Here is a 112,603-nt window from a genome sequence, read left to right on the forward strand (position 1 = left end):
CGCTCGCCGGGCTCGAGATCGATGCGGACCTGAGCTGGCAGCTGCTCGTCGGGCTCGCCACGATCGGGGCCACGGATGCGACGACCATCGACGCGGCTCTGGCTGCGGACAACACGGCCAAGGGCGGGGAGTTCGCCGCACAGGCACGGGCCGCGCTGCCCGACTCCGCCTCGAAGAAGGCCGCGTGGGCGTCGCTGATCGAGCGCGATGACGCTCCCAACACGATCGTCCGTTCTGCAGCGCTCGGTTTCGTGCACCCCGCGGGCGTCGACGCGCTCGCCGAGTTCGTTCCGGCATACTTCGACATGCTGCTCCCGATCTGGGAATCGCGGAGCTACCAGATCGCGCAGTACCTCGTGGTCGGCCTCTTCCCGACCGCCCTGGCGAACGTCGAGCTGCGTGACGCGACTCGGGCCTGGCTCTCGACGAACCAGGACGCCGCTCCCGCGCTGCGCCGTCTGGTCCTCGAGAACCTCGCCGATGTCGAGCGCTCCCTCGCGGCCCAGTCCCGCGACGCCGACGACTGACACGACGCGCCTCGTCGATCGGGCCTCTCCGCGGTGCATCCAGCCCGCGCAGAGGCCCGATCGCTAGGATCTGGTACTGATGATGATCCCCTTTGATGTGAACGATCCGACCGTGCCATCTGCCGTACCGGAGTGGTTGCAGCCGATCCTCGACGTGCTGGTGAAGGTGGGCTGGAAGGCCTTCGCGGTCGCCATGATCATCGCCAGCTGCGTGGTCATCGGCCTCGTCCTCCGAGTCGTGATCCGTCGGGTCGTGCACCGCATCGTCGACAGCGCCAAGAGCAAGGCGTCCGTCGATGACACGCAGGCGCTGGAGCGCTCCCCGCTCGCCGACATGCGCCTGGTGCAACGCACGCGTACGCTCGGCACGATCCTGCAGAACATCGTGAACGTGATGCTCGTGGTCATCGCGATCGTGCTGATCGTCAACACCCTCGACAACGCCCTTCTCGGCTCTCTCACACTCCTCACCGCCGCTGTCGGTGCCGGTCTCGGTTTCGGCGCTCAGAACATCGTCAAGGACGTGCTCAACGGCATGTTCCTCGTCGCCGAGGACCAGATCGGAATCGGCGACGTGGTCGACCTGGGCCTCGCCAGCGGAGTCGTGGAGTACGTGAGCGTTCGGATCACACAGGTCCGCGATGTGAACGGCACGCTCTGGTACGTGCGCAACGGCGAGGTCACCCGTATCGGCAACATGTCGCAGGGCTGGGCTCGGGCCATCATCGACATCGGTGTCCCTGCCGAGTCCGACCTCGAGGTGGTCGAGCAGACGATGCTCGAGACCGCTCAGGCACTGGCGAAGGACCCGAAATGGCGTACGCGCATCGTGGAGAAGCCCGAGTTGTGGGGTCTGGAGGCGATCACCGGGGAGGCACTCGTCGTGCGCATCGTGATCAAGGCCCGCGCCAACGCCAAGGACGACGTCGCCCAGGAACTGCGCAAGCGCCTGCGCACGGCGCTCACCGAGAAGGAGATCAGCATTCCGAGCATGGAAGCAGTGACTCCGACCGGTCTCGAAGGTGCGCGCCGCGTGCGCGGTGCCAACCCGCCCAAGACGCGCCCCAACGCCGTCACCGGCGTGCCGGTCATCCCCGATCGCGGGATCTGGCGCCGCAAGAAGCCCACCGATGACGGGAGCGCCCCGAAGTGACCTTCTACGACGAAGTCGGCGGTCGTGAGATGTTCGCGAAGATCGTCTCGGTCTTCTATCGCGAAGTCGCCCTCGACCCGGTGTTGAAGCCGATGTATCCGGAAGAAGACCTGGGTCCTGCCGAGGAGCGGCTCCTGCTTTTCCTGGAGCAGTACTGGGGCGGTCCCACGACCTACGGCGAGACGCGCGGGCACCCGCGTCTGCGCATGCGGCACATGCCCTTCCACGTCGATCCCGACGCTCGTGATCGTTGGCTCCAGCACATGCGCACTGCTCTCGACGAGGCGAAGTTGTCACCTTTGCACGAATCCACGCTGTGGGACTACCTGGAGCGCGCGGCCTATGCCATGGTGAACACATTCGAGCCCTCGGGCATCGGCGCCGCAGCCGACGGTCGTCCGACGCTCGAGACCCGGTCACGTCAGGAATCAACGGAGAGCTGATGACGAACACACCCCTGTCCACAGACGTCCTGGTGATCGGATGGGGGTTGGCCGGGCTCGTCGCCGCCGCCGAGGCGCTCGAGGCCGGGCGTCGAGTCATCCTCATCGATCAGGAACCCCGCACGAATCTAGGCGGTCAGGCCTGGTGGTCGTTCGGCGGGCTCTTCTTCATCGACTCTCCCGAACAACGACGCATGGGCATCCGCGATTCGGTCGAACTCGCGACCCAGGACTGGTTCGGGAACGCCGCGTTCGACCGCCCGGAGGACGAGTGGCCGCGTCGCTGGGCTGAGGCCTACCTGCAGTTCGCCGCCGGCGAGAAACGCGCCTGGCTGCGTGAACGCGGCGTGGGCTTCTTCCCGGTCGTCGGATGGGCCGAGCGTGGCGGATACGGCGCCATCGGTCCCGGCAACTCCGTGCCGCGTTTCCACATCACCTGGGGCACCGGTCCCGGTGTCGTCGCCCCGTTCGCCGCCGCCGTGGAGCAGGGCGAGCGAGATGGGCGCATCACGATCCTTCCCCGACACCGCGTCGCCGAGCTCACGAGCACCGACGGGGCCGTCACCGGCGCGCGCGGAGTGGTGCTCGCCTCCAGCAGAGCCGAACGGGGAGTCCCGACATCGCGCGATGAGATCGGCGAGTTCGAGATCACTGCCGGAGCCACGATCGTCGCCTCGGGCGGTATCGGCGGAAACCATGACCTCGTGAGGGCGGCGTGGCCCGCACGCCTGGGGACTCCCCCGGCTCAGATGCTGACCGGGGTGCCCGCCTATGTCGACGGCTCCATGCACGCGGTCAGCGCTGCCGCGGGTGCGAGGCTGATCAACGGCGATCGCATGTGGCACTACGTGGAGGGCATCACGAACTGGAACCCGGTGTGGCCCTCGCACGGCATCCGCATCCTGCCGGGACCGTCGTCACTCTGGCTCGATGCCACCGGCACGCGTCTTCCTGTGCCGCTCTTCCCCGGGTTCGACACCCTCGGCACACTCGCCCATCTGCGCACCACCGGGCACGATCACTCCTGGTTCGTCACGTCGCGGCAGATCGTCGAGAAGGAGTTCGCGCTCTCCGGCAGCGAGCAGAATCCCGATCTGACCGGCAAGGACGTGGGCCTGCTCCTCAAGTCACGTCTCGCCAAGGGCCCGACAGGCCCTGTCCAGGCCTTCCTCGACGAGGGACCGGACTTCATCGTGGAGAACGACCTCGAGTCGCTGCTGGAACAGATGCGTCAGCACCCGGGCGGAGAGGCGCTGGACATCGACAATGTGCGCCGTGAGGTGATCGCACGCGACCGGGAGATCGACAACGACTTCACGAAGGACGCGCAGATCGGGATGCTGCGCTCGATGCGCGGATACCGTGGCGACAAGCTCATCCGCACCGCCGCACCGCACCGTCTGCAGGATCCGTCCGCGGGCCCGCTGGTCGCGGTGAAGCTGCACGTGCTCACGCGCAAGTCCCTCGGCGGAATCAACACCGATCTCGACGGGCGAGCGCTGGGTGCCGACGGCCAGGCGATTCCCGGTCTCTTCGCCGCCGGGGAGGCCAGTGGATTCGGCGGAGGCGGTGTGCACGGATACCGCGCACTGGAGGGCACGTTCCTGGGCGGCTGCCTGTTCTCCGGGCGTCAGGCGGGTCGCGCAGCGGCTCTGTGACCGCGCCGGCGGCTACTCGGACGCACCGGTGCCGCGGACGGCGGTGAGACCGGACGCGACCGGTCCCCGCGCGAGGACGTGGCCGCGCCGGAACGCGAGCCGCGTCCATCGACCGGAGCGCGTGACCGGCACCTGCTCCTCACCCGAGATGAACCCGAGCGCATCGGCCGCGAAGGCGATACCGCGGGGCAGATCGGCGAGGTCCTCATCGGGCTCGCCCCAGATCGCGGCCCGCAGCGCGCGCACGGCCTCCTCGCCGGCGCCGGGTGTCGCACCGCGCGCAACGGCCGAGATGCCCCATTGCGCACGTCGTGCGATCACGGAGGCGTCCAGCGTGGTCAGCGGCTGCCAGTCGGAGCGCGGAGGCGCGACACCGGCCCAGGCAGGCGAGAGCCCGGTCTCGGGCAGCGTGAGGCTGCGCTCGTCGTCACCGGCCGTGAGCTCGCTCACCACGAGATCGCATTCCAGTTCGGGATCGGCATGCACGATCCTCATCGCCAGCACAGTGGGAGTCTGGTCGAACAGTCCGTGGGGCGCGAGCGCGGCGGTCGTCAGGGCGAGCACCCCGCGCGCTGCTTGGAGCCGCACACCCTGATCAGTGATCCTCGCCGCCCTGCCGACGAATGTCAGAACGTCTCTGGAAGTATCGGCGTCGGCGAGGAGAAGCTGGTGCGGCACGCGTTCTAAACTACCAACGGTGCCGCGCGTGCGGTCGCGGAGAGGATGTTCATGAGCCCGGAGAACCCTGCGGTCCGGAGTGTCGAGCGTCTGCTCGAGGTGCTCGACCTCGATTTCACGCAAGCCCGTACCACCGAGGACATCTTCACCGGCGACTCGCATCCGATGCCGACCGGGCGGATCTACGGCGGTCAGGTTCTCGCGCAGAGTCTCATCGCGGCCGAACGCACTCTTCCCGAGGATCGGGCCGTGCACTCGATGCACGGGTACTTCCTCCGGCCCGGAGACGCCAGCCAGGGCATCACGATCGCCGTGGACCGCATCCACGACGGCCGCTCCTTCTCGACGCGGCGGTCGCAGGCATATCAGAACGGCGTGCCGATCTTCTCGATGATCGCCTCGTTCCAGGACGAGGGGCCGGGAGTCGAACATGCGGAGCCCATGCCGACCGACGTGCCGGCGCCGGAGAGCCTGCTGCCGGACGAGGATCGTGTGGCCGGTCTCGCCGGAGGCGCACGCCGCATGCTGAGCGAACGCGCCGCCGACATCCGTCACATCGGTCACCCTCTGTTCGTCGCGGACGATCCGGAACGCGTTCCGCGCCAGGGCGTGTGGATGCGCATGCGCGCTCCCCTGCCGGATGATCCGCGGCTGCACCGCGCCGCGCTCGCCTACCTGAGCGACATGTCGATCCAGGAGTCGATCCTGCGCGCCCACGGCCTGTACTGGTCGTTCCCGGGTCTCAAGGTCGCGAGTCTCGACCACGCCATGTGGTGGCACCGTCCGGCGCGCGTCGATGAGTGGCTGTTGTACGTGCAGGAGTCGCCGAATGCGCGCGGTGGTCGCGGTCTGGCGACGGGACGGATCTACACGCAGGACGGCACGCTCATCGCGAACGTCGCTCAGGAGATCATGATCCGCGTTCCCGAGGGCACCGAGTAGCCTCGACCGATCCGCCATCCGGGCACCGTGATCTGGGCACCGTCTCCGTCGATCAGCCGGACGATAACGGCGGGAGTGTCGGCAACATTCCCACCCGGAATCGGCTCAGCGGTGGGCGTAGACGATCGAGGGGCCGACGAACGGCTCCCAGACATCACGCATCTCCTGGGTGAGGCGGGTGGGCCTGCCGGTCTTGGCGTCCACGAGCACGATGATGGCGGTCGAACGTGCGTACAATTCCCGCGGGTTCGCGCTCGGGTCGTTGTGAACTTCATAGCAGACCTCGACGCTCGATCCCCCGAGCTTGCCGAACCACATCTGCACCTCGAGCGGGCGGCGCTGATAGGGCACCGGCGCGAGGTACTCGATCTCCTGCCGCGCGATCAGCGTGAGGATGCCCTCTTCGATACCCGAATCGAGCACCGCGGTCGAGGGAGCCTCCTCGCCGGGACCCGCGCGCCAGAACGCCCTGACTCGAGCCTCTTCGAGAAGCTTGAGCATCGAGGTGTTGTTGACGTGATTGAACGCATCCAGATCGCCCCAGCGGAGCTGGATCGGGATGTGCAGGCGCGGTCCCGGCGTCGAGGTCGGCTCGCTCATCGATACCTCAGTCGCGCGTCAGCTTGCGGTGGGTCGAGCGGTGAGGCTTGGCCGCATCCGCGCCGAGGCGCTCGATCTTGTTCTCCTCGTAGGATTCGAAGTTCCCCTCGAACCAGTACCACTTGGCGGGAGCGTCGTCCGTGCCCTCATAGGCGAGGATGTGGGTGGCGATGCGGTCCAGGAACCACCGGTCGTGGGTGATGACCACGGCGCAGCCGGGGAACTCGAGGAGGGCGTTCTCGAGCGAGCTGAGCGTCTCGACGTCCAAGTCGTTCGTAGGCTCGTCGAGCAGCAGCAGGTTGCCGCCCTCCTTCAGCGTGAGAGCCAGGTTCAGGCGGTTCCGCTCACCACCGGAGAGCACACCGGCCTTCTTCTGCTGGTCAGGTCCCTTGAAACCGAACTTCGACACGTAGGCGCGCGAGGGGATCTCCGTCTTGCCGACCGTGATGTAGTCGAGTCCGTCGGACACGACTTCCCACAACGTCTTGTTCGGGTCGATGTTGGAGCGCGACTGGTCGACGTAGCTGATCTTGACCGTCTCACCGATCTTCAGATCGCCGGCGTCCAGGGGCTCCAGTCCGACGATCGTCTTGAACAGAGTCGTCTTTCCGACACCGTTCGGGCCGATGACGCCCACGATGCCGTTCGGCGGAAGGCTGAAGCTCAGGCCGTCGATCAGCACACGATCGTCGAAGCCCTTCTGGAGCTTCTTCGCCTCGATCACGACGCTTCCGAGACGAGGCCCGGCGGGGATCTGGATCTCTTCGAAGTCGAGCTTACGAGTCCGCTCCGCCTCCGACGCCATCTCCTCGTAGCGGGCGAGTCGGGCCTTCGACTTCGTCTGGCGCCCCTTCGCGCTGGAACGCACCCAGTCGAGCTCCTCCTTGAGGCGCTTCGCGAGCTTCGCGTCCTTCTTGCCCTGGATCTCGAGGCGCTCGCCCTTCTTCTCCAGGTAGGTCGAGTAGTTGCCCTCGTAACCGATGAGACGGCCACGGTCGACCTCGGCGATCCACTCGGCGACATGGTCCAGGAAGTACCGGTCGTGAGTGATCGCGATCACTGCGCCCTTGTAGGCCTGGAGGTGCTGCTCGAGCCAGAGGACACTCTCGGCGTCGAGGTGGTTGGTGGGCTCGTCCAAGAGCAGGAGATCCGGCTTCTGCAGCAGCAGCTTCGCGAGCGCGACGCGTCGCTTCTCTCCACCGGAAAGCGGGGCGATCGCCGCATCGCCGGGCGGAGTGCGGAGAGCATCCATCGCCTGGTCGAGCTGGGAGTCGAGGTCCCAACCGTCGGCAGCGTCGATCTCCTCCTGGAGACCGCCCATCTCAGCGAGGAGAGCATCGAAGTCCGCGTCGGGGTCGGCCATCAATGCGGAGATCTCGTTGAAGCGGTCGACCTTGGCCTTGATCGCGATACCGTCCTGGATGTTCTCCAGGACGGTCTTGGACTCATCGAGCTCCGGCTCCTGCATGAGGATGCCCACGCTGTATCCCGGCGACAGCTTGGCCTCACCGTTCGAGGGCGTGTCGAGCCCCGCCATGATCTTGAGGATCGTCGACTTACCGGCACCGTTCGGGCCGACCATGCCGATCTTCGCCCCGGGGAGGAACGCCATCGTGACGTCGTCGAGGATGAGCTTCTCGCCCACCGCCTTACGCGCACGAACCATCGAGTAGATGTACTCAGCCACCGAAAACCGCTCCTTCTATTGGCGTCGAAGATCGACACTCCAGCCTACCGGCCCTCGCTGGGGTCACCAGTCGATCGACCGTGTGGTTCCGACCAGACAACGTCCTTCTGCCAACTGCGGCATCACGGCCGTGACGACCTGGCCGGTGGACGGCCCGACCTGTCCGATCAGACACTCCTTGTCACCCCATCGCACGGAGAACTGCAGGCTCTCCGCGGGGTTGCCCACTGTGGACGTGTCCTGCGTCACCTGCATGGAATCCTTCTCGAACCCCGCAGCGATGAGCGCATCGACGTACGCGCGACCCGCTCCGCGTTGATCACTCGACCAGACCGCATTGGCCACGGCGGTGAACAGTGGGAGGTTGTCGTCGGCGGTGCCGTCGGGCACCAACGTCGGTCCGGACGCTGTCGGGCTGACCGACGGCACCGGCGACGCACTGGCCGGCGACTCGGTCGCGCTCGGAGTGCAGGCCACGAGGCTGAGCAGCAGCGCTACCGCCCCTGCCGCCCCGACAGCTCGTCGTGCAGGTAATCCCGATCGTCGAAACACGACCCGAGTCTACGTGCCCGCTGGGCGTCAGCTGCTGCGCACCGCTCTCTCTCGTACGGGGCGCAGCGCCGGTCCCGTTCAGTGCGACAGGCCTGCAGAATCCGTCACCCCTGGCAGCTCGTCCCATGCGCTCGACAGCGACAGGGGAACATCCGACTCGTCCAGCGGTTCGTGCTGTGCGGGCTCCTGTTCCGCGGTCGCGCGAACGGAGGTCTCCGCTGCCGAGGAGCGCGGCGTGCGCAAGTAGGCGGTCGTCCCCCACCGCAGGTCGTGACCGATCGCGTCGGCTTCGATGTCGACGCTGGTGCCGCTCTTCCCGTTGCTCTCCCAGTTGCGGATCTTGAGGCGACCGGTCACGATCACGCTGTCGCCACAGCGGAGCGACGCTTTCGCGTGCTCGCCGAGCTGGCGGAAGGCCGCGACGGAGAACCAGTTCGTCTCGCCGTCGACCCACACCTGGGTCACGGGATCGAGCCGGCGGTGGGTGCTCGCGAGGCGGAAGTTCGTCACGGCGGTCCCCCCGCGGGTCTGGCCGCGCACCGGGTCCGTCGCGACTCTGCCCACGACGGTGAGTAGTTCGGTCATCATGTCTCCTTCGATCCCCGGGGCGTTCGCCCGGCGTGCACCCAGCGTGCGCGTTCAACGGCGAGCCAGACCGCCCGGACTGCGCGCTGTGTGGAGAAGCAGCGGCTGCACGGAGAAGTGCAGGACGAGTCGCGACTGCCGCGCATACCGTCCGCGGTCCGCAATGTCGGAGGTCGGTCATATGTTCGAAAGCGGAAGGAGAATCCCATGTCCGACAGCCAGATCACGTCATTGCCCGAGGTGCCCTATGCGACACCGCAGTTGTCCTCGCCGCGCGAACATCTGGTTCGCGCAGCCGATCATCTGTGGCGCGTCCAGGACAAGACGGAGAGAGTGCTCGGGCACCTCCGCATCGTCGCCGACCCGCTCGGACTCCGCTACCGCGCTGAGCGATTGCATCTGGCGACGGGCGCGTTCCGCATCGTCGGGGAGTTCTGGCGAGTGGACGACGCCATCTCCGCCCTGCGGTACTCCTGAGCGAAGGAAGTGAAGGGTGCTCCTGGCTGGACAAGGTTCCAAACTCGCGTCACCCGCTGAGATCGTTGATATCTCGGGCGAAGGCGGGGATCACGTTGGTCCGTGAGTTGCGTGAGGTGACCCCGGCTACCGACACGCGGGGGCTGGTTTCCTGTGCAGTTGAGAAAGCTCCAACCCCGTACACGCCCGAACTGATCGCTGCGCTCCGGTCTGACTACGAGTCGGGGATGTCAGCTCGGGAGATCGGTGATGCTCGTGGTCTTGACAGGGTGACGGTGCTCAAGCGGCTCCGAGCAGCGGGTGTGAAGATCCGTCGACAGGGTCTCGTTCCCGAGCAAGTGGACGCAGCCGTGGCGATGTACCAGTCGAGACAGACACTCGCTCAGATCGGCGCGCGCTTTGGTGTCGCGCAAGGCACAGTGGGTCGCTACTTAGTGGCCGCTGGGGTAACCATGCGCCCACCGCTCATCCGTGCAATCTCTAGCCACACGTCGTGAAGGAGCGCCGTACCATCTCAGCTGCGGGACGCCCGACGTCTCAAAACGGATGCGATCGACTGCTGGCATCGTGAGGATGACGTGCTCTGACGCTTCGGCTTGCGGCGCACGTCGTCAACTGGCCCCAAACGCTTCGAGGCTGACCCTCGGTCCCCGGTAGGATGGGGTGGACAGTGAGGCGCCGGGTGTGAGCGCAGCGGAGGAACGAAGCAGCGCATAGACGGAGGAGTCTTCAACGATGGCGAAGCCCTATCAAGGAGAGATGGCGAAGCTCTCCGAAACGCTAGGTTGGGCCATGAGTCTGGACCTCTCCGATCTGGAAGCTGCCCTTCAAACCGCGCTCCTGGGTCCCCTCGTCGCCGTTGGTTCGGGAGGGTCCCTCTCCACCGCTCACGCTCTCGCTTTTTTCCACAGAGTCGCGAGCGGCCACGTAAGTGCCGTCTTGACTCCTCTCGAGTCCACGGCGGTACAACACGATCCTGACACCTCGATCTGGCTTCTGAGCGCGAGCGGGAACAACGTCGACATCGTGGGAGCTGCGAAAGCACTCGTAGGCGATGAGCCACGCCAGCTAGCCGCGCTCATTGGGCGGAACGACAGCAAGATCGGACAGATCGCTAAAGCTCATCCGTACATGGATCTCCTCGCCTATGCGCCGCCCACCGGGAAAGACGGGTTCCTCGCGACTAACACGCTCTTCGGTGCGGCGGCGATCCTCGGTCGTGCGTACAGTACGGTCACGCCGGGCTCAGTGAGTTGGGAGAGCCATGGCCTCCAGAGCGTTATTGACGCCGTCGACGAAGCTTCGCCGCTGGTCACCCGTTGGCGAGAACTCGCGAGCACGCTCTGGGACCGCGATACGACGATCATTCTCCACGGCTCGAGCGGTGCGGTCGGCGCGGTCGACTTGGAATCAAAGTTCACTGAAGCTGCGCTCGGGCATGCACAGATTGCCGATTTCCGAAACTTTGCACACGGCAGGCATCACTGGCTAGCCAAGAGGGCGGACCAAACTGGCGTTGTGGCGCTCATCGGCGATGACGATGAAGACATAGCTGAACGCACCCTGGCGCTTCTCCCGCCCGAGATTCCAATTGCAAGAATTCCGGTGACTGGTTCCCCAGTTCACTCCAGCCTCGTTTCTCTTATCGCCGCGTTCCGCCTATCGGACTGGGCTGGACAAGCCCGTGGTATCGACCCGGGCGACCCAGGCGTGCCTGACTTTGGTCGACGCATCTATCACCTTGCACCCTCGCGCCGACCCGCGCTCCCACGCCCCTCCGGACTGACTCGGCGAGCTGCCGTGGCGATCGAACGCAAGTCAGGGCGAACCGTCCGACAACTTGCTGAGGCGTCTGAGCTCGCAGATTGGCGACGAGCTTTGCGTAGCTTCCAGCGGAAGCTAACAACCGCGTCGATTGGTGGAGTCGTACTTGATTACGACGGTACGGTCGTCGATACAAGGCATCGCTTTAGTCCGCCTCAGCCAGATGTTTTGTCTGAGCTGGTACGGCTGCTCAACGCTGGTCTCCCGGTCGGTATCGCAACAGGTCGTGGCAAGTCTGTCCGCCATGCGTTCCAGGAAGCGATCTCACAGGCGCACTGGCCGCGAGTCGTCGTGGGCTACTACAACGGCGCCGAGATCAGTTCACTCGACGACGATTCAACGCCTCTCGTCGAACAGCTACCTGTTCCAGAGCTCCGTGGGATCGCCGAACGATTGCTCGCACAACCAGAACTAGCGGCACAAACACAGCAGGACCACCGTCGCAACCAGCTCACCGTCACTGCGCGAGGCACGTTGCGAGAGGAGCGACTGTGGGAGATCGTGCAGGCCGTCGTTCGCGAATCCGCGGCCAACGTGACGGCGCTGCGATCCAGCCATTCGATCGATATCCTCAGCCCGTCCGCTTCCAAGCTGAACGTTTCAACGAGAGTGAGCGAGATCGCGGGAACTGACTCTATCCTCGCGATCGGAGACCGCGGGCTCTGGCCCGGAAACGATCACGAACTCCTCTCCCTCCCCCTCGCCCTCAGCGTGGATCAGACATCCGTGTCTCGTGAAACCTGTTGGAACCTAGGGTCGCCGGGTCAGCGCGGTCCAGCGACTACCTTGGAATACTTGCGTGCTCTTCAGATCGATGGCGATGGCCGCACGCGTTTCGCGGAAGGGACACTGCGATGAACGACGACTTGAGCAAGCGGGTTCTCGGCCAGATCATGGGCTGGGATGACGACCGCGCCCGGGAAGAGTACCGTTGGCTAGCATTCATCTCGTCGATCAAGTACGACGCGTACCGAGACTTTCAGGCTGGAATGCGGTTTATCGAGAGCCTTGTGACGTGGTTGCAGCAGTTCGATCCAACTGAACGCGAGACTGCCTACGGGTTCATTAGGAGGCGGCTTGTTTTCATCGGCCTCAGTGAGACCCAGCATCTGGTTGAGCAGTTCTACCCGAAGATTGCCCACGATCAGTTCACTCGCACGATCGCGGCCCGTAGCCAGGTGTCTCCCTGGGTAGTCCTTAGCAGGCCAGATCTCAGAGATGAGATGGACGTGCTGCGCCGCAAAACACTCTTCCTTGGACTCAGCGACGGAGCCCGCATCGACACGCTCCGGCACAGCAATGTCGGCAGACTGAGCAACGAACAAGTAGCTCCCACAACCCAGTTGGATCCTGAAAAGTGGCGAGACCTTCTTTCTGATCTGCGCAAAGCGCTGGAAGATCCTGAAGCTCGCTTCGAGATGGTCTACCTGATCGATGACTTTACGGCGACAGGCACGTCATTCCTGCGTTTTGATGAGGTTTCGGATCGCTGGAAAGGCAAGATGACCCGGTTTCGTGATTCGATTGCTCAAATCCGGGATGAACTGTTCGCCCCCGATTGGAAGCTTTGCGTGCACCACTACATCGCTTCGCACTCTGCCGAAAAGAAGGTGCGCAAGAACATCGTGGACTCACAAAAATTCTTCAGCGACGCCGGGTGGGGATCTGTCGTGGTCTCGTTCGGAACAGTGCTTCCAGAGTCCCTCCCGATGCGTGACGAAGCCCCTGAGGATCAGGCCTTTATTGCTCTGGCACGCAAGTATTACGATCCTGCCATCCAAACGACCCACACGAGCGTTGGTGGAGTAGATCGAATTGACCTTGGATACGGTGGGTGCGCTCTCCCCGTCGTCCTTGAGCACAACACGCCGAACAACTCAGTGGCTCTGCTCTGGGCTGAGTCCGATGGCCAGGACTCTCCGCCGATACCGGCCATGAGGCCACTATTCCGGCGACGACAGCGGCACGTGTAGAGGAGATTGTGATGGCTAACCCCTTCGAGAAACGTGCGACTGAGTACCTTCGCGACGACGAAGCGTTCCTTTCTGTCGTTTCCCCCGAGCCGCTCACCACCTTCTTCCACCAGCCGGCGAGAGAAGACCGGCTGCTAGATCGTTTAGTGATGATCATCGGGACCCCGGGAAGCGGGAAGACCACGATGACTCGGTTGTTCCAGTACGCCACGATCCGTACCCTCCTACAGAACGAATCGCTCGACACTTACCGGCCGTTAATCGCCACGCTGGCGCAATGCGGGGCGGTTCGCGACGGCGTTCCGACAGTTCTTGGCGCGCGTATTCCTCTAGAATCTGAGTACCGCGAGTTCTGGGAGTTTCCTTACCCCGACGACCTAAAGCTGGGCCTCATGACGGCACTGATCCAGGCTAGGGCTGTGCTCGCCTGGATCAGTAACTTGCAGACCACGGGGGTACCACTCGAAGCGATTCGAATCATTCCTCGCGAGAATGCTGGCGCAGCGGCGGCGTCAATCGGCGGGACCGACACGGCTGATGTGCTCGCGAAGGCGACAGAAATCGAACTAGCGATCTACCGCATCTCGGCCGCTCTCGTTCCGCCGAGCGTGGACTCGATCTCTAAGACAGCATCGACAGCCTACCGACCATTCGACGTCATCGATACGGTGGAGGTAACCCACGACTCTGAGACGCTCGTTCTCCGGCCGCTCATTATTCTTGATGATGCGCACTCCCTGCAAGCAGACCAATTCGAGTTACTACGCAGGTGGCTCGCCCGCAGAGAGCTGAAAGTAGCGCGGTGGGTGATCACCAGGTTCGACGCGTTGACTCCTCGGCAAGTGCTGCTTTCGCCGGGGCTGTCATCAGAGCGCGAGATTACCTACATCAAAATGCAGAACGATAAGGGTCGAAAGCGAGAACGGGACGCCTTCCGCAAGATGGCGAAAGACATGAGTAATCGGTATTTGCGTCGCATGGACTCTTTCAACCGTCGCCGACTCACAGAGCTGAGCTCCCTCCTCGCTACCGTCCCCGAACCGTTAAGCGCCTCCAAAGTAGAACGCCTCCGAAAGCACGCAGATACTGTTCAGCGACGGACAAACGTAACGCCGGCCCGTCGGGCGGAACTTGAGTCAAAAGTCGATGGGTATCTCAGTTCGCGCGCGAGCGAGGAGCTTCGCCTCGCCTGCCTGGAAATCGTCATGGAACGCTACCTGAAGCGCACCAAAGCGCACGCCTCGCAACTGGACCTGTTTGGCGCTGACAGCGATGACTTCGACCCTGAACCCTCAAAGCCAATCGCGGTTGACGCTGGAGTTGTTGACGGGGCCGAGATACATCTGCTCCATGAATTCGATCGACCGTACTACTTCGGCATAGACACTCTGTGCGACGCGAGCTCGGAAAACGCCGAACAATTTCTGCAGCTTGCGGGCGTACTGGTTAACCATCTCGAGACCAAGTTGATTCGCGGGCGAGAACTCACGCTCACTAGCCGTGAACAGAACAAACTCCTCCGCGAGCGAGCAACCGAACTGGTTCGCGAATGGGACTTCCCCCACGCCCGCGCTGTAAGAGGCCTCGTCGAGGAAATTGCGACGCAGTGCGTCCTCAAGAGCATGGAACCCAACGCGTCCTTGAAGGGAGGAGCAATCGCGTTCGGGATTCTGCAAGAGGAGTTCGAGCAGATCCCCACGACGCACCCACAGCTGGCCAAAATTCTCCAGTTCGCAGTCGCCTATAACGCGATCACCCTTGTGCAGGACCACGGAACGAAAAAGCAGAAATGGTGCCTGATCGAGCTTGGCGGAACGCTACTGCTCAAACACGGCCTCACTCTCAACCGCGGGGGATTCCTCGAAAGAACTGTGGGCGACCTGGCCGCAATCGTGAGCGGCACCACACATGTCAAATAACTACCGGTGGGACCTGGCCATCACGCATCGTGGCGAAGAGCTCGAGTCGTTCGTGGAGCAATACTTCAACAACGCCGAGCGACGGATCCTGATGATCGCAGGTGCCGGTTTCGACCCCAGAACAGGCTTAGTCGCGACCGCACTAAGCACCGCGACCGCAGCGAGCATATCTGCGTTGTTCGTCCAAGAGACCCGCGCCGAATCAGACAAGACGCTTGCAGCGTACGCGACAGCGAACCTCGAACAGCTCATGGCGATCGTGCCTACACACACCATCCTCGACGTCGAGATCTTCGGTGCCGACAATTCCGTCGTCGGCGGACGACGCGCAGCCAGCAAGCTCAGCGCGCAGAAGTTGACGGAGTACACAGACCTAGTCGTCGATATCAGCGCGCTGTCCGTCGGCACCAGTTTTCCGATGATCCGCTACCTCATCGAGCTGATTCACTCGGGGCAGTCAGCGGCGAACCTGCACGTGATGGTCGCGCACCAACCTGAACTCGATGCGAAGATCCGAGCGATCCCCACCGACACCGCCGTGCCCGTCCACGGTTTCAACGGCGGGTTGACTCTTGTGTCGGGAGGCCAGCAAGCAGCAAAGCTCTGGCTCCCGCAGCTTGCCAGCGGGCGAGCAGCCACCCTGCGCCGCATCTACGAAAGCATCAACCCTGATGAGGTCTGCGCAATCCTGCCATTCCCCTCCACCCACCCGCGCCTCGGCGACTCTCTTCTCGAAGAACTCCTTGGCTCAGACGGATTCCCCTGGCAGATGGATGCACGCAGCATCGTCCATGCCGACGAAGACGACCCCCTCGATCTATACCGAACTGTTCTGCGTCTTCATGCGCTCCGAGAGCCCGTGTTCAGGGAGGTCGGAGGATCCCAACTGATACTGTCACCGGTCGGCAGTAAGGTCATGGCGTTAGGGGCACTCCTGGCGGCCCTCGAAAAAGACCTCCCCGTGGTCTACCTCGAGGACTTCAGCTATGAACTACAGGGCAGTCTCGATGACAAGCTCGCACCACCCGAGCTGATGCACGTATGGCTCGAGGGAACTCCATACCCGAAAAATCGCCCGCTATTACGGAGAATCGACAATGACTAGTCCAGCTCATCCGAAGGTCCTTGGAACGGGCCTAATCGCTCTCGACCTGGTGATCAGCGCGGATCCCGATCGGCCCATCCAGTCCTGGGCCGGCGGCACATGCGGCAACGTCCTCTCCATCCTCGCTTACCTCGGATGGTCCTCATACCCGATCGCCCGGCTGGACCATGACGCGGCGGCGACTCGTATCGCGGCAGATCTTGAGCGGTGGGGCGTTCACCTCGACTTCGTCCATTCTGGCCCCACGACGAGTACGCCCATCATCATTCAAGAAAACCACGTCACTCGCGCCGGCGTCGCAAAGCACAAGTTCACTTGGACTTGTCCACGGTGCGGAAGCTGGCTCCCCAGTTTCCGCCCAATCACTCGCGATGTTCTCGAGACTGTCGGGCCAGCCGTTGACGACGCTGCGGTCTTCTTCCTCGACCGGCTCTCACGAGCGGCCCTCACCCTTGCGCAGCGCGCGGCGGAACACGGCGCACTTGTGGTGTTTGAACCCTCCGGACGCTCAGACCCGAAACTCTTCTCCGAAGCGATCAAGATCGCCCACATCGTCAAATACGCAGATCAGCGACTCAGCGATGCCGGCGGAACCATGTCTGCCGACACGGCGACGCTTCTCGAGGTTCAGACGCTTGGGTCGCGGGGGCTCCGCTTCCGCCACAAGGCCGACGGCGTTGCCTCCGACTGGAGAGAGCTCGATGCAGTCCCCGCATCCGAGGTCGTCGACACCTGCGGCTCTGGTGACTGGTGCACTGCAGGAGTGCTCTCTCGACTCGCCGCCAATGGCCAAGCAGGATTCCGAGGTCACAGTTCCGACGACATCGCCGACGCCCTGCAATACGGGCAGAGCCTTGCTGCGTGGAACTGCGAGTACGAAGGAGCGCGTGGAGGTATGTACGTGGAAGCTGAGAAAGTCCTAACGACGGCGAGCGCGGTTGCTCATGAAAGCTCTCTCGCCACCGCTGGGCACCTCGTGTCCTGCCCTGCATGCCCGCCAGCCTAAGGCTCGAAACTCGACTCCAGGAGGGATGCCGCCGGTCCTAGAGCCGGCTGGCGTGACCCCGGTTACGGACACGTCTGGGGTTGGTTTCCTGTGCAGTTGAGAAAGCTCCAACCTTGTACACGCCCGAACTGATCGCTGCGCTCCGGTCTGACTAGGAGTCGGGGATGTCAGCTCGGGAAGCCAGTGATGCTCGGGGTCTTGACCGTTTGACGGTGCTGAAACGGCTTCGGGCGGCGAAGGTGAAGATCCGTCGACAAGGTCTTGAGTCTGGCTAGGTGGATGTGGCGGTGGGGATGTACTTGGCGGGGCAGACGCTCGCTCAGATGGGCGAGCGCTTCGATGTCGCTCAGGGCGCGGTCGGACGGTACTTAAAGCAACAGGGGGCGCGGATGCGTCCCGCGCTCGTGAAGGCACGACGCATCGACATGACAGCGTCGACCTCGTGTTGCCGGAGATACCAGCTTGCCCTGAGAAGAAGTGTCGTGGGGCTCACTAGGCAGCAGTGCTCGATGCAGGGGCGGGCTGCGGGGTGCGGTAACTGGCGTGACTGCGCCGTTCGGCTCTGGCCACAAGCCATTCCTGTATGCGGACGCGGGTGAGGAGGATCACGCTCCAGGGTCCGAAGAGCAGGAACATCAGGCCGTTCCAGAATGCCCAGAAGAAGACCAGGTAGAGCCATTCGCTCCAGCCCCGCTCGATGAGGCCGGTGCAGGTGGCGGCGATGAGAATGTAGACGACGCCGAGGAGCATCGCGGGGACGCCGAACTTGAGGCCTCGGCGGGTTCGGAGTTTGTCGAGAAGGATGTTCGTGGGCATCCATCGGCGCAGGAAGATGCGGGTTCGGATGCTGAGGTTCCAGAGGGTGGTGAGCACGATGGCCTCACTTTCATACGCACAGTGCAAGTCGACGTTGTCCGGCGGGTGCGTGTGTGATGTGAGGCTCTCGGTCGGCGAGAGGTGCTGCCTCCCAGGTTGAGATTCGCTGGGGTGGCCCTTGGTTGAGTCCTGCCGTACTCGACACTTTACGCCGCGCGCGTTCCGGGAGGAAGAGTTCGTCGTGGTTGCCGAAATCAGGAGAGGCTGCGCCCAGTCGACCGCGAAGGCCCCCGACCTTCAGAGGCCTCCCGGTCCTGCACGTCGGGGAAGACTGCGCGGGCGCGTTCGTAGTCGATACGCTGTGCGTCATCGTCGGGGACGGGTCCGAGGGGGCTGGTGGATGTGATGCCCCACCGGTCGCGATACGCGGCCACCGCTCGCACCGCGATCGCTCTAGTGCCGCGATCCATGCCGTCGAGGGTTCTCCTCCACGGCTCGGCTCGTTCGAGCGCCGTGGTGGTGAGGGCGTCGAGGCGTTGCTGCATCAGCTGCTCCCGCTCCTGGAGTGCCTGGCGCATGGCTGGGTCAGTGATGCCCGTCGCGCGCGGGATGAGGCCAGCGATCAGCGACACCCGACTCGCCGAGGGCTGGTAGGTGGCGGCGACCTTCTGGATTCGGTATCGCAGCAGCGATCCGAGATCTTCGACCCCGTCGAGGCCACCGGCACGGATAACGCGTGGCAGGAGGTCGTTGATGTCATGCCCGTCGGCCTCGAGACGGCGCAGTTCGGTGATGAGGATCCCGAACGACTCCGTCTCCACCAGCTCGTCGATCGCCTGTGGGGTGAGGCCGCCCTGTTCGAGGAGTGTGACCCACCGGTCCTGCTGGGCTTCTTGGGCGATGGTGTCGTACTCGGCAGCCAGCTGGGCCAGCGAGCCCCACATGTCCTGCTCAGTCGTGATGGTCTCGTGTGCGGACTGCTCAGCACCGACATGCTGGAGGATGCCGTAGAGGATGCTCCGCGCGGTCATCTGCAGGTCGTCCCGGTGCTGGTGATCTTCGAGGTGATGTTCATCGGTCGCGATGTAGGCGCGGTTGGATTCCCGGCCGCGGGTCATGGCGACGTAGAGAGATTCCCGGGTCACCTCGGGTGAGTGGACGATTGCGTGCGCGGTGTCGACTGTGGAGCCCTGCGCACGGTGTGCGGTGATCGCGTACCCCAGCTCGACATGCTCGCCCACGTACGCGGCAGGAAGCGTGATGGTCGTGCGCCATTTGGAGCGGGCGCGGCGGACAGTGAGGGAACCGTCATCATTGGCGCGGGCAACCGTCCACCGGTCGCCGTTCTTCACCCACCCCCGCCCGAGTGCGAGGCGCCGGTCGTTGTGGCGGGTGATGATGAGGTCACCGCGGGAGGCCTCGTTCCCGTCATGCAGCCGGACGCCGTCGAGGGCGACGTCGCCCGCCAAGATCCGATCGGTGCGAGCGCGGGCGTTGAGCTCCGAGACGGTGTCGAGGGTCTCCGCGATCAGCACCGACGCTTTCCCCGCAGCCTGGTCGCCACGCCACGCCTGGTACGCCTGCTCGATGATGTCCTCGTACCCTCCTGGGGTGACGCGGTCGTGGTTGAGGTAGGTGTCGATGACGTCGGTGTCGCCGATGCGGAGGCCGAGGGAGGCGTGTTTCTCCCACTCGTTCCGGAACCGCCTGACGTCGGTGAGCTCAGGGGCATCGTCCCGGTCGCGGACGAGCATCCCGAACGCGCCACCCGCATCCACCGCCGCGAGTTGTGCCCAGTCACCGACGAGGAGCACCTTCGCACCGACAGCGGCGGCGTGCGCGGTGATGGTGTCGAGGGCGAGGGTTCCGGCGAGGGAGGCTTCGTCGATGATGACGAGTTGTCCGGGTTTGAGGTTCCAGTTGCCGTTGCGGTGTTCGTGGAGCCACTTCGCCGTGTTCTCCGTCGAGATCCCCAAATCCCCAGCAAGAACATCCGCGGCTGCAGCAGACGGCGCGAGACCGATCACAGAGCCGGTGCCGTGGCGTTTCTCCCACGCCCGCCGCAGCGCGGACATCGTCGTGGTCTTCCCTGCCCCCGCAGGGCCGACCAGGACATCGAGGGTGCGGGCGGAGACGCCGATCTTCACGATCGCCCGCTCCTGATCCGGTGACAACGTATGCCCGTCTCGGTTCTTCGTCCGCGCCGCCTGCTCGACCCACGCGAGGGGCACCGTTGGTGCGTTCCTGTCGTTCGACGCGGCCAGGAGACGGTCCTCGGCGGCGAGGACCTGTTCGGAGGAGAACACGGTTGCGGCTTTCGGGCGGAACACGCTCGACTCGTCCGGGCGACGGAACGTCGGCGGGCTCGACGCCAACTTCGGCGGCGTCAACCGCAGCGAGACGCGTTCTGCGGCGTCGACGATCTGCTGGGTGATGGTGTCGCGGTCGGTCGGGGATGCGAACCTGAGTCCCATCGTCTGCCGGACAGCCTCCGCGTGGAGGTTCCATCGTTTCCACGTTGACCGCCGGTCACCCACCCGCGCCACCACAGCCTCGGCAACGTGATCGAGGTCGCTGAGAGGGATGTCGTCTGCGCGCAGCAACGGCTCCCCAGTGCTTCCGGCGAGGAGCGTTGTGGCCCACGTCGGTGCATCCTCCCGGAGAAGCTCGGTGGCGCGTTCCCGCCACTCGGTGGTGAGGCCGCTCAGCGAGTGGTGCTGTTTCGGTGGCCGCGTCTCCAACGTGGCTTGCTGCCGGAACTGCCACAACAGCTTCGGCGACGGCTGCCTGCCGTGCTTGGTTACGTAGTCGGTAACGAGTCGGTCCTTGACCTGCTCGATGTCACGGGTGCGGGACGAGAACGCATCCATCAGCTCCTGCGGCACTCCGACGATCTCCCACGCCGTCGACCGCCCAGCACCACGCTCCCGCGCCTCCCACCCCACACCAAGCACCAGGGTGAGGTGATCGGAGAGGACCGCGTTGTAGTGCTCCGACAGCCCGGCCACGGCGGCGTGGATCGCACGGGAATCGAGGGTCCGCCACTTCCCGTCGTGGGAGGCCTGGACACGGTTCGCGACCACCACATGGGTGTGCAGCTGCGGGTCCGAGGCTCTGGAGTCGTAGTGGTCGTACGCTGCCGCGATCACACCCCGCACCTCAACCTGCGCGACCGCGCCCCGCGGCCCTTTCGCACCGACACGGGTCATCGCGACATCACGCTCCAACAGGTCAATCACATCTTCGATCGCGGCGTGGTGGGCCTGGGCGATCAGCGCCTGCGTACCACCATCAGCGACCGCCCAGAGCGTCGAGACGGACTTCGGGACCGAGAACGTCAAATCGAACCCCGCCACCGGCGCACCCGTCGGCTTCGACGCTTCCTCGGCCTCGATCAACGCGGCCTCTGTCGCACGCTGTTCCTCGGTGAGCGCGTCAGAGAGCTTCCCGAGTCGACGCTCGACACGTTCCGCAGCGGTGGCGAACTTCCGGTACGGACGCCCCAATTGCTCTCCACTGTTCGGGTCCTGCCCGAACCCCATCAACCGCCGCAACTGCTCCTCGGTCACAGCTGCACCCTCCGCCACGCCGCCCGAAAGTCCAGGAAGTCCAGCCCCAATCCATGCGCCTGGTGGTGTTCCCGACTCGAGGTAGTACCTCGTCAACGCAGAAGCAGCATCACGGTCGCCGTCACCGGTGACGACGGAGTTCAGCAGATACCGGTATCCGTCACCGGCGGTCATCACCCTGATCGACACCGTCACACACAGAAGGTGCGCCAACCCCGCGCCAAGGCTCCGAAGCTACAACCGTTACTACGAGCCATCGTTGGCGTAGTGGCACTTCAGGGGCGTGCACAGCAAGTGATCGCCGTCGCCGGTGAAGGCTCAGTGGCAGGTGCTGTCAGCCGTGACCAGCAACATGACCGGCATCGAGACCGTCGTGTCGGCGAACCACTAGCCGCCTTGGGCATGTCCCGCCGCGATGCGTGCGATCTCGTCGCGGACGATCGCGAGTGCCCATTCGGTGTCGTCGGTTTCGTTGTGGAGCAGGTGGAGTGCGAGTCCGTCCACGACGGCGTGCAGGCGACGGGCGGTGAAGATGAGTTCCGGGTCGCGCGACTTGCCGGTGAGGAGTTCGACCAGTCTCACGCACGCTTCGAGGAGTTGCGTGTGTGCGTGGTCGCGGATGTCGCCGAGGCTGGGCTGTGCCGGCGCCTCGGCGATGAGCGCGAGATTGACTTCCAGCTCCGCACTGCTGTCGGGCTCCAACGGGAGGAGTCGTGTGATGACATCGAGCGCATACTGCTGCGGGTCGTCCGACCACGGCGTGGCGAGCACGCGTTCGGTGGCGCGCTGCACCATCAGCTCCGCGGAGAACGACAGCAGCTCCGCGCGGGTGGGGAACACGTGCCGTAGCGACCCCACGACGAGTCCGGCCTGGTCGGCGACGGTGCGGACCGAGACCGCCGAGATGCCGCGGTCGAGGATCACCTGCCAGACCGCTTCCGCGAGTTGGGCCTTTCGGGCCGCAAGGTCGATGCTCCGAGACACGACACTCACTCTAGCACGGGCGTGCTAGAGTGAGTGTCGTAGCACACTCGTGCTACTGGGGTTTGAGGAGGAGACGTGTCGACTGGTGCCGGGATGAAGCGAGTCCTTGCAGGTGTCCTGCTAGGCAGCTCGCTGGCGTTCCTCGTGGGTTGCGGTGTCGTCGACGACACTCTCGAAGGGCTCGGCGCATCGGGTCCGGCGCCCTCGTCCTCGCCGCCCTCGTCTGCGCCGCCCGAGCCGAGCGCGACCGCAGAGGGGTCGATCGTCGTGACGGTCGAGATTGACAGCGACGCTGCGACGGCGACGGACCTCGCTGTCGACATCGACTCGCCCAGCACTTCGCAGAGCCTCTATGAGGACGAGGTGCAGGTGCCCTTCCGTCACGATTTCACCGTGTCGACGGATGCGTTCTTCCCGCTGCGCGGCACGACTGTCGAGGTGCATGCGGCGCCAGACGCCACCTTCGTCTCCTGCAGCATCACCGTCGACGGCGAGGTCGTCGCCACGCACCGTTCGGAGGGCAGCGGTGCGACCGCGACCTGCGAACGCCGCCTCCAGCTCGGGCCGTCCTGATGGACGTCACCAGTCTCGGCACTCTCGTCGTGCTCGCCCTGATCGACTCCACCAGCTTTGGGACGCTGCTCATCCCGATCTGGCTGCTCACCGCTCCCGGCAGGCTGCGCCTCGGGAGGATGCTCGTCTACCTGACCGCCGTCACCCTCGCCTACTTCGCCCTCGGCATCCTCTTGCTCCTCGGTGCCGGTGCATTCCTCGACGCCTTCAGCGGCATCATCGGATCACCCGCGTTCCTGATCGGCCAGCTCATCGTCGGCATCGCGCTCCTGATCGTCAGCCAGCTGATGGATACCGAGAAGGCGCGTGCCCGATCCGCCGAGCGCGCCGCGAACGGTGGCGGCAGGCTGGTGCGCTGGCGTGGTCGCATCATGAGCGACAGCGGTAGCGGCGAGGGCAGTGGTGGCGGGTCGGCGATCGCGCTGACCGGTCTCGCGGTCACCGCGGTCGCCGTCGAGGCCGCCTCGATGGTCCCCTACCTCGCCGCCATCGGCATCATCACCACTCAAGGACCCGGCTGGTCGGCATCCGCGGTACTGCTGTTCGGCTACTGCCTCGTGATGATCGCCCCTGCGCTCGTCCTGACCATCGGGCGGCTCGTCGCACACGACAAGCTCGAACGACCCCTCGGCAGAATCGAGCGGTGGCTGACCAAGCACGCCACCAGCACGACCGCGTGGATCATCGGCATCATCGGATTCCTCCTCGCCGCCAACGCGATCTACGACCTCGGCTGGGTCGGCGGGTGACCTGTGACTCCACGCGCCGACTGGACACCCCCTCCTGGACGTGAGCGCCTGACAGCGCAGTTGCTCTCCCGGCCCGCATATCTCGTGATCGTCCACGATATGGAGAACGCGATCATCGACGGTGAGGTCAGCGAGGACGCTCTCGCCCCCTCCGCGAGCGTCCTCGCGCGCCGCTACGGCGTGAACATCGCGACCACGGCGCGAGCGCTCCGCGTACTCCAAGACCGCGGCATCGTGCGCCGCCTACCGGGCATCGGCATGTACATCCTGGCCGGATGCCGCGCGGCGCTGCTCGCGAAACGACGTGACGGCTTCGCCGATAGACACCTGGAACCGCTCGTCGATGAGGCACGCCGGCTGGGGATGTCAAACGGTGACGTGACGGCGATGTGCGCAGCGCGGCTTCATGCTCACGAGGGCGGAACGACCGACGCCGCAGCGTCTGTGGGCCAGGACGACGCGAACGAGCGTTGAGGGTTCACAGATTGTGAACCAACGGGGGCTGTCCCGCTACCAACATGGCGTGGACATCGACGCGCGCACGTTGCTCAGTCGCGTCGGCGACGGTGACGAAGCCGCGCTCGCGACCTTGTATGCGCGGTACGAGGGGGCGGTGTTCGGGTTCGTCCTACGCCGGGTGTCCGATCGGGAGCTCGCCGAGGAAATCAGCGCGGATGTGTGGCTGGGATGCTGGCGGTCGGCCAAGGGGTTTCGCGGGGACAGCCGTGTACTGACCTGGCTTCTGGGGATCGCTTCACGGCAGATACACGCCCACGTGCGAGGTAGACGAATCCATACCGTTCCGCTGGTCGAGGAGCTTGATATTCCTGGTGACGCATCCGACGATCCGGCGAGCATCGTCGGCGACGCCGCAGCCGCCCAAGACCTCGTCGACGCCATACGTGCGCTGCCTCCTTCGCTGTTCGAGGTGGTGTCCCTCGCATGGCTGCACGAGCTGCCCTACGACGAGATAGCGGCGGCGGCCGGAATCCCCGTCGGCACGGTGAAGAGCAGAGTCTCGCGGGCACGAACGCTACTGCGCGCCCGGATTGGAGAAAGTGATGAGTGATCTGAACGAGAACGGTCCTGTCAACCTCTCGATGCGAGAAGCACTGGCACGGCGCGAGCAGGAACTTGCCGGGGCAGCGCCCGGATTCGAGATGGTGCGATCCCGGATCGCATCGTCGCCTTCACCGATGGACGCACCGCGGTGGGACGTTACGCGCAGCGTTCGAGTGACGATGGCGCTGATCGGGGCACAGGTCCGTGTCGTGCCGTGGCTGGTGGTCCCGGTGGCCCTGGCGAGCGCGGGCATGGCCGTGCTGGCGGCGCGATTCTTCGGAGTCGGGCAGGATGCCGGTGCCGCGACGAGCGGATTCGCGTCGCTGATGTTGCTCGGCGTAGTGGTGACGGTGGCGATGGGACTGTCTCATCGTTCTCGCGATGCGGTGACGCTCACGACGCCGATAGGTCCCAGGATTGTGCTGTTCGCGCGAGTCGCGGTCGTCCTCGCCGTGGACGTGGGCTGCGGACTTGCCGCTTCCGCGCTGGCAGCGGCATGGGGTGTCACCGAGCCTTTCCCGGAACTCGTCGGGAGCTGGCTTATCCCACTGGCGGCAGTCGCCGGCCTGGTCACGTTCCTGTCGGTATGGACTCTGCCGTGGGTCGGCGTGCTGTTCGGGGTCACTGCAACCCCGCTTCTCGTCCCGTTGCCGGCGGACGCTGTGCGCATCGGGGTCGGCGCCGTCGCCGGCTGGGTACAGGATGCCGTCCCGCCTGTCGTGATCGTCGGGGCCGGAGTGCTGCTGTTCGCTGTGGCGATCGCGACGGCGAAGCGCCCGTTGATCGTCCCGAAGGCTGCGTCGTGAACCATCCCGGCACAACCCGCTACTAACCCGATGAACAGATAAGACCTGCATGCCCCAATGGAGACCCCACGTGACTCAATCCGCTGTACTCGCGCAGTTCCGGCGCGTCGGCCCTGCCTTGCTGTCCGCGCCGGTGCTGGTCGGAGCGCTGGTCGCGATCGCCGGCGCGGCGACGGCCAATACATGGACGGTCGCGCAGGCGGCCACGTTGCTGGGGTGGCTGACTCAGGTGTTCACGATCACCGTGGGCGTGACCGCCGCCGTCGCGCTGACCGGGGACCCGCTGGTCGAGCTCCACGAGTCCACCCCCATCTCCTTCCGCGCCGTCCAGCTCCTCCGGGCCGGGATCGTCGCCATCGTCGCGGTAGTCGGCGGCCTGGTCATGTTCGTGCCGCTGCATCTGCTGGGCGCATGGCCGAGAGACACGGGCTGGAGCAGCGGACTCGTCCCGGCCGGGGCCGCGTTATTCATCGTGGCGGTGGCATTGGCAGCGGCTGCGTTCTCGGGCACCGTGTCCACGGTCACGATCAGTGTGGTCGCGGGCTGGATCTTTCTCTCCCTGCTCTGGGACCCGTACATCCTCCACCTGCTCGTGCAGCGCGGCATCCCGCTCGCTGCCGCCGCGGTCATGACCTGGATGGCCTGGCGACGGCTGGGGAATACGGAAAAGAACATCGCGAAGGTGGCGGTCGCATGAGACTCATCCTGATCGCCGGAACTCACACCCAGATCGCCCGACGCCAGAAGGTGCTGTGGAGCGCTGCGATCCCGCTCATCGCCTTCGCGTTGCTCCTTGCAATCACTTCACCCGCCGCGCCGCGGACCGGCGGCACCGCCGACCTCGCATTCACCGGACAGATGATCGTCCTGTTCGCAGGGATCGCCTACGCGGCCGCGTTCAGCGACTTCTTCACCGCGCGTGGTCGCGCCGGCATCCACGAGGTCGAGGCCTCCACTCCGACCCCGTCCCTCGCCCTGCGCGCGGCGCGCGTGCTAGGCACCTTCGCCGTGATCATCGTCCCATCCCTGGTCTGCATGCTCGCCTGGGGCGGGTGGCAGAGCATCCACGGTCAGCCGTTCGCCGTGCCTGCGGCAATCGCGGTCACCGTCTCGATCATCGCCCCCGGAGGACTGATCGCGATGTCCCTCTCAGCCCTCCTCGGCGTGTTGCTGCCTCGCGGGTTCGCCCGCGTCGCGGCGGTCTTGGTTTGGCTGTGGCTGGTGTTCTCCACACCGCTCATCCCACTCCCGACCCTCAACGGCACGGTGCTGAACATCGTCGGCGATTATGTCGCCGCCGGCCTATTCCACGGACGCCCCATCTATGACCCATCCGGACTGCTCGGCCCCGCACCGACCCCCTGGCTCGCGATCGTGTCGCTGCTCTGGCAACTCGCCCTGATCCTCGCCCTTCTGATCGCGGGCTCACTTCTGGCCGACGCCCGCCGGCGCCGCTGAAAGGAATCCACCCATGTTCGTCTCCATCGACAGCGTGACCAAAGACTTCCGCAAGAAGCCCGCGGCACTCGATAACGTCACGATCGACCTGCCTGCAGGAATGATCGGGCTGCTCGGCTCGAACGGCGCCGGCAAAACAACCCTCATGCGCATCCTCTGCGGCATCATCCCGCCCACCCGAGGGCAGGTCTTGATCGACAGCCACAACCTCGCGGATGCCTCGGCCAGGCGCGCACTGAAACGAACCCTCGGCTACCTGCCCCAGGACATCGAGCCGTACCCGAACCTCAACCCCATCGAGTTCCTCGACTACATCGGAATCCTCAAAGGCATCGCCTCCGCTGCCGACCGCAAGGCGCAGGCGAACGAGCTCATCGAACGAGTCGGACTCTCCGACGCGCGCAAACGCCGCATCGGCGGGTTCTCCGGTGGCATGCGCCGTCGCGTCGGCATCGCGCAAGCACTCATGGGTGACCCGAGGCTGCTCGTCGTGGATGAGCCCACGGCCGGCCTCGATCCCGAGGAACGTATGCGCTTCCGCACACTTCTCGCCAGCCTCGGCGAGCACCGCACGGTGATCCTCTCCACCCACATCCTCGATGACGTTGCTCAGACATGCCCCTACGTGTTCGTCCTGCGCCACGGCCGAAAAACGTTCGACGGTCCGACCGCAGGGCTCGTGAACGAAGCCCGCGGACGCACCTGGGTCACGGCCCCGCGCACCACGTCGCCGTCCGAGGACATCGCGGTGGTCAACGCCATCAGCACGCCCGAGGGCACCCGCTACCGGATCGTCACCGACAACCCGCCCCCGGATGCCGAACCCGTCGAACCATCGCTCGAGGACGGATACATGGTCCTCGCCACCAAGGAGGCCCCGTGAACTCGAACCCCGACCGCGCACTCCGGCCCGTGGCTCTCGCGACCATCCCGCTTGTCTTGGTGCTGACCGGCTGCGGTGCCTTCCATCCCGATGACTACCCACTGGACGGACCGACTCTCACCGCGACCGAGAATCCACAGGAGGTTACCGCCGAGCAATTCGGACACTCCTGGCCGCTCACCGTCGACCACGGACAAGTCGGTTGCGACCTCAACGCCGCCGGCGATCCCGTCCTGACCTTCACCGACCCGGACGGCACGGTGTACGCCCTCAACGCGCTGGAGGAGAACGCCGGGAACGCAGACATCAGCGACATCTCAACCGGGAGTGTCGGGCCGCTGCGTACGTTCGCGTTCGCCGTCTGCGACGCGGAAGCCCAATGATGACGAAGCGAAAGCACTCGGACGCCGCGCCAAGCGCGCGCCGCGCTGAATCTCGAGGAGCCAGAGCAGGTCAAGTGCGATCTCGGACGGGCAAGCACCCATGCATCAGACCCTGGGAGCACTACCTGGCCGCGCGGCCCCCGTCGTGGGCGCGGAGAACACGGAGCCACGACGCCTCATTCAACCTCGAACACTTGACATCCCGCTGCAGGGCTGGCGAGATGCCCGGGACGCATGGACTGCAAGTCAGATAGGTAGCGGTGAGCGCAGTGACGCCATCGTTGAATGCGAGGTCCCGCGGTTCATGTACGCCGCCCTTCCTGGTTCGAGAGCAAACTGCCTACACTCCTTCTGGGCCTGTGGCGGTGGATGCGGTAAAGGTCGTGTTCACCGTCTCCGGGTGGGCACGCGTGCATGCGTCGGCTGGGGAGGTGCTCCTGACGCCGGGCAGCGTTCTCACGATTCCGAAAAACCTGGAGTGCCGAGGCCTTCCGATGGGGCACGTGCGGACGGTAACCCTCTACATCGATTCTGAGTACCTCTCCGACCAAGTGCGGTGGTTGTCGACGGCGCATCCGCTGGTGCATCATCTGCACAGCGCTTTGAACGGAGACCCCACGCTACGCACATTGCAACTCGCGACGTCTGCAATGCACCAGCTCACGCCGTCGCTGGTCAGTTTGGCGCAGTCAGCGAACGACGCTCGAATCGATTTCGCGATGCTCTCTTTCGTTGCGCGCGTGTTCGATGCAGTCGGGCGATTGAGTGGTGTCTCGGCAGGAAGCCTCGATTTTGCACGAGTGGTGCCGCGCCGGGAGGTGCTTTACGCGACCACCCTGCTACGCGCTGAGCTGAGTCGCCCTTGGAGGATCGAGGATCTCGCCCGTGAGGTCGCCGTCTCGCCTTCCCACCTGGCACGACTATTTCGCACCCAGCTCGGCATCTCACCCGCGGCGTTCCTTCGTCAAGTTCGTGCAGACCGCATGGCCGAGCTACTCACCACGACGAGCCTCTCTGTGAGCGAGGCCGGAGCAGTCGTCGGGTGGACCGATGCTGCGGTTGCTTCGCGCTCGTTCAAGCAGCGGTACGGGGTGCCTCCAAGCGTCTACGCCAGTTCCTGCCGTGAGAAGACGATCACGCCAGCGCCGGTTCCGCAGCCCGCTCTCTGAGCGCTCGGTCAGTGAATCTCGAAGCCGCCAAGTGCGGATACTGGTGCAGGGTGCGTATTCGGATGGAGTGAATAGCACGGCCGGTCGGCACGGAGAGGTCGCCGCGGTCAGGGTGTGGTGCGCTTGTGGATCTGGTGGAACAGTGCGGCGAAGTCGGCGGGTTTCTCGAAGTGGAACCCGTGTCCGGTGTCGACGCGTTCGATGACGCAGTCGGCCATGCGATCACATGCGCGTGCCGCGTCGTCGTCGGTCATCGCGCCTTCGAGGATGCCGGCGTCGGTGATCCGCCAGTTTGCGTGCACGAGGATCGAGGGCTGTAGGACCTTCTCGAGGGTCGCCGCCTGGTCGAAACCCTCCTGCCAGGCAAGGGTGTAGAACGCGTCGGCGAAAGCCGGATCGAACTCGTGCATGTACGCGAAGGACTCGTTCGTGTTCGGCGGTAGGAACCAAAGTGATAGCGGCTGATCGGGATGCTTCTGACGGTAGCTCTTGGCGTAGCTGACGATGCCGTCGCGGCCGCCGCCGAAGTATCCGATCCACCCGTTGTGCTCGATGTACCACGAGGCGAAGTCGTCAACGGCGTCCTGCTGCAGGTACTCGTGCGCCGGTTCAGCCAGGTCGACGTAGTTGAACTGCTGGGGCATGCGGTCGGGATCCGTGGAGAAGAACGGCGGATCCTCGAACACCAGACCCCGTACCTGCTCGGGTGCGGCGGCCGCGACCCATGCGGCGACGAGCCCGCCGGATGAATGGCCGGACAGGATGACCGGTTCGCCGATCACCTCGCGGATGAAGTCGACGACGTCTTGGCCCAGGTGGTGCACGTCGTACCGCCCGGGAGTGCGGGCCGAGTCGCCGTGCCCGGCGAAGTCGATCGCGTACACGTGGAAGCCCGTGGCCAGCTCGGGGAGCGTCCGTGCGTACGATGCCCAGGCGGCACCCTGGCCGTGCAGCAGCAGGACGGCCGGACCGTTGTCGGGTCCTTCGGTGAAGTTGAGCTCGGTGCCGCTGGGAAGCACGGCCTGCGCTTCGCGGAAACCGGCGTCTTGGACGCGCTGCAGGTCACGCGACGCATAGGTGGTGTTGTTCCAGGCGTAGCCGCCCAGCCCTGCAGAGCCAACGACGACGATCACTGCGACCGTGATCGCGACAGTCATCCACATCCTTCTGCCCTTCTGTGGAGCGCTCGGCGTGTCCCGACGGGCTTCCTTCACGCGAGCTATTTGACATGTATAACATGTATTTCATGTCCAACGAGTATGGTGATGTCCACTACGGTCCCGAGGGTCGCGTGTTTTACGGCTCGGTGACGGTCGGTGAGCGAGGTCAGGTCGTGATCCCTGCGCAGGCGCGTCGCGACCATGAGATCGAGCCGGGGCAGAAGCTCATCGTGCTCGGGAACGCGGACGGGATTGCCCTGATGAGCATCGATAAGCTGCTCGCCGTGCTCGGCGACTCGGCCGAGCTACTCACACACGTGAAGAAGACGTCCGACGGCAGCTAAGCGTTGCCGGCAGCACAGGATGCGCTCGGACACAGCGACTCTCCTCCGACGGTGAGCTTGCCCGAACGCGGGATCGTCGCGGAAGCACGCGCCCTTTGTGCAAGTACTGAGATGACGAGTCTGAGTGGACTCGGGACGGTTGGTCGTTGATTGCCGATCGTGTGTGGGAGAAAGCTGGCACGGGGAATCAGCGAGGCGCAGACACCTCGCGGAGCTCAGACTCGGCCCACTGGGACCGGCTCTTGCTTGGCGTCGACGGTGGCGCTGTGGGCTCGGTTTCGTCGGTGTGGCCCGTACCTGCTGGGTGAGGCTGTTCGTCGCACACGAGCGCGGACAGGCCCCGAACAGCAGGGAGCCACCGTCATGCCCGACCCCACCCCGCCGACCAGAGCGCCGCTGACCGAACTACCCAAGCCGACGTTCGCCGACGATCGGGCCACGCTCTATCTTGGGGACGCGGTCGAGACCCTCCCGCTCCTACCCGAGGCCAGCATCGACGCGCTGGTCACCGACCCGCCGTACGGGCTTAGCTTCAACGGGCAGACCTGGGACGACGCATCCGGGTTCCGGGAATCCCTCCCACACATCGACACCAGTGCGATGAGTGCACCGGAGGTGTTCGAGACGTGGTGCACGGCGTGGGCTGCGGGAGCATTGCGTGCGTTGAAGCCGGGTGCGTATGTTGCAGCGTTCGGTGGTGCACGCACCTGGCATCGCATGGTGCGTGGGATCGAGAATGCAGGGTTCGAAATCCGCGATCAGATTGCATGGCTGCACACCACCGGGATGCCCAAGAGCATGGACCTCTCGCACGCCATCGACAAGCACCACGGCATGCAACGCACCGACCGGATCGTGCAGACCACTGATCACGACGGGGTGCTCGGCGCGACCCGCACGGTCCTGTCCAAAGGCACCCCGGTCACCGAGGACGCGCAGCAGTGGGATGGATGGGGCACGGCACTGCGGCCGGCATTCGAGCCGATCATCATCGCCCGCAAGCCACCCGAAGGAAACCTCGTCCGCAACGTCCTCAAGCATGGCGTCGGCGGGATCAACATCGACGACGGCAGGTTCGCTGACGGCCGGTGGCCGACGAACGTCGCATTCGACCCCGGGCAGGCGGATGCGCTGGATGTGCTGACCGGGACGTGGCAGGGCGAGTCGCTGTCGCGGAAGTTCCCCATCTTTCGCTTCGAGCACAAACCCAACGCCGCGGAACGGCCCCGCGCGTTCGGGGTCTCGCACACGACGGTGAAGCCGCTGGCGCTGATGCGGTGGCTGATCACGCTCGTGACACCGCCTCGCGGGGTCGTGTTGGAGCCGTTCGCTGGGTCGGGAACGACGGTTGAAGCGGCGCTTGGTTGTGGGACTCGGGTTGTAGCGGTTGAGAAGAGCGCAGACTTCCTGCCACTGGTCACCTCCAGGATCGAGCGCATGTTGCCATAGGCCATGAGCCGTGCTCGGCCTCGCTGTCCGCGGGTGTTCAGTGCCTGTCGTCGGTGGCTGACTCCAGTTGCTCGGCGTAATTGTGTAGCTCGGCGGCTCCCTTGAGCGCCTGGCGTGAGCGGGCGCTGAGGGAGCGAGAGCGCTCGTCGAGCGCGCGTTCCAGTGCTGCTGGCGATCCTGCGCTGCTTATGGCTCCCACGACGGGGCTGATGCGTTCGAACAGATACCCTCCTTGTCGCAGCAGGCGGATGATCCGGGCGATGTGCATTTGAGGCTCCGTGTATGAGCGGCGCTGGGTGTGCGGATCGCGTTCTGCGCTGAGCAGCCCCGCGTCTTCCCAGACGCGAAGCGTGGATGTCTTCACGCCGAGCATCGTGGCCAGCTCGCCGATACTGACCCGATCTGCCGTCGGGGCGGGAAGTGGCGCGTCGTCGAGCACGGAGTGCAGCGCTACCGATAGATCGCGCAGTTCCTGGCGTTGACGATGCAGCACCGCGTGGCTGGCATCGAGCCGAGCTAACGCTTCGTCGAGGTCTCCCGCTGTGGCCAGGGTCATGACCTCGTTAGCGATTGCTGGGCCGTGGCCCGCTGACAAGGCTCGGTACGCGCGAGCGGCTCGCACATGTATCCCGGCGTATCGCCGATATCCACTCGTGGTGCGTTCCGCGCGAGGCAACGCACCGTCAGCTTCCCAATTGCGGATCGTCTGCGGGGTCACCCCCACCTCCCGAGCCACGTCCACCGGCCTCACGAAACCACCTCTCTCACAACTCTTCGCCCGCTCCTCGTCAGACGAGCTCCCCAAGTTTATAACAGCACTTGAGTGTCACACTTGAACTAACGATTCGACAGGGAAGGACGTGACATGAAGTTTCGACTCGAGGTGGATCTCGAACAGCTCGATGGCACAGCGCAGGAGGAGCTGGGGCGCATCCTGCGGTACTGGGCCGGGAACCTCAAGCACTACACGCTGGAGCCGGGAGCCGGAGAGACCATCAGCGACTCCCGGTATGAGGCGGTCGGCGAGTGGCGGATCCAGTAACAGAGCTGTCACTCACGCTCAGCGCCAGAAGTTGAGTTTTTCGATGAACCCGCCGGGTCCGGCCAAGATCGGATGGCCTCCGTACCTGACGGGCAGGAAGGCAACGGAGGTGCGTCATGAGTCGGGGTCATTTGGTGTTGGAGCATGCGACGGATCAGATCATCGATGGTCATTCCTACCGGCGTGACCTTGGGGAGTTGGAGGAGTTGACGGAGTCGATCCGACGGTTCGGGTTGCTGTCGCCGATCGTGATCACCACCGGCAACGTCCTCATCTCCGGCAACCGTCGCCTCGCTGTCATGCGCGCCCTCGGGCACCGCACGGTCCCGGTGTGGGTTGTGCAGGGCGTCTCGGACAAGCTCTCCACCGTGCTGGCGATCCAGGACGAGAACACCCTCCACAAGATGCTCACCCCCATCGAACAAGCAGAGCTCTACGAGGAGCTCAAGCAGCTTTACGCCGAAGAGAACGCCCGCAAGCAGGAGAGCACCCAGTTCGGCTCTCTCACCCGCACCCCCGACACCAACGTTCACGTTGAGGGTGGGGAGGAGTCGGGTGTTCGCGGGAGTGAACACGGTGGTGTTGATTCAACACCACCGCAACCGGCAGGTACCGGTGCCGGTGGGAAGACGCGCATCCAAGCCGCGAAAGCCGTCACCGGCCGGGACTCTCACTCGATGCTCGACCAGGTCGTGGAGCTCAAGCAGATCGCCGCATCCGATGCCGAGCATCCCGAGGTGCGGCAAGCCGCCGCCGAAGCGCTCCTCGAGCTCAACACGGACGGGAAGGTCAACGGCCGCTACCTGCGAGTGAAGCTCCTCCAAGCACTGAACACCCTCGACAGGTGGGCGCTCGACCCGGACGAGCCGGACGCGGTGCGTGAGGCGGCTGCGGCGGAGCTCGAGCTGGTGAAGGCGCAGGAGCATCCCAAGGATGCGATGAAGGAAGTAACGCGGGCGCTTTCCCGGGTGGGGCAGTTGCGGAAGGATGCCGCCGCGCTCGCTCCACGGGAGGGGTGGAAGGACGCGGACCCGTTGCTGCGGCAGAAACACGCCATCCGCAAGCTCGTCGATCTGCTGCGCCGGGAGCACGGCTGGTGGGACCGCTACAACCCGACCGACTTCGGCCAGTACGCCGATGCCGAGCAGTGGGAACTCGTCCAGACCTACATCACCGAAACCGCAACATTCCTCGACCAGGCCCGCACTGCACGAATGACGAGCGAGGAGAACGCTGATGCCGACGTTTGAGGACCCGTCCCGGGATGCGGATGAGCTGGCGGAGGCCGCGCGGGGGCTGGCGTATGCGACCCGGCAGATCGAGACCCCAGAGGACACGTATGAGGTTCTCGGGTCGTTGCATCTGACGTTGTCGCGGATCCAGCAGGGCCTGCAGCAGCTCGCGGCCTGGCACGACCGACACGCCTCGTTCGCCGCCACCGACGACGGGGACCGGGCCGCGGGACATGAGCACGCGGTCAAAGCATCGGGGTGGTTGACGGTCGCCGCTGCCTCCACGGAGCAGGTGGTCCAGCTCGTGATGAAAGCCCACAGCGAGAACGGGCGGATCGCCTGGCAACCCGAGACCGCACCAACACGATCTGCGGGGCTCGCTGAAGCACTCGCGGAACGGGAAGCGGCCCTCGATCCCGAACCCCCAGCAAGCGGACACACCAGCCAGAGCACGGGCCTCACCCGCTGAACAAGGGCCGGTGGCGGGCGGGCGGCGCACCTATCGGGTGACCCCGCCCGCTTCTTGTTGGAAGGCCCGCCCATGTCCTCTGCTCACACCGACGACCAGCAGCGTCGTAGCCGTCGTCTGATCATCACGCTCACCGCGACCGGGCTTGTCATCGTGGTGCTCGCCGGGATTGGCATTTACGGCCTCATCACCGGCCCTGGCGACGCTGATGATCCCGGGGATCACACCCCGAACTCGTCCACGGCCTCGGTCGACCCCACCGCCCCGGACGGGCAGCCGGAAGAGGCGGAGTTGCCAGCCCTGCCGCGCACGAACAACCCCGAGACCTACGTGCGTGCGGTCGCGGAGGCGTTGTTCGACTGGGACACGTTCACCCTGCTGACCCCTTCGGATCACCGGGCAGTGTTGATTGAAGACGCCGACCCATCCGGCACGGAGACTCCCGGGTTGATCGCGGACCTGGACGGATACTTCCCGTCGACGGCGACGTGGCGGGATCTCGCCGAATACCGCACCCGCCAGCACCTCGAGATCGACCAGGTGTTCGTCCCCGCGCAGTGGGAGGAAGCCGTAGCTGCCTCCGGTGGGCAGATCACCGAGGGGACGGTGGCGTACACGGTCGAGGGGACGAGGCACCGAGACGGGGTCTGGTACGACGACCCCGTCGAAAGCTCGCATGCGGTGGCATTCACGGTGTTCGTGTCCTGTGCGCCGGTGTTCGACCGGTGCCATCTGCTGCGCCTGTCCGAACTCGACAACCCCCTCCACTAGCCGAAGGGGTTGTGATGAAGAAGCTCCTCGCCGCCGCAGTCACGTTCATGCTGCTCGCCCCGATGCTCGGCCTGCTCAGCATCGGAGTGCTCGTGAACCCGGCCGTCCTCAACCAGGGGAACTGCATCGCCAGTGGTGTGATCCTCGGTCCGATCCCGGACGAGCTCGAGGTCACCATGAAGGACGGGTACACCTTCACGCTCAACAAGCAGCAGCTCACCCACGCGGGAACCATCATCACCGTCGGCAGCAGCATCCCCGGGGTGGGGCGGGACGGGATCTTGATTGCGTTGATGGCGGCGCTGACGGAGTCGACGCTGCGGCAGTTGGCGAACACCGGCACCTACCCCGAGAGCGGCGACTACCCGAACGACGGCAACGGCTCCGACCACGACAGCTTGGGCCTGTTCCAGATGCGCCCGCAGTCCGGGTGGGGCACGGTTGCCGAGCTCATGGACACGACCTATCAGGCGCGGGCGTTCTACGGCGGACCCGACGGTCCCAACTACCCCTCGCCGCGTGGGCTGCTCGATATTCCGGGGTGGCAGCAGATGGACAAGGGCGAAGCCGCCCAAGCCGTGGAAGTGTCTGCTTACCCGGATCGGTATCAGAACTACGAGCCCGTCGCCCGCACCATCCTCGACACCCTCACCCGCAACAGCAGCGGTGGGAATGGCGGCGGGGTGCCTGGGGACACGAATATCCCGGAGACGAGCCGGTTGGTGTTTCCGCTGCCGACGGGCAGCTATGTACACACCTCCTCGTTCGGACCGCGGATCGACCCCATCACCGGGGAGGCGCGCCTGCACGCCGGGACCGACTGGGCAGCCCCCGACGGCACACCGATCTTCTCGTTGGCCGACGGCCTGGTGACCTATGCGGGGATGGTCGATGGGTATTCGGGGCAGATCACCATCGAGCACACCATCGGTGGCGAGAAGGTCGCGACGAAGTACATCCACATGTGGGCACACGGCATCCACGTCACAGCCGGGGACCGCGTCACCGCAGGCCAACACATCGGCGACGTCGGATCCTCCGGCCACTCGACCGGCCCGCACCTGCATTTCCAAGTCCACCCCGGCGGAGCGAACGCCCCCGCCGTCGATGCAGAGCCGTGGCTCGCAGAGCACGGCGTGGAGGGCATCGACGCGCCGGTCGGTGGCGGACCGGGCTGCACCACCTGACCCAAGCTGACCCGAGCTGAGGGAGGCCTGGCGGGGTGGGCGGCGCACCTGACCGGTGCCCACCCACCCCCTTGTCTTGAGGAGAACCGCATGTCCGTCACCACCCTGACGCTGCTACCGGCCGAGAACGTCTACCCCGACCTCTCCGGTGTCGGAGGCCGCTCCACCCTCATCGAGATCGTCGGCGCACTACTCACCATCGTGCTGATCGTCTCCGTCCTCATGCTCATCGTCTCCGGGATCGTCTGGGCCGTGTCCTCGTCGGCGGGGAACCCCCAGACCGCGACGAAAGGGAAGGTCGGGGTGTTCGTCGCCCTCGGAGCTGCCGTCCTCGCAGGTGCTGGGGTGACGTGGATGAACTTCCTGTTGAACCTCGGCGACACCCTGTAGGGCACGCTGCGTCGTCGTCGACGTGGCGGTTCAGCTCAGTGGGTTCGGGACGATTCTCGCGAAGGCGAGGCGGGCAGAGACGATCCGCTGCATGAGACCACGAACGCCGTGCGGGTCAGCGGGCAGCATCGCCCGGGTGACCTCCGTGTTGGCGCTAATGTTCTGGGTCATTGCGTGCATCACGTCCAGCGCGAGGGACGGGTGGGTGTCCAGCGCGCTGTGGCCGTGATCGCGCACCGGAAGCAGGACCGCTCCCGGTATTTGGGCGACGACCTTCTCCGCGGTCGCTCTGGGGGTGCGGATGTCGCGGTCGCCGCTGATGACCACGGTCGGCCAGGCGAATGCACGAACCTGCGTGGGGAGGTCGAAGGGCTCTCCCTGGAACGCGGAGAACTGCGGCGCGATGTCGGTGAAGCTCTTCCCGGTCTCCAGCGGGCCGCCGTCGGATGAGGGGGCGTAGGCGAGTTCTCGGAACGCGATCTCGCCGACCAGGTCGAACTCCATGACAAACGGGGTGGGTTCCATCAGCTCACGGTCGCCGAGCCGCCTCGCCCATTCCCAGAATCTGCGTCCCTTTCCTCTTTCGAGAAGGTCGATGGTGCGGTCGATGAACGCGAGCCCGCCGAACTCGTACAGGAACTGCAGCAGGAATCCTGCGTCTTCCTGCCGGATCCGGCCCGTATCCACCAGGCCACGCACCGCGTCGGCCTGTCGCTGGGTAGCCGGGGTGCCCGTCCAGAACAGTTCGCGGAGGGAGTCGGTCGACGACGCGCCGAAGTCTGCGCCGAGCATCGCCGAGTCCAGCACCATCCCCGACACCCGGCTCGGATGCCTGACTCCGAACCCCTGAGCGAGGTAGCTGCCATAGGAGGTGCCGTAGACGACGACCTGGTCGATGCCTTCGGCGTCCAGGATCGCGGCTGCGTCGTCGAGGACGTCGGTGACCGTGATCGCCTCCCTCGGCAGATCCGCGCCGTCCGGTGTCGTGCGGGACAGGCCGATGCCGCGGTGCTCCATCATCACCAGGTGCAGGCCGAGCTTCGCCGCCTTCGCCCGGAGCCGCTGATACGGCAGCACCGACGCCAGCCCCGGCCCGCCGGGGAAGACCAGCACCGGTATCCCTGCCTCGGGGCCGGTGCGCGCATACGCGAGCTCGAACGATCCGCCATCCGAAAGGGGGCGGAGCACGGTCTTGACCCCGGGGAATTTCAGGACCTGTGCACGCCGCTTCTCCCGCGCTATCGAAGCCTTCGTCTCGGGGGTCATGCGTGCTCCTTCACGATCAGGTCCCGCGCGGACCGATCCAGCAGATTCCGCGCGGAGGCCACCGTCATCGCCGCACCCGGCGTGACGATCTCCAGACAGATCCCTGACACGAGCGCGCTCAGCAGCAACACGGATTCATCGACGCGATCCCCGTCAATGGATCCTTCGTCGGCAAGCTGCTCCAGCCAGGCGGTGATCCGGGCATGGGAGCGCCGCACAGCCACTTCGAGGAAACTGACCGCCGCACTGTTCGCACCCGGCTCGAGCGCGTGCCGGTACATCCCGAACCACACCTCCAGCAGTTGCCGTTCGGTGGCCTCATCCGGGAGGAACTGCAGCACGCACCGGGCAAGACGATCACCCGGGTCCAGAGTCGTGTCCTGGATGTCGAAGTTCTCGATCGTGTCCTCCAGCACCCGCTGCACCACCGCAGTGTGCAACGCGCCCTGCGCCGGGAAGTAGTGCCGCAGCGTCCCCATTCCCACACCGGCGGCCCCGGCGACCGCGCGCACCGTCACCGCGTCAAGACCGGCCTCCACCGCCAACGTCGCCGCAGCATCAAGGATCCGGTCCCGCTGCCGCTCATTCGTCATACCCCGAGACTAGCACGGCGTGCTAGCACATCGTGCTAGTCGGGTTTGGGTGTCGCACCTGTCCAGGTGACCCCTCCCATCCGCGGAGGGGAATCGCTTGTGAAGGAGCCCACCCATGCTTGCCGTTCTCGACACCCTCACCACCATCACCGCTGTTCTTCCGGCGGAGATCGACGTCACCCCCAATGACTCCGGCCTTCCCGGGATCAGCGCGCTGCGCACGGTCGTGGGTGCGGTGATGACGATCGGGCTGATCCTGTCCGTCCTCGCCCTCATCATCTCCGCCGTCGTCTGGGGCTTCGGCTCGAACAGCAGTAACCCTCATCTGGCGTCGCGGGGGAAGGTCGGGGTGCTGATCTCCTGCGGTGCGGCAATCATCACCGGCGCGAGTGTGACGCTGATCAACTTCTTCTGGAACGTCGGCCAGACCGTCTCCTAACCACCACCCCGAACCCACGGAAGGGAGGGGTGTTGTGGCTGGTATCTGTGACGTCCCCATCATCAGCAACGTCTGCGACACCGTCGGCGAAGGCGCAGCCACCCTGGTCGCTGCACCATTCGACTGGCTCGCCCAAGCAATCGGAGCAGCCGCGTCCTGGATCTTCCAAGGCGTCTGGGCAATATTCGACTCCACCACCCTGGTCGACATCACCGGGGCCGGATATGTTGGCGTATACAACGTGATCTTCGGCATCGCGATCTTCGTCATGCTCATCTTCTTCTGCCTCCAACTCATCACCGGCCTCATCCGCCGCGAACCCACCGCCCTCTCCCGCGCCGCCCTCGGCTTAGCGAAGTCGGTGCTCGGCTCGTTCCTGGTCATCACGTTGACGGCAACACTGCTCGAGATCGTCGATCAACTCTCGATCGGGATCATCCAGGCCACCGGGACCACGTTGGAAGAGATGGGCGGGAAGATCGGTGTCCTCGTCGCAGGTCTCACCGCGATCAACCTCACCGCACCCGGTGCCGGCGCGATCATCACCATCTTCCTGTCGTTCCTCGCGATCTGCGCGGCAGCGATCGTCTGGTTCTCGCTACTCATCCGCAAAGCGCTGATCCTCGTCGCCGTCGTGATGGCACCCATTGCCCTATCGGGAGCGAGCTGGGATGCGACGAAGGACTGGTTCGGGAAATGGGCCAGCTTCGTGCTCGCGCTGATCTTCTCCAAACTCGTCATCGTCGTAGTGTTCCTCGTCGCGATCAACCAGGTCAACGCACCGATCGACATGGACCTCAGCTCGATTGCGGATCCAATCGCGGGGATCGTGCTGATGTTCATCGCCGCGTTCGCCCCCTACATGGTCTACAAATTCATCTCCTTCGTCGGCTTCGACATGTACCACGTCATGTCCGCCGAACAAGAGTCGAAGCAGGCCATGAACCGGCCCATGCCGCTCCCCGGGAAACCCGACGGCGGCGGCCCACAGAAAGTCCTCGACGGTGGGGGCGGCGACGGCAAAAACGGCGGTGGTGGTGGGAATCCGCCGCCACCGAGTGGTTCACCGCAGCCCGCTGCCGGAGCAAATGCAGGTGCCGGTGGCGGCACGACCGCAGCCTCGGGTGGTGCGGCGACAGGCTCGAGTGGTGCGGCTGCCGGTGGCGGCGGTGCTGCCGCAGCAGGCGGTGCCGGGGCCGGGGCGGCGGCTGGTCCGGTCGGGATCGCCGCTGTCGCAGGGGCGAAGGTCGCCAAGGGTGCAGCGGAGGCCGGCCCGAAGCTCGGCGGCGCGATTGGACGCACCGCCGACAACCACGCGGGAGCCGCCAACGAGGGGCAGGCCGCGCCACCACCCCCTGACCGGTCGACACCGCCCGCACAGCCCACCACACCGGCCCCGAGCGCGCCTGCGGCGAAGCCGCAGACCCCGCCCGCGAACAACAGCAGCGGCGGGCAGGCTCCGCCGCCGAAGCCCACGCCGAAGACCTGACCGGAGAGATCCGCGACTGAGAGAGGAGGTGAAGCACTCCGTCATCTGGGCGGTTGCCCGTGAACAGAACACCCGAATGGCGGTCGGACAGCGACCCGACCCCAGGGGGTGGTTCGCGGGCCACCGCCCGCTGTGGTGTCCGTACCTGACCGACGACCCCGAACACCTACCGCGTCAGGAGCACCTTATGGCCAGCACTGCGTCCACCCGCACCGAGTTCGAGCTGTCGGCTGTGAAGTTCTCCCGCCTCACCAAACGCGGGATCATCCTCGGCCTCTCCCTCCCACAAGTCATCGCCCTCTCTGTCGCGGTCGCCGTGTTCATCGCCTCCCTCTACACCGGAGGTCCCGCCGCGTTGTACACGTCCCCGATCTGGGGCACCGCCACAGCCCTCGCCTGGGTACCCATCGGCGGTAGGAAGCTCGTCGAATGGGTGCCGATCACTCTGCACTGGGTGCTCCGGCAGGCCCTCCGCCAGACCCGGTATCGGCGTCGCGTGGCGAAGCCTCGTCCGGCGGGGACTCTCGCGTTGCCTGGGGATGCAGCACCGCTGCGCCAGTACGACGACCCCGAAACCGGTACGGTCATGGTCCACGACCCGCACGGGCAGACCTTGACCGCGCTGGTGGAAGTGACGCATCCCTCATTCATCCTGTTGGATCCGGGTGAGCAGGAACGCCGCGTGCACGCCTGGGGTCGGGTGCTGTCCACCGCATGCCGGTCCACCCGGATCGCCCGTCTCCAAGTCCTCGAGCGCACCGTCCCCGACAGCGGGTCGGGACTCGCGCAATGGTGGGCCGAGCACGGCAACGACGACGACTCCTGGGTCGCGCGCACCTACCGGGAGCTCATCGACCGGGCTGGCCCCGCAGGGGAACGCCACATCTCCACCATCTCCCTGTCCTTGGACATGCGCGCCGCTGCCCGGGCGATCCGCACCGCAGGCGGCAGCCTCAAAGGCGCTGCCGTGGTGCTCAGGCAGGAGATGGAGACCCTCACGACCGCGCTGCGCACTGCCGACCTGAAACCCACCGACTGGTACACGGCTGGGCAACTCGCGGTCATGCTCCGCTCCGCCTACGATCCCGCTATCGCCGCGACCCTCGAACGCTCTGGCGAGATCGGGCAGGACCTCGCCACCGCTGGCCCGGTCGCGGTGGAAGAGACCTGGGACCAGCTGCGCTCCGATAGCGCGCATCACGCGGTGTTGTGGATCTCGGAGTGGCCCCGCTCACTCGTCTACCCAGGATTCCTCGCCCCCGTGCTGCTCTCCAGCGGGATCAGGCGTGCGTTCACGCTGCTGTGTGACCCGATCCGGTCTGATCAGGCAGCGCGGGACATTCGGAAGAAGAAGACCGAGTACATCAGTGATGCGGCGCAGCGGCAGAAGGTCGGTCAGATCGAAGACGCCCAACAGTCCGCTGAATACCAAGACGTCCTCCAGCAGGAAGCCGACCTCACCAGCGGCCACGGCGTCCTGCGCTACACAGGGCTCCTCGCCGTCTCCGCCACCACCGCCGTTGAGCTCGAAGCCGCAGTCTCCGCGATCGAACAGGCCGCCATCCAAGCCTCGTGCGAAACGCGGCGGTTGGTCGGGCAGCAGGCGCAGGCGTTCGTTGCTGCGGCGCTGCCGCTGTGCCGAGGTATCTGAGGTCATCGACTACCCACTCCCGCTGTGACTTGCCATGTTGTCAAGCTCTATCTAGGCTTGACAACATGGCAAGTGCGGAGGGTGGAGAGAGACCTGTCGATCCGGCGTTTAGTGATGTGGTCCATTCGCCGGTGCGGTTGCAAGTCTGTGCGGCGCTGGCTGCTGGCGATCGGGTGTTGTTCGCCGAACTGCTGCAGGCGCTGGGAGTGACGGATTCTCACCTGTCGAAGAATGTTCGTGTCCTGGCCGACGCCGGCCTGGTGGAACTGCACAAGGTCGCGCCCCCGGCAGGCGGTGGTGTGCGACCGGTGACTGCGCTGTCGCTCACCTCAGAAGGCGCGGACGCCTACCAGGGGCACGCCGCCTGGCTGCAGTCCATCACTCATGCCCCGGAGAAGGGAAACCACCCATGACGACCTTGCGCGACGCGCTGAACGCGACCTTCCGCCTGGAGGCGATCGAAGCCTCGTTCCTGCAGGCCATCGAAGGCATCCAGGCGATCGAGAACACCTACCTCAGCCCAGCGGAGAACCTGAGCCGGTCGCTGACGACGTTCACCTTCGCCGACTCCGACTCGCCGGGCGTGATCAAAGACGCCGAGAGCATCTTTAAAGATGGGATGCTCCACACTCGCACTCCCGACGGGTGGGTGGCGATCGAGCTCGACCGTCCCGCGATCGGGACGCTCAGTCTGCTCCTGTTGTTGCACGGGGCCGACCTCGACCAGACCCTCACCGACGACGGATCGCCGCTGATGGTGGCGGTCGATCGGGATCGCTCCCGGGAGCACGTGCCCGACCAGTACCGAGTTGTCCTCGATGACCTGCTCGCCGGTTCCGACATCACTCCGGACGGATACGTCCCGGAACACCTGACCGCGCGGATCGCAGTCGCCCATGACCCGTTGCACATCTGCGAGATGAGCTACACCAACGACACGATCCCTGCGACGTTCGCCCTGGAGCTGCACCCGACCGCACGTCGAGACATCCCCACCCCGCCCATGAGCAACTGACCAGCAGCCCCTGTCCTTCGCAGACTGGCCGCTACGCCGGGCGAAGCCCCGTACCTCTCGGTTACCCGACCGAGAGGCAGCACCGTGGCACCAGAACGCACATCCAAGAAGCTCTACTCCACCGTCCTCGTCGAAGACGGCACCGGCCGGAAGAACCGTAAAACCCGGGAGCGGGCCGCACGGCAAGTCATCGCCCGGGAGCACGCCGAGCAGCGCGCCGCTGAGAAGGCGAAGCTCGCCGCGGAACGTGCGGAGGCGAGGTCGACGAACTACCTCCCCAGGAGCGGCGAGCCAGGGGCTGCAGCGCTCCGGTCGTATCGGGGGTTTCGGGTGCCTGCGCATCAGGACACCTCGGCCGCGCTGCAGGGTGCGTACCCGTTCCTCGCCGAAGGCGGCCTCGGTTCCCAGGGGGTGTTCGTGGGGCAGGACATGTACTCCGGCGGATCCTTCGTCTACGACCCGTGGGTGCTGTACCAGCGGGGCATCATCACGGCCCCCAACCTCGTCCTTGCCGGAATCGTCGGCTCCGGGAAGTCCTCCCTTGCCAAGTCCCTCTACACCCGGTCCATCCCGTTCGGTCGCCGCGTCTATGTCCCCGGGGATCCGAAGGGCGAGCACACGGCGGTTGCGGAGGCGGTGGGTGGGAAGGCGATCGTCCTCGGCCACGGCATCCGGAACCGTCTCAACCCACTTGACGAGGGCTACCGGCCCGGCGGGCTCTCCGACGCAGAGTGGGCGTCCACGGTCGCCTCTCGTCGCCGTGACCTGATCGGCGCCCTCGCCGAGACCGTCCTCGAGCGGTCGTTGTCGCCGTTGGAGCACACGGTCATCGATATCGCGCTCCAAGCCGTCGTCGCGAGTAACGATGTGCCGATCCTGCCGATGGTCGTCGACCGCATCCTCACCCCCGACCCGAGCGACGACGAACGTCTCGCCGAGGACGGGCGGATGGTCGGTCACGCGCTGCGCCGCCTCGTGTCCGGCGACCTCCAAGGACTGTTCGATGGGCCATCGACCGTGACGTTTGACCCGACGTTGCCGATGATCACCCTCGACCTGTCCCGCGTCGTCGAAAACTCCACCCTCATCAGCGTGCTGATGACCTGTTCCAGTGCGTGGATGGAATCCGCGCTCCTGGACCCGAACGGCGGGCAGAGGTGGGTGGTCTACGACGAGGCTTGGCGTCTCATGTCGCATCCGGCGTTGTTGAAGCGGATGGACGCGCACTGGCGGCTCGCCCGCCACTACGGGATCGCGAACCTGCTGATCTTCCACAAGCTCACCGACCTCGACAACGTCGGCGACCACGGCTCCGCCATGCGATCCCTCGCCAACAGCCTCCTCGCCAACGCGGAGTCGCGGATCATCTACCGCCAAGAATCCGACCAGATCGGCACCACCGGCAAGACCCTCGGACTCACCGGCACCGAACAGAAACTCCTCCCGTCCCTGGGGACCGGGCAGGGGCTCTGGCGGATCAAAGAATCGTCATACGTCGTTCAGCATCAGTTGCACCCGGAGGAGTTGCGGGCCTTCGACACCACCCAGCGGATGACTCGGAAACCCCGCAAGTTCAAGAATCCCGAAGCCTGAATCGCGGGAACATGTGGGTCGTGGTCGTGATTTCCGTGGTGTGAATCCGCATGTTCATGCTAGCTACGGATTCAGGTTTAGCGACGCGGTGAGTGCGCGCCGCGACTGGTGAGCCAGCGTTCGAGTTCGAATCGAAATGGTTCGGGGCGCTCGATCCACGGGTAATGGCCGCAGTCATCGATGAGAAGGAGTTCAGCGCGGAGTGCCGTGGCGAATGCGCGGACTGTCTCGACGCCGCTCAGGATGTCGTCCGCGCCGCCGAGCACGAGGGTGGGAGGGAGTGTCGTGTTCTGGATGCGCGCCGCGGCGTCCGCTGGAATGTCCCGGAACCATGCGTGCGCTGCGGCAAGCGACATGCTTCCCACCTGCGCGTGCTGCCGTTCGGCTGTGGTCCATCGGGCATACCCCGCTGCAGCCTCGGCCCTCCAGGCGTGCTGGAATGCGTTCTCGTCGGCGGGCTCAACGTTCATCGAGGCAAGGGCCTCGATAATCTCAGGCTCGGGTCGTCGTGTTGCGATGGCGGCGCCGTCGTGCGGGGTTTCTGTCAGCCATGCGGCGGCGGGAGTCACGAGTGCGAGCGACCGCAGGCGTTCAGGGAACCGCGTCGCCAGCGAAAGCGCTACACGTGTCCCCGCAGAGTGAGCGATCACGTCGACGGTGGAGAGTCCGAGCTGGTCGATCACGGCGATCGCGTCGGCCGCGTCAGTCCACCACCCTCGTGACAGTCCACCGGTTGAAGGTGTGCCACGAAAATGAACAACCGCAAGCGGTCGGTTCTCCGCGAGTCCAGCAAGGTCACCAAGATAGACGGGATCCCGGCACGGGCCTCCGGGGAGGATAAGCACCGGGTCACCACTTGCACGGGGGTTCGCTCCGACCAGGTCGAACCCGATCGGTGCCCCGTCGTCGGATTCCGCTTGCTCCACGTGATGAGTCTACTGGGGCATCCATGTCGGGGGCTCGGTTTGAGGGCGACCCATCGCGCGGGGAGGTGACGCTAGTTGGATTGGGGGCCAACCGAGACCGCTGGTCGCTGCTCCAGGGTGCTGACATAGCGCAGTGCGGTGTCGATACTGACGCCGAACAAGTCGCAGATGCGGCGGACGTCGCCGCCGGTCTTCTCGACCTCGTAGAGAATGCGATCGGTGCACAGCGCTTGCACGGTGACGCCTGCGCAACGCACCTCACGGGCATGAAGACCTGCAATGAAGATACTGCTGTAGAGACAAATCCCCGCGAGTTCACGAATCCTGAGCTCTCCGGAGACCTGTCTTGAGCGTAAGCGGACCCGCCCCGGAGCACCAAGGTCCGGACGATACGAGCAGCGTGTCGGAGGAGGATGTGGTGCGGAACATGATGGCGCTCGGTGACGGGTTGCATCGGATCGAGCAGCACTCCCAGGACCGGTTGATGCTGTTGTCTGAGGATCCGGAGACGTTCGGGGCTGGGCATTTCGTGCTGTATCCCTTGCACGGGTCCTCGCCGCGGTTCGCGATAGAGGAGCAGTATCCGCCCGGGGTCGACTGGTCTGACGAGGACCGGGTCCCGGTGTCGTGGACGTGGGCATCCGAGGCTCGGCTTCCGCAACCGGATGGGAGCTGGCCGTGGGTGACGCTCGCCGAGGGGCAGGTCGCGTCCGGTGACTACGAGACGCTGCTGCAGATCACGGGTGGGTGGGCGGATGCGCTGTGCGAGTTCATTGCCCGGGAGGAAGCCCTCACCACCGCCCCCGTCGCAGACGACGGGGTGGGGCGTTCGGGGCCGGGTCGCACCTTCCTGGCATGACCCTTCGACGCCAACGCCAGTCCCAGCCGCACTCCGTGACCTCGAAGCCGGGGGTGGTGGTGCCTGCGGTGTTGCCGCAGATCCTCCTCGAAGCCGTGAACGCCGACACTCTGATCGTGACGGTGAATGGTGACCGTCTCGCCGCTACTCCGATCCGCCGAGACGAGATCTCCGAAACGGTGACGGAGCTCGTCGCCCGCCTCGCATCGCCGACCCGGGTCGAGGTGCGAGAACTGGACGGCAGCATCCACGCGGACATCCTCACCCCGCCCGCGTCGGAGCCGCGGTCGCCGTTCGCTCCGCCGGAAGGCGACGCACCCGCACCGGTGACGGTGCCGAGCCTTCTGGAGTTCACCGCGGACGGGTTCGTTCCCGGTGAAGACGTCGCCGTCGCCCTGATCCTGCGTCACAGTTCCGCTGGCCCCACCGGGACGGCACGCACCTTGATCGACCGCGCCGAGCAGCCCGTCATCAGCGGTGAGGTGATCTTGCTGGGGCGGATCTCCGGCACCACCTCGGTGCAGCGGATCGACTGACCGTCCGGCGCATGCACTCGTCGTCGTACCTGTTGTCCTGACCCTGCCTCTTTCCGTTCTGCGGGGTCGGGAAGGTGCGTTCATTGTGTCTGGTCCTGTGCAGGCGAAACCCGCCAACGATCTCTTCATCAACCTCACTCTCGGAGCCCTGGTCGCAGCCGCCGTGTTCACCGGGATCCTGCGTGTCGCGGGCTCGGTCGCCGCGTTCCTCACTGGGCTCCCTGAACCGGCCGGCGGGTTCACGACCGGCCTCGCCGTCCTCGCCACCCCAGCAGACCCGGGTGCGGCGCTCGGCGCGGAAGGCCTGAACCCGTTCGCCTACTGGGCGGTCGTCACCGGGTTCCTCAGTGTGCTCGGAACAGCGGGGTTCTTTGTGGTTCGGGCGGTTCACCGTTCCCGGTCGAAGACGGACCCACACCGGCTCGCAGGCACCGCCACCGCCGCCGAGGTCGCTCGCGTCGCCTCCCCGAAGGCCCTGGTGAAGAAGGCTGCGACGTTGCGGCCCTCGCTCACCGGGACGCCGGCACCGAGCGACGTCGGGTATCTCCTCGGCACGGGGAAGGGAGGGCAGGTGTGGGCGACGGTTGAGGACTCGATCCTGCTGATCGGTCCTCCCAGGTCGGGGAAGGGTCTGCATGTGGTGATCAACGCGATCCTCGACGCACCCGGCGCGGTCATCACCACTAGCACCCGCCCGGACAATCTCACCGCGACGTTGAAGGCACGCGGGAAGAAGGGGAAGGTGGCGGTGTTCGACCCGCAGCAGCTCGCCCCGGGACTCCCTGCGGGGATGCGGTGGTCACCGGTGCGAGGCTGCCAGGACCCGCTCACGGCGATGATCCGCGCGAAAGGCCTCGCCACCGCCACCGGATTCGGCGGGGTCCAAGACGCCGGGTTCTGGGAAGGGAAGACCACAGCCGCCATTCAAACCCTTCTCCATGCTGCCGCTCTCGACGGTAGGGATGCGAAGACCCTGTACCAGTGGGCGCTGAACCCGACCCTCGCCGCCGACGCCGTAAGGGTGCTGTCCTCTCATCCGGGGGCCGCCGAGGGGTGGGCGGATTCGTTGGATGCGATGGTGCAGGCAGACCCGCGCACGAGGGACTCGATCTGGCAGGGCGTGTCCCTCGCGTTCTCGGCCCTCGCAGACCCTCGCGTCCTGGACGCCGTCTCCCCAGGAGCGGGTGAGGAGTTTGACCCGGAGGAGTTTCTCCTCGGCAACGGGACTCTCTACCTCCTGGCCACGGGTGCGGGGGCTGGGGCGTCGTCGGCGTTGGTGGCGGCGTTCATTGAAGACCTCGTCGAGACCGCCCGGAAGATCGCCGCACGTTCACCCGGTGCACGCATGGACCCACCTCTGCTGCTTGCTCTGGATGAGATCGGGAACCTCGCCCCGTTGCCCAGCCTGCCGACGTTGATGGCGGAAGGCGGCGGCACCGGCATCACCCCACTCCCGGTCCTGCAGTCCCTGGCCCAGGCGCGGGAGAAGTGGGGTGAGAACCAAGCGAATGCGATCTGGGACGCGTCCATCGTCAAGATCATCCTCGGCGGAGCCTCCAACTCCCGAGACCTGCAAGACCTCTCCACGCTGATCGGCGACCGGGACGAGACTACCGACTCCGTCACGACGGACGCGTATGGGGCGCACTCGTCGCAGCGGTCGATCCGGCGGATGCCGATCCTCCCACCGGACGTCCTGCGCACTCTTCCGTTCGGGACCGGAGTCGTGATGCTCCGCACCGCCCGCCCTATCGTCACGGACCTACGCCCATGGCCGAAACGCGTTGACGCGAGGCAACTCCGCGCGGACCGGGGCGAGGTAGAGCAGCTGTTGCAGGGCGGTGCCCGGTAGTCGCGGGGTGGGGTTCGTACCTGTCTGGTGACCCCGCAAATTGCGCGGTCACAAGCAGGTTGGGAGACCCACGATGACGATTCGTACGAAGGAGTCCCTGTCGGGGTTCCTTGCCACTGACCCGGAGCTGTCGTTCACCCGTACCGGTGACGCCCGGATGTATGCGCGGGTGAGGCAGGAGCATTTCCAGCGTGAGGAGGATGGCTCGTTTACTCGGTTGGAGTCGACATTCACGGACTTGGTGATGTTCCGCAAGTCCGCCGAACGCGCGCACGCCCAGTTTCAGAAGGGTGATGCTTTCATCGCCGAGGGTGAGACCCGCACCTACACGCAGACCGTCGACGGGACTGAGGTTGAGCGGGAACAGTTCATCGCTGCCCGTGTCGGGCACGACAACAACATCACCCGTTACGACGTGGACCGCACCCCGCCCGAACGCGAGGCTCCGCAGCAGGAGACACCGGTGCGCGAACAGGTGCAGCAGGCGCTCGCCGAGAGGGAGGCGCAGCTCGACCCGGAACCACCTGCCGCGACCGCGAGTACCGGCACGGTGCAGCGCGAGGCGGTCGCCCGATAAGCCGCGGGTGCGGCGACCAGCCCCCACCACCTCCGCCTGGCCGCCGCACCCGCCCCTGCTCTTCGCCGCGTCCTTCGCGGCTCTCCTTCTTCTTCTCGCTTTGTTCCGGGAGCTTTCTGATGAACACCGACAACCCCACACCACCCGACCTGCCCGCTACCGATCTGCCTGATGCCGATCCGACCGTGCAGGAGCCTGACTTCGACGGGATCGACCTGTCCGGGCTCCCCGCAGACGTCGCTGAGAAAGCCAGAGCGTTCGCGAAGCAGACGTTCGTGGCGGACCTGGCTAAGTCGCTCACCGCGGTGGCGCGCCCGATCAACTGGCGAACCCTCCCACCCGCAGACCTCGAGACAGAGCTCCTGGAGCTGAATGGGTGGGTGGACTGGCTCCGCCACACCTACGGCGTCCCCGCCCAGGTGGTCCCGCCGATGTGGCACCGGCACCCCGAACTCCTCTGGGAGCTCTCCGCGCTGCGCCAGCACTGGCTGTTCTGCTTCGACCCGCAAGCCAAAGGCAACCAGGCCCTCGCCTGGCACCACGACTTCAGCCTTGCGCGGGAACGGTTGCGGGACTGGGTCACGATCTCCGGCACCCGCCTGGACCGCGACCGCCCCACCCGCATCACCGCCTGGCCCGGCGGCGAATCCGAGGACTGGACCGAACCCGACACCACCGAACGCCCCGTCGCGAAACGCACGGACGACTTCCTCGCCTTCGTCGCCGAGCAGGTTGCCGCGCGTCGTGCGGAGCAGGACGCGACGATCCGTAGTGTGATCGCCGACGAGCACGGCGGCCGCTGATGGGACGAACACGGCGTCCGTATCGGCGGAAGACGGACTATGTGCCCCGGGACGAACGACGCATGAGTGTGCGGGCGGTGCATCGTGACGAGCCGGATGTGGACAAGCTGGCAGAGATGTTCATCCGTCTCGCCCTGCAACGCGTCACAGATGCGCGCACCGCGCGCGAGAGCACCGCCGCACCGTCCTCGCTGAAACCCCCGGTGCACCGGTAGAACACCGGTGCGCCAAGGTAACATCCAAGCCACGCCCCGACACCAGTAGAACCACCGGGGCGCGTATCAAAACAAGGGCGGACCCCAGCCAGGCATCACGCCACAGGCGAGGGGAATGCGGCCGCGAACCCCGGTTCCGGGGTTCGCGAATCTCGAAGTCACGCACGCGCCACCAGCACCCTCTGATTCTCGGGTCGATCGTTCTTTGCCCGTTGACTTCGAGAGGACCCCTGATGTCTGTTCAGGCCGCACTCATCCCACTCCACGATCCTTCCGGTCTGCCGATGCCCGCGCGTGACCTCGCCCAGGCGGTGTCCTATCTGCGGGTGTCCACGAAGGAGCAGGCGGAGAAGGGCGGACAGGACGAGGGGTACTCGATCCCCGCGCAGCGCGCCGCGAACCAGCACAAGGCCGAACAGATCGGCGCGATCATCATCGAGGAGTTCGTCGATGCGGGCGAGTCCGCGAAGAAAGCTGACCGGCCCGCGCTGCAAGACATGATCCGGTACGTCAAAGCCCACCGGGTGAAGTACTGCATCGTTCACAAAGTCGACCGCCTCGCCCGCAACCGTGCCGATGACGTCGCGATCCACTACGCCCTCCAAGAAGCAGGCGTCACCCTCGTCTCCGCCACCGAGAACATCGACGAAACCCCCAGTGGGATGCTGCTGCACGGGATCATGTCGACCATCGCGGAGTTCTACTCCCGCAACCTCGCCACCGAAGTCGTCAAAGGCATGACCCAGAAAGCGATGACCGGCGGCACCCCGACCAAGGCACCCGTCGGGTACCTCAACACCCTGCAGCGCGACGAGCTCGGCCGGGAAGTGCGCGGGATCGCTGTCGACCCCGACCGGGCGCACCTGGTGACCTGGGCGTTTCAGGCCTACGCGTCCGGGAACTACAGCCTCTCCGCACTCCACAAAGAACTCACTGGCAAAGGGCTCACGACCCTCCCGACGCCGAAGCGCCCTTCCAGGCCCGTCGCTCTGTCGACCGTGCACCGGATGCTGTGCAACCCGTACTACAAGGGAGACGTCGTCTACAAAGGCGTCCGCTACGACGGCGACCACCCTCGCCTGGTCGAACCCGAAGTCTGGCTCACCGTCCAAGGCGTGCTCCGTGCGCACAACCAGTCTGGAGACCGCACCCAGACCCACGACCACTACCTCAAAGGCACCGTGTTTTGCGGGCAGTGCGAATCACGGCTGATGATCAACCATGCCCGCTCCAACAGCGGCACCATCTACCCCTACTTCGTCTGCACCGGCCGACACCAGAAGACCACCGACTGCACCCAGCGCGCCCTGCACACCACCGACGTCGAAGCCCTCATCGAGGACTACTACCAGGGCATCCGTATCCCGCCCGAGACCGTCGCGGTGCTCCGCGAGACGCTCAACGTCGAACTGGACCGGCTCACCGCATCCGCCAGCGAGGAAGCCGCGGACCTCACCGCGCGGCGGGTGAAGAACCTCGCCGACCAGGAACGCATCCTCGACGCGCATTTGGCTGACGCGATCACCCTGGACCAGCTCAAGGCCCGGCAAGGCAAGCTCCGCGCCGAACTCGACACCATCGACGCACGACTCGCCGAGCACCACAACGACTACGCCGAAGCCCGCACCCACATCGGCGACTGCCTCGACCTCGCCGCCGACATCGCCAGCATCTACGCCGGATGCGACGACCAGACCCGCAGGCTCTGCAACCAGGCCTTCTTCGTCAAGATCTACATCGACGAAGACCGCACCATCCGACCCGTCCTCGCCGAGCCCTGGGACATCATCCTCGACACCGACAAGGCCCGCGACGCCCACACCTGGTCCGCAGCCCGCACCGCCGCAACGCAAAAGCCCGAAGCCCCAACACCATCCATTTGGCTGCATGTTGGAACTTCGGACATTAAGTGCCCCCGGCAGGATTCGAACCTGCGACCGGCGGATTAGAAGGCCGCTGCTCTTCCTCTGAGCTACGGAGGCGATTGCTTCTACCGTACCGCCTCACGCGCGGTGTTCCGCAGCAGGAAACCGATGTCGGGCGCGTCGATAGGATGACGGCATGGTATCTGCGTCGGAGAATGATCGACTCGTTTGGATCGACTGCGAAATGACAGGGCTCGATCTCGCGATCGATGAGCTCGTCGAAATCGCTGTGGTCATCACGGACTTCGAGCTGCGCCCTGTCGATCCCGGATTCCAGATCGTGATCCGTCCCAGCGATGCGGCACTGTCGAACATGAACGACTTCGTCACCAAGATGCACGAGAAGTCGGGACTCATCGAGGAGATCCCGCTCGGCGTCTCCCTCGCAGAGGCCGAGGCGCAGACGCTCGCCTACATCAAGAGATTCGTTCCGCTCGAACGCAAGGCCCCCTTGGCCGGCAACACGATCGGCACTGATCGGATGTTCCTCGCGAAGTACATGACCGCGGTGGATCAGTGGCTGCACTACCGGAACGTCGATGTGTCGAGCATCAAGGAGCTGTCTCGCCGCTGGTACCCCCGAGTCTTCTTCCAGGCACCGTCCAAGGACGGCGGACACCGTGCTCTCGCCGACATCCTCGAATCGATCCGCGAGCTCCGCTATTACCGGGAAGCGGTGTTCGTCGACGAGCCGGGTCCATCCAGCGACGACGCACGCGACATCGCGACCCGCACCGTGTCAGAGTTCACTCCGAACATGTAATAGACTCGTGTGGTCGCCCGCTCCGGTGGGCGCATGGTGGGTATAGCTCAGCTGGTAGAGCGCTGGCTTGTGGTGCCGGATGTCGCGGGTTCGAGTCCCGTTACTCACCCCATCACGAAAAGGTCCGAATCGAGAGATTCGGGCCTTTTCGCGTACCCGGGCAGGAAACTGTCTCGCCCCGTGCGGAATACCCTATAGGGGTATCATGTTGTTCTCGGAGCAGCAGGAAGGGACGTCATGATGACGAAACACCACGCACCGACACCCGGTACGCACCCGACACCCGCGGCGCATGCGCCCGGCCCCACCGACCTCCGTGCAGAGCACGACGCCGACGCGCGTCACCATGCCCACACGGCTCCCGACGCCCACGAAGGACATGACGCGCACTCCGGACACGGTGGCCACGCCGGCCACACGGAGCGGTTCCGGCGCCTGTTCTGGATCATGCTGGTGATCGCCGTCCCCGTCGTCGCCACTTCGCCGATGTTCGCGATGATCCTGGGGTACGCGATCCCCGGATGGGCGCAGTGGCTCGCCCCGACACTCGGCACCGTGATGTACGTCTGGGGCGGTACGCCGTTCCTGACCGGCGCAGTGGGCGAGCTCCGGTCTCGGAAGCCCGGGATGATGCTGCTCATCGCCCTCGCGATCACCGTGGCCTTCCTCGCTTCCTGGGGCGCCACCCTCGGGCTGCTGCATCATGAGCTCGAGTTCTGGTGGGAGCTCGCGCTGCTCATCGTGATCATGCTGCTCGGGCACTGGATCGAGATGCGCTCGCTCGCCCAGACGACATCCGCTCTGGACTCGCTCGCCGCCCTTCTTCCGGACGAAGCCGAACGCGTCGATGGAGATCAGATCGTCACCGTCTCGCCGTCCCAGCTGGGCCTCGGTGACGTCGTCGTCGTCCGTCCGGGAGGACGACTCCCGGCCGACGGCATCGTGATCGAAGGAAGCGCGAGCATCGATGAGTCGATGATCACGGGAGAGTCTGCGCCCGTACGCCGCGATGCGGGCGATCGAGTGATCGCGGGCACCGTCGCGACCGACTCGGGTCTCCGGGTCGAAGTCACGGCGATCGGCGGCGACACTGCCCTGGCCGGCATCCAGAAGCTCGTGGCGGATGCGCAGGCGTCCTCTTCCCGCGCACAGCGCCTCGCCGACCGTGCCGCCGCATGGTTGTTCTGGTTCGCCCTCGGGGCAGCGGCGATCACGGCGATCGTATGGACACTCATCGGCGCGCCGGACGAGGCGGTCATCCGCTCGATCACCGTCCTGGTGATCGCCTGCCCACACGCTCTCGGCCTCGCCATCCCTCTCGTCGTGTCCATCGCGACCGAGCGTGCCGCCCGAGCAGGGATCCTGGTCAAGGATCGGCTGGCGCTGGAGAGCATGCGCACCGTCGACACCGTGCTGTTCGACAAGACCGGGACACTCACGAAGGGCGCCCCGGCAGTCACGGGGATCGAGGCTGTCGCGCCGTTCACGCCCGATGCGCTGATCGCCCTTGCCGCTGCCGCCGAGCGCGACTCGGAGCACCCTCTGGCGAAAGCGATCGTGCGCGCGGCGCAGGATCGCAGCCTCACGATCCCGCCATCCACCGGGTTCTCCTCCTCTCCCGCTGTCGGAGTCAGCGCGCACGTGGACGGAAGACAGGTGGAGGTGGGTGGGCCGCATCTGCTTGCCGTCACCGACGCCTCCGAGCTCGGCGTCGCGGACGTCTGGCGCACCGAGGGAGCGATCATCCTCCACGTGATGATCGACCAGCGCGTGGTCGGTGCGCTGCGACTCGCCGACGAGATCCGGGAGGAATCACGCCAGGCCATCGATGCCCTCCAGCGCGGCGGGGTCGAGGTCGTCATGATCACAGGTGATGCAGAAGCCGTGGCGCAGCATGTGGCTGCCCAGCTCGGCATCGAGCGGGTGTTCGCCGGCGTGCGTCCCGAGGACAAGGCCTCGCGGGTGCGTGAACTTCAGGGCGAAGGCAGGACCGTCGCGATGGTGGGAGACGGGGTGAACGACGCCCCTGCCCTTGCCCAGGCAGACGTCGGATTGGCCATCGGGGCCGGGACCGACGTCGCCATCGCGTCCGCGGGGGTGATCCTCGCGAGCGACGACCCTCGAGCCGTGCTGTCCGTCATGGCACTCTCTCGCGCGAGCTACCGCAAGATGAGACAGAACCTGTGGTGGGCCGCCGGATACAACCTGCTCTCCGTGCCGCTGGCGGCCGGAGTTCTGGCGCCGATCGGCTTCGTCCTGCCGATGTCGGTGGGCGCGGTGCTGATGTCGCTCTCGACGATCGTCGTCGCGCTGAACGCGCAGTTGCTTCGTCGTGTCGACTTGCGCCCGTGGCGCACGTCCGCCGTCCGTTGAGTGCGCCGGCGGCGGCCGGGACGAGCCCTAGACTGACGAGGTGTCACTCGCTGTCTGGTTCTCCCTGCTGACCGCCTGCGTGGTGATCAGCTTCACTCCGGGCGCCGGGGCGATCAACACCATGTCCAACGCCCTCAGTCAGGGGTGGAAACGATCGATCTGGGGCATCATCGGGCAACAGCTCGCCCTGATCGTGCATGTGGTGATCGTCGCCGCAGGTGTGGGTCTGCTCGTCTCGCAGTCCGAGGTCCTGTTCAACGTCATCCGCTACGCGGGTGCGGCATATCTGGTCTTCCTCGGCATCCGGCTGATCCTCTCGAAGCCCAGCGCGATCGAGGTCGACGACGTCACCGTGATCGATACCCGCGAGAGCCACTGGTCGATGATCAGACGCGGGTTCTGGGTGAATCTGCTCAACCCGAAGGCGATCGTCTTCTTCCTCGCGTTCATCCCTCAGTTCATCCGGCTGGACGAACCGCAGCTCCCCCAGTACCTGACGTTGATCGGCACCGTCATCGTGGTCGACGTGCTGGTCATGTGGGGCTTCTTCGCCGCCGCAGCGCGCCCGTTCCGCCGCCTCACGCGCTCTCCGCGCGGCCAGCGCACGCTGAACACGGTTTTCGGCGCTCTGTTCATCGCCGTCGCAGGACTCCTGGTCTTCCTGCACTGAGCGCCTCCCCGTCTCCGCCGGCGCGCAGCCGTCTAGGCTGGAACGTGATGGAGATGGATGCCGTGGCCTTCGAGGCCCTCGTGATCGACGAACTCGACCGTCTGCCTGACGACATGGTGGATGGTCTCGAGAACGTCGTCTTCGTCGTCGAGGACCGCCCCGAGGACGGGACACTCGACCTGCTGGGGCTCTACGACGGCCTGGCACTCACGGAGCGGACTCAGTACGGCATGGGCGAGCTCCCGGACCGGATCATCGTGTTCCGGGAACCCCACCTGGCCGAGTGCGATAACGAGGAGGAACTCCGACAGGAGATCCACACCACCCTCGTGCATGAGATCGCCCACTTCTACGGCATAGATGACGAACAACTGCACGAGCTGGGATGGGCATGACCACTCCCCTCGCGACCCCGGACCTGGACGAGGTCACCGACCTCCGTGCGGCGCCCCTGGAGCCCTGGCAGGTCGTCGTCTGGAACGATCCGGTCAATCTCATGAGCTATGTGGTGCGGGTCTTCCGGACTTACTTCGGATACAGCCAGGATCGCGCGACCGCACTGATGCTCTCGGTGCATCACGACGGACACGCCATCGTCGCCACCGGGCCGCGCGAGACCATGGAGGTACACGCGCAGGCGATGCATGACTACGGGCTCTGGGCGACGGTGCGAAAGGCCCCGCTGTGACCACGACCACGCTCGTCATCCCCCTCGCGTATCTCGAGGGGGTCCACCTGGCGCAGCTGGTGGAGGACTTCGCCGAACTCGTCGGGGCAGACCGCGATGTTCAGGACCCGGCGATCGTGCGTCTGACGCCCAGCCCCTACCCCGAGGATCGGGAGGCCGCTGATTCCTTCGCCGCGAGCACTCGTGAGGACCTCCTCGATCGTCGGCTCCTCGACGCGCAGACCGTCCGCAACGCGCTCGGCGCGTTCCGGGCGGACGGAGATCTCTCCGAGGAGGAGGCGCTGGCCTCGCATGACGTGGTCATCCGCACCACGGATGTCGATGCATGGATGCGAACGCTCACGGCACTGCGCCTGGTCATCGCGACCCGGCTCGGTATCGTGTCCGACGACGACCACGACGCGGAGGATGACCGCTACGGCATCTACGACTGGCTCGGATACCGTCTGGAGACAGTGATCCAGGCCGCTGACGAGGTCAGCTGAACCATCGTCGCTGCTAGGGGATCTCGACGATCCGCGTCGCGTGCGCACGCGGGGCGTCGCGATCCACATGGCGCAGTTCCTGCGCGGCCCACCTGTCCCAGTGCGGGCGGTAGGTCTCGCCGTCGCGCGCGAGAGCCCTCGCCTTTCTCACCGGATCCGCTGCATCCACCCAGATGCGCACGTCGGCGAGTGCGGCAGTGGCAGGCGTCAACGCACCGCTGCCCTCGATGATCACCCCGAGCGCCGGATCGACGGCGTTGCTCTCGGCCGGCGCTCCCTGCTCCCAATCCCAACGGTTCCAGGTGCCCAGGTATCCGCGGCCATGGGGGCGCAGAACGCCGTCGAGGACATGTGCGACTCCGTCGTCCAGCCCGTCCCACCCCGGGTACAGCGAGTCGAGCGCGATGACCTGTACGCGTCCCGCCAAGGGCCACTGCCGTGCCACCCTGGCCGCCAACGACGATTTCCCGGCACCGCTTCGTCCATCGATGAGCACGACCGGATTCGCAGCCGCGACGGCACGGATGTCCTGCTCGATCAGGAGCGCGGCACGCTCCAGTGCGGCCGCGACGGGATCGTCACTTCTTGAGGGCACGGATGATGCGGCTGAACGCGCGACCGGTGACCCAGATGAAGGGCACGGCGACGACGAGAAGCGTGATGATGTTCGGTTCGAAGCGGAGGCCTTCCTCGCGGCGCACGTACACGCCGACCGGAATCGACACTCCGCCACCGCCCCCACCCTCTGCTCCGTCGCCGCTTCCGCCTCCGAAGCCCGAGTACGTGAAGGCGACCGGTGTGATGCTGACGCCGTCGACGTCCTGCGTCTCGCCGTAGGCGCTCTTCACGCCGAAGGTTGCAGCTTGCTTTCCGAGTTCCAGTGCGATGTTCGGCATGGTCCCACGGTACTCGACAGAAGGGATGTGTGCGGGGTCAGTCGACGCCGTGCGCCTTCGGGTGCTGCACGGCGCCGCGCCCATCGTCGCGTCCGAGGTGCCGTGCCCGTGTGATCGTGGCATTGCCGAAACGGGCGACCGCGTCGTCGACAGCGCCCTCGACCCGTCGCCAGTCCTCGTCGTCATCCCACAATCCGAGGCCGCCTCCCCCTGCGGGACGGAGCTTCTCGGCACGGACCCCGACGAGACGAACGGGGTCGCGGCGCTCGATCTGTTCGAACAGCGCGTTCGCGGATTCGCCGATCCGTTGACCCACCGCTGTGGGCTCCGCCAGCGTCTGCGAGCGGTTGAGCGTGCGGAAGTCGTCGAAGCGCACCTTGATCGACACGGTGCCGGCTTCCCACCCGGCGCGGCGCAACCGGGCGGCGACGCGATCCGCGAGCCGCAGCAGCTCGCCACGGAGGAACTCCCGGTCGAGGATGTCGTGCTCGAAGGTCTCCTCGTGGCCGACGCTCTTCTCGACGCGATCGGTTTCGATCACCCGGGCGTCCTGCCCTCGTGCGAGTTGCACGAGTCGTGCGCTCAGTGCAGCTCCGACCGCGCGATCGAGCATCTCGCTCGGTGCATCCCGGATGTCCTTGATGGTCCTGATACCGCGCGCTTCGAGCGCCTCTGCGGCTTTCGGGCCCACGCCCCACATCGCCCGGACCGGCCGCGGGGAGAGGAAGTCGAGAGTATCGGCGGCGGCGACCACCAGCATGCCGTCGGGCTTCGCCACCGTCGACGCCATCTTCGCCACGTGCTTCGTCGCCGCGACCCCGACGCTGCAGGTGATGCCGACCTCTTCGCTCACGCGCGCGCGGATGAGCGCCGCGATCTGCGAGGGACTCCCCCAGAGACGTCGGACTCCCTGTACGTCGAGGAACGCCTCGTCGACAGACAGCGGTTCCACGAGCGGCGTGAACGATTCGAAGATCGCCATCACCTGACGCGACACCTCTTGATAGCGATGGAAGTGCGGCATCACGATACGCGCGGTCGGACACAGCCGCATCGCCTGCGCGACCGGCATCGCGGCCCGCACACCGTAGCGCCGCGCCTCGTAGGAGGCGCTGGATACCACGGATCGGCCGTCCGGGGCACCGATGATCAGCGGCAGGCCTCGCAGGCCGGGGTCATCGAGCACTTCGACTGCCGCGTAGAACGCGTCCATGTCGACGTGCAGAATACGGGTGCCGGTGTCGTCGGCATCCACGGACGAGACAGTCCGCCCTCTGCCGTCGCCCTGTCCCATGAGACCATTCTCCCCTGGACCTCCGACATGGAGGTCCAGGGTCGAGGGTTACTGCGCTGCGCGCTCGAGAACCAGCTCGCGCACGCGGGCGGCGTCGGCCTGGCCCTTCATCGCCTTCATGACGGCACCGATCACAGCCCCGGCGGCCTGGACCTTGCCGTCCTGGATCTTCGCGAGCACATCGGGCTGAGCAGCGAGGGCCTCATCGATCGCGGCGATCAACGCACCGTCATCCGAGACGACCGCGAGTCCGCGGGCGTCCACGACCTCCTGCGGGGTGCCCTCGCCGGCGATGACGCCTTCGAGAACCTGGCGAGCGAGCTTGTCCGTCAGCGTCCCCGCGTCGACCAGCAGCTGCAGAGCCGCGACGTTCTGCGGGCTGATCAGGGCGGCGGCGTCCTTCTCCTGCGTGTTCGCGAGGCGGCTGATCTCGCCGGTCCACCACTTGCGCGCCGTGGCGGGTGTCGCTCCGGCCGCGATCGTGGCCTCGACCTCGTCGATCAGGCCGCCGTTGCGCACATCCTGGAACTCGAGGTCCGTGAAGCCCCAGTCGGCCTTGAGACGGCGTCGACGAGCGACGGGCTGCTCAGGCAGAGCGGCTCGGAGCTCCTCGATGAGCTCGTGCGCCGGCTCCACGGGAAGCAGGTCGGGCTCGGGGAAGTAGCGGTAGTCGTCGGCGTCCGACTTCGGACGACCAGGGGAGGTCGTCCCGGTGTCCTCGTGCCAGTGACGCGTCTCCTGCGTGATCGTGCCGCCGTCGGCGAGGATCTGCGCCTGGCGCTGGATCTCGTATCGCACCGCGCGCTCGACCGAACGCATCGAGTTGACGTTCTTCGTCTCAGTGCGGGTGCCGAGCTTCTCCGCGCCGCGAGGGCGGAGCGAGACGTTGGCGTCGCAGCGCAGGTTGCCGCGCTCGAGACGGGCCTCCGAGATGCCGAGGCTGCGCACGATGTCGCGGATCGTCGAGACGTACGCCTTCGCCACCTCGGGCGCACGGTGCTCGGCGCCGAAGATCACCTTGGTGACGATCTCGACGAGCGGAACGCCGGCGCGGTTGTAGTCGACGAGCGAGTACTCGGCGCCCTGGATACGACCGGTCGCGCCCCCCATGTGGGTGAGCTTGCCGGCGTCCTCCTCCATGTGCGCCCGCTCGATCGGAATCGTCACGAGGGTGCCGTCCTCGAGTTCGACCTCGACCGACCCCTCGAAGGCGATCGGCTCGTCGTACTGCGAGATCTGGTAGTTCTTGCCCAGGTCCGGGTAGAAGTAGTTCTTGCGTGCGAATCGGCTCGACTCGGCGATCGAGCATCCGAGGGCGAGGCCGAGGCTGATCGACGAACGGATCGCGGTCTCGTTCACGACCGGCAACGAGCCGGGCAGACCGAGGTCCACCGGCGCGATGAGGGTGTTCGGAGCCGCGGAGTGGAAGGCCTCGTTCGCCGGGTTCGGCGCGTCGGAGAACATCTTGGTGTTGGTGTTGAGCTCGACGTGCACCTCGAAGCCGAGAACCGGCTCGAAGAGCTCGAGTGCCTTGTCGAAGTCCATGAGCTTGGCGGTGGCCATCAGCGGTTCCCTCCTGCGAGCTTGGGTGCACGTGTGAGGAGCGGTGCGCCCCACGCGTCGAGGAGCACGGCCTCGAGGGCCGCACCGACGCGGTACAGACGGGCGTCCTCCCGTGCCGGAGCGATGAACTGGATGCCGACGGGAAGCCCGTCCTCGGCGGCGAGACCGCTGGGGATCGAGATGCCGGGCACTCCAGCGAGGTTCACCGGAATCGTCGTGATGTCGTTCAAGTACATCTGCAGCGGGTCGTCGATCTTCTCACCGATCTTGAACGCGGTGGTCGGGGCCGACGGCGTCGCGATGACGTCGACGTCGGCGAAGGCGGCAGCGAAGTCCTGCTGGATCAGCGTGCGGACCTTCTGAGCGCTTCCGTAATACGCGTCGTAGTATCCGGCGGACAGCGCGTAGGTTCCGAGGATGATGCGCCGCTTGACCTCATCGCCGAAGCCGGCGTCGCGCGTCGCGGACATGACGTCCTCGACGGTCGGGTTGCCGTCCGGTGTGACCCGCAGACCGAATCGCACGGAGTCGAACTTCGCGAGGTTGCTCGACGCCTCCGCAGGAAGGATCAGGTAGTAGGCGGCGACGCCGTACTCGAAGTGCGGAGCGCCGATCTCGACGATCTCGGCACCCTGCGCCTCCATGAGGGCCAGTGCGCTGCGGAACGATTCCGCGACGCCGGGCTGGAAGCCGCTGTCGGGAAGCTCGCGGATGACGCCGACCTTCAGTCCCTTGAGCACATCGCCCCGTGCGCCGTCGCGCGCTGCGGCAGCGAAAGAGGGCCACTCATCGCGCAGAGAGGTCGAGTCCTTGGGGTCATGGCCGCCGATCACGTCGTGCAGCAGACCGGCATCCAGAACGGTCCGGGTGACCGGGCCGACCTGATCGAGGCTCGACGCCAGGGCGATCGCTCCGTACCTGCTGACGCCGCCGTACGTCGGCTTCACACCGACCGTTCCGGTGACGTGAGCGGGCTGACGGATGGATCCACCCGTGTCCGAGCCGAGCGCGAGTGGCGCCTCGAAGGCGGCGACGGCGGCGGCCGATCCACCACCGGATCCACCGGGGATGCGGTCGAGATCCCACGGGTTGCGGGTCGGACCGTAGGCCGAATGCTCCGTGGAGGACCCCATCGCGAACTCGTCCATGTTGGTCTTGCCCAGCGGGACGAGGCCGGCTGCGCGGGACCGGGCGACCACAGTGGCGTCATACGGCGAGAGATAGCCCTCGAGGATGCGCGAGCCGCTCGTGGTCGGCTGGTCGGTCGTGACCAGGACGTCCTTGATCGCGAGCGGGACACCGGCGAGAGGACCCAGGTCCTCCCCTGCCGCACGCTGGGCATCGATCGCCGCAGCCGTGTCGAGCGCGTGCTCGTTGATGTGCAGGAAGGCGTGGACGGCACCGTCCACCGCGGCGATGCGGTCGAGATGCGCCTGCGTGGCCTCGACGCTCGAGATCTCGCGGGAGGTCAGCTTCGCGGCGAGTTCGGCTGCGGTCAGTCGGGTGATGTCGCTCACTGCTCTTCTCCCAGGATCGCGGTGACGCGGAAGCGGCCGTCGGCCGCGTCCGGTGCATTCTGGAGCACCTGCTCGTGCGTGAGCGTCTCGCCGACCACATCGGGACGGAAGACGTTGCTCAGCGGAATCGGATGACTCGTCGCGACGATGTCGTCGGTTGCCACCTCCGACACCTTCGCGATGTTGTCCACGATGGCGTCGAGCTGGCCGGTGAGCCGCGACACCTCGTCGTCGTTCAGCTGGATGCGCGCGAGCACACCGAGATGGCGTACAAGATCAGGGGTGATTTCAGACACGCCCCAAGTCTAGTTGTCACGCCCGGCGCCTCTCACCCGCCGCTTCCCGGGCGCGGCCTATGCTGAGCGGGTGAGCACGTTCCAGCCTCCTCGCCCGTGGGTCGCCAGCTATGCCGCCGGTGTCCCGGAAGACCTCAGCCCCGTCTCGGGCTCGCTGATCGACATCGTCGCCGCGTCCGCGCGGGACTACCCCGACGCGCCGGCCCTGCAGTTCTTCGGTCGAGAGACCACGTATGCGGAGTTGCAGCAGGCGATCGAGCGGGCCGCGGCCGGCCTGCGCGACCGCGGGGTGCGCGCCGGGGATCCGGTTGCGATCGTCCTCCCGAACTGTCCGCAGCACATCATCGCGTTCTACGCGGTGCTCCGGCTCGGAGCCGTCGTCGTCGAACACAACCCGCTCTACACCCCGCGCGAGCTGCGCAAGCAGTTCGAAGACCATGGCGCGAAGCACGCGATCGTGTGGAACAAGGTCGTCGCGACGGTCCAGGAGTTCCCCGCCGATCTGGCGGTCAGCACGCTCATCTCGGTCGATGTCACCCGGTCGATGCCCTTCCTGACCCGTTTCGCTCTCCGACTGCCGGTGGCCAAGGCGCGCGAGTCGCGAGCGGCGCTGACCGAGAAGGTGCGGGGAACCGTCCCGTGGGAGACTCTGCTCGCGTCCGATCCGCTCCCCTCCGCGCACCCGAGCCCCGCCACGGATGACCTGGCGATCATCCAGTACACGTCCGGAACGACCGGCACCCCGAAGGGGGCGGCGCTCACGCATCGGAACCTGCTCGCGAACGCCGCGCAGGCGCAGGCATGGGTGCCGTCCATCCAGCGCGGCAAGGGATGCGTCGTCTACGCCGTGCTCCCGATGTTCCATGCGTACGGCCTGACGCTCTGTCTCACGTTCGCGATGTCGATGGGAGCACGCCTCGTCCTGTTCCCGAAGTTCGACCCCGACCTGGTGCTCGATGTGATGAAGAAGCACCCGGCGACGTTCCTCCCCCTCGTCCCGCCGATCGCCGACCGGCTGCTCGCCGCCGCGACCCAGAAGGGTGTGTCACTCGCCGGTGTCGAGGTGGCGATCTCCGGAGCCATGGCGCTGCCTCACGAACTCGTGGTCCCGTTCGAGGCCGCGACGCACGGCTTCCTCGTCGAGGGTTACGGACTCAGCGAGTGCTCGCCGGTGCTGATGGCCAATCCGGTGGCCGACAACCGGGTGCCCGGCACGGTCGGCCTTCCGCTGCCCGGTACGGAATGCCGCGTCGTCGATCCCGAGAATCCGAGTGCCGACGTCCCCGCGGGTTCGGCCGGCGAGCTGCTCGTGCGGGGACCGCAGGTCTTCGCCGGTTACTACGGCAAGCCCGAGGAGACCGACGCGGTGTTCGTGGACGGCTGGTTCCGCACCGGCGACATCGTCACGGTCGATGACGCCGGCTTCATCCGCATCGTCGACCGGATCAAGGAACTCATCATCACCGGTGGCTTCAACGTGGCGCCCACAGAGGTCGAGAACGCGCTGCGCCAGCATCCGCAGGTCGTGGATGCCGCGGTCGTCGGCTTGCCCAGCGATCACTCGGGTGAAGAGGTCGTGGCCGCGATCGTCATCGATGGCGCAGCGGACCTCGATGTCGAAGCGATCCGCGAGTTCGCCCGCACGATCCTCACCCCGTACAAGGTGCCGCGCCGGATCTTCGTGGTGGACGAACTGCCGAAGTCGCTGATCGGAAAGGTGCTCCGTCGTCAGGTCAAGGAGAAGCTCCTGGCCCTCACGAGCGGCTCCTGAGGACGCCCTCACAGGCAGGGAGCAGCGCGCCACGCTACCCTTGGTCAGTGACTCCTGAAGATGCAGTGCTGACCGACGCCCCCGAGGACTCCCCCGCGACCCCCGGATTCGAGGAACTCGGCATCACCGGGCCCGTCCTCAAGGCGATCCGTGATCTCGGATACGAGACCCCTTCCCCCATTCAAGCCGCGACGATTCCGACCCTGCTGGGCGGACGTGATGTCGTCGGTATGGCCCAGACCGGAACGGGTAAGACCGCGGCCTTCGCGCTCCCCGTCCTCGAACGCCTCGACGTGTCGCAGAAGTCCCCGCAGGCGCTCGTGCTGGCGCCGACCCGTGAACTCGCGCTGCAGGTCTGCGAGGCCTTCGAGTCCTACGCCTCCAAGATGAAGGGCGTGCACATGCTGCCCGTCTACGGCGGACAGGCGTACGGCGTGCAGCTGTCCGCGCTGCGTCGCGGCGTGCACGTGATCGTCGGAACGCCCGGTCGCATCATGGACCACCTGGCGAAGGGCACCCTCGACCTGTCCGAGCTGAAGTATCTGGTGCTCGATGAGGCCGACGAGATGCTGAAGATGGGCTTCGCGGAGGACGTCGAGCAGATCCTCGCGCAGACGCCCGCCGAGAAGCAGGTCGCCCTGTTCTCCGCGACCATGCCTCCGCAGATCCGTCGACTCGCCCAGAAGTACCTGCGCGATCCTGAAGAGATCAGCATCAAGTCGAAGACCGCGACCGGCACGAACATCACGCAGCGGTACCTCGTGGTCTCGTACGCGCAGAAGGTCGATGCGCTGACCCGCATCCTCGAGGTCGAGAACTTCGACGGCATGATCGTCTTCGTCCGCACCAAGAACGAGACCGAGACGCTCGCCGAGAAACTGCGTGCACGCGGCTACTCCGCTGCGGCGATCAACGGCGACGTCCCCCAGGTGCAGCGCGAACGCAGCGTGAACCAGCTCAAGGCCGGCAAGCTCGACATCCTCGTCGCCACCGACGTCGCCGCGCGCGGCCTCGACGTCGAGCGCATCAGCCACGTCATCAACTTCGACATCCCCACCGACACCGAGTCGTACGTGCACCGCATCGGACGCACCGGCCGTGCCGGACGCAGCGGTGACGCGATCAGCTTCATCACGCCGCGCGAGCGCTACCTCCTCAAGCACATCGAGAAGGCGACGCGTCAGGTTCCCACGCAGATGCAGCTTCCCAGCACCGACGACGTGAACACCACGCGTCTCGCGCGCTTCGACGATGCGATCACCGCCGCGCTCGGCGACGCCGCACGTGTCGAGAAGTTCCGGGACGTGATCGCCCACTACGTCCGCAATCACGATGTGCCCGAGGCCGATGTGGCCGCGGCTCTTGCGATCGTCGTGCAGGGCGACACCCCGCTGCTGCTCGACCCGGCAGACGATCCGCTCGCCAAGGCGCTCGAAGCCGACAGCCGCCCACCGCGCGAGCGTGGCACGCGGGAACCCCGCGAACCGCGCACCGAGCGCCGTGGCCGCGGCGATTACACCGCGTACCGCATCGAGGTCGGCCGCCGCCACCGCGTCGAGCCGCGTCAGATCGTCGGCGCACTGGCGAACGAGGGCGGGCTCGGACGCGATGACTTCGGTGTCATCAACATCCGCCCCGACTTCTCGACCGTCGAACTCCCGTCCAACCTCAGCCCTGCTGTGCTGGACAAGCTCCGTGACACCCGGATCTCCGGTCGTCTGATCGAGATCAAGCCGGACCGCGGCCCGGTCGGTCGACGCAACAGCGGACCGCGCGACGCCGACGGTGGTCGGGGAGACCGCTTCGAGCGCCGCGACCGCGACGAGCGACCTGCACGCACGGATCGCGACGAGAAGCCCTTCCGCAAGCCGCGCCACAAGGCCTGAAGCTCGTAGGACACAGAAGGAGCGGGACCGGTTCGCCGGCCCCGCTCCTTTGTTCACTTCGGCGTCAGACGCGGGTGATCCGTGCGCGGTTCCCGATGGCACACGACCTCGGGCACATGATCAGCGGTCGACAGCGCTTCACGAGCCCTCGGGATCGACGGGCGGGAGGGCATCCGGCCCCTCCGTCACGAGAATGTGGAACTGCGCAGCATCCAGGACTCGGACGCCGAGCTCCTCCGCTTTCGCGAGCTTGGAACCTGCGCCGGGACCTGCGGCCACGAAATCGGTCTTCTTGGACACGCTCGACGCGGCCTTGCCGCCCGCCTGAATGATCGCCTCCTGCGCGCCGTCACGCGTGTATCCGTCCAGCGAACCCGTCGCGACCACAGTCAGCCCGTCGAGCACTCCGCCTACGACCACGTCCGCGCCGGGGCCGGGATGTCCGGGAGTCGACCACTGGACACCGGCATCCGACCATGCCTGGACGATCTCCTGGTGCCAGTCGACCTCGAACCAATCGAGCAGCGAATCCGCGATGATTCCGCCGACGCCTTCGACAGCGGCCAGCTCGTCTCGCGACGCCGCACGAATGGCTGGGAGCGATCCGAACCACTGAGCCAGCGCACGGGCCGCGACCGGGCCCACGTGCCGGATGTTCAGCGACACGAGCAGCCGCCAGAGCTCCTTGGTCTTGGCCTTCTCGAGCTCGGCCAGCAGCGTCAGCGCCTGTGACGAGGGCTGAGGGCCCTCCTTGCCCGCCTTCTTCTCGGCAGCGGTCGGGTTGCGACGGAACGGCGCCCTGGTCTTGACCACGCCGTCGTCGTCTTCCTTCGGGAGGCCTGTCTCGGAGTCGCGCACGAACAACTCGATCGGCACCAGCTGGTCGAGCGTGAGAGCGAACAGTCCGGCCTCCGTCTCGAGCGGAGGGACGGCGGGCGTCGTCGGTTGCGTCAGCGCCGCAGCCGTCACCTCACCGAGAGCCTCGACGTCGAGCGCTCCGCGCGAGCCGATGTGCTCCACGCGACCGCGCACCTGTGCGGGGCAGGAACGCGCGTTCGGGCAGCGGAGGTCGATGTCGCCCTCCTTCATGGCCCGCAACGGGGTGCCGCACTCCGGGCAGTTCTCCGGCATCACGAACTCCCGCTCGGAGCCGTCCCGACGCTCGACCACCGGGCCCAGGACCTCGGGGATGACGTCACCCGCTTTGCGCAGCACGACCGTGTCACCGATCAGAACGCCCTTCGCCTTGACGACATCCTTGTTGTGCAGCGTCGCCTGGCGCACCACGGATCCCGCCACCTGCGCAGGAGCCATCACCGCGAAGGGAGTCGCGCGCCCGGTGCGTCCCACCGACACCACGATGTCGAGGAGGGTGGTCTGCACCTCTTCCGGCGGGTACTTGTAGGCGATCGCCCAGCGCGGAGCGCGGCTGGTGGCACCGAGCTCATCGTGGAGGGCGAGCTCGTCGACCTTGACCACGATGCCGTCGAGCTCGTGTTCGACGTCATGCCGATGCTCACCGAAGTAGGCCACGAAGTCGGCGACGTCGTCGATGCTCCGGCACACCTTCGTGTGCGGGCTCGTGGGGAGTCCCCATTCGGCGAGACGTTCATACACCTCACTCTGCGAGGCGACCGGAGGGTTCTCCCACGCCCCGATGCCATGGACGTAGAGCGCGAGCGAGTCGATGCGCAGGAGTCCGGCCTCGAGCTCGAGCCCGTCCTTCTTGTCGATCTGCTGCCGCAGCCCACCGCTGGCCGCGTTCCGGGGATTCGCGAAGGACGGGAACCGTCGCGCCGCGGCGGTCTTCGCCTTCTCTTCGTCGAACGGCTTCTTGGCCCCGCCACGGGCTTCCCACCGGCTCAGGGCTTCGTTGTAGGCGCGGTCACGGAAGGCCGCCTGCGCGGCGTTGAGACGCTCGAAGGCGGCGACGGGGATGAACACCTCGCCACGCACCTCCACGATCGCAGGATGCCCGTCGCCCGACAACCGCTGCGGGATCTCGGGCAGCCGCAGCGCGTTCTCTGTCACGATCTCGCCGACCCGCCCGTCGCCGCGCGTCGCCGCCGAAGTCAGCACTCCGTTCTCGTAACGGAGATTGATCGCGAGCCCGTCGATCTTCAGCTCCGTGAGCCACGCGACGTCACGTCCGGCGGAGGCGCGCGTCTTCGCCGCCCACTCCTTCAACTCGTCGATCGAGAACACGTTGTCGAGACTCAGCATGCGCTCGGCGTGCTCGATCGTCGCGAGCCCTGTCGCCTCGGCCGCTCCGACCATCTGCGTCGGCGAGTCCTGCCCCTGGAGCTCCGGATGCAGGCGCTCCAGCTCCTCGAGACGGTGCATCCAGCCGTCGTAGGTGAAGTCATCGACCACGGAGGTGTCGCGTCCGTAGTACGCGTCCTTCGCCTCGAGGATGCGCGTCGTCAGCTCCTCGGCCTCGATGCGGGCGTCTTCCAACGAGATGTTCTCAGGCACCCCGTCAGTCTACGAGCGCGCACCGACATCGTTCCGGTGCCTCGCTGGCCCGCCGCCGTCACACGCCGACAGGCACCGCCGACACGGTCGCATCGATCGTGAACTGACCGAGCACGCGGGTGCCGATGTACAGCACGGCGGTCTGGCCCGGGGCGACACCGTCGAGCGGCTGCTCCGGGACGACACGCACACCATCCACGGTGACGAAGGCCGTCGCGGGCACCGGCTCCGCATGTGCGCGGATCTGCACATGGCACGCGAACTCGGCGGCCGTGGGTCCAGCGCCGGCCCAGCTGTGCCGCGCGCCCGAGATCTCGCCGATCGCGAGTGCCTCCTTGGGGCCGACCACGACCGTGTTCGACACCGGCCGCACCTCCAGCACGAAGCGCGGCTTGCCGTCGGCCGCGGGCACACCGAGCTTGAGCCCGCGCCGCTGCCCGACCGTGAAGCCGTGCGCTCCCTCGTGCGAGCCCACGACGGCTCCGGAGCGATCGACGATCTCACCCGTGGCCGTTCCGACCTTCTCGGCCAACCAGCCGCGTGTGTCGCCATCGGGGATGAAGCAGATGTCGTGGCTGTCGGGCTTCTGAGCGACCGTGAGACCGCGCTCCGCCGCCTCCGCGCGGACGATCGCCTTCGAGGGCGTCGTGCCGAGCGGGAAGTAGGTGTGGGCGAGCTGCTCCGCGTTCAGCACGCCGAGCACGTACGACTGATCCTTGGCGTTGTCGGAGGCGCGGTGCAGTTCCAGCCCGGCTTCGCCCTCGATGAGGGTCGCATAGTGGCCCGTGCACACCGCATCGAATCCGAGCTCGATCGCCCGTTCGAGCAGCGCGGCGAACTTGATCTTCTCGTTGCAGCGCATGCAGGGGTTCGGGGTGCGCCCCGCCTGGTACTCGGCGATGAAGTCGTCGATCACGTCATCCCGGAACCGCTCGGAGAAGTCCCAGACGTAGAACGGGATGCCGAGCCTGTCGGCGGCCCGGCGCGCATCCATCGCGTCCTCGATCGTGCAGCAGCCACGGCTGCCGGTACGCAGCGTGCCCCCTGCACGCGAAAGCGCCAGATGCACCCCTACGACGTCGTGTCCTGCCTCCACGGCGCGCGCAGCCGCCACGGCGGAGTCCACTCCCCCGCTCATCGCTGCCAGTATCCGCATGCGTCCAGTCTACGAGCGTGCGCCTGTGCCGGACCCGGATGCGCGCACGTAGGCCTCGGCGATGGCGCGCAGCACGGCATCCACATCCGCTTCGGTGGATGTCCGGCCCAGCGTGAATCGCAGCACGCTGCGGGCATCCTTCTCGTCACGCCCCATCGCGATCACGACGTGCGAAGGCTCCGCCACACCGGCCTGGCATGCCGATCCGGTCGAGGCCGCGACTCCGGCGACGTCGAGGAGGAACAGCAGACTCTCGCCGACAGCACCCGGGAAGAGCAGATGCGCGTTGCCGGGGAGACGATCCCGAGGGGCGCCGAGCAGTTCCGCGGCGGGGACACGTGATCTGATCCCCGAGACCAGGCGATCACGCAACGTTCCGAGGCGCAGGCTCTCCCCTTCCCGTTCCTGCTCCGCGAGCTCGATCGCCGTCGCGAACGCGACTGCCCCCGCGACGTCCTGCGTTCCGGCGCGAAGGCCGCGCTGCTGCGCACCACCGCGAAGGAGCGCAGTCAGCTTCGCGGTACGTGCCACCACGAGCGCGCCGACGCCGACCGGTGCTCCGATCTTGTGACCCGCGACGCTCAGTGCGACCAATCCCGTCCCCGCGTCGGCCGCCCCGCGGAGATTCCGGAAGGACAGCGGAAGGTGCCCGAGCGCGGCGACGGCGTCGAGGTGCAGGGGCGTGCCGGCGGAAGCAGCGGCCGACGTCAGCGATGGTGCGTCATTGATCGTGCCGACCTCGTTGTTCGCGACGAGGGCGGTGGCCAGGGCGGCACCGGGCAGTCGTTCCGCGAAATCGGACGACGAGATGCTCCCGTCCGCCCGCACGGGAACCGCTCGCACGAAGGCACCATCGGCCGCCAGCGCCGCGACCGTGTCCATGGTCGCGTGGTGTTCCGCGTCGGGGAGCACGATGCCGTCCGTCCCGTCGGCCCGTGCGTGCCACAGACCCTGCAGAGCGAGGTTGATCGACTCGGTGCCGCCCGACGTGAAGACGACCTCGATGGGATCGGCATCGAGCACAGCGGCGACGCGCTCCCTCGACTCCTCCAGGATCCGTCGAGCGTCCTGACCTGCACCGTGCGTCGACGAGGCGTTGCCCACCAGCTCCGACGCCGCCAGCCAGGCGTCGCGCGCCTCGGGCCGCAAGGGCGTGGTCGCCGCGTGATCGAGATAGTGCATGAGTCCATGCTCCCGCATTTCGGCACCCCCAGGGCGCGGGGAACCGAGTGCACGATGTCCTGACACCGGGTCACATCCGCCTAGTGTGTACTCATGCCCGCGTCCCGAGACTTCACTGCGCCCGGCGGAACCGCACTCGACGACCTCGGCGTGCGCCTGCACGACGGTGTCGGCACCCTCCGTGTCTGGTCGCAGAACGCTTCATCCGTCGAACTCGTCGTCTTCGATGCGACCGACCTCGATTGGGCGACCGACCAGGTCGCCTTGGAGCGTCTCCCCGGCGGCATCTGGCAGGTCACGACACCGCTGCTTCAGCCCGGAACGCGCTATGCCATCCGGGTCGGCGGCCCTCATGGTCCCGGGAACACGTTCAATCCGGAGACCATGCTTCTGGACCCCTACGCGCGGGGCCTGGCGCAGGGCGATGGATATGAGGAATGGCGCTCCGTCGTCATCGTCGACGGCTTCGACTGGGGCGACTCGCAGAAGCCCCGTATCCCTCTCGACCGGACCGTCATCTACGAGGGGCATCTGAAAGGCCTGACCAAGCGCCACCCCGACGTCCCGCCCGCCCTGCACGGCACGTACGCCGGGCTGGCGCATGCCGCGATGATCGCGTACTTCCGCGAACTCGGGATCACTTCGGTCGAACTCCTGCCCGTGCACGCGTTCGTGCCGGAGCCGCGACTGCTCGAACGCGGACTCACCAACTACTGGGGATACAACACCCTCAACTTCTTCACGCCGCACAACGCGTATGCCAGCGAGGATGCGCGCAAGCAGGGGCCAGAGGCCGTGCTCTCCGAGTTCAAGGGCATGGTGCGGCTCCTGCATGAGGCCGGCATCGAGGTCATCCTGGACGTGGTCTACAACCACACGTCCGAAGAGGGCATCGGGGGCCCGCGATCGAGCCTGCGCGGCATCGACAACGCCAGCTACTACCGTCAGGATGAATCGGGCGCCTACATCGACACCACCGGATGCGGAAACACGCTCGACACGTCGACGGATGCGGGCGCGCGACTGGTGCTGGACTCTCTGCGCTACTGGGCGCAGGAGATGCAGATCGACGGCTTCCGCTTCGACCTCGCCGCCGCGATCGCCCGCGACGCGTCGCACACCTACACGCCTGAGCATCCGCTCCTCACGGCCATCGCGAACGACCCGATCCTGCGCGACACAAAGCTCATCGCCGAGCCGTGGGACGTGGGCCTCGGCGGGTGGCAGACAGGGAACTTCCCGGCAGGCTGGCACGAGTGGAACGACCGGTACCGCGACCGCGTCCGCAACTTCTGGCTCAGTGACATCGACTACGCGCGGCGTGCCTCAGCCCCCGTCGGCATCGGCGGCTTCGCGACACGTCTGGCCGGCTCCTCCAACACGTTCAGCGAGAATCGAGGCCCGCTCGCGAGCGTCAACTTCGTCACCGCCCACGACGGGTTCACCCTGCACGACCTGGTGTCGTACGACGTCAAGCACAACGAGGCGAACGGCGAGCACAACCGCGACGGCGCCGATATGAACCGCGCGTTCAACCACGGCGTGGAGGGTCCGACCGATGACCCGACGATCCTCGCGGCCCGCCGCAAGGCCATGCGCAACCTCCTCGGCACCCTGCTGCTCTCCGCCGGCATCCCGATGCTGACGGCGGGCGATGAGGTCGGGCGTACGCAGCGGGGCAACAACAACGCGTACGCGCAGGACTCCGCGATGACCTGGCTCGGCTGGGAGTTCGAACCGTGGCAGAACGATCTGCGCGCGCACGTCTCCCGGCTCATCGAGCTGCGCTCCGCGAATCCCGCGCTGCGACCGAGCCGCTACGCCCGCCTCGGCGAGCACATCCCGAACGCCTCGGTCATGGACTGGTTCGACCAGAACGGCGAGACCATGGAGAGCGCGCAGTGGACGGACCCCGGCAATCGCACGCTGCAGTACGTCGCGGCGTCGACCCCGGATCGTGAGCAGTACAACCGGATCCTGCTCATCGTGCACGGCACGGAGTCGCCGATCGATGTGCGACTCCCCGCCGAGATCGAGGACGCGACGCGGTTCGTGTCGCTCTGGTCCAGTGCGGATGAGCGTCCGGCCGGCACCGAAGAGGTGTTCGCACCGGGCGATGTGCTGCCGATCCCCGGCACCTCGATGAGGCTCTTCCGGGTGGAATGACGTCGCCCGCCGACGCACCCGGTGCGGTCGCTACCCGCGGCACCTTCTGCGCGGTACATTCGGGGTGTGGCTGCACGTGCTGGTACCCGGTCCTCGGCTCTTCGGAGCTCCGCTCAGATCCCGACGCGCGTCCTGGTCGGTGATACCGGCAGGGACGGCCTCCGCGCGACGCGGCTCCCCCTCGCTGACGCCTCCCCCTCGGTTCCCGGCGGGTTCCCGGCGAAAGCGTTCGTCGGAGAGGTCGTGCCGTTCAGCGTGGTCTCGTTCCGCGAAGGTCACGACGCGATCGGGGTGCATGTCCGGCTCACCGATCCGCACGGCGAGCAGAGCCTGCATCGGCTGACGCCCCGCAACGACGGCACGGATCGCTGGGCCGCCGACATCGCGCTCGACGTGCAGGGCCCCTGGACCTATCGGTTCGAGGCGTTCTCGGACGACTTCGCGACCTGGGCCCACGCCGCATCGTTGAAGGTCGCGGCCGGCGTCGACGTCGACATCATGGCGGCGCTCGGAGCCGAGCTGCTCACGCGTGCCGCGGCCGAGAAGGATCGTCCGGCGACCCAGCGGACGCGGCTGCGCGCGGATGCCGCCGCCCTCCGTGCGGGCGATCCGGCCACGACTCTGGCGCTGTCGACGGATGCCGCTCTCGCCCGGATCTTCGCGGATCGGCCTGTCATCACCCTGACCTCCACGTCCGATGCGTACCCGATCGTCGTGGACCGCACCGCCGCCGGGGTCGCAGCCTGGTACGAGTTCTTCCCGCGGTCCGAAGGGGCGAAGCGCTTGAAGGACGGCACGGTCAAGAGCGGGACGTTCCGCACAGCCGCCAAGCGGCTCCCCGCGGTCGCCGCCATGGGCTTCGACGTGCTCTACCTCGTGCCGATCCACCCGATCGGCGAGACGAACCGCAAGGGGCGCAACAACACCCTCACCACCGAGCCCGGCGATCCGGGATCTCCCTACGCGATCGGCTCGGCGGATGGCGGACACGATGCCATCCATCCCGACCTGGGCACGGCACAGGACTTCCGTGCGTTCGTCCGCGCGGCGCGGAAGGAGGGCCTTGAGATCGCACTCGACCTCGCCCTGCAGGCGTCCCCGGATCATCCGTGGGTCACGGAACACCCGGAGTGGTTCACCACCCTCCCCGACGGCACGATCGCCTACGCCGAGAACCCGCCCAAGAAGTACCAGGACATCTATCCGCTCAACTTCGACAACGACCCGGAGGGCATCTACGCCGAGATGCTGCGCGTCGTGCAGCACTGGGTGGATCAGGGCGTGAAGATCTTCCGGGTCGACAACCCGCACACCAAGCCGCTGCAGTTCTGGGAATGGCTGATCTCGGTCGTGAATGCGGCGGATCCCGACGTGATCTTCCTGGCCGAGGCGTTCACGCGTCCCGCCGTCATGCGCGCTCTCGCCGCCGTCGGATTCCAGCAGAGCTACAGCTACTTCACCTGGCGCAACACCAAGTCGGAGCTCGAGGAGTTCCTCACCTCGGTGTCGCAGGAGACCAGCGACTACATGCGTCCGAATCTCTTCGTGAACACGCACGACATCCTGACCGAGTACCTCCAGTTCGGAGGCCGAGCGGCCTACCGCATCCGTGCGTGCATCGCCGCGACCGCCGCTCCCCTGTACGGCGTGTACGCGGGCTACGAGCTCTTCGAGAACGTCGCCCGTCCCGGTTCAGAAGAGAACATCGACAACGAGAAGTACGAGTACAAGTTCCGGGATTGGGATGGTGAGGAGCGACGAGGCGACTCTCTGGCCCCGCTCCTGCGCTCCCTCAACGGGATACGTCGCGCGCACCCGGCCCTCCGCCAACTCCGCAACTTCCGCACGCACTGGAGCGACGACGACGCCGTGCTCGTGTACAGCAAGCATCTGGATGCCGCTTTCACCGGCACCGGCCGGGCAGACACCATCATCGTGGTCGCGAACGTCGACCCCCATTCGGTCCGCGAGACGACCGTGCATCTCGACACCACCGTCTGGGGCGTCGCGCCCGGCGAGAGCTTCGAGGTCGAGGACCTGCTCACCGGAGCAGTATGGACCTGGAACGACCACAACTACGTACGCCTCGACGCCTTCACGGAGCCGGTGCACATCCTGAAGGTGAAGGAGCGGTCATGAGCTACATCGAAGACGTCGCGGCATCCACCGAATGGGAGGCGATCGCGTCGGGCTCGTTCCATGATCCGCATTCAGTGCTCGGCTCGCACCCGATCACCGATGCGGCCGATCGGACCTCCACCGTCATCCGCGCCCGCCGACCGCTCGCATCGTACGTGGCGGCCGTCTTCGCTGACGGCACTCGACTCGAGCTCGCGCATGTCGCTCAAGGGATCTGGGAAGCTCGGCACGATGGGCCGCCCGTCGCCTATCGGCTCGCGACCGCGTACGGCGACGACGAGGAGACGATCGCCGGCGACCCCTACCGGCATCTGCCGACGCTGGGCGACCTCGACCTCCATCTGATCGCGGAAGGACGCCACGAACGACTGTGGCATGTCCTCGGCGCACACCCGCGCACTCTGGACGGCGAGGATGGTGTCGCGTTCTCGGTGTGGGCACCGAACGCCACCGCCGTGCGCGTCGTCGGCGACCACAACGGGTGGAACGGTGAGCCGCACGCGATGCGATCGATGGGCGTCAGCGGCATCTGGGAGCTCTTCATCCCCGGGCTGAGCGCCGGGGATCACTACAAGTTCCAGATCCGGACCCGCGAGGGAGCCTGGATCCTCAAAGCCGACCCCATGGCCTCTCACGCCGAGGTCCCACCCGCGACGGCCTCCATCGTCGCGACGTCCTCCTACCGCTGGACGGACGGCGCCTGGATGACGCGTCGCGCGGCGACGCACGCGGTCGCGCAGCCCCTGTCGGTCTACGAAGTCCACCTCGGGTCGTGGCGCGGTGGTCTCACCTATCGCGAGGCCGCCGAGCCGCTCATCCAGCACGTCACCGACACCGGCTTCACGCACGTCGAGTTCATGCCGCTCGCCGAGCATCCCTTCGGGGGTTCCTGGGGCTACCAGGTCAGCGGCTACTACGCCCCGACCAGCCGTTTCGGGAGCCCCGACGACCTCCGCTACCTGATCGACCGCCTGCACCAGGCCGGAATCGGCGTGATCATGGATTGGGTTCCCGGTCACTTCCCCAAGGACGCCTTCGCACTCGCGCGCTTCGACGGTCAGCCGCTCTACGAACACCCGGACCCGCGCCGGGGTGAGCACCAGGACTGGGGCACGTTGATCTTCGACTACGGTCGGCCCGAGGTGCGGGGGTTCCTCGTCGCGAACGCGCTGTTCTGGTTCAGCGAATTCCACGTCGACGGATTGCGCGTCGACGCGGTCGCCTCGATGCTCTACCTCGACTACTCGCGGGAGGCCGGCGCGTGGGAGCCGAACATCCATGGCGGTCGAGAGAACCTGGAGGCGATCCGGTTCCTCCAAGAGGTCAACGCGACCGCCTACCGCCTCCACCCCGGGATCATGATGATCGCGGAGGAGTCGACGAGCTTTCCCGGCGTCACTGCTCCCACCGACCACGCCGGGCTCGGGTTCGGGTTCAAATGGAACATGGGGTGGATGAACGACTCGCTCCAGTACATCGAACGGGATCCGATGTTCCGCTCGCACCACGAAGGCGAGATGACCTTCTCGTTCGTCTACGCGTTCGGCGAGAACTATCTCCTGCCGATCAGCCACGATGAGGTCGTGCACGGCAAGGGCAGTCTGCTCGCGAAGATGCCGGGAGACCACTGGCACAAACTCGCCAATGTCCGCGCCTACCTCGCGTACATGTGGGGCCATCCCGGGAAGAAGCTCCTGTTCATGGGGCAGGAGTTCGGCCAGCTCGCCGAGTGGTCGGAGGGCCGAGAGCTCGACTGGTGGCTGTTGGACCAGCCCTCGCACCGGCAGCTGCAGGACTTCGTCGGGGTGCTCAACCGGACCTATCGCGCCCAGGCGCCGCTCTGGGAGCGCGACGGGGACGGCTCGTCCTTCTCCCGCCTCGGTGCACCGAGCTGGGATCCCACGGTCATCGCATTCGAGCGTCGGGATGCCCATGGGGGCAGAGTCATCGTCGTCAGCAACTTCGCCGGAGTGGAGCGGGCCGGGTACCGACTGTCACTTCCGAAGGAGGGCGTGTGGCAGGAGATCCTGAACACCGACGCCGGCGAGTACGGCGGGCGCGGCTCCGGGAACCTCGGTCTGGTCTACGCGCACTCCGACGGTGACACCCCGACCGCCACCATGACGTTGCCGGCGCTGTCTACCATCTGGCTGCGCCACCAGAACGATCCGCACGTGCCGACCATCAGCCGAGGCTGAGCTCGGGGCCGTCGAGACGGCGCCGAGCTCAGAACAGCAGCGAGGTGAGCCTGTTACGGGCGGCGAGCACGCGCGGGTCGCCGGCGCCGATGAGCCCGAACAGCTCGACGAGGCGCTCACGCACCGGCGTGCGCTCGTCCGACGGGAGCTTCTCGAACAGGTCGAGAAGTCGGCCGAAGGCGTCGTCCACGTGCCCGCCGGCCAGATCCAGATCGGCCACGTCGAACTGCGCCTGGACATCGAGTGGCCCCGCCGCTGCGGCAGCACGCGCCGTCTGCAGGTCCAGCCCCTGTGTGCGATCGAGCAGTCGGACCTGACCGAGACCGGCGAGGGCGTCCTCGTCTCGAGGGTTCTCCGCCAGCGCCTTCTCGTATGCGGTGACCGCAGCAGCGTAATCGCCGATCTCGATCGCCGCGAACGCCTCCGCGTGCAGGGGTGGGAGCGGCGGCTCTTCGGGTGTCACGTCGGCCGACTCGACGTCGCCGACCGGCAGCGCACCGGTGACACCGTTCTGCGCGGCGAGCTGGAGCAGCTGCGCGAAGACCTCGCGGACCTGCTCCTCCGGCACGGCGCCGGTGAACATCGGGACCGGCTGCCCCGCGATCAGTGCGACGACCATCGGGATGGACTGCGCACGGAAGCTCTGCGCGAGCTGCGGGTTCGCATCCACGTCGACCTTCGCGAGCAGCACACGACCGCCGAGCTCTCTGGTCACCTTCTCGATGATCGGACTGAGCTGCTTGCACGGGCCGCACCACTCGGCCCACAGGTCGATCACGACCGGGACGGTACGGGAGATCTCGAGGATCTGTCCGAAGGTCTCATCGGTGGCGTCGACGACCACATCGCCGACCCGCGGTGCGGGGGTGCTCGGCGCGGAGGGGTCAGGGCGGTTGCGCAGGCTCGACAGGTCGACGGCGCCGCGCAGAGCGGCGGGAGAGATATCGGTCACTTGATCACCTTCGCGGAGATGAGGTCCTGGTGGACGGCAAGAAGTCTGATCTGTTCGGTGGACCCCTGTGCGGGGACCGCGAAGAACAGCTGGAACGAATATGTGGTCTCGATGCCCTTGGCGGCCTCCGAGACACCGGTCAGGGCCTTCGCCTGGGGGTTCTCACCGAACCGGATCACGGCATCCGCAACGGTCGGAGTGACCGTCTCGGTGTCGGTCACCACGACGCTCACGATCGCGCCACTGCCGAGAGTGGTCATCGCCACCGGCGCGACATCGGCGGGGTTCATGTCGAACGTCACCTTCGATGTCTTCGAGGCGTTGTTGTCGGCAAGCTTCTGCACCAGTTCCTGGCGGCTGTCCCTGATGGATGTCGCGAGCTTCAGCGATGGATCATCGAACAGTCCGTAGGAGGCGCTCTTGTCCGCTTCGTCGACCACATCCGAGAAAGCCGCCGCGAGGTCGGCGGGAGGAACGCTGAGGAAGGCGGAATCGTCCGGCACCAGCGAGGTACCCAACCAGCTGGCCGCGACTTCGGGGAGCGCCACATCAGCCGACATCTCGGCCATGTTGGAAACCTTGTAGTTGGACCACGGATCCTGCTGCGTCATCGTGAGGATCACCGGGGGTACGGTGTCGTCGCTCGTGTTCTTCGACAGCAGAAGCACGGTACGGGGCCATCGATCGGTGGCCTCCGGCAGCACCACTTCCACCTTGTCCGTCGGGATGGCCGAGGGAGGCGTCGTGTCGGGAAGCTTGGTGCGCAGCTCGTACTCGGTCGTCCGCGCGGTCAGTGCCGGCCCATCGAGACGGGTCGCCGCGAGGTCCAAGTCGAGAGCGGTGTCCGCATCGACGAGGGTCGTGGATATCTCCTGAAGGATTCGCGTCGCCTGAGCCTCGGTCACGGCCGGCGGCTTCTGGTTGTCCGGAGCGATCACGGTCGGAGTCGGCGACGGTGTGGCGGAGGCATCATCGAACTGGGGCCAGGAATCCGCCGAGCATCCGCTCGCGAGAAGCGCCGTGAGCCCGATCGCGGGCAGGGCGATCAGGCGAAGGCGACGACGAGGCGTACGCGCAGCGCGCAGAGAGTTCTTCGAATCGGGATCCTTGGTCTCGTCCACAATCTCCGCGTCCTCCACATCTGAGGAGTCCGCGGCCTGAGGAGCTGCAGCCTCTCCTGACGACGACTCGAGGGCGTCGCGCTCCGCCGGGGGAAGCGAGGCGACGTCGATGGGCTGTGTGACGGGCAGCGGACCCGGTCCCTTGCGCCGTGGCCCGCGACCGCGTCGCTGGTGGCGGATGCCGAGCACGTAGAGGATCAGACCGATGAGCAGCACAGCGCCACCGGCGGCCATGAGCGGTCCGGCCCACGGCGTGGAGTTGTCGAGAGGCCAGGAGATCACGATGTCATCCGGCGCGGCCTTGGTGCCGTCGTACGCGATCAGCACGCTCATGCCGTCGGGAAGCTGCATGTTGTCGGCGATCAGCGTGTCGGTTTCACTGAACGAGTCGAGCCACAGATCGGACCCGACCGGGTCGTGTGCGACGGGCTCGTCCGTGGCCTCGCCCTCGGCGTCGCCTTCGGCAGGGGTCGCCGCGACGTGCTCGACATCGAGGGAGCCGTCCTTCGCGACGCTCACCTGGTTGTAGTCCGAGTCGGCGAGCCAGGCCTCGAGGTCAGAGGTGCGCCCGTAGGCGGCGAAGATGTCGCCGTCGCCGTGGATCAGCAGCGTCTGCGCTCCCGGATTGCTCCTGAGCACCTCGCCGTCCATCAGCACGAAAGGCGCAGGCTCTTGGACCTCGACCGTGGTCCGCTCCGACGACGGACCCATGAAGATGGTCCGCTGAGCGATCCCGGCGCCGATCAGCACCGCGGCCAGCACGAAGGCCACCACGGCCCATACGAAACGCACGAATAGTCTCCTCACGCATCCCGGGACCCGCCCGAGACGCAACACTCGACATTCCAGACTATCGAAACCACCTGTGTGTTGCCCACAGACGGTTCCGTGCGACGCTGTTCGGCAGGTCGGCACAGCGGCGGGGCGCGGGGTGGATAGCCTGACACCAGAAGTTCCGAGGAGTTCAGATGAAGATCCACAATCCCTTCCGCACTGCGCTGGTGGCGACGCTCGGCGTGGGGTTGGGCATCCTCCTGATCGGGAGCGTCCAGAACCTGTCGACGGTCTTCCTCTATCTGGGCACGGCCCTGTTCCTCAGCCTCGGGCTCGATCCCGTCGTGGCGTTCCTCGAGCGCAAGAAGCTTCCGCGGTGGTTGGCGGTGCTGGTGACGATCGTCGCGGTGCTGGCGATCTTCGCCGGCATCGTGCTGATGGTCCTGCCGATGATCGTCTCCCAGATCACGCAGCTCATCGATCAGATCACCCAGCTGGTCAGTCGGCCGACCCTCCTGTCGGATATCGAGGACTGGATCACCGGCATCTTCCCCAACCTCGATGTCCAGCGGGTGCTCGTCGAGGCGCAGGCGTGGTTGATCGGGAACGTGGGCGACATCACGAACAAGGTCATCAACGCGAGCGTCACCATCGTCGCCGGACTGTTCGGTGCCTTCATCGTCTTGATCCTGACGATCTACCTCACGGCCTCCACCCCCTCGCTGAAGGCGGCGGTGTACCAGCTGGCACCGGCGTCCAAGCGCGACCGCTTCGTCGACCTCGCAGAGCAGATCACCGATTCCGTCGGCTACTACGTGATGGGCCAGCTCTCGCTCGGCGTGATCAACGGCGTGCTGAGCGCGATCTTCCTCTCGATCATCCAGGCGCCGTTCCCCGCCGTGCTCGCCGTCATCGCCTTCTTCTTCTCCCTGATCCCGCTCGTGGGCACGCTCACCGGCTCGACCATCATCGTGCTGATCTGCCTCATCCCCGGGCTGGGCTCCCCCGCCACGGCGATCGCCGCCGCCATCTACTACCTCATCTACATGCAGATCGAGGCGTACGTGATCTCGCCGCGCATCATGAGTCGCGCGGTCTCCGTTCCGGGGGCGGTCGTCGTCGTCGCCGCGCTGGCCGGCGGCAGCCTGCTCGGACTGCTCGGCGCACTGATCGCGATCCCGGTGGCCGCGAGCATCCTGATCATCTACCGGCAGGTGCTCATCCCACGCATGAACGAGCTCTGACGCCGCTCAGGCGGCCGGAGGCCAGTGGGTCTCGAGGGGAAGCGCCGAGGGGTTCACGGCGGCCACGATCTCCGTGAGCACTCTGCGCGTCTGGGTCTCCCCCACCCAGAGGTGCTTTCCGCCGTCCACCGCGATCAGCTGGGCGTGCGGGATGGACGCGAAACGCTCGCGCGCCTCCGCGGGCCGCAGGTAGTCGTCGAGCTCGGGCACGATCACCACGACCTGGCGGTCGCTACCCGCCCAGGCCGCGACCTCGTCATCCGTCGCACGATGCAGCGGCGGCGACAGCAGGATCACGCCCTCGATGTCGTGGTCGCGACCGTACTTCAGAGCCAGCTCGGTACCGAACGACCAACCCACGAGCCAGGGACGCGGCAGCGCGCGCTCGCGGACGAAATCCATCGCCGCGGCCACGTCGAACTGCTCGGCGCCGCCACCGTCGAACGCGCCGTCGCTGGTCCCCCGCGGCGAGGTCGTCCCGCGCGTGTTGAAGCGGAGCACCGCGAGATCGGCCAGAGCAGGGAGCCTTCCCGCGGCCTTGCGCAGGATGTGCGAGTCCATGAAGCCCCCGGCGGTCGGCAGCGGGTGCAGCGTGACGAGAGTGGCCACCGCTTCGCCGGTCTCCGGCTGCGCCAGCTCTCCGACGAGAGTCAGCCCGTCGGCCGTCTGCAACTCGATCTCCTCGCGTCGCGCCGGAAGCTCCAATGGCCCACGAATCTCCATGCTCACGCCATCCTCCAACAGTGTGTGTGCCAGTGTCTGCGCGCGGCCAGATCGGCCGCGTCGCCGAGCACGCCATCAGCGCGCCACGCGACGAGGTGCGCTGTTCCTGCGGCGACTTCCTGTCCGCACCCCGGGCAGACGTAGGCCTTCTGCGCCTGCGCCGCCGACACGGGCTGAACCGTCCATTCGGCTCCGCGGCGCGTCTCGGATCGCTTCCACCCGGCCATCAGCCGTTCCAGGGAATCCTCGGCGTCAGGGCGCGCCGGATGCCGTTTGCGGGAGCGAGGCACGGTGCGCGCTCACCACCAGTGGTTGTTGGTCCAGAAGCTGTACGCTCCGGCCCAGCTCCCATAGCGTCCGACCGCATACCCGGTCGCCCACCGCAGATTGTCGACCGGGTTGTACCCGTTTCCCGGCACCTTGCTGCACGGGAGTGCCTGTACGAGGCCGCACGCGCCGGATGAGGAGTTCGTCGCGTTCGGGTTCCAGCCGCTCTCACGGGAGACGATGTAGTCCACGTATCCCTGATCGGACGCTGCGATGCCCGCCGCTGCCATCCACTCGGCCGGTGCGCCGCCCCCGCTGTAGAGCAGAGGGCCACCTCCGCCGCTCGACCCACCGGTCTTGTTCGTCTGCGCGACGACGGGCTTCGGCTTCGGCTTCGGCTTGACGTACACCTCGAACTCGCCGCGATCGATCGGCGTGATCGCTGCGCCTTCGACGGTGACCGTCAGGTTCTGGGTGTCGGCCAGAGCAACGGCGTAGACGCTGTCCGTCGTGTCGGCAGTCGCTCGGTCAGCCAGCGCGACGCCGGTGGGCGCCATGATCGCTCCGGCGAATCCGACGACCGCAACGGCGCTGAAGACGCCGACCACGCCGCGGCGTCGAGACCACCTTCGAGTTCCCTTGCGCGTCGATGTGGCCACCGCCGCAGGTACCAGCGAGGCGTTGCTTCGTTCGAGTTTCATGTCGTTTCGGGAGTTCACGATGAGGGACAGTCTACGCAAAGACGTCTGAGACGACCATGGGAGGCCTCAGCGGACGGCCAGGATGACATCGATGGTGGCGTCGAGCAGCGCATCGACCTGCTCTTCACGGTAGCCTCCACGCTGCATCCGGAAGGCTGCCGATCGCAGCTGCTCCGCGGTCAGGGCGTCTCCGTCGCGGAGGTACCGGACGATTCGCGTCGCGACGTGATCGACCTCGTCGACGCGGTATCCGAAGGTCAGGACACCGTTGCGCGCGAATCGATGACGTGCCGGACGCGCAAGATGGTCGAGGATGACCTGCGCGTCCTCACGCGCCTGCTCGACCCATGCGCCCGCCCCGCGTGAGCGGACGACGCGCTCGCGCTCCCGCGCGGCGAAGGCGTCCTCGACGCGACCGAGCGCGGCGTCGACATCCGCGACGACGTAACCGTTCTTGACGAGGGGGAACGAGGCGGTACGCACGTCTGCCGCCTCCAGTTGATCTCCCCCGAGTTCGAACGCCTTGCGCGCCGAGGCGAGGAACGTGTCCACCGCGGCGCGGTGATAGCCGAGCGTGCGGCCGGTCGTGAGCGCGAACGCGGGAGGAGCATCCTCCGCGGTCGCGGCATCCAGAGATCGGTCGGTCATGACAGCACCACCCAGGGAGAGAGGAGGAAGTAGAGGCAGAGCGCCGGGACGGTCGACGGCAGGATGCTGTCCAGCCGGTCGAGCAGCCCGCCGTGTCCCGGAAGCCACGAACTCATGTCCTTGATGCCGATGTCGCGCTTGAGCATCGACTCGCCGAGATCGCCGAGAGTGGCGGAGAGCAGGATCGATGCGCCGAAGATGAGGCCCGCCCACCAGGGCAGATCCAGAAGGAAGATCGCGAGGAGAGTACCGGCGATCATGGACGCCGCGACGGCACCTGCGAACCCTTCCCACGTCTTCTTCGGGCTGATCTTCGGCGCCATCGGATGGCGCCCGAATGCCAGACCGGCCGCGTAGGCCCCGGTGTCCGCCGCGACGGCGATCGCGACGAAGCTCAGAACCCACCATTGCCCCCCCTCCTGCTTGAGCAGGATGAGGGCGACGCCCGCGAGGAACGGCACGTAGATCTGCACGAAACCGCCGACGACGGCGTCGGCGAGGACGTCGCCGTAGGTCCTGCCGTCCTTCGAGACCATCTGTGCGACGAGTCGCCAGACGATCACGAACGAGACGGCGACGAAGAGCACGATCCAACAGAGCCAGATCTCCGCGAAGTATGCGGACAGCACCAGGATCGCAGCGGCGATCAGTTGCGGGACGACATCGATGCGTCGCCCGCCCGAGCGAAGCGCCCGAGAGAGCTCGTAGACGCCGAGGAGCGCGGCCGCCAGCGCGAACGGCACGAAGAGCGCCTTGATGAAGAGCAACGAGCCCAACAACGCCGCGCCGAAAGCGAGGCCGATGAGGATCGCGAGGATGAGGTCACGGCCGGTGCGCTGTTTGATGCGTTCGTTCGCCTGATCGAGCTGATCTCGCGCATGCGAGACGTGCGTGCCCAGCTCGTCACGTGCCGCCCGCCATTGCTCTCGGATCGCGTTGTGATCGGCGGTGTCGAGCTGTTCCGTCGTCACCACGTCCACTCCCCCGTTCGCGTGCTCCTCACGGGGCAGCGGAGGACGCGGCGGGATGCTCGCCGCGTCGAACTCGGGGAAGGCGGTGTCCGCAAGCGGGATGCCGCTGTCAGGGCCGGCTCCGTCGGGCGCCTCACGGCGCGACGGTCGCGTCCCCTCCTCGTCATCTCGCGTGTCGTCAGACATGCCGACTACACCTCGAGGAGTTCGGCCTCTTTGCGCTTGAGCGCGTCGTCGATGAGATCGACGTGCTGACGCGTGAGCGCATCGAGTTCCTTCTCGGCACGAGCGATCTCGTCTTCTCCGAGTTCGCTCTTCAGCGCGTCGAGCTCGTCCTTCGCCTTGCGTCGGATGCCACGGACGTGCACCTTGGCATCCTCCGCCTTGGTCTTCACGAGCTTCACGTACTCCTTGCGGCGGTCCGCCGTCAGCTCGGGCATCACGACGCGCACGAGGTTGCCGTCGTTCGTCGGGTTGGCACCGAGGTTGGGCATGTCGCGGACAGCCTGCTCGATGGCCTTCAGCGCCGACTTGTCGTACGGCGTGATGATCAGAGTGCGCGCCTCCTGGTTCGCCAGTGAGGCGAGCTGGGCGAGCGGGGTCGGCGTTCCGTAGTAGTCGACCAGAACCTTCTGGAAGAGCTGCGGGTTGGCACGACCGGTGCGAACCGTGGAGAAGTCCTCCTTGGCAGCCTCGACCGCCCGTGTCATGCGGGAGGTGGTTTCAGCGAGGACATCCGCGATCACGGTGACTCCTATCGTCGGGGTGTTCTGGAAATTCTATCGGGCGAAGCCTGTCCGCCCGGATCACACGCTCAGGCGGTGACGAGTGTTCCGATCGGCTCTCCGAGAAGTGCACGGGTCACGTTGCCGGCGGGCTCCATGCCGAAGACACGCATGTCCATGTTGTTGTCCATGCAGAGACTGAAGGCCGTCGAGTCGACCACCTTGAGTCCGCGCTGGAGAGCATCACGGTACGTCACCTGTTCGATGCGCTCGGCATCCGCGTGCTTGTTGGGGTCGGCGGTGTAGATCGCATCCACACCGTTCTTCGCCACCAGCACCTCCTGCGCTCCGATCTCGAGCGCACGCTGCGCCGCGACCGTGTCCGTGGAGAAGTACGGGAGTCCGGCGCCGGCGCCGAAGATGACGACGCGACCCTTCTCCATGTGCCGCTCCGCACGACGCGGGATGTACGGCTCCGCGACCTGGGTCATCGCGATCGCGGACTGCACCCGCGTCGCCGCACCGGCCTGCTCGAGGAAGTCCTGCAGCGCGAGGGCGTTCATCACGGTCCCGAGCATGCCCATGTAGTCGGCACGCCCTCTGTCCATACCGCGCTGGCTGAGCTCCGCGCCGCGGAAGAAGTTGCCTCCGCCGACGACGATGGCGACCTCGACGCGGTCGACCGCTGCGGCGATGTCGCGCGCGATCTGGCCGACGACGTCAGGATTGACGCCCAGCTGACCTGCGCCGAATGCCTCCCCGGAGAGCTTCAGAAGGACGCGGCGGCGTCCGGTGCGTTCGGTCATGGGTGTTGTCCTCTCGTCCCGATTCAAGATAGTGCCTCGTGGGCACGAAGAAGGGGTTCGGATCTCGATGATCCGAACCCCTTCGACTTTGCTACGCGCCGACCTTGAAGCGCGCGAAGTCCGTCACGGTGATACCGGCGTCCTTCGCCACCTGGGCGACAGAGAGCTTGTTGTCCTTCGCGTAGTCCTGCTCGAGCAGTGCGACCTGCTTGATGAACGCGGACACGCGACCCTCGACGATCTTGGGCAGAGCCGCTTCGGGCTTGCCCTCGTTGCGGGAGATCTCGGTGACGATCTCGCGCTCCTTCTCGACGGCCTCTGCCGGAACGTCCTCGCGGGCGAGGTACGACGGGTTGGCGAACGAGATGTGCTGGGCGATGCTGCGCGCGGTCTCCGCGTCGTCACCCGAGTAGGCGACGACGACGCCGATCTGCGGCGGCAGGTCCTTGCTCGTGCGGTGCAGGTAGACCTCGACCTTGTCGCCGGAGATCGTACGCACGCGGCGCAGTTCGACCTTCTCGCCGATGATCGCGGCTTCCTCGGAGATGACCTGCTCGACGCTCTTGTCGCCCGCCTGGGCGGCGAGACCGGCCTCGACCGAGTCTGCCTTGACGGCGGCGACAGCGTCGGCGACCTTGTCGGCCAGCGAGATGAAACGCTCGTTCTTCGCGACGAAGTCCGTCTCGCAGGCAAGCTCGATGAGCGTCACGGCGCCATCCTGCTCGCGAGCGACGATGAGGCCCTCGCTGGTGGAGCGGTCGGCACGCTTCGCGTTGCCCTTGGCACCCTTCAGGCGCAGGATCTCGGTGGCCTTCTCGACGTCTCCGTCAGCCTCCTCGAGCGCCTTCTTGGTGTCGACCATTCCCGTGCCGAGCTGCTCACGCAGCGCCTTGAGGTCAGCGATGGTGAAGTTGGCCATGTGTGGTGGCTCCTTGCTTCGTAATGTATGTCGGTTCGAGGGGATTACTTGGCGTCAGCCTCGGCAGCAGGAGCCTCAGCGTCGGCAACGGGTGCCTCTGCCTCGACGACCTCAGCCTCGACGACCTCTGCCTCGGCGGCCGGGGTCTCGACGACCTCCGCGACGACCTCGGTCTCGACTGCAGCCTCGTCGGCCGGAGTCTCGAGCAGCTCGCGCTCCCAGTCGGCGAGCGGCTCAGCGTCACCGGTCTCGGGGTTGTGCTTCTGCTGCAGGCCCTCGGCCGCGGCGTCCGCGATGATGCGCGTCAGCAGCGAGACGGAGCGGATCGCGTCGTCGTTGCCAGGGATCGGGTACTGGAAGTCGTCCGGGTCGGCGTTCGTGTCGAGGATGCCGATCACGGGGATGCCGAGCTTCTTGGCCTCATCGATCGCGAGGTGCTCGCGCTTGGCGTCGACGACCCAGATGGCCGAAGGCGTCTTGGTGAGGTTGCGGATACCACCGAGCGACTTGTGCAGCTTGTCGAGCTCGCGCTTCTTGAGAAGCAGCTCCTTCTTCGTGAAGCCGCTGTTCGCCGGGGTCTCGTAGTCGAGCTCCTCGAGCTCCTTCATGCGTGCGAGACGCTTGGAGATCGTCTGGAAGTTGGTGAGGAGTCCACCGAGCCAGCGCTGGTTGACGAAGGGCTGGCCCACGCGGGTCGCCTGCTCGGCGAGGATCTCCTGCGCCTGCTTCTTCGTGCCGACGAAGAGGATCGTGCCGCCGTGGGCGACGGTCTCCTTGACGAAGTCGTAGGCCTTGTCGATGTAGCCGAGCGACTGCTGGAGGTCGATGATGTGAATGCCGCTGCGCTCGGTGAGGATGAAGCGCTTGACCTTCGGGTTCCACCGACGGGTCTGGTGTCCGAAGTGCACGCCGCTGTCGAGCAGCTGGCGGATGGTGACCACAGCCATGGTCGTCTCCTGATTCTGGCGCGTTCAGCGCCGTTGAGGTTGTCAAGCCGATCTGACGATCGGACTTCCTGGTGCCCGGCGCACACCCGCCTGCTCTGGGAGCAGGACCTGAGGGAGTGGATGCCGCGACCGAAGTCGCTGAGGGCACGCGTAGTCACCCCGATATCGAGGTGCTCCCCCAGCATACAGGATGCGAGGCCGCACTCGCCCTGCACTCCCGGGCCGTCATGACAGCTTGTCCCCCATCGGCCGCGCGTGGTCACCGACGTCCCTCGATACGCATCAGGATGCACGGATGACATCCGCGACCCGCCTGGCGACCTGCCTCATGACGCTGCTGTGCGTCCTGCTGTGCACGGCGACTCCACGAGCCGCCTCCGCATCGACGGAGTCCGCCCTCGCATCGACGGGGTTCTCAGGGACCGCGAGGGGCGAGGCGAGCTGGATCTGGCCGCTCGCCGGACCACGCATCGTCGCCGAGCCGTATCGCGCCCCCGCTCATGTGTACGGCTCGGGACATCGCGGTATCGATCTCGATGCACAGCACGGCGTGGCGGTATCCGCTCCCGCTGCCGGCGTCGTCGCGTTCCGAGGCACCGTGGTGGACCGCCCCCTCCTCACCATCGAACACGCCGGGGGCCTCGTCTCGACGCTCGAACCCGTCGTATCGTCCCTGACACCCGGAGAGTCGGTCACCGCCGGCCAACCGGTCGGCGTCGTCGGTGCCGGCGGTCACACGCCGTCCGGAGCGGTGCACCTCGGCGTGCGCCTGGATGGCGACTACATCAACCCGATGCTGCTGTTCGGCCCCGTGACCAGAGCCGTGCTGCTCCCGTGCTGCGCGGCGCAGTGACCACGCGGCTCCCGCTTCGGGTGTGCCCCGCGCGCCATGCCCCCGAGTCGGCCTCGCACGAAGAGGTCAGGCGCGTGGATGAGCCAGGCGATACGTCGCCGCCAGACGCTCGGACGAAACGTGTGTGTAGATCTGGGTCGTGCCCAGGCTGGCATGCCCCAGGATCTCCTGGACCGCGCGCAGATCCGCACCGCCGTCGAGGAGATGGGTGGCGGCGGTGTGGCGTAGAGCGTGCGGACCGACGGTCTCCGCACCCACGATCGGCGACAGAACGCGAGCCACGAGCGTGTACACCGACCGCGCGCCGATGCGCCCGCCGCGGGAACCGAGCACCAAAGCCGGAGAGGAGGAGGACGAGCGAGCAATGAGGGCGGGGCGAGCACGCCGGAGATAGGCCTCGACCGCCGCGCCCGCGGGACGCCCGAACGGAACGACGCGCTCCTTCGAGCCCTTTCCGAGGACTCGCGCCGTCCGGCGGTCGAGGTCGACATCGTCGACGTCGAGCCCGCAGAGCTCGGAGACGCGGATGCCGGAGCCATAGAGCATCTCGACGATCGCGTGGTCGCGCAGCGCGAGCGGGTCGCCTCCCTCAGCCGCCGAACGCTGGACGTCGAGAAGCGTCGCCATGGCGTCCTGCGACGCGACGGTCGGCAACGAGCGCCCGCGTTTCGGGGCGATCAATCGCAGGCTGGGGTCGTGCGCGACCAACTCCTGCTCCTTCGCCCAACTGAAGAGTGACCGGGCCGCAGCCGCCCGACGAGCGAGCGTGGAGCGTGCGTCACCGCGCTGTGTGGCCCTCCACAGCCACTCGCGAAGCACTTCCAGATCCACGTCCTCCACGCCGATCGCGCCCGCGGATGCCGAGAGGTCGCGCAGGTCGGAGCGATACGCCTTGACGGTGGCCGGCGAAAGCCGACGCACACGCTCGAGGTGTTCGAGAAACACCTCTGCCGCCGCAGACAGTTCCATGGACTCAGCTTGCCGCCGAACACGAGACATCGGGGGAAGCCTCGCCGCCGAAGCCGGCCTCGCCATCCCCGGCCGCCCGCCTCCTTCCCCGGCGATCGCGAGCCACGAGGATCACGCGACAGCGGCCTACGAAGGCGACCGCCGCCAACCACCGCCCACCGGGTACACGGCGCCCTCGAGCTCCAGGAGCCCGAGGTGCGAGAGCACGCGCTCGACGGACAGCCCCGACCGGCGGGCGACCTCGATGGTCGGCAGCGCGGCGCGGCCACTGATGGCATCCAGAATCCGTACCCGCTCCGGATCCGCGTTCTCTGCAACCCGGTCGCGCTCGGACATCGTCCCGCACAGCTCACGCACGTCAGCCGCCGAGGTCACACACACCGCGTCGTACTCACGCAGCAGTCGGTGGCACCCCGCGGATGACGCCGACGTCACCGCGCCCGGCACCGCACCCAGAGGCCGGCCGAGCGCGGCCGCATGCCCTGCGGTGTTCAACGATCCGCTGCGCCAACCGGCCTCAACCACGACGGTCACATCACCAAGCGCTGCGATCAACCGGTTCCGCGCGAGGAACCGCCATTTGGTGGGCGCGGCGCCGCACGGCAGCTCGCTCACGACCGCGCCCTCCTCCGCTATCTGCTTGAGCAGACCATGATGCCCGGCCGGATAAGCGCGATCCACGCCGCCCGCGAGGAACGCGACCGTCCCCCCTCCGACCCCGAGTGCGGCGCGATGCGCCGCGCCATCGATTCCGTACGCTCCCCCCGACACGATGAGGGCGCCGGATGCGGCGAGGTCGCCCGCGATCTCTGCCGCGACCAGATCGCCGTATCCACTCGATGCGCGCGCGCCCACCATAGAAACCCGCGGCGTGACCGTCCATCGACGCGGATCTCCCCGGACCCAGAGTGCGATCGGCGCGTTGGCTTCGAGATCATCCAACGCCCCGGGCCACAGGTCGTCGCCGGGCAGAAGGAGCCGGGCTCCGACCTCGCGGGCACCACGCAGGGCATCGCGGACGGCACGAGCCTCCACCCGGGGAGCCCAGCGCCGCCTCCCCTCTGCGACGGCTCGCCGCACCCGCGGATCTGCCGTGTCGAGCAGCGCGTCGACAGCGCCGTCACGCTGGACGCCGTCCAGCGCATAGCGCAAGGCTTCCTCCGCACCCAGTGCTTGGATGAGCACTCCCGCGATGCCGTCCCCCGGCTCGGCGAGGACACTCCACGTGGCACGGGCGAGCGCATCGACCACGTCCGTCTCCTCACGGAGCAGCCGCACTTCATCCAGCGCATCGCCACTCCCGAGCAGTTCTTCGATCACTGTGTCATTCCTCTCCTCAGGTGCAGTGCGCGTCCGACCTCGTCGAGACCCGGCATGTCGCACCCGGTGATGTCGGCCATCGTCCAGGCCAGCCGCAGCACCCGGTCATATCCTCGAAGCGTCAAAGCACCCCTCTCCAGAGCGCGGTCGAGCGGGGCACGCACGGCCGGCCCCAGACGCAGCGCGCCTTGGCGCAGCCACGTGCCGGGCACCTCCGCATTGCGCCGCCACGGTGTCGCCCGCCAGCGCTCCGACGCACGCGCACGCGCCGCACTCACCCGCTCGCGTGCCTCTGCCGATGTGAGCGGAGAACGTCGCCCCTCCGCGGCTCTGTTCATCGCGACCCGCGCCACGGGGAGGTCGATGTCGACGCGGTCGCGCAGGGGGCCGGAGAGCCGCGTCGCGTAGCGCCTGATCGCCATCGGCGGGCACACGCACTCCGCACCGCGAACACCGTGGTTCCCGCATGGACAGGGGTTCATCGCCAACACCAGCTGGAATCGGGCCGGGAACCGGGCGGTGAATCCTGCGCGGTGCACTTCGATCGCTCCGGACTCGAGAGGTTGACGCAGGGCGTCGAGCGCGACACGCGAGAACTCAGCCGCTTCGTCGAGGAACAGCACGCCACGGTGCGCGCGTGCGATCGCCCCCGGTCTCGCCGCCCGGGACCCGCCTCCGACGAGCGCCGCCACAGACGCGCTGTGGTGCGGAGATTCCAGGGGTGGAGCCGCATCGAGCCGTGTCACGGCGTCACCGCTGAGCGAGCGGATCGCCGCGACCTCCAGAGCTTCCTCCTCGGTCAGCCGCGGCAGGATCCCGGGGAGACGCCGCGCCAGCATCGTCTTGCCGGCACCGGGCGGCCCGCTCAGGAGCAGATGGTGCCCGCCGGCTGCAGCGATCATCAGTGCGTCCACCGCCTCGGGCTGTCCGACGACGTCGGCGAGCTCGAGCGGTTCTTCGTGCAACGGCTCGACGACAGCCGCATCGACCGCGACCACCTCGGGTACCGCGACGTCGGCTCCATGCCACGCCGCCACCTCCGCGAGCGAGGCCGCGGCTCGCACGTCGACTCCGGGCACCAGGCGGGCTTCGTCTTCATTCGCCTTCGGCACGATCACGCGATCGAACCCGGCACGGGCTGCCGCGAACACCGCGGGAAGGATCCCCGGAACGGGACGCAGCCGCCCGTCGAGTCCGAGTTCGCCGATGTGGACCGTCCCGGAGATGGAGCGCCGGGCGATCAGCCCACCGGCGGCGAGTGTCGACACGGCGATGCTGAGGTCGAAGCCGGATCCGTGCTTGGGAAGGCTGGCTGGAGAGAGGTTGACCGTGAGGCGCCGACGGGGCAGATCCAGCCCTGCGTTCTTGCAGGCGTTGTGCACGCGCTGCACTGCCTCGCCGAGCGCCTTGTCCGGAAGCCCGATGATCTTGAACTCCGGCGTCTGGTTCGAGAGGTCCGCCTCGACCTCCACGAGATGCCCGTCGACGCCGGTGAGCGCCACGGCCCACGTGCGGGCGGTGCTCACGCGAGATCTCGCAGATGCTCCAGTGCGGCTGTCTGCGGGTCAGGACCGACGATGCCGATACCGTCGATCCGCACGGTCAGCCCCCGCGCCTGATCGGCGTGCGCCTCTATCCAGGCATGGGCGAGCCGCCAGAGGCGGTGTCTCTTGCGCTCATCGATCGCCTCGAACGGGTGCCCGAACGCCGTCGAGCGACGCGTCTTGACCTCGACGATCGCCAGGTGCTCGCCATGCACCGCGACGATGTCGATCTCGCCCTGCGCACAGCGCCAGTTCCTGTCGACCACGTCGTAGCCGAGTCCCACCAGGTGGGACACCGCACGCTGCTCGCCCGCTCTTCCGAGGTCATCTTTCGCTGCCATGGCCCCAGCATCGCGAAAGCTGCGGTTCGAGGATCTCGCCGTCGGCGCGCCGCCCGGCCGATCAGCAGAACTCGGAGAATCTGTCCGCCGTGCAGAAGAGGTGGCTCGACCGGCGTCCGGTCACTCTCCGTCGAGGGAGAGTTCCTGCGGCAGCTCGAACTCTCGACGCTGCAGCTCTTCCACGTTCACGTCCTTGAACGTCAACACCCGCACCGCCTTGACGAACCGATCTGCACGGTAGATGTCCCACACCCAGACGTCGGTCATCGAGATCTCGAAGTAGAAGTCGTGCTCGGTGTCGCGACGGACGACATTGACCTCGTTCGCCAGGTAGAACCGGCGCTCGGTCTCGACGACGTACTGGAACTGAGACACCACGTCCCGGTACTCCCGGAACAGTGCCAGCTCGAGTTCGCGGTCGTAGTCGTCGAAGGCTTCCTCATCCATGATGAATCCATCCTAGAGTCGGAGCGCCGCGATGCTGCACCGCTCGGCGCTCAGAACAGGGTCGGAGCATCCGTGATCGCCCACGATGCGCGGTGATACGGCGACAGTCCGCTCGCGCGGATCGCCTCGCGATGCTCTGCACTCGCGTATCCCTTGTTCCGATCCCACTGGTACTCGGGGTGACCGCCGTGCAACTCCACCATGAGGGAATCACGCGCCACTTTGGCGATGACGGACGCTGCGGACACCGACGCGCAATCACGGTCCGCCTTGATCACCGGACGCACCTGCAGGGGTCCGGGGTGGACGGCGGATAGATAGTCATGGTTGCCGTCCAGGAGAACCAGAGCGTTCTCGACCGATGCTCCTTGCGCCACCACGCCCAGCACGGCTCGCGATGCCGCAAGGCCGAGAGCACGCATGATGCCGACCGCGTCCACCTCCTCCGCGCTGGCCCAGCCGACGGCCGAAGCCTGCACCCAGGCCGCCGCCCGTGCGGCCACATCCGGACGGCGCTTCTCCGTCACGAGCTTCGAGTCGCGAAGGCCCTCCGGCACGCGACGACGCGCACCGGCGGCATCCATGACGGCGGCTCCGACGGCGACCGGACCGGCCAGGGCACCGCGCCCGACCTCGTCGAGAGAGATGATCAGGTCGCACTCACCGAGGAGCTTCCGCTCCAAGGTCAGCTTCGGGGCGACGATGGTCATTCGGGATCCGGGACGCCGTTGAATGTCTGGTGATGGCCGTCGATCGTCCCCATGCGGTTCAGCGGCCACGTCGTCAAGAAGGCCTTGCCCACGATGTTGTCCAGCGGGACGAATCCTCCGCTGGGCAGGTCCTGGTGCGCACGGGCATCCCGCGATCGATCACGATTGTCGCCGAGCAGCCAGACCGAGCCTTCCGGTACGACGACATCGAACGGATCGTTCGACGCTGCGGTGTCGCCTTCGGGGAGGTTGAGGTAGCTGAGCTCGTCGATGGCGGCGCCGTTGATCGTGATCTGGCCGAGGGCGTTGCAGCACACCACGTGGTCGCCGGGCAAGCCGATCACGCGCTTCACCAGATGGTCCTGAGCGTCCGTCGCAGCGATGCCCACGAAGTTCAGCGCCCAGTCCACGGCCTGCACCAACGGAGGAGCAGCCGGCTTCTGCGGTGCGGGATCGAGCCATCCACCGGGATCCTTGAACACGACCACGTCTCCCCGCTCATATCCTGTCCAGCGCGGGGTGAGTTCGTCTACGAGAATCCTGTCCTTGATCAGGAGGGTCCGCTCCATCGACGCGGACGGGATGTAGAACGACCGGACCACGAAGGTCTTCACCACGAACGACACCAGCGCGGCGATCAAGACGATGACCAGCACGTCGCGCAGGAAGATCAGGAAACCGCGACGCCGTCGGGACGTGGGTGCGGACGGGGAGTCGGTCGTCATCAGCTTCCTTCGCGAATCATGCACCGCGTGCGAGCGGCAGTATCAAGGGTCGCACACCGGGGGTAGAACACAGCACCCCGGGACATCGTGTCCCGGGGTGCTGTGGAGAAGCTGCGCGTCAGCGGTCGCGCTTCTCCTTGATCTTCGCCTTCTTGCCACGGAGCTGGCGGAGGTAGTAGAGCTTCGCGCGACGCACGTCACCGCGGGTGACGACCTCGATGTGGTCGATCACCGGAGAGTGAACCGGGAAGGTACGCTCGACGCCCACCTGGAAGCTGATCTTGCGGACCGTGAAGGTCTCGCGCACGCTGTCGCCCTGGCGGCCGATGACGACGCCCTGGAAGACCTGGATACGAGAGCGGGTGCCCTCCGTGATGTTGACGTGCACCTTGACGGTGTCGCCGGGGAAGAAGTCCGGGATGTCCGAACGGAGGGAAGCCGCGTCAACGGCGTCGAGGATCTGCATGATCGTCTCTCTCTGCACTCGCCACAGGTCGCGTGCATGATGATGGAAGGAACAAGAAAGTGTGTGTGCCGTACGGCGCTGATGCGTCCGCGGGTTCCCCTGAGGCAGAACCGGTCACGGCACAAAGACCCATTCTGCCATGAATGGGACCACCGGCCAAAACGCCGGTCGTCAGTCTCGCGGGTCGACCTCTCGCACCACGATGACCTCGTGGGCACGCGTCTCGGGGGCAGGCTCGTCCGCTCCGGGAATCGTCGACCAGGCGATGGTCTCGCGGATGCGCGCTCCACTCCCCTTCGCCTCATTCCACAACTGCCACAACTGCAGCCAGAACAGGGCGATGCCTGCGATGATCGCCCCTGTCAGCAGCCAGGGGAATGCACCATCGATGAAGAATCCCACGGCGATCGTGAGGCCATGCCAGACCGTGAACCCGAGCACATCCCACCAGGACACCGCGCGTTCGATGCGGACGGATGGCCGTGAGCGCGTGAGCAGTGTCAACAGCAGCTGCCCGACGAGAACCGAGGGGATCGCGATGAACAGCACCCAGAGGATCGCCCATCCGCCCTGGAACACGCCCCATCCGACAAGCAGCCACAAAGGCAGCAGGAACGCCGCCGGGAGAAGCCAGCGGAAGAAGGCCTGTCGCAACCACATGCTCAGATCGTACGACGCCTCATCCGCAGGAACCGCGGTGTTCGCTGTGAGCGCGCGGCGAACACCCTCCTCATCATCGGCGAGAATGGAGGAGACGAGAGGACACCCGATGATCGAATTGCGCACCCCTGCCGAGATCGACGAGATGCGCGCTGCGGGCCGCTTCGTCGCCGAGACGCTGGCGACGCTGCGAGACGAGACGAAGATCGGGACGAACCTGCTCACCATCGATCGGCGCGCCCACGACCTGATCCGCAAGGCGGGCGCCGAGTCCTGCTACATCGACTACCACCCCTCCTTCGGTGCGAGCCCGTTCGGCAAGGTGCTGTGCACGTCCGTGAACGACGCCGTGCTGCACGGGCTGCCCCACGACTACACCCTCCGCGACGGAGACCTGGTGTCCCTCGACTTCGCCGTCTCCGTCGACGGGTGGGTCGCCGATTCCGCGCTGTCGTTCATCGTCGGAACTCCTCGCGAGGAGGATCTGCGCCTCATCGACACGACGGAGCGCGCCTTGGACGCTGCCATCGCCGCCGCCGTGGTGGGCAACCGCATCGGCGACATCTCGGCCGCGGTCGCCGGGATCTCGCACGGCGAGGGCTACTCGATCAACACGGACTTCGGGGGCCACGGCGTCGGACGCACGATGCACGGCGATCCCCACGTGCCGAACGACGGGCGTCCGGGTCGTGGATTCCCGCTTCGTGACGGCCTGGTGCTCGCGCTCGAGCCGTGGCTCCTCGCCACGACCGACGAACTGGTGACGGATCCGGACGGATGGACGCTCCGCAGCGTCGACGGATCCCGCGGAGCCCATTCCGAGCACACGGTCGCGATCACCGCGAACGGTCCCATCGTCCTCACCGATCGCTCGTTCCTCGGGGTGGACTGACCCTCCGCCCCACGTCGGCCGGTCACCCCGTTCCATTCGGGGCCTCGGCGGACGGGAACGGGACGGACGAGCGCGCCTGTGCCATCCTGGGTGCATGATTCCCCAGGACCGTCACGTGCCGGAGCGCCTGTTCCTGGCGCGGCACGGCCAGACGACCTGGAATCGAGAACGCCGCCTGCAAGGGCAGCTGGACTCGCCGCTCACCGCCGAGGGAATCGCGCAGGCCCGCTCGCTCGCGGAACGGCTGTCCGGCACGGATGTGAGAACCGTCTGCTCGAGCCCGTTGGGTCGCGCACTGCGGACCGCGGTCATCATCGCGGATCGGCTCGGTGCCGACCTGATCGAAGTGCCCGAACTCGCCGAGGTGCATCACGGCGAGCTCGCGGGGATGACGTGGGACGAGATCGATGACGCGTTCCCGACTGTGCGGGAGGAACGTGCCGCCAATCGCTACGGCTGGGCGTTTCCCGGCGGCGAGAGCTATGCCCAGGCGCGAGCACGCGCGCGCAGGGCCCTCACGAGTTGCGGATGGGCGGCGTCGGGGACGCCGCTTCTGGTCAGCCACGAGATGATCGGTAGGATGCTGCGCGCCGAGCTGCGCGGACTCGACGCGACCGCCGCGCTCGGGCTCCGCCACCCGCACAGCGTGGTGTTCCGCCTCGACGGCGGCGTGGAGAGCGTGCTCTAGGACCGGTCGTCGTCGGGCGCGAGCAGGTCCGGCCGCCGCTTCCGCGTCCGCTCCAGCTGCTGTTCGCGGCGCCAGGAGGCGATCGCGGCGTGGTTTCCGCTGAGGAGCACATCGGGCACCGCGTGCTCGCGCCACAGGGATGGCTTCGTGTAGGACGGGTACTCCAACAACCCGTCCTCATGCGATTCCTCGACGAGGCTCTCGGGATTGCCGACGACGCCGGGAATCAGACGTCCGATCGCCTCGATCATCGCCATCGTCGCGACCTCTCCCCCGTTCAGCACGTAGTCTCCGAGACTGATCAGCCGCACTTCGCCGAGGGTGGATGCGTAGTCGAAGACGCGTTCGTCGATGCCTTCGTACCGGCCACAGCCGAACACGAGATGCTCACGCGACGACAGGTCGCGTGCGGTCGCCTGCGTGAAGACCTCTCCTGCCGGGGAGGGGAAGATGATCGTCGGTCGAGCAGACCGCGCGCTGACCTCGTCGAGGGCGAGCCCCCACGGCTCCGGCTTCATCACCATGCCGGCACCGCCGCCGTACGGGGTGTCATCGACGGTGCGATGCCGGTCGCTCGTCCAGTCGCGCAGGTCGCGCACCTGCAGGTCGAGGATCCCCGAGCTCTGCGCCTTGCCGAGAAGGGAGAGTGTCAGACCGTCGAAGTACGACGGGAAGATGGAGAGGACGTCGATGCGCACGGGGGAACCGTATCAGCGGTCACTCGGTCGCGTCGGCGTCCGAGCTGGTGGCAGCCTCGGCATCCGATGCATCCGGAAGGTCCTCGAACAGGCCAGGCGGGGGCGTGACGATGACTCGTCCCTGCGCCACGTCGACCGACGGGACGATCGCCTCGACGAACGGGACCATGATCTCGCGGTCGCCCGCCTTGATGATCAAGAGGTCCTGGGCGGGGAAATGCTCGATCCTGACCACGCGACCCACGACCGTGTCGTCACGGACGACGTCGAGCCCGACCAGCTGGTGATCGAACCACGCGTTGTCCTCGACCTCATCGACATCCTGATCGATCCAGAGGATCGCTCGCACGAGGCTCTCGGCGGCGGTGCGGTCGTCGACGTCGTCGAAGAACACCACCGGGCTGCCGTTCATCACGCGGTACTCGCGGATGGTGATGTCTTTCCCGTGCCACGGAGATGCCTCGGGCACCTGCAACGTGAACGCGGCACCGGTGTGGAATCGCCGCTCGGGGTTATCCGTGTACAGCTCGACCTTGAGTCCGCCCTTGAGGCCATGAGCCTTGACGAGGCGCCCGACGCGCAGCTGATTCTTGCTCTGGTTTCCGTCCTGCGACGCCACGTCAGTCGTCCGCGACATCGACGCGGACGCGACGTCCATCGGCCAATGCGGTGACAAGCGTGCGAAGCGCCTTCGCGGTGCGGCCGCCGCGCCCGATCACACGTCCACGGTCATCGGGGTGCACGCGCACCTCGAGGAGATCGCCTCGCGGCGACGTGGATTCGTTGATGCTGACATCCTCAGGGTGATCGACGATCCCCTTGACGATGTGTTCGAGCGCGGCGGCGAGCACGAGGGATTACTCTGCGTCGGCGGCGGGAGCCGCGTCGGCCTCGGCAGCGGCGGGAGCCTCCTCAGCGGGGGCCTCCACCTTCTTCTCTGCCTTGGGCTTCACGACGGACTTCTTGGCGGCGTCGATCTCGAACGGAACCTTGGGCTCCTTGACCTTGAGCGTGGACTTCGCGTCCTTGTCGCCCTTGAACTTGCCCCAGTCGCCCGTGATCTTGAGGATGGCGGCGACCTGCTCGGTCGGCTGGGCGCCGACGGAGAGCCAGTACTGCGCCCGCTCGGAGTCGACCTCGATGAAGGAGGGCTCCTCGGTGGGGTGGTACTTGCCGATCTCCTCGATCACGCGACCATCGCGCTTGGTCTTCGAGTCGGCGACGACGATGCGGTAGTACGGCGCACGGATCTTGCCCAGGCGCTTGAGACGAATCTTGACAGCCACGATTCTCCTGAATTGTGTGGAAGGGAAGGAACTGATCGCCTGGAGAGTGGGGTGCACAACCCGGCGGAAGCTCAAAAGGTGAGGACGACAGCTGGATAGAGGGTCGAGCAGGTCGTCCGACCTTCTATTCTGCCAGATCCGAGCGCCAGGAGCGAAACGCGGCGACACGGGTGTTGCGGAGACCTTCGCTCCGCGTGTCAGACTGTGCTCGTGACGCTCGATTTCGCGCCTTCGGCCCGCTCCACCGTCGGACTGGAATGGGAGATCATGCTCGCCGATCCGGCGAGCGGTGACCTGGTAGGACGCGCCCCCGAGCTGTTGGCCGCGCTCGAAGCGGAGAGCGCCGACGAGCGCCACACCGTCACCGGTGAACTGCTCACCAACACCATCGAGGTCACCAGCGGCGTCGGCGACTCCGTGGCGCAGGCGGTGGACGACATCGCTCAGGCCATCGCCGCGGTCCGGTCGGCGACCGATCCCGCGGGCATCGAGCTGCTCTCGGCCGGCAGCCACCCCTTCGCGCAGTGGTACGACCAGGAGGTGACCGACAAGACGCGGTATCACACGCTGATCGAGCGCACGCAGTGGTGGGGTCGGAACATGATGATCTGGGGCATCCATGTCCACATCGGCGTCGAAGACCAGCGCAAGGTGTTCCCCATCATCAATGCGCTCACCGGCTTCCTTCCGCATCTGCAGTCCATCGCCGCATCCAGCCCGTTCTGGGCGGGAGAGCGCACCGGCTACGCGTCCAACCGTGCGCTCGTGTTCCAGCAGCTTCCCACCGCCGGACTCCCCTGGCCCCTGCAGGACTGGGCCCAGTTCGAGGGCTACCTGGAGGACATGGTGCGCACCGGCGTCATGGCCGACGCCTCCGAGGTGCGCTGGGATATCCGACCGGCCCCGAGGTGGGGCACGATCGAGGTGCGCGCCTGCGACGGCGTCTCCACGCTCCCCGAGCTCGCCGCGATCGCCTCGCTGGTCCAGGTGCTGGTGGAGAGCTTCTCCCGCGCACTCGACGAGGGGCGAACCCTCCCGCAGATGCCCGCCTGGTACCACCGCGAGAACAAGTGGCGCGCGGCACGCTACGGCCTCGATGCCCGGGTGATCGTGGACGCGCAGGGTACGCAGCTCCCGGTGCGTGAGCATCTCGCTCAGACGATCGACCATCTCGCTCCCGTCGCCGTCGAGCTGGGGTGCGCGAGGGAGTTCGCCAGCCTCCACACGATCCTCGACGAAGGCGCCAGCCATGCACGTCAGATCGCAGTCGCGGATGCGTCGGGCGGCGACCTGGGCGAGGTCGTGCGGCATCTGATCCGCGAGTTCCGCTCGGGGCCGGAATCCTCGATCGACGAATCCTGACCTCCCCCGCAGTCGCGGGGCTCAGTCGTCCACGAGCTGGCGCGCGAGCCCTTCATCGAGCACCACGTCGGTGATGAGATCGGCCGCGATGGCGGCACGCAGGCTCACCAGCTTGGGGATGCCGGACACGACGCACACCCGCCGCGGGACGCGTCGCAGCCGATCGAGACCGGGACCGGTCGCTCGCGCATTGACCCTGATGTCGCGCCACGATCCGTCCGATCGGAAGAAGACCGTCGCCACGTCGCCGATCGCGTGATCCTCGCGAAGACTGCGGTAGTCATCCCGACCGAGGTAGCCGCCCACGTAGACGCGGCTCGGAACCTCCGCCGCCGGGGATCCCAGGCTGAACACCGCGATGTCCATCTTGGCCTGGAGATCGAGCACCCTGCGAGTGCTGCGCTCACGCCACATGGCCTCACGAGTCGCCGGGTCGTCGAAGAACGCCGGCACGGGGAACTGCTGCACCTGCGCGCCGAATGCGCTGCCGAACCTCTGCAGGATGTCGCTGGAGTACTCGACGCCGCTGGTCTGCGTGTTCCCGGCACCGTTGAGCTGCACGAACGTCGTGTTGTGGGTCTCCTTCTGGGTCAGCCCGCGGCTGACAGCGCTGATGGTCGAGCCCCATGCGACACCGACGATCATGTTCGAATCGACGAACTGCGAGAGCAGCCTTCCGGCGGTGAGGGCGACACGCTCGAGACGTTCGACCTCGCTCACGATCTCGGACATCGGCACCACGTGCGCCGCGACGCGGTGGCGGTCTCGGATCCGCTGCTCGAGGATCCCGAGTCGCTCGAGCGGTGAGTTGATGCGGATGTCGACGAGTCCGCTCTCACGCGCGAAGCTCAACAGCCTCGAGACGGATGACCGGGAGGTGCCGAGCTCCTGGGCGATCACCTCCATGGTCTTGTCCTGCATGTAGTAGAGCTGCGCTGCGGTGAGCGCGGCGATCAGCTTGGAATCGCGGGATTGCGCGCCGGGGTCGGCCATGACTTCCTCCTCGCCCTCGATCCTTGCACATATGTGCAGTGGACTTGCGCACAGCGTTCCACAGGTCGATGCTGGGTGGCAAGCAAGGAAAAGGGGTCGAAGATGATCGAGTCGACGCACTCGTCAGCGGAACGCGCTGAGGTACGCGCAGTCCGTGAATCCGGACGCACGAGCGTCCTTCTCATCGGTGGCGGGATCAACGGCATCTCCGCATTCCGGGATCTGGCACTGCAGGGAGTCGACGTCCTTCTCGTCGAACGCGGCGACTTCGCCTCTGGCGCCTCCTCTGCATCGAGCCACATGATCCACGGTGGCATCCGGTATCTCGAGAACGGCGAGTTCCGTCTCGTGCGCGAGTCGGTCGAGGAGCGCAACGGTCTCCTCAAGATCGCCCCCCACTACGTGAAGCCGCTTCAGACGACGATCCCGATCTACTCCACGTTCTCCGGGATCCTCTCCGCCCCTCTGCGTTTCCTGACGCACCGCAGCGGCAAGCCGCAGGAGCGCGGAGCGTTCCTCATCAAGATCGGCCTGACGATCTACGACACTTTCTCGCGTGACGGCGGCAGCGTTCCGCGCCATCGCTTCCTGGGACGCAAGCGCTCGCTCGCCGAACTCCCCTCGCTCGACCCGAACATCAAGTACACCGCGACGTACTACGACGCGTCGATGCACGACCCGGAGCGCCTTGCGCTGGACGTCCTGCAGGACGGGCTCGCCGCTCACCCGGCCGCCCAGGCTCTGAACTACGTCGAGGCGATCGGTCGCGACGGCGACACCGTGCTTCTCCGCGACCGTGAGAGCGGCACGGAGTTCGCGGTCGCGGCGGACGTGGTCGTCAACACCTCCGGTCCCTGGACGGACCTCACCAACGACGCGCTCGGCACCGACACCCGCTTCATGGGCGGCACCAAGGGCTCGCACATCGTGCTGGATCATCCGGAACTGCTCGAGGCGACCCGCGGCCGTGAGATCTTCTTCGAGCACTCCGACGGTCGGATCGTGCTGATCTACCCGCTCAAGGGACGCGTCCTCGTCGGCACCACCGACATCGATGCGGATCCGCGCGAGGTGGCCGTGTGCACCGAAGAGGAGGTCGACTACTTCTTCGATCTCATCCACCACGTCTTCCCCCAGATCGACGTGAACCGCGACCAGATCGTGTATCGGTTCTCCGGCATCCGTCCGCTTCCGCGTCACGAGGACACCGCACCCGGCTTCGTGTCGCGCGACTACCGCATCGAGGTCGACGAGAAGGGCTCCGTGCCGCTCGTCAGTCTCGTCGGCGGCAAATGGACCACGTTCCGCGCTCTGGGCGAGTCGCTCTCCGACGTGGTGCTCGGTCTCATCCACCGCACCCGCACCGTATCCACGGCCGGTCGCGCGATCGGCGGCGGTCGGGACTTCCCGCGCACCGAGAAGGCGAAGCGCATCTGGATCCAGGAGTACCTGCCCGGCGCCGGCGACCGCGCCGAGAAGCTCCTCGCCCGCTACGGCACACGTGCCGCCCAGGTCTGGGAGTACGTCGAGCAGGGCACGGATGCCCCGCTCGCCGGCGGCGACCTGTCGACGCGTGAGCTCGAGTGGATGGTGAACAACGAGATGGTCGCACGTCTTCAGGACGTCATCCTGCGCCGCACGAGCATCGCCTTCACGGGCAACGCCGATGCGAAGGTCATCGACGAGATCGCCGACGCACTCGCACCGCTGCTGGGCTGGGATCGTGCGCGCCACGACGCCGAGCTCGAGCAGACGCGCGAGCTGCTGAATGAAAGGCATGGACTCCACATCTCGTCGCGCACCCGCGGCTGACGAGATCTCCGACCGTCGCCCTCCTTGCGACGCTCTCCCATCCAGGTGTCACGGCAGAGGGGCCGTGACCCGCATGAAAGGTCAATGAAGACATGGCTGATGTCAATCTCGGTCTCTACTTCCTCTCGGAGTTGGTGGGCACAGCGATGCTCATCCTGCTCGGATGTGGCGTAGTCGCCAACGTCGCCCTGGCGAAGAACAAGGGCTTCGGCGGCGGCTTCCTGATGGTGAACTGGGGCTGGGGCCTCGCGGTCTTCGCCGGTGTTCTGGTGTCCGCCTACTCCGGCGCCATCCTGAACCCCGCCGTCGGCGTGGGTCTGCTCATCTCCGGCACGATCACCTTCACGATGTTCCTGGTCGCCACCGGTGCCGAGCTCCTCGGTGCCATCATCGGTGCCGTCGTGGTGTGGCTCGCGTATAAGCAGCACTTCGACGAGGAGCCCGAGCCGGCGAACAAGCTCGGCGTCTTCTCGACCGGTCCGGCGATCCGCTCGTACGGCTGGAACCTCGTCACGGAGATCATCGGTACTTTCGTGCTGGTGTTCGTGATCCTCGCGTTCGCCGACTACGGCGACATCGAGGTCGGCACGCCCGGAGGCCTCGGACCGCTCACCGCACTGCCCGTCGCTCTGCTCGTTGTCGCGATCGGTGCATCTCTCGGTGGGCCGACGGGTTACGCGATCAACCCTGCCCGTGACCTCGGCCCGCGTATCGCTCACGCGATCCTCCCCATCAAGGGCAAGGGTTCCAGCGACTGGTCGTACTCGTGGGTCCCGGTCGTCGGTCCGCTCATCGGTGGTGCGATCGCTGCTCTCGCAGCACCTGTCCTGCTCCACCTCGCCTGATCCCACCTGAATTCAAAGGAGAACACACATGGCTGACTACATCCTCGCCATCGACCAGGGAACGACCTCCAGCCGCGCGATCATCTTCGACAAGAAGGGGAGCATCATCGCGACGGGCCAGAAGGAGCACGAGCAGATCCTGCCGAAGGCCGGCTGGGTCGAGCACGATGCGTCCGAGATCTGGCGCAACGTGCAGGAGGTCATCGGTCTGGCTCTGAGCCGTGCCGACCTGACACGCCACGACATCGCCGCCGTCGGCATCACCAACCAGCGCGAGACCGCCGTGGTGTGGGACAAGACGACCGGCAAGCCCGCCTACAACGCCATCGTCTGGCAGGACACCCGCACGCAGGACATCGTGGACCGTCTGGCTGCGGATGGCGGAGTGGAGCGGTTCAAGCCGGTCGTCGGCCTTCCGCTGGCGACCTACTTCTCCGGCACCAAGATCGCCTGGATCCTGGAGAACGTGGACGGCGCACGCGAGAAGGCAGAGGCCGGAGACCTGATCTTCGGCACCACCGACAGCTGGGTGCTGTGGAACCTGACGGGTGGTGTCGACGGCGGCGTGCACGTCACCGACGTGACCAACGCATCGCGCACGATGTTCATGGACCTCGAGACCCTCGAGTGGCGCGACGACATCCTCGAGGCGTTCGGCGTGCCGCGCTCGATGATGCCGGAGATCCGCTCCTCCTCCGAGGTCTACGGCGCGGCCGAGGATTCCTCGCTGTTGCGCGAGACCCCGATCGCCGGAATCCTCGGCGACCAGCAGGCGGCGACCTTCGGTCAGGCGGCGTTCCAGAAGGGCGAGAGCAAGAACACCTACGGCACCGGCTGCTTCCTGATCTTCAACACGGGCGAAGAGATCGTCCACTCGAAGAACGGGCTGCTCACGACCGTCGGCTACAAGCTCGGCGACCAGCCGACGCACTACGCGCTCGAGGGTTCCATCGCCGTCACCGGATCGCTCATCCAGTGGCTGCGCGACCAGCTCGGCATCATCTCCTCCGCCCCGGAGGTCGAGGAGCTGGCCGACAAGGTCGAGGACAACGGCGGCGTCTACATCGTCCCCGCGTTCTCCGGCCTGTTCGCACCGTACTGGCGTCCGGATGCCCGCGGCGCCATCGTCGGCCTCACCCGCTACGCGAACAAGAATCACATCGCTCGCGCGGCACTCGAAGCCGTCGCCTTCCAGACGCGCGATGTGCTGGATGCCGTGAACGCGGATGCCGGTGTGGACCTGACCGAGCTGAAGGTCGACGGTGGCATGGTCGCCAATGACGCTCTCATGCAGTTCCAGGCGGACGTCCTCGGCGTCCCGGTCGTGCGCCCGGTGGTCGCGGAGACCACGGCGCTCGGCGCGGCATATGCAGCGGGACTCGCAGTCGGGTTCTGGAACGGCCTCGACGACCTCTCCGCCAACTGGCAGGAGGACAAGCGCTGGGAGCCGTCCATGGAAGACGCCGAGCGCGACCGTCAGCTGCGTCTCTGGCGCAAGGCCATCACCAAGTCGATGGACTGGGTCGATGACGACGTGAAGTGATCCTGCATCACTGAGAGGCGGGTCCGGGAGCTTTCCCGGACCCGCCTTTCTGCATCGGCACGGCGGCATCCACGACGCGGAGGAAGGCCCTCGCCACACTGCGGGGTGCGTCCGCGTCCCACGCCACGTACTCGATGCGGACCGGTCCTCGACGGACCGGAACCGCGGCCACGTCATGAGTCCGCCCCACGACGACACCAGGGGCGAGGAGACTGACCGCGAGCTCCGCCGCCACCAGGCCGAGGATGAGCTCGGCCGAATCGGCCTCGAACGCGACATCCCGCTCGACTCCCGCGGCAGAGAACGCCACATCGCTCTGGGCCCGTCCCGACGTACCGGCCGGGAAGTCCGCGAATGTCAGGCCGGCGAGCTCCGCCAAGGCGATATGGTCGCGGCCGGCGAGTGCGTGCCTGCGCGGAAGCGCGGCGACCAGACTCGCACGGCCGATCTCCCGGGCGGCGACACCCCGTGGCAGCGAATCCTCGCGAAGACCGAGAAGCGCGACATCGAGTTCTCCGGTGCGCACGTCGGCGACCAGTGCGTCGCTGTTCCCCACTCGCAACTCGACTCGTGCGGACGGGTGCAGCGTTCGGAACCGCACCAGCAGCTCGGGGAGCTCGATCGCGGTCACGGTGGGGATCACTCCGAGCCTCAGCGTCCCGACCACGTTCCCCGCGGTGGCGGCCGCATCCTCTTTGGCACCCTCGACCGCGCGCAGCGCCTCCCGCGCGCGAGCCACGAAGGCGGACCCGGCCTCCGTCACGCGCACGCTGCGACTGGAACGCACGAAGAGTCGCTGGCCGAGCTCGCGCTCGAGCGCGGCGATCTGATGGCTCAATGCGGACTGGGTGACGAAGCATCGTTCGGCCGCCCGCGTGAAGCTGGACGTATCCGCGACCTCGACGACGTAGCGCAGCTGGGAGAGATCCATCTCCCCATGATCTACGTTCATGATTGGTGTGACAACCATGCGTTGGACTCATGCACCGTGAATGCTCAGGCTGGAATCATGAACCGTTCCACCACCGTGCTGCTCACCGCGCTGGCACCCATCGCCTGGGGCACGACCTATCTGGTCACCACCGAGTTCCTTCCGACGGGGCATCCGCTGTTCGCCGGATTGATGCGCGCCCTGCCTGCCGGCCTGCTCGCTGTCGCCGTCAGCCGCACCCTCCCGCGTGGCACCTGGTGGCTCAAGTCGTTCGCGCTCGGGGCACTCAACATCGGTGCCTTCTTCCCGCTGCTGTTCCTCGCGGCGGAACGGCTGCCCGGAGGGGTCGCCGCCGCCGTCGCCGGGCTGCAGCCGCTACTGGTGCTCGGGCTCGGCGCGCTGGTGGTTCACGAAAGGATCCGCGCGACGACGGCGGCCGCAGCACTCGCCGGCGCCGGCGGCGTCGCCCTCGTCGTGCTCGGGCCGGCGGCGGAACTCGACGCGGTGGGCATCCTCGCCGCGATCGGCGGAGTGACAGCCACGGCAGTCGGGATGGTTCTCACGAAGCGCTGGGGTCGCCCCGAAGGAGTGGGCCCGGTCGCCTATGCCGGATGGCAGCTCACCGCGGGAGGGCTCGTGATCCTCCCGCTCGCCCTCCTGCTCGAGGGGGTGCCCGCAGAGATCGACGTCACGAATATCGCGGGCTACCTCTGGCTCGCCACTGCCGGCGGCATCGTCGCATACACGCTGTGGTTCCGTGGCATCCAGCGGCTCCCGGTCATCACACCAGGGCTGCTCGCGCTGCTCTCGCCCGTCGTGGCGACGCTTCTGGGGGTCGTCGTGGCCGGCGAGTCCTTCACCGCCGTGCAGGTCGTCGGATTCGCGGTCACGATCATCGCGCTCATCGGCGGACAGTTCGCCGCCCGTCCACGTCGAGTGCCCGAGGTGACGTCGATCGCGATGTCAGCGCACGAGCCGCGCCTGACCGCGCGCTGAGGGGCAGATCAGCTCTTGCCGAAGAGCTTCTGGATCTCGGCCATATCCGCCTCGGTCGGCGCCTTGGCGCCCCCACCCAGACCGAACCCGGAGCCCGTGGGGGTGGACGTCTGAGCCACTCCGGCGTTCTCGGCTGCGCGCTTGGCCGGGTTGCCCGAACGCGACCCGCCGGAGGACTTGCCCTTCTTGCCCCGCTTGGAGGAGGCACCGGGGCGACCCATCCCGGGCACCGCTCCCATTCCCGGGATGTTCGGGGTACCGCCGCGTGCGACCGTCTTCATCATCTTCGCCGCCTGGTCGAATCGAGCGACCAGCTGGTTGACGTCGGTGACGGTCATGCCGGAACCGCGCGCGATGCGCAGACGGCGTGAACCGTTGAGAACCTTGGGGTTGCGTCGCTCCCCCGGCGTCATAGAACGGATGATGGCCTCGGTGCGATCGATCTCACGCTCGTCGAAATCGTCGAGCTGCTGCTTCATCTGCCCCATGCCGGGCAGCATCCCCAGCATCTTCTTCATCGAGCCCATCTTCTTCATCTGCTGAAGCTGGTCGAGGAAGTCCTCGAGGGTGAACTGCTCGGTCGCGAGCTTCTCGGCCATCTTCATGGCCTCGTCCTCATCGAAGGCCTGCTGAGCCTGCTCGATCAGAGTGAGGATGTCGCCGAGGTCGAGGATGCGGCTCGCCATGCGATCGGGGTGGAAGGGCTCGAGATCCTCGAGACGCTCACCCGTGGACGCGAAGATGATCGGGCGTCCGGTCAGCGAGGCGACCGAGAGTGCCGCACCACCGCGGGCGTCTCCATCGAGCTTCGAGAGGACCACACCCGTGAAGTCGACGCCTTCCTGGAACGCCTTGGCGACGTTCACGGCGTCCTGGCCGATCGTGGCGTCGATGACGAAGAGCACCTCGTCGGGGTCGACGGCCTTGCGGATGTCGGACGCCTGCTTCATGAGCTCGGCATCGACACCCAGTCGACCGGCCGTGTCGATGATGACCACGTCGTGCTGCTGACGGCGGGCGTACTCGACTCCGTCGCGCGAGACCTTGACCGGGTCGCCGACGCCGTTGCCCGGCTGGGGTGCGTACACCGTGGCGCCGGCCTGCTCGGCGACGACCTGGAGCTGGTTGACGGCGTTGGGACGCTGGAGGTCGGCGGCGACGAGGAGCGGCGTGTGCCCCTCCCCCTCGAGCTGCTTGGCCAGCTTGCCGGCGAACGTCGTCTTACCCGAGCCCTGAAGGCCCGCGAGCATGATGACGGTCGGAGCCGTCTTCGCGAACTGCAGTCGGCGCTGCTCGCCACCGAGGATCTGCACGAGCTCCTCGTTGACGATCTGCACAACCTGCTGGGCCGGGTTCAGCGCTTTGTTGACCTCGTCGCCCAGTGCACGCTCGCGCACCTTCGCGGTGAAGTCCTTGACGACGGAGAGCGCGACATCGGCGTCGAGCAGCGCGCGACGGATCTCGCGCACGGTGCCGTCGACGTCGGCCGGGGTGAGCTTTCCCTTCGTGCGAAGGTTGCGGAAAGTCTCGGTGAGCCGATCGGAGAGCGTGCCAAAGGTAGCCATGGTGCTTTAGATTCTACGCGAGCGGAGCCTCGACGCTCAGCGCGACGCGAAGGTCCGATTTCGCTCGCTGATAGCGACCCCGCGCGGTCGAAGCCGGAATCCCGATGAGTTCGGCAGCGTCCGCGATCGAGAAGCCGTCCCAGTGCACCAACCGAACGATCTCGGCCTCATCCGGTGCGAGCCGGGCGATCGCGTCACGAACCTCCGCACCGGCATCCGCCGCCGGCGCGGAGAGGTCTTCCGGAGAGCGCAGCCGGATCCGGTCGGCCAGCGCCCACCGTCGGCGTGTGCCGCGCGCATGGTTGAGCAACGTGCCCCGGGCGATGCCGAACAGCCACATGCGCGCCCGCTCCGCGTCGTCGGGGAGATCATCCACGCGCCGCCAGGCGACGACCATGGTCTCTCCGAGCAGGTCAGGGGCGTCGTCGACACCGACCCGGCGCTCGAGGTAGGCCAGCATGTCACCGGCATTGCGCTCGAGTGCGCGCGTCAATCGTGCGGCGTCGCGGCTCACTCTCCACCCCAGTCTTCGGCGTCGCAGTGGACCTGACTGTGCGAATCCGTGCCCTCGAGCACCTCGCTCGTGAAGCCCCGGGCGGCGAGCTCCTCGTGAACGAGCTGACCCACCGCCTGCTCGTGCGCGGTCCACGCCGCCAGGTCGGCACGCCGTGGATCCTGCTGGGCCGCAGGGTCGTCAGCTGTGGACGCCTCGATCGTCGCGAGGTACTCAGGGATGAGTGGTGCTGCCGCGGCCTCGACATTCGTAGCCGCGAACCAGTCATCCACCACGCGATTGACCTGGGCGTTCAGGATCGGGTCATGCGTGTCGAGCGCGCTGAAACGCAGTTCGCACTCGCCCCAGGTGGGAGATGTGTAGGTGTACACGCGGTCGGGATTCTCCAGACCCTGACCCCAGAGCCAGTCACCGGACGCGGTGGCGATGCCGGCTCCGCCGACGAGCACCAGCGCCAGTGCTCCGCTGAGCAGGACGTTGCGCCGAGCACGACGCGGAGAACGCGCCTCGCCGCGCGCGGCGAGGATCATCGCGCGCGTGTCCGACTGCGCGAGGCGTCGCGGCGCGAGTGCCGCGTCATCCAGCAGGGCGTCCAGGGGATCGATGGTCATGGGATTCCTCCTCGTTCGAGTGGCACTTCACTCATGACCTGTCCACTCGCCGTCGAGATGTCCGCGCTGCCCCCGATCAGAATCCCTCGATCGCGTTCCTAGACGCCCCAGGGGAGATCGTGGATGGTACCGAGTGCGTCGAGGAGCACGGT

The 112,603-nt window shown here is 66.6% G+C and carries 114 protein-coding genes, 2 tRNA genes and 1 pseudogene (2 of these 117 cut by a window edge); 63 read left to right on the top strand and 54 right to left on the bottom strand.

The genetic code is table 11. The annotated features are described in order from the left end of the window. From pepN to FB560_RS09200, 4 genes are all read left to right on the top strand, one after another. Nucleotides 1–527: the final stretch of an aminopeptidase N gene (gene pepN, locus FB560_RS09185; RefSeq protein WP_141872077.1), read on the top strand. It extends 2,026 nt beyond the left edge of the window; 527 of the gene's 2,553 nt are visible here — the last part of the coding sequence; its start codon lies beyond the left edge, outside the window; it ends in the stop codon at nucleotides 525–527. Nucleotides 528–606: 79 nt separating this feature from the next. Further along, entirely contained in the window at nucleotides 607–1,680 is a 1,074-nt protein-coding gene (locus FB560_RS09190; RefSeq protein WP_141872078.1) for a mechanosensitive ion channel family protein, read from the top strand. Then, nucleotides 1,677–2,123 (top strand): globin, encoded by a 447-nt coding sequence (locus FB560_RS09195; protein WP_141872079.1) that lies wholly within the window; start codon nucleotides 1,677–1,679, stop codon nucleotides 2,121–2,123. The genes FB560_RS09190 and FB560_RS09195 overlap by 4 nt, the downstream gene beginning before the upstream one ends. Next, complete coding sequence (locus tag FB560_RS09200) at nucleotides 2,123–3,781, top strand: FAD-binding dehydrogenase (protein WP_141872080.1); 1,659 nt, start codon at nucleotides 2,123–2,125, stop codon at nucleotides 3,779–3,781. The genes FB560_RS09195 and FB560_RS09200 overlap by 1 nt, the downstream gene beginning before the upstream one ends. Nucleotides 3,782–3,793: 12 nt before the next feature. Here FB560_RS09200 and FB560_RS09205 read toward each other — a convergent pair whose 3' ends face one another. Beyond that, nucleotides 3,794–4,459: a hypothetical protein gene (locus tag FB560_RS09205; protein WP_141872081.1), complete on the bottom strand. Its 666-nt coding sequence runs from the start codon at nucleotides 4,457–4,459 to the stop codon at nucleotides 3,794–3,796. A gap of 51 nt (nucleotides 4,460–4,510) precedes the next feature. Here FB560_RS09205 and FB560_RS09210 point away from each other — a divergent pair, with 51 nt between their 5' ends. Then, nucleotides 4,511–5,401 (top strand): acyl-CoA thioesterase, encoded by an 891-nt coding sequence (locus FB560_RS09210; RefSeq protein ID WP_141872082.1) that lies wholly within the window; start codon nucleotides 4,511–4,513, stop codon nucleotides 5,399–5,401. Nucleotides 5,402–5,506: 105 nt separating this feature from the next. Here the strand turns inward: FB560_RS09210 and FB560_RS09215 are convergent, their stop codons facing one another. The 4 genes from FB560_RS09215 to FB560_RS09230 form a co-directional block, all read right to left on the bottom strand. Continuing rightward, nucleotides 5,507–6,001, bottom strand: a complete 495-nt coding sequence (locus FB560_RS09215; protein WP_141872083.1) for an acyl-CoA thioesterase — start codon at nucleotides 5,999–6,001, stop codon at nucleotides 5,507–5,509. 7 nt (nucleotides 6,002–6,008) lie between these two features. Beyond that, complete coding sequence (gene ettA / locus FB560_RS09220) at nucleotides 6,009–7,688, bottom strand: energy-dependent translational throttle protein EttA (protein WP_141872084.1); 1,680 nt, start codon at nucleotides 7,686–7,688, stop codon at nucleotides 6,009–6,011. Between the two features lie 63 nt (nucleotides 7,689–7,751). Beyond that, nucleotides 7,752–8,240, bottom strand: coding sequence for a DUF6993 domain-containing protein (locus FB560_RS20790; protein WP_188895162.1), 489 nt, complete (start codon nucleotides 8,238–8,240; stop codon nucleotides 7,752–7,754). 78 nt (nucleotides 8,241–8,318) lie between these two features. Next, a complete protein-coding gene (locus FB560_RS09230) occupies nucleotides 8,319–8,825 on the bottom strand; it encodes a single-stranded DNA-binding protein (RefSeq protein WP_141872085.1) in 507 nt (168 codons plus the stop codon). A 207-nt stretch (nucleotides 8,826–9,032) separates the two neighbouring features. On the opposite strand from FB560_RS09230, the gene FB560_RS09235 reads away from it, so the two are divergent. The 6 genes from FB560_RS09235 (at nucleotide 9,033) to FB560_RS09260 (ending at nucleotide 17,129) form a co-directional block, all read left to right on the top strand. After that, on the top strand, nucleotides 9,033–9,302 hold the full coding sequence (locus FB560_RS09235) for a hypothetical protein (RefSeq protein WP_141872086.1): 270 nt from the start codon (nucleotides 9,033–9,035) through the stop codon (nucleotides 9,300–9,302). Nucleotides 9,303–10,037: 735 nt separating this feature from the next. Beyond that, nucleotides 10,038–11,984 carry an HAD hydrolase family protein gene (locus tag FB560_RS09240; RefSeq protein ID WP_141872087.1) on the top strand — a complete coding sequence of 649 codons (1,947 nt, stop codon included), beginning with the start codon at nucleotides 10,038–10,040 and terminating at the stop codon, nucleotides 11,982–11,984. Then, the gene (locus FB560_RS09245; protein WP_141872088.1) at nucleotides 11,981–13,099 is read left to right on the top strand and encodes a phosphoribosyltransferase-like protein; all 1,119 of its coding nucleotides are present in this window, start codon (nucleotides 11,981–11,983) and stop codon (nucleotides 13,097–13,099) included. The genes FB560_RS09240 and FB560_RS09245 overlap by 4 nt, the downstream gene beginning before the upstream one ends. An 11-nt stretch (nucleotides 13,100–13,110) precedes the next feature. Further along, on the top strand, nucleotides 13,111–15,018 hold the full coding sequence (locus FB560_RS09250) for a hypothetical protein (protein ID WP_141872089.1): 1,908 nt from the start codon (nucleotides 13,111–13,113) through the stop codon (nucleotides 15,016–15,018). Beyond that, nucleotides 15,008–16,123, top strand: coding sequence for a hypothetical protein (locus tag FB560_RS09255; protein ID WP_141872090.1), 1,116 nt, complete (start codon nucleotides 15,008–15,010; stop codon nucleotides 16,121–16,123). The genes FB560_RS09250 and FB560_RS09255 overlap by 11 nt, the downstream gene beginning before the upstream one ends. Then, the gene (locus FB560_RS09260; RefSeq protein ID WP_141872091.1) at nucleotides 16,116–17,129 is read left to right on the top strand and encodes a carbohydrate kinase family protein; all 1,014 of its coding nucleotides are present in this window, start codon (nucleotides 16,116–16,118) and stop codon (nucleotides 17,127–17,129) included. The genes FB560_RS09255 and FB560_RS09260 overlap by 8 nt, the downstream gene beginning before the upstream one ends. Before the next feature lie 492 nt (nucleotides 17,130–17,621). Here FB560_RS09260 and FB560_RS09265 read toward each other — a convergent pair whose 3' ends face one another. The 3 genes from FB560_RS09265 to FB560_RS09275 all read right to left on the bottom strand — a co-directional run bounded on the left by FB560_RS09265 (nucleotide 17,622) and on the right by FB560_RS09275 (nucleotide 22,498). Next, entirely contained in the window at nucleotides 17,622–18,002 is a 381-nt protein-coding gene (locus tag FB560_RS09265) for a hypothetical protein (RefSeq protein ID WP_141872092.1), read from the bottom strand. Nucleotides 18,003–18,199: 197 nt separating this feature from the next. Next, on the bottom strand, nucleotides 18,200–21,688 hold the full coding sequence (mobF, locus tag FB560_RS09270) for a MobF family relaxase (RefSeq protein ID WP_229673231.1): 3,489 nt from the start codon (nucleotides 21,686–21,688) through the stop codon (nucleotides 18,200–18,202). A gap of 213 nt (nucleotides 21,689–21,901) precedes the next feature. Continuing rightward, on the bottom strand, nucleotides 21,902–22,498 hold the full coding sequence (locus FB560_RS09275) for a TetR/AcrR family transcriptional regulator (protein WP_141872094.1): 597 nt from the start codon (nucleotides 22,496–22,498) through the stop codon (nucleotides 21,902–21,904). A 75-nt stretch (nucleotides 22,499–22,573) separates the two neighbouring features. Between FB560_RS09275 and FB560_RS09280 the strand changes: the two genes are divergently transcribed. From FB560_RS09280 to FB560_RS09325, 10 genes are all read left to right on the top strand, one after another. After that, on the top strand, nucleotides 22,574–23,071 hold the full coding sequence (locus FB560_RS09280) for a hypothetical protein (RefSeq protein WP_170198093.1): 498 nt from the start codon (nucleotides 22,574–22,576) through the stop codon (nucleotides 23,069–23,071). Then, nucleotides 23,071–23,820, top strand: a complete 750-nt coding sequence (locus tag FB560_RS09285) for a GAP family protein (protein WP_141872096.1) — start codon at nucleotides 23,071–23,073, stop codon at nucleotides 23,818–23,820. The genes FB560_RS09280 and FB560_RS09285 overlap by 1 nt, the downstream gene beginning before the upstream one ends. 84 nt (nucleotides 23,821–23,904) lie before the next feature. Beyond that, nucleotides 23,905–24,294: a GntR family transcriptional regulator gene (locus FB560_RS09290; RefSeq protein ID WP_141872097.1), complete on the top strand. Its 390-nt coding sequence runs from the start codon at nucleotides 23,905–23,907 to the stop codon at nucleotides 24,292–24,294. Between the two features lie 49 nt (nucleotides 24,295–24,343). Then, nucleotides 24,344–24,889, top strand: a complete 546-nt coding sequence (locus FB560_RS09295) for an RNA polymerase sigma factor (RefSeq protein WP_211349959.1) — start codon at nucleotides 24,344–24,346, stop codon at nucleotides 24,887–24,889. A 127-nt stretch (nucleotides 24,890–25,016) separates the two neighbouring features. Next, nucleotides 25,017–25,688, top strand: coding sequence for a hypothetical protein (locus FB560_RS09300; RefSeq protein ID WP_141872099.1), 672 nt, complete (start codon nucleotides 25,017–25,019; stop codon nucleotides 25,686–25,688). Nucleotides 25,689–25,758: 70 nt separating this feature from the next. Continuing rightward, a complete protein-coding gene (locus FB560_RS09305) occupies nucleotides 25,759–26,385 on the top strand; it encodes a hypothetical protein (protein WP_141872100.1) in 627 nt (208 codons plus the stop codon). After that, the gene (locus FB560_RS09310; protein WP_141872101.1) at nucleotides 26,382–27,146 is read left to right on the top strand and encodes a murein hydrolase transporter LrgB; all 765 of its coding nucleotides are present in this window, start codon (nucleotides 26,382–26,384) and stop codon (nucleotides 27,144–27,146) included. Before FB560_RS09305 ends, FB560_RS09310 begins: the two co-directional genes overlap by 4 nt. A gap of 13 nt (nucleotides 27,147–27,159) precedes the next feature. Beyond that, nucleotides 27,160–28,029: an ABC transporter ATP-binding protein gene (locus FB560_RS09315; protein ID WP_141872102.1), complete on the top strand. Its 870-nt coding sequence runs from the start codon at nucleotides 27,160–27,162 to the stop codon at nucleotides 28,027–28,029. Continuing rightward, nucleotides 28,026–28,412 carry a superoxide dismutase gene (locus FB560_RS09320; protein ID WP_141872103.1) on the top strand — a complete coding sequence of 129 codons (387 nt, stop codon included), beginning with the start codon at nucleotides 28,026–28,028 and terminating at the stop codon, nucleotides 28,410–28,412. Before FB560_RS09315 ends, FB560_RS09320 begins: the two co-directional genes overlap by 4 nt. Nucleotides 28,413–28,771: 359 nt before the next feature. Beyond that, nucleotides 28,772–29,581, top strand: a complete 810-nt coding sequence (locus FB560_RS09325; RefSeq protein WP_141872104.1) for an AraC family transcriptional regulator — start codon at nucleotides 28,772–28,774, stop codon at nucleotides 29,579–29,581. A 107-nt stretch (nucleotides 29,582–29,688) separates the two neighbouring features. Here the strand turns inward: FB560_RS09325 and FB560_RS09330 are convergent, their stop codons facing one another. Then, nucleotides 29,689–30,738: an alpha/beta fold hydrolase gene (locus FB560_RS09330; protein WP_170198095.1), complete on the bottom strand. Its 1,050-nt coding sequence runs from the start codon at nucleotides 30,736–30,738 to the stop codon at nucleotides 29,689–29,691. A gap of 89 nt (nucleotides 30,739–30,827) precedes the next feature. On the opposite strand from FB560_RS09330, the gene FB560_RS09335 reads away from it, so the two are divergent. Both FB560_RS09335 and FB560_RS09340 read left to right on the top strand, forming a co-directional pair. After that, nucleotides 30,828–31,085 (top strand): AbrB/MazE/SpoVT family DNA-binding domain-containing protein, encoded by a 258-nt coding sequence (locus tag FB560_RS09335; protein ID WP_141872106.1) that lies wholly within the window; start codon nucleotides 30,828–30,830, stop codon nucleotides 31,083–31,085. A 363-nt stretch (nucleotides 31,086–31,448) separates the two neighbouring features. After that, nucleotides 31,449–32,534: a DNA-methyltransferase gene (locus tag FB560_RS09340; protein ID WP_141872107.1), complete on the top strand. Its 1,086-nt coding sequence runs from the start codon at nucleotides 31,449–31,451 to the stop codon at nucleotides 32,532–32,534. Nucleotides 32,535–32,571: 37 nt separating this feature from the next. On the opposite strand, the gene FB560_RS09345 is transcribed toward FB560_RS09340, so the two are convergent. Continuing rightward, a complete protein-coding gene (locus tag FB560_RS09345) occupies nucleotides 32,572–33,090 on the bottom strand; it encodes a MerR family transcriptional regulator (RefSeq protein ID WP_141872108.1) in 519 nt (172 codons plus the stop codon). A gap of 42 nt (nucleotides 33,091–33,132) precedes the next feature. After that, a pseudogene (locus FB560_RS21190) lies at nucleotides 33,133–33,285 on the bottom strand (MerR family DNA-binding transcriptional regulator); the annotation flags it as partial. 114 nt (nucleotides 33,286–33,399) lie between these two features. Here FB560_RS21190 and FB560_RS20680 point away from each other — a divergent pair. The 6 genes from FB560_RS20680 (at nucleotide 33,400) to FB560_RS09375 (ending at nucleotide 37,625) form a co-directional block, all read left to right on the top strand. Further along, nucleotides 33,400–33,576 carry a hypothetical protein gene (locus FB560_RS20680; protein ID WP_170198097.1) on the top strand — a complete coding sequence of 59 codons (177 nt, stop codon included), beginning with the start codon at nucleotides 33,400–33,402 and terminating at the stop codon, nucleotides 33,574–33,576. A gap of 116 nt (nucleotides 33,577–33,692) precedes the next feature. Then, nucleotides 33,693–34,826, top strand: coding sequence for a ParB N-terminal domain-containing protein (locus FB560_RS09355; RefSeq protein ID WP_141872109.1), 1,134 nt, complete (start codon nucleotides 33,693–33,695; stop codon nucleotides 34,824–34,826). Further along, nucleotides 34,813–35,277: a hypothetical protein gene (locus FB560_RS09360; RefSeq protein ID WP_141872110.1), complete on the top strand. Its 465-nt coding sequence runs from the start codon at nucleotides 34,813–34,815 to the stop codon at nucleotides 35,275–35,277. The genes FB560_RS09355 and FB560_RS09360 overlap by 14 nt, the downstream gene beginning before the upstream one ends. A gap of 72 nt (nucleotides 35,278–35,349) precedes the next feature. Next, nucleotides 35,350–36,048 carry a hypothetical protein gene (locus tag FB560_RS09365; RefSeq protein WP_141872111.1) on the top strand — a complete coding sequence of 233 codons (699 nt, stop codon included), beginning with the start codon at nucleotides 35,350–35,352 and terminating at the stop codon, nucleotides 36,046–36,048. Between the two features lie 14 nt (nucleotides 36,049–36,062). After that, complete coding sequence (locus FB560_RS09370; protein ID WP_141872112.1) at nucleotides 36,063–37,235, top strand: M23 family metallopeptidase; 1,173 nt, start codon at nucleotides 36,063–36,065, stop codon at nucleotides 37,233–37,235. A 90-nt stretch (nucleotides 37,236–37,325) separates the two neighbouring features. Beyond that, a complete protein-coding gene (locus FB560_RS09375) occupies nucleotides 37,326–37,625 on the top strand; it encodes a DUF6112 family protein (protein WP_141872113.1) in 300 nt (99 codons plus the stop codon). 30 nt (nucleotides 37,626–37,655) lie between these two features. Here FB560_RS09375 and FB560_RS09380 read toward each other — a convergent pair whose 3' ends face one another. Both FB560_RS09380 and FB560_RS09385 read right to left on the bottom strand, forming a co-directional pair. Further along, nucleotides 37,656–38,891 carry an alpha/beta hydrolase gene (locus FB560_RS09380; protein WP_141872114.1) on the bottom strand — a complete coding sequence of 412 codons (1,236 nt, stop codon included), beginning with the start codon at nucleotides 38,889–38,891 and terminating at the stop codon, nucleotides 37,656–37,658. Further along, the gene (locus FB560_RS09385) at nucleotides 38,888–39,484 is read right to left on the bottom strand and encodes a TetR/AcrR family transcriptional regulator (RefSeq protein WP_141872115.1); all 597 of its coding nucleotides are present in this window, start codon (nucleotides 39,482–39,484) and stop codon (nucleotides 38,888–38,890) included. Before FB560_RS09385 ends, FB560_RS09380 begins: the two co-directional genes overlap by 4 nt. A gap of 115 nt (nucleotides 39,485–39,599) precedes the next feature. Between FB560_RS09385 and FB560_RS09390 the strand changes: the two genes are divergently transcribed. The 6 genes from FB560_RS09390 to FB560_RS09415 all read left to right on the top strand — a co-directional run bounded on the left by FB560_RS09390 (nucleotide 39,600) and on the right by FB560_RS09415 (nucleotide 45,671). Further along, nucleotides 39,600–39,923, top strand: a complete 324-nt coding sequence (locus FB560_RS09390; protein WP_141872116.1) for a DUF6112 family protein — start codon at nucleotides 39,600–39,602, stop codon at nucleotides 39,921–39,923. 34 nt (nucleotides 39,924–39,957) lie between these two features. Beyond that, complete coding sequence (locus tag FB560_RS09395; protein WP_141872117.1) at nucleotides 39,958–41,412, top strand: type IV secretion system protein; 1,455 nt, start codon at nucleotides 39,958–39,960, stop codon at nucleotides 41,410–41,412. Nucleotides 41,413–41,599: 187 nt separating this feature from the next. Beyond that, nucleotides 41,600–43,063: an SCO6880 family protein gene (locus FB560_RS09400; protein ID WP_141872118.1), complete on the top strand. Its 1,464-nt coding sequence runs from the start codon at nucleotides 41,600–41,602 to the stop codon at nucleotides 43,061–43,063. Nucleotides 43,064–43,128: 65 nt separating this feature from the next. Then, nucleotides 43,129–43,476 (top strand): transcriptional regulator, encoded by a 348-nt coding sequence (locus FB560_RS09405; protein WP_141872119.1) that lies wholly within the window; start codon nucleotides 43,129–43,131, stop codon nucleotides 43,474–43,476. Then, complete coding sequence (locus tag FB560_RS09410) at nucleotides 43,473–44,078, top strand: hypothetical protein (protein WP_141872120.1); 606 nt, start codon at nucleotides 43,473–43,475, stop codon at nucleotides 44,076–44,078. The genes FB560_RS09405 and FB560_RS09410 overlap by 4 nt, the downstream gene beginning before the upstream one ends. A gap of 84 nt (nucleotides 44,079–44,162) precedes the next feature. Next, nucleotides 44,163–45,671, top strand: a complete 1,509-nt coding sequence (locus tag FB560_RS09415; RefSeq protein ID WP_141872121.1) for an ATP-binding protein — start codon at nucleotides 44,163–44,165, stop codon at nucleotides 45,669–45,671. Between the two features lie 77 nt (nucleotides 45,672–45,748). Here the strand turns inward: FB560_RS09415 and FB560_RS09420 are convergent, their stop codons facing one another. Beyond that, complete coding sequence (locus FB560_RS09420) at nucleotides 45,749–46,597, bottom strand: alpha/beta fold hydrolase (RefSeq protein WP_229673144.1); 849 nt, start codon at nucleotides 46,595–46,597, stop codon at nucleotides 45,749–45,751. A gap of 418 nt (nucleotides 46,598–47,015) precedes the next feature. Between FB560_RS09420 and FB560_RS09425 the strand changes: the two genes are divergently transcribed. The 7 genes from FB560_RS09425 (at nucleotide 47,016) to FB560_RS09450 (ending at nucleotide 53,388) form a co-directional block, all read left to right on the top strand. Further along, on the top strand, nucleotides 47,016–47,456 hold the full coding sequence (locus tag FB560_RS09425) for a hypothetical protein (protein WP_141872122.1): 441 nt from the start codon (nucleotides 47,016–47,018) through the stop codon (nucleotides 47,454–47,456). Next, the gene (locus FB560_RS09430) at nucleotides 47,453–47,992 is read left to right on the top strand and encodes a hypothetical protein (protein WP_141872123.1); all 540 of its coding nucleotides are present in this window, start codon (nucleotides 47,453–47,455) and stop codon (nucleotides 47,990–47,992) included. The genes FB560_RS09425 and FB560_RS09430 overlap by 4 nt, the downstream gene beginning before the upstream one ends. 85 nt (nucleotides 47,993–48,077) lie before the next feature. Then, nucleotides 48,078–49,844, top strand: coding sequence for a type IV secretory system conjugative DNA transfer family protein (locus FB560_RS09435; RefSeq protein WP_188895158.1), 1,767 nt, complete (start codon nucleotides 48,078–48,080; stop codon nucleotides 49,842–49,844). A gap of 73 nt (nucleotides 49,845–49,917) precedes the next feature. Then, nucleotides 49,918–50,421, top strand: a complete 504-nt coding sequence (locus tag FB560_RS09440) for a single-stranded DNA-binding protein (protein WP_141872124.1) — start codon at nucleotides 49,918–49,920, stop codon at nucleotides 50,419–50,421. A gap of 119 nt (nucleotides 50,422–50,540) precedes the next feature. Beyond that, complete coding sequence (locus FB560_RS09445; protein WP_141872125.1) at nucleotides 50,541–51,224, top strand: hypothetical protein; 684 nt, start codon at nucleotides 50,541–50,543, stop codon at nucleotides 51,222–51,224. A 62-nt stretch (nucleotides 51,225–51,286) separates the two neighbouring features. Beyond that, nucleotides 51,287–51,439: a hypothetical protein gene (locus FB560_RS20685; RefSeq protein ID WP_170198098.1), complete on the top strand. Its 153-nt coding sequence runs from the start codon at nucleotides 51,287–51,289 to the stop codon at nucleotides 51,437–51,439. Between the two features lie 284 nt (nucleotides 51,440–51,723). Further along, a complete protein-coding gene (locus FB560_RS09450) occupies nucleotides 51,724–53,388 on the top strand; it encodes a recombinase family protein (RefSeq protein WP_141873196.1) in 1,665 nt (554 codons plus the stop codon). On the opposite strand, the gene FB560_RS09455 is transcribed toward FB560_RS09450, so the two are convergent. Continuing rightward, nucleotides 53,350–53,421: transfer RNA gene (locus FB560_RS09455), tRNA-Arg, on the bottom strand. The two genes, FB560_RS09450 and FB560_RS09455, sit on opposite strands and share 39 nt — an antisense overlap. A gap of 79 nt (nucleotides 53,422–53,500) precedes the next feature. On the opposite strand from FB560_RS09455, the gene orn reads away from it, so the two are divergent. The 7 genes from orn (at nucleotide 53,501) to FB560_RS09490 (ending at nucleotide 58,343) form a co-directional block, all read left to right on the top strand. After that, nucleotides 53,501–54,127: an oligoribonuclease gene (orn, locus tag FB560_RS09460; protein WP_141872126.1), complete on the top strand. Its 627-nt coding sequence runs from the start codon at nucleotides 53,501–53,503 to the stop codon at nucleotides 54,125–54,127. A 36-nt stretch (nucleotides 54,128–54,163) separates the two neighbouring features. Next, a tRNA-His gene (locus FB560_RS09465) sits at nucleotides 54,164–54,239 on the top strand. A gap of 125 nt (nucleotides 54,240–54,364) precedes the next feature. Continuing rightward, complete coding sequence (locus FB560_RS09470; protein WP_141872127.1) at nucleotides 54,365–56,500, top strand: heavy metal translocating P-type ATPase; 2,136 nt, start codon at nucleotides 54,365–54,367, stop codon at nucleotides 56,498–56,500. A 40-nt stretch (nucleotides 56,501–56,540) separates the two neighbouring features. Beyond that, nucleotides 56,541–57,170 (top strand): LysE family transporter, encoded by a 630-nt coding sequence (locus FB560_RS09475; RefSeq protein WP_141872128.1) that lies wholly within the window; start codon nucleotides 56,541–56,543, stop codon nucleotides 57,168–57,170. 47 nt (nucleotides 57,171–57,217) lie between these two features. Next, nucleotides 57,218–57,565, top strand: a complete 348-nt coding sequence (locus FB560_RS09480) for a metallopeptidase family protein (protein WP_141872129.1) — start codon at nucleotides 57,218–57,220, stop codon at nucleotides 57,563–57,565. Then, nucleotides 57,562–57,858, top strand: a complete 297-nt coding sequence (clpS, locus tag FB560_RS09485) for an ATP-dependent Clp protease adapter ClpS (RefSeq protein WP_188895157.1) — start codon at nucleotides 57,562–57,564, stop codon at nucleotides 57,856–57,858. The genes FB560_RS09480 and clpS overlap by 4 nt, the downstream gene beginning before the upstream one ends. Continuing rightward, nucleotides 57,855–58,343, top strand: coding sequence for a DUF2017 family protein (locus FB560_RS09490; protein WP_141872131.1), 489 nt, complete (start codon nucleotides 57,855–57,857; stop codon nucleotides 58,341–58,343). Before clpS ends, FB560_RS09490 begins: the two co-directional genes overlap by 4 nt. 13 nt (nucleotides 58,344–58,356) lie before the next feature. Here FB560_RS09490 and FB560_RS09495 read toward each other — a convergent pair whose 3' ends face one another. Genes FB560_RS09495 through gatC form a run of 6 tightly spaced genes read right to left on the bottom strand, consistent with a single transcriptional unit; the run spans nucleotide 58,357 to nucleotide 63,909 of the window. Beyond that, nucleotides 58,357–58,938, bottom strand: a complete 582-nt coding sequence (locus FB560_RS09495) for a nucleoside/nucleotide kinase family protein (RefSeq protein ID WP_141872132.1) — start codon at nucleotides 58,936–58,938, stop codon at nucleotides 58,357–58,359. Continuing rightward, the gene (locus FB560_RS09500; RefSeq protein WP_141872133.1) at nucleotides 58,922–59,239 is read right to left on the bottom strand and encodes a hypothetical protein; all 318 of its coding nucleotides are present in this window, start codon (nucleotides 59,237–59,239) and stop codon (nucleotides 58,922–58,924) included. The genes FB560_RS09495 and FB560_RS09500 overlap by 17 nt, the downstream gene beginning before the upstream one ends. Nucleotides 59,240–59,276: 37 nt before the next feature. After that, nucleotides 59,277–60,533, bottom strand: a complete 1,257-nt coding sequence (dinB, locus tag FB560_RS09505; RefSeq protein WP_141872134.1) for a DNA polymerase IV — start codon at nucleotides 60,531–60,533, stop codon at nucleotides 59,277–59,279. A 48-nt stretch (nucleotides 60,534–60,581) separates the two neighbouring features. Beyond that, the gene (gene gatB, locus FB560_RS09510; protein ID WP_141872135.1) at nucleotides 60,582–62,096 is read right to left on the bottom strand and encodes an Asp-tRNA(Asn)/Glu-tRNA(Gln) amidotransferase subunit GatB; all 1,515 of its coding nucleotides are present in this window, start codon (nucleotides 62,094–62,096) and stop codon (nucleotides 60,582–60,584) included. Further along, nucleotides 62,096–63,613, bottom strand: coding sequence for an Asp-tRNA(Asn)/Glu-tRNA(Gln) amidotransferase subunit GatA (gatA, locus tag FB560_RS09515; protein ID WP_141872136.1), 1,518 nt, complete (start codon nucleotides 63,611–63,613; stop codon nucleotides 62,096–62,098). The genes gatB and gatA overlap by 1 nt, the downstream gene beginning before the upstream one ends. Beyond that, on the bottom strand, nucleotides 63,610–63,909 hold the full coding sequence (gene gatC, locus FB560_RS09520; RefSeq protein WP_141872137.1) for an Asp-tRNA(Asn)/Glu-tRNA(Gln) amidotransferase subunit GatC: 300 nt from the start codon (nucleotides 63,907–63,909) through the stop codon (nucleotides 63,610–63,612). Before gatC ends, gatA begins: the two co-directional genes overlap by 4 nt. 70 nt (nucleotides 63,910–63,979) lie before the next feature. On the opposite strand from gatC, the gene FB560_RS09525 reads away from it, so the two are divergent. After that, nucleotides 63,980–65,680 carry a long-chain-fatty-acid--CoA ligase gene (locus tag FB560_RS09525; protein ID WP_141872138.1) on the top strand — a complete coding sequence of 567 codons (1,701 nt, stop codon included), beginning with the start codon at nucleotides 63,980–63,982 and terminating at the stop codon, nucleotides 65,678–65,680. Nucleotides 65,681–65,727: 47 nt separating this feature from the next. Continuing rightward, a complete protein-coding gene (locus FB560_RS09530) occupies nucleotides 65,728–67,566 on the top strand; it encodes a DEAD/DEAH box helicase (RefSeq protein ID WP_407662553.1) in 1,839 nt (612 codons plus the stop codon). Between the two features lie 138 nt (nucleotides 67,567–67,704). Here the strand turns inward: FB560_RS09530 and ligA are convergent, their stop codons facing one another. From ligA to FB560_RS09545, 3 genes are read right to left on the bottom strand one after another with little or no spacing between them, the layout of a single operon-like run. Next, entirely contained in the window at nucleotides 67,705–70,041 is a 2,337-nt protein-coding gene (gene ligA / locus FB560_RS09535; protein WP_141872139.1) for an NAD-dependent DNA ligase LigA, read from the bottom strand. Nucleotides 70,042–70,099: 58 nt separating this feature from the next. After that, the gene (gene mnmA / locus FB560_RS09540) at nucleotides 70,100–71,197 is read right to left on the bottom strand and encodes a tRNA 2-thiouridine(34) synthase MnmA (protein ID WP_141872140.1); all 1,098 of its coding nucleotides are present in this window, start codon (nucleotides 71,195–71,197) and stop codon (nucleotides 70,100–70,102) included. Nucleotides 71,198–71,206: 9 nt separating this feature from the next. After that, entirely contained in the window at nucleotides 71,207–72,379 is a 1,173-nt protein-coding gene (locus tag FB560_RS09545) for a cysteine desulfurase family protein (protein ID WP_229673143.1), read from the bottom strand. 93 nt (nucleotides 72,380–72,472) lie between these two features. On the opposite strand from FB560_RS09545, the gene glgX reads away from it, so the two are divergent. From glgX to glgB, 3 genes are all read left to right on the top strand, one after another. Beyond that, nucleotides 72,473–74,545 (top strand): glycogen debranching protein GlgX, encoded by a 2,073-nt coding sequence (gene glgX, locus FB560_RS09550; protein WP_141872142.1) that lies wholly within the window; start codon nucleotides 72,473–72,475, stop codon nucleotides 74,543–74,545. Nucleotides 74,546–74,611: 66 nt separating this feature from the next. Further along, entirely contained in the window at nucleotides 74,612–76,684 is a 2,073-nt protein-coding gene (locus FB560_RS09555) for an alpha-1,4-glucan--maltose-1-phosphate maltosyltransferase (protein WP_141872143.1), read from the top strand. Beyond that, nucleotides 76,681–78,882 (top strand): 1,4-alpha-glucan branching protein GlgB, encoded by a 2,202-nt coding sequence (gene glgB / locus FB560_RS09560; RefSeq protein ID WP_141872144.1) that lies wholly within the window; start codon nucleotides 76,681–76,683, stop codon nucleotides 78,880–78,882. Before FB560_RS09555 ends, glgB begins: the two co-directional genes overlap by 4 nt. Before the next feature lie 28 nt (nucleotides 78,883–78,910). Here the strand turns inward: glgB and FB560_RS09565 are convergent, their stop codons facing one another. Together FB560_RS09565 and FB560_RS09570 are read right to left on the bottom strand one after the other, a co-directional pair. After that, nucleotides 78,911–79,834 carry a tetratricopeptide repeat protein gene (locus FB560_RS09565; RefSeq protein ID WP_141872145.1) on the bottom strand — a complete coding sequence of 308 codons (924 nt, stop codon included), beginning with the start codon at nucleotides 79,832–79,834 and terminating at the stop codon, nucleotides 78,911–78,913. Continuing rightward, entirely contained in the window at nucleotides 79,831–81,747 is a 1,917-nt protein-coding gene (locus tag FB560_RS09570) for a glycosyl transferase (RefSeq protein WP_141872146.1), read from the bottom strand. Before FB560_RS09570 ends, FB560_RS09565 begins: the two co-directional genes overlap by 4 nt. A 176-nt stretch (nucleotides 81,748–81,923) precedes the next feature. On the opposite strand from FB560_RS09570, the gene FB560_RS09575 reads away from it, so the two are divergent. Continuing rightward, complete coding sequence (locus tag FB560_RS09575) at nucleotides 81,924–82,973, top strand: AI-2E family transporter (RefSeq protein ID WP_141872147.1); 1,050 nt, start codon at nucleotides 81,924–81,926, stop codon at nucleotides 82,971–82,973. A gap of 6 nt (nucleotides 82,974–82,979) precedes the next feature. Here the strand turns inward: FB560_RS09575 and FB560_RS09580 are convergent, their stop codons facing one another. The 9 genes from FB560_RS09580 to rpsB all read right to left on the bottom strand — a co-directional run bounded on the left by FB560_RS09580 (nucleotide 82,980) and on the right by rpsB (nucleotide 89,680). Beyond that, nucleotides 82,980–83,696, bottom strand: a complete 717-nt coding sequence (locus FB560_RS09580; RefSeq protein ID WP_141873198.1) for an alpha/beta hydrolase — start codon at nucleotides 83,694–83,696, stop codon at nucleotides 82,980–82,982. 2 nt (nucleotides 83,697–83,698) lie between these two features. Further along, nucleotides 83,699–83,986: a hypothetical protein gene (locus FB560_RS20940; protein WP_141872148.1), complete on the bottom strand. Its 288-nt coding sequence runs from the start codon at nucleotides 83,984–83,986 to the stop codon at nucleotides 83,699–83,701. Nucleotides 83,987–83,995: 9 nt separating this feature from the next. Beyond that, entirely contained in the window at nucleotides 83,996–84,664 is a 669-nt protein-coding gene (locus tag FB560_RS09590; protein ID WP_141872149.1) for an aggregation-promoting factor C-terminal-like domain-containing protein, read from the bottom strand. A 66-nt stretch (nucleotides 84,665–84,730) separates the two neighbouring features. Continuing rightward, a complete protein-coding gene (locus tag FB560_RS09595) occupies nucleotides 84,731–85,312 on the bottom strand; it encodes a DivIVA domain-containing protein (protein ID WP_141872150.1) in 582 nt (193 codons plus the stop codon). Beyond that, nucleotides 85,309–86,469, bottom strand: a complete 1,161-nt coding sequence (locus FB560_RS09600) for a phosphatidate cytidylyltransferase (RefSeq protein WP_188895155.1) — start codon at nucleotides 86,467–86,469, stop codon at nucleotides 85,309–85,311. Before FB560_RS09600 ends, FB560_RS09595 begins: the two co-directional genes overlap by 4 nt. 5 nt (nucleotides 86,470–86,474) lie before the next feature. Further along, nucleotides 86,475–87,029 carry a ribosome recycling factor gene (gene frr, locus FB560_RS09605; protein WP_141872151.1) on the bottom strand — a complete coding sequence of 185 codons (555 nt, stop codon included), beginning with the start codon at nucleotides 87,027–87,029 and terminating at the stop codon, nucleotides 86,475–86,477. A gap of 68 nt (nucleotides 87,030–87,097) precedes the next feature. Next, the gene (gene pyrH, locus FB560_RS09610; RefSeq protein ID WP_141872152.1) at nucleotides 87,098–87,814 is read right to left on the bottom strand and encodes a UMP kinase; all 717 of its coding nucleotides are present in this window, start codon (nucleotides 87,812–87,814) and stop codon (nucleotides 87,098–87,100) included. 91 nt (nucleotides 87,815–87,905) lie between these two features. After that, entirely contained in the window at nucleotides 87,906–88,733 is an 828-nt protein-coding gene (gene tsf / locus FB560_RS09615; RefSeq protein WP_141872153.1) for a translation elongation factor Ts, read from the bottom strand. 44 nt (nucleotides 88,734–88,777) lie between these two features. Then, the gene (rpsB, locus tag FB560_RS09620; protein WP_141872154.1) at nucleotides 88,778–89,680 is read right to left on the bottom strand and encodes a 30S ribosomal protein S2; all 903 of its coding nucleotides are present in this window, start codon (nucleotides 89,678–89,680) and stop codon (nucleotides 88,778–88,780) included. A gap of 295 nt (nucleotides 89,681–89,975) precedes the next feature. Here rpsB and FB560_RS09625 point away from each other — a divergent pair, with 295 nt between their 5' ends. After that, nucleotides 89,976–90,533 carry a murein hydrolase activator EnvC family protein gene (locus FB560_RS09625; protein ID WP_141872155.1) on the top strand — a complete coding sequence of 186 codons (558 nt, stop codon included), beginning with the start codon at nucleotides 89,976–89,978 and terminating at the stop codon, nucleotides 90,531–90,533. 66 nt (nucleotides 90,534–90,599) lie between these two features. Here FB560_RS09625 and FB560_RS09630 read toward each other — a convergent pair whose 3' ends face one another. The 9 genes from FB560_RS09630 to FB560_RS09670 form a co-directional block, all read right to left on the bottom strand. Beyond that, nucleotides 90,600–91,502 (bottom strand): tyrosine-type recombinase/integrase, encoded by a 903-nt coding sequence (locus FB560_RS09630; RefSeq protein ID WP_141872156.1) that lies wholly within the window; start codon nucleotides 91,500–91,502, stop codon nucleotides 90,600–90,602. A 126-nt stretch (nucleotides 91,503–91,628) separates the two neighbouring features. Then, the gene (gene dprA, locus FB560_RS09635) at nucleotides 91,629–92,822 is read right to left on the bottom strand and encodes a DNA-processing protein DprA (protein WP_141872157.1); all 1,194 of its coding nucleotides are present in this window, start codon (nucleotides 92,820–92,822) and stop codon (nucleotides 91,629–91,631) included. Next, a complete protein-coding gene (locus tag FB560_RS09640; protein WP_141872158.1) occupies nucleotides 92,819–94,348 on the bottom strand; it encodes a YifB family Mg chelatase-like AAA ATPase in 1,530 nt (509 codons plus the stop codon). Before FB560_RS09640 ends, dprA begins: the two co-directional genes overlap by 4 nt. Continuing rightward, on the bottom strand, nucleotides 94,345–94,707 hold the full coding sequence (locus tag FB560_RS09645; protein ID WP_141872159.1) for a YraN family protein: 363 nt from the start codon (nucleotides 94,705–94,707) through the stop codon (nucleotides 94,345–94,347). The genes FB560_RS09640 and FB560_RS09645 overlap by 4 nt, the downstream gene beginning before the upstream one ends. A gap of 120 nt (nucleotides 94,708–94,827) precedes the next feature. Beyond that, complete coding sequence (locus FB560_RS09650; protein WP_017830719.1) at nucleotides 94,828–95,154, bottom strand: DUF2469 family protein; 327 nt, start codon at nucleotides 95,152–95,154, stop codon at nucleotides 94,828–94,830. 50 nt (nucleotides 95,155–95,204) lie between these two features. Beyond that, nucleotides 95,205–95,864, bottom strand: a complete 660-nt coding sequence (locus tag FB560_RS09655) for a ribonuclease HII (protein WP_141872160.1) — start codon at nucleotides 95,862–95,864, stop codon at nucleotides 95,205–95,207. After that, complete coding sequence (lepB, locus tag FB560_RS09660; RefSeq protein ID WP_141872161.1) at nucleotides 95,861–96,589, bottom strand: signal peptidase I; 729 nt, start codon at nucleotides 96,587–96,589, stop codon at nucleotides 95,861–95,863. The genes FB560_RS09655 and lepB overlap by 4 nt, the downstream gene beginning before the upstream one ends. A gap of 118 nt (nucleotides 96,590–96,707) precedes the next feature. After that, nucleotides 96,708–97,055 (bottom strand): 50S ribosomal protein L19, encoded by a 348-nt coding sequence (gene rplS / locus FB560_RS09665; protein WP_091037582.1) that lies wholly within the window; start codon nucleotides 97,053–97,055, stop codon nucleotides 96,708–96,710. Between the two features lie 171 nt (nucleotides 97,056–97,226). Then, entirely contained in the window at nucleotides 97,227–97,715 is a 489-nt protein-coding gene (locus FB560_RS09670) for an MFS transporter permease (protein WP_141872162.1), read from the bottom strand. Between the two features lie 109 nt (nucleotides 97,716–97,824). Here FB560_RS09670 and map point away from each other — a divergent pair, with 109 nt between their 5' ends. After that, nucleotides 97,825–98,607 carry a type I methionyl aminopeptidase gene (map, locus tag FB560_RS09675; protein ID WP_141872163.1) on the top strand — a complete coding sequence of 261 codons (783 nt, stop codon included), beginning with the start codon at nucleotides 97,825–97,827 and terminating at the stop codon, nucleotides 98,605–98,607. A 94-nt stretch (nucleotides 98,608–98,701) separates the two neighbouring features. Then, nucleotides 98,702–99,295, top strand: a complete 594-nt coding sequence (locus FB560_RS09680; RefSeq protein WP_229673142.1) for a histidine phosphatase family protein — start codon at nucleotides 98,702–98,704, stop codon at nucleotides 99,293–99,295. Here FB560_RS09680 and trmD read toward each other — a convergent pair. From trmD to rpsP, 4 genes are read right to left on the bottom strand one after another with little or no spacing between them, the layout of a single operon-like run. Then, on the bottom strand, nucleotides 99,292–99,993 hold the full coding sequence (gene trmD, locus FB560_RS09685; protein WP_141872164.1) for a tRNA (guanosine(37)-N1)-methyltransferase TrmD: 702 nt from the start codon (nucleotides 99,991–99,993) through the stop codon (nucleotides 99,292–99,294). The two genes, FB560_RS09680 and trmD, sit on opposite strands and share 4 nt — an antisense overlap. A 19-nt stretch (nucleotides 99,994–100,012) precedes the next feature. Continuing rightward, on the bottom strand, nucleotides 100,013–100,630 hold the full coding sequence (gene rimM, locus FB560_RS09690) for a ribosome maturation factor RimM (RefSeq protein ID WP_141872165.1): 618 nt from the start codon (nucleotides 100,628–100,630) through the stop codon (nucleotides 100,013–100,015). Then, entirely contained in the window at nucleotides 100,614–100,844 is a 231-nt protein-coding gene (locus tag FB560_RS09695; protein ID WP_045280385.1) for an RNA-binding protein, read from the bottom strand. Before FB560_RS09695 ends, rimM begins: the two co-directional genes overlap by 17 nt. A gap of 6 nt (nucleotides 100,845–100,850) precedes the next feature. Beyond that, nucleotides 100,851–101,279, bottom strand: coding sequence for a 30S ribosomal protein S16 (gene rpsP / locus FB560_RS09700; RefSeq protein WP_017830730.1), 429 nt, complete (start codon nucleotides 101,277–101,279; stop codon nucleotides 100,851–100,853). Between the two features lie 210 nt (nucleotides 101,280–101,489). Here rpsP and FB560_RS09705 point away from each other — a divergent pair, with 210 nt between their 5' ends. Then, the gene (locus FB560_RS09705) at nucleotides 101,490–102,641 is read left to right on the top strand and encodes a glutamate--cysteine ligase (RefSeq protein WP_141872166.1); all 1,152 of its coding nucleotides are present in this window, start codon (nucleotides 101,490–101,492) and stop codon (nucleotides 102,639–102,641) included. Between the two features lie 21 nt (nucleotides 102,642–102,662). Here the strand turns inward: FB560_RS09705 and FB560_RS09710 are convergent, their stop codons facing one another. Further along, on the bottom strand, nucleotides 102,663–103,634 hold the full coding sequence (locus tag FB560_RS09710) for a sugar-binding transcriptional regulator (protein ID WP_141872167.1): 972 nt from the start codon (nucleotides 103,632–103,634) through the stop codon (nucleotides 102,663–102,665). 102 nt (nucleotides 103,635–103,736) lie between these two features. On the opposite strand from FB560_RS09710, the gene FB560_RS09715 reads away from it, so the two are divergent. From FB560_RS09715 to glpK, 3 genes are all read left to right on the top strand, one after another. Next, nucleotides 103,737–105,446 (top strand): glycerol-3-phosphate dehydrogenase/oxidase, encoded by a 1,710-nt coding sequence (locus FB560_RS09715; protein ID WP_141872168.1) that lies wholly within the window; start codon nucleotides 103,737–103,739, stop codon nucleotides 105,444–105,446. Between the two features lie 92 nt (nucleotides 105,447–105,538). Then, nucleotides 105,539–106,291, top strand: a complete 753-nt coding sequence (locus FB560_RS09720) for an MIP/aquaporin family protein (protein WP_141872169.1) — start codon at nucleotides 105,539–105,541, stop codon at nucleotides 106,289–106,291. 28 nt (nucleotides 106,292–106,319) lie between these two features. Then, nucleotides 106,320–107,834 carry a glycerol kinase GlpK gene (gene glpK, locus FB560_RS09725; protein WP_141872170.1) on the top strand — a complete coding sequence of 505 codons (1,515 nt, stop codon included), beginning with the start codon at nucleotides 106,320–106,322 and terminating at the stop codon, nucleotides 107,832–107,834. 7 nt (nucleotides 107,835–107,841) lie between these two features. Here glpK and FB560_RS09730 read toward each other — a convergent pair whose 3' ends face one another. Next, nucleotides 107,842–108,765 carry a LysR substrate-binding domain-containing protein gene (locus FB560_RS09730; RefSeq protein WP_141872171.1) on the bottom strand — a complete coding sequence of 308 codons (924 nt, stop codon included), beginning with the start codon at nucleotides 108,763–108,765 and terminating at the stop codon, nucleotides 107,842–107,844. A gap of 78 nt (nucleotides 108,766–108,843) precedes the next feature. Here FB560_RS09730 and FB560_RS09735 point away from each other — a divergent pair, with 78 nt between their 5' ends. Further along, nucleotides 108,844–109,761: an EamA family transporter gene (locus FB560_RS09735; protein ID WP_141872172.1), complete on the top strand. Its 918-nt coding sequence runs from the start codon at nucleotides 108,844–108,846 to the stop codon at nucleotides 109,759–109,761. Nucleotides 109,762–109,769: 8 nt separating this feature from the next. On the opposite strand, the gene ffh is transcribed toward FB560_RS09735, so the two are convergent. From ffh to FB560_RS09755, 4 genes are all read right to left on the bottom strand, one after another. Next, complete coding sequence (ffh, locus tag FB560_RS09740; RefSeq protein WP_141872173.1) at nucleotides 109,770–111,326, bottom strand: signal recognition particle protein; 1,557 nt, start codon at nucleotides 111,324–111,326, stop codon at nucleotides 109,770–109,772. Nucleotides 111,327–111,339: 13 nt separating this feature from the next. Further along, nucleotides 111,340–111,840: an RNA polymerase sigma factor gene (locus tag FB560_RS09745; protein ID WP_141872174.1), complete on the bottom strand. Its 501-nt coding sequence runs from the start codon at nucleotides 111,838–111,840 to the stop codon at nucleotides 111,340–111,342. Continuing rightward, a complete protein-coding gene (locus FB560_RS09750) occupies nucleotides 111,837–112,451 on the bottom strand; it encodes a hypothetical protein (RefSeq protein WP_141872175.1) in 615 nt (204 codons plus the stop codon). The genes FB560_RS09745 and FB560_RS09750 overlap by 4 nt, the downstream gene beginning before the upstream one ends. Before the next feature lie 98 nt (nucleotides 112,452–112,549). Beyond that, nucleotides 112,550–112,603: the end of a TetR/AcrR family transcriptional regulator gene (locus FB560_RS09755; protein ID WP_141872176.1), read on the bottom strand. Its footprint extends 534 nt past the window's final position; only the last 54 of its 588 coding nucleotides appear in the window; the start codon falls outside the window, past its right edge — the gene reads right to left on this strand; the stop codon is at nucleotides 112,550–112,552.

This window comes from Microbacterium saperdae, from assembly GCF_006716345.1.
GTDB lineage: Bacteria > Actinomycetota > Actinomycetes > Actinomycetales > Microbacteriaceae > Microbacterium > Microbacterium saperdae.

Excerpts from the sequence above, each read along its gene's own strand:
- FB560_RS09190 (WP_141872078.1), top strand. The coding sequence starts at position 607 with ATGATGATCCCCTTTGATGTGAACGATCCGACCGTGCCATCTGCCGTA.
- FB560_RS09200 (WP_141872080.1), top strand. The coding sequence starts at position 2,123 with ATGACGAACACACCCCTGTCCACAGACGTCCTGGTGATCGGATGGGGG.
- FB560_RS09210 (WP_141872082.1), top strand. The coding sequence starts at position 4,511 with ATGAGCCCGGAGAACCCTGCGGTCCGGAGTGTCGAGCGTCTGCTCGAG.
- FB560_RS09215 (WP_141872083.1), bottom strand. The coding sequence starts at position 6,001 with ATGAGCGAGCCGACCTCGACGCCGGGACCGCGCCTGCACATCCCGATC.
- FB560_RS09230 (WP_141872085.1), bottom strand. The coding sequence starts at position 8,825 with ATGACCGAACTACTCACCGTCGTGGGCAGAGTCGCGACGGACCCGGTG.
- FB560_RS09235 (WP_141872086.1), top strand. The coding sequence starts at position 9,033 with ATGTCCGACAGCCAGATCACGTCATTGCCCGAGGTGCCCTATGCGACA.
- FB560_RS09240 (WP_141872087.1), top strand. The coding sequence starts at position 10,038 with ATGGCGAAGCCCTATCAAGGAGAGATGGCGAAGCTCTCCGAAACGCTA.
- FB560_RS09245 (WP_141872088.1), top strand. The coding sequence starts at position 11,981 with ATGAACGACGACTTGAGCAAGCGGGTTCTCGGCCAGATCATGGGCTGG.
- FB560_RS09250 (WP_141872089.1), top strand. The coding sequence starts at position 13,111 with ATGGCTAACCCCTTCGAGAAACGTGCGACTGAGTACCTTCGCGACGAC.
- FB560_RS09255 (WP_141872090.1), top strand. The coding sequence starts at position 15,008 with ATGTCAAATAACTACCGGTGGGACCTGGCCATCACGCATCGTGGCGAA.
- FB560_RS09260 (WP_141872091.1), top strand. The coding sequence starts at position 16,116 with ATGACTAGTCCAGCTCATCCGAAGGTCCTTGGAACGGGCCTAATCGCT.
- mobF (WP_229673231.1), bottom strand. The coding sequence starts at position 21,688 with ATGACCGCCGGTGACGGATACCGGTATCTGCTGAACTCCGTCGTCACC.
- FB560_RS09285 (WP_141872096.1), top strand. The coding sequence starts at position 23,071 with ATGGACGTCACCAGTCTCGGCACTCTCGTCGTGCTCGCCCTGATCGAC.
- FB560_RS09300 (WP_141872099.1), top strand. The coding sequence starts at position 25,017 with ATGGACGCACCGCGGTGGGACGTTACGCGCAGCGTTCGAGTGACGATG.
- FB560_RS09310 (WP_141872101.1), top strand. The coding sequence starts at position 26,382 with ATGAGACTCATCCTGATCGCCGGAACTCACACCCAGATCGCCCGACGC.
- FB560_RS09315 (WP_141872102.1), top strand. The coding sequence starts at position 27,160 with ATGTTCGTCTCCATCGACAGCGTGACCAAAGACTTCCGCAAGAAGCCC.
- FB560_RS09330 (WP_170198095.1), bottom strand. The coding sequence starts at position 30,738 with ATGACTGTCGCGATCACGGTCGCAGTGATCGTCGTCGTTGGCTCTGCA.
- FB560_RS09335 (WP_141872106.1), top strand. The coding sequence starts at position 30,828 with ATGTCCAACGAGTATGGTGATGTCCACTACGGTCCCGAGGGTCGCGTG.
- FB560_RS09340 (WP_141872107.1), top strand. The coding sequence starts at position 31,449 with ATGCCCGACCCCACCCCGCCGACCAGAGCGCCGCTGACCGAACTACCC.
- FB560_RS09345 (WP_141872108.1), bottom strand. The coding sequence starts at position 33,090 with ATGACCCTGGCCACAGCGGGAGACCTCGACGAAGCGTTAGCTCGGCTC.
- FB560_RS20680 (WP_170198097.1), top strand. The coding sequence starts at position 33,400 with ATGAAGTTTCGACTCGAGGTGGATCTCGAACAGCTCGATGGCACAGCG.
- FB560_RS09355 (WP_141872109.1), top strand. The coding sequence starts at position 33,693 with ATGAGTCGGGGTCATTTGGTGTTGGAGCATGCGACGGATCAGATCATC.
- FB560_RS09360 (WP_141872110.1), top strand. The coding sequence starts at position 34,813 with ATGCCGACGTTTGAGGACCCGTCCCGGGATGCGGATGAGCTGGCGGAG.
- FB560_RS09365 (WP_141872111.1), top strand. The coding sequence starts at position 35,350 with ATGTCCTCTGCTCACACCGACGACCAGCAGCGTCGTAGCCGTCGTCTG.
- FB560_RS09370 (WP_141872112.1), top strand. The coding sequence starts at position 36,063 with ATGAAGAAGCTCCTCGCCGCCGCAGTCACGTTCATGCTGCTCGCCCCG.
- FB560_RS09375 (WP_141872113.1), top strand. The coding sequence starts at position 37,326 with ATGTCCGTCACCACCCTGACGCTGCTACCGGCCGAGAACGTCTACCCC.
- FB560_RS09380 (WP_141872114.1), bottom strand. The coding sequence starts at position 38,891 with ATGACCCCCGAGACGAAGGCTTCGATAGCGCGGGAGAAGCGGCGTGCA.
- FB560_RS09385 (WP_141872115.1), bottom strand. The coding sequence starts at position 39,484 with ATGACGAATGAGCGGCAGCGGGACCGGATCCTTGATGCTGCGGCGACG.
- FB560_RS09390 (WP_141872116.1), top strand. The coding sequence starts at position 39,600 with ATGCTTGCCGTTCTCGACACCCTCACCACCATCACCGCTGTTCTTCCG.
- FB560_RS09400 (WP_141872118.1), top strand. The coding sequence starts at position 41,600 with ATGGCCAGCACTGCGTCCACCCGCACCGAGTTCGAGCTGTCGGCTGTG.
- FB560_RS09405 (WP_141872119.1), top strand. The coding sequence starts at position 43,129 with ATGGCAAGTGCGGAGGGTGGAGAGAGACCTGTCGATCCGGCGTTTAGT.
- FB560_RS09410 (WP_141872120.1), top strand. The coding sequence starts at position 43,473 with ATGACGACCTTGCGCGACGCGCTGAACGCGACCTTCCGCCTGGAGGCG.
- FB560_RS09430 (WP_141872123.1), top strand. The coding sequence starts at position 47,453 with ATGACCCTTCGACGCCAACGCCAGTCCCAGCCGCACTCCGTGACCTCG.
- FB560_RS09440 (WP_141872124.1), top strand. The coding sequence starts at position 49,918 with ATGACGATTCGTACGAAGGAGTCCCTGTCGGGGTTCCTTGCCACTGAC.
- FB560_RS09445 (WP_141872125.1), top strand. The coding sequence starts at position 50,541 with ATGAACACCGACAACCCCACACCACCCGACCTGCCCGCTACCGATCTG.
- FB560_RS20685 (WP_170198098.1), top strand. The coding sequence starts at position 51,287 with ATGAGTGTGCGGGCGGTGCATCGTGACGAGCCGGATGTGGACAAGCTG.
- FB560_RS09450 (WP_141873196.1), top strand. The coding sequence starts at position 51,724 with ATGCCCGCGCGTGACCTCGCCCAGGCGGTGTCCTATCTGCGGGTGTCC.
- orn (WP_141872126.1), top strand. The coding sequence starts at position 53,501 with ATGGTATCTGCGTCGGAGAATGATCGACTCGTTTGGATCGACTGCGAA.
- FB560_RS09470 (WP_141872127.1), top strand. The coding sequence starts at position 54,365 with ATGATGACGAAACACCACGCACCGACACCCGGTACGCACCCGACACCC.
- FB560_RS09480 (WP_141872129.1), top strand. The coding sequence starts at position 57,218 with ATGGAGATGGATGCCGTGGCCTTCGAGGCCCTCGTGATCGACGAACTC.
- clpS (WP_188895157.1), top strand. The coding sequence starts at position 57,562 with ATGACCACTCCCCTCGCGACCCCGGACCTGGACGAGGTCACCGACCTC.
- FB560_RS09500 (WP_141872133.1), bottom strand. The coding sequence starts at position 59,239 with ATGCCGAACATCGCACTGGAACTCGGAAAGCAAGCTGCAACCTTCGGC.
- dinB (WP_141872134.1), bottom strand. The coding sequence starts at position 60,533 with ATGGGACAGGGCGACGGCAGAGGGCGGACTGTCTCGTCCGTGGATGCC.
- gatB (WP_141872135.1), bottom strand. The coding sequence starts at position 62,096 with ATGGCCACCGCCAAGCTCATGGACTTCGACAAGGCACTCGAGCTCTTC.
- mnmA (WP_141872140.1), bottom strand. The coding sequence starts at position 71,197 with ATGCGGATACTGGCAGCGATGAGCGGGGGAGTGGACTCCGCCGTGGCG.
- FB560_RS09545 (WP_229673143.1), bottom strand. The coding sequence starts at position 72,379 with ATGCACTATCTCGATCACGCGGCGACCACGCCCTTGCGGCCCGAGGCG.
- glgX (WP_141872142.1), top strand. The coding sequence starts at position 72,473 with ATGCCCGCGTCCCGAGACTTCACTGCGCCCGGCGGAACCGCACTCGAC.
- glgB (WP_141872144.1), top strand. The coding sequence starts at position 76,681 with ATGAGCTACATCGAAGACGTCGCGGCATCCACCGAATGGGAGGCGATC.
- FB560_RS09575 (WP_141872147.1), top strand. The coding sequence starts at position 81,924 with ATGAAGATCCACAATCCCTTCCGCACTGCGCTGGTGGCGACGCTCGGC.
- FB560_RS09580 (WP_141873198.1), bottom strand. The coding sequence starts at position 83,696 with ATGGAGATTCGTGGGCCATTGGAGCTTCCGGCGCGACGCGAGGAGATC.
- FB560_RS09590 (WP_141872149.1), bottom strand. The coding sequence starts at position 84,664 with ATGAAACTCGAACGAAGCAACGCCTCGCTGGTACCTGCGGCGGTGGCC.
- FB560_RS09595 (WP_141872150.1), bottom strand. The coding sequence starts at position 85,312 with ATGACCGACCGATCTCTGGATGCCGCGACCGCGGAGGATGCTCCTCCC.
- FB560_RS09600 (WP_188895155.1), bottom strand. The coding sequence starts at position 86,469 with ATGTCTGACGACACGCGAGATGACGAGGAGGGGACGCGACCGTCGCGC.
- pyrH (WP_141872152.1), bottom strand. The coding sequence starts at position 87,814 with ATGACCGAACGCACCGGACGCCGCCGCGTCCTTCTGAAGCTCTCCGGG.
- tsf (WP_141872153.1), bottom strand. The coding sequence starts at position 88,733 with ATGGCCAACTTCACCATCGCTGACCTCAAGGCGCTGCGTGAGCAGCTC.
- rpsB (WP_141872154.1), bottom strand. The coding sequence starts at position 89,680 with ATGGCTGTGGTCACCATCCGCCAGCTGCTCGACAGCGGCGTGCACTTC.
- FB560_RS09625 (WP_141872155.1), top strand. The coding sequence starts at position 89,976 with ATGACATCCGCGACCCGCCTGGCGACCTGCCTCATGACGCTGCTGTGC.
- FB560_RS09630 (WP_141872156.1), bottom strand. The coding sequence starts at position 91,502 with ATGGAACTGTCTGCGGCGGCAGAGGTGTTTCTCGAACACCTCGAGCGT.
- FB560_RS09645 (WP_141872159.1), bottom strand. The coding sequence starts at position 94,707 with ATGGCAGCGAAAGATGACCTCGGAAGAGCGGGCGAGCAGCGTGCGGTG.
- FB560_RS09650 (WP_017830719.1), bottom strand. The coding sequence starts at position 95,154 with ATGGATGAGGAAGCCTTCGACGACTACGACCGCGAACTCGAGCTGGCA.
- FB560_RS09655 (WP_141872160.1), bottom strand. The coding sequence starts at position 95,864 with ATGACCATCGTCGCCCCGAAGCTGACCTTGGAGCGGAAGCTCCTCGGT.
- lepB (WP_141872161.1), bottom strand. The coding sequence starts at position 96,589 with ATGACGACCGACTCCCCGTCCGCACCCACGTCCCGACGGCGTCGCGGT.
- rplS (WP_091037582.1), bottom strand. The coding sequence starts at position 97,055 with ATGCAGATCCTCGACGCCGTTGACGCGGCTTCCCTCCGTTCGGACATC.
- FB560_RS09670 (WP_141872162.1), bottom strand. The coding sequence starts at position 97,715 with ATGTGGTTGCGACAGGCCTTCTTCCGCTGGCTTCTCCCGGCGGCGTTC.
- map (WP_141872163.1), top strand. The coding sequence starts at position 97,825 with ATGATCGAATTGCGCACCCCTGCCGAGATCGACGAGATGCGCGCTGCG.
- FB560_RS09680 (WP_229673142.1), top strand. The coding sequence starts at position 98,702 with ATGATTCCCCAGGACCGTCACGTGCCGGAGCGCCTGTTCCTGGCGCGG.
- rimM (WP_141872165.1), bottom strand. The coding sequence starts at position 100,630 with ATGTCGCGGACGACTGACGTGGCGTCGCAGGACGGAAACCAGAGCAAG.
- FB560_RS09710 (WP_141872167.1), bottom strand. The coding sequence starts at position 103,634 with ATGGCCGACCCCGGCGCGCAATCCCGCGATTCCAAGCTGATCGCCGCG.
- FB560_RS09715 (WP_141872168.1), top strand. The coding sequence starts at position 103,737 with ATGATCGAGTCGACGCACTCGTCAGCGGAACGCGCTGAGGTACGCGCA.
- FB560_RS09720 (WP_141872169.1), top strand. The coding sequence starts at position 105,539 with ATGGCTGATGTCAATCTCGGTCTCTACTTCCTCTCGGAGTTGGTGGGC.
- glpK (WP_141872170.1), top strand. The coding sequence starts at position 106,320 with ATGGCTGACTACATCCTCGCCATCGACCAGGGAACGACCTCCAGCCGC.
- FB560_RS09730 (WP_141872171.1), bottom strand. The coding sequence starts at position 108,765 with ATGGATCTCTCCCAGCTGCGCTACGTCGTCGAGGTCGCGGATACGTCC.
- FB560_RS09735 (WP_141872172.1), top strand. The coding sequence starts at position 108,844 with ATGAACCGTTCCACCACCGTGCTGCTCACCGCGCTGGCACCCATCGCC.
- ffh (WP_141872173.1), bottom strand. The coding sequence starts at position 111,326 with ATGGCTACCTTTGGCACGCTCTCCGATCGGCTCACCGAGACTTTCCGC.
- FB560_RS09750 (WP_141872175.1), bottom strand. The coding sequence starts at position 112,451 with ATGACCATCGATCCCCTGGACGCCCTGCTGGATGACGCGGCACTCGCG.